This is a genomic window from Mesorhizobium sp. YM1C-6-2, from assembly GCF_003666685.1.
Taxonomy (GTDB): Bacteria; Pseudomonadota; Alphaproteobacteria; order Rhizobiales; family Rhizobiaceae; genus Mesorhizobium_K.
In genome coordinates, this window is sequence record NZ_RCIZ01000003.1 from 1 (window position 1) to 108,927 (window position 108,927).

Annotated in this window: 115 protein-coding genes, 2 tRNA genes and 1 pseudogene (1 of these 118 only partly in view); 53 read left to right on the forward strand and 65 right to left on the reverse strand. The window is 65.3% G+C overall.

The window, feature by feature from the left end; translation table 11 throughout:
• Positions 1 to 130: 130 nt before the first annotated feature.
• The 3 genes from D8676_RS08625 to D8676_RS27245 all read left to right on the forward strand — a co-directional run bounded on the left by D8676_RS08625 (position 131) and on the right by D8676_RS27245 (position 1,805).
• Positions 131 to 1,099, forward strand: a complete 969-nt coding sequence (locus tag D8676_RS08625) for a site-specific integrase (RefSeq protein ID WP_147448173.1) — start codon at positions 131 to 133, stop codon at positions 1,097 to 1,099.
• A 39-nt stretch (positions 1,100 to 1,138) separates the two neighbouring features.
• A complete protein-coding gene (locus D8676_RS08630; RefSeq protein WP_121580482.1) occupies positions 1,139 to 1,453 on the forward strand; it encodes a DUF3223 domain-containing protein in 315 nt (104 codons plus the stop codon).
• Between the two features lie 190 nt (positions 1,454 to 1,643).
• Complete coding sequence (locus D8676_RS27245) at positions 1,644 to 1,805, forward strand: hypothetical protein (RefSeq protein WP_183097037.1); 162 nt, start codon at positions 1,644 to 1,646, stop codon at positions 1,803 to 1,805.
• A 194-nt stretch (positions 1,806 to 1,999) separates the two neighbouring features.
• Here D8676_RS27245 and D8676_RS08635 read toward each other — a convergent pair whose 3' ends face one another.
• The 3 genes from D8676_RS08635 to D8676_RS08645 form a co-directional block, all read right to left on the reverse strand.
• Positions 2,000 to 2,452, reverse strand: a complete 453-nt coding sequence (locus D8676_RS08635; protein WP_147448174.1) for a hypothetical protein — start codon at positions 2,450 to 2,452, stop codon at positions 2,000 to 2,002.
• Positions 2,453 to 2,469: 17 nt separating this feature from the next.
• Positions 2,470 to 3,030, reverse strand: a complete 561-nt coding sequence (locus D8676_RS08640; protein WP_121580484.1) for a hypothetical protein — start codon at positions 3,028 to 3,030, stop codon at positions 2,470 to 2,472.
• Between the two features lie 62 nt (positions 3,031 to 3,092).
• The gene (locus D8676_RS08645) at positions 3,093 to 3,821 is read right to left on the reverse strand and encodes a hypothetical protein (protein ID WP_121580485.1); all 729 of its coding nucleotides are present in this window, start codon (positions 3,819 to 3,821) and stop codon (positions 3,093 to 3,095) included.
• Between the two features lie 136 nt (positions 3,822 to 3,957).
• Between D8676_RS08645 and D8676_RS08650 the strand changes: the two genes are divergently transcribed.
• Positions 3,958 to 4,164, forward strand: coding sequence for a helix-turn-helix transcriptional regulator (locus D8676_RS08650; protein ID WP_210210720.1), 207 nt, complete (start codon positions 3,958 to 3,960; stop codon positions 4,162 to 4,164).
• Between the two features lie 50 nt (positions 4,165 to 4,214).
• Here the strand turns inward: D8676_RS08650 and D8676_RS08655 are convergent, their stop codons facing one another.
• Positions 4,215 to 4,538, reverse strand: a complete 324-nt coding sequence (locus D8676_RS08655; protein ID WP_121580486.1) for a hypothetical protein — start codon at positions 4,536 to 4,538, stop codon at positions 4,215 to 4,217.
• A 103-nt stretch (positions 4,539 to 4,641) separates the two neighbouring features.
• Between D8676_RS08655 and D8676_RS08660 the strand changes: the two genes are divergently transcribed.
• The gene (locus D8676_RS08660) at positions 4,642 to 5,028 is read left to right on the forward strand and encodes a hypothetical protein (RefSeq protein ID WP_147448175.1); all 387 of its coding nucleotides are present in this window, start codon (positions 4,642 to 4,644) and stop codon (positions 5,026 to 5,028) included.
• 105 nt (positions 5,029 to 5,133) lie between these two features.
• Positions 5,134 to 5,724: a hypothetical protein gene (locus D8676_RS08665; protein WP_121580488.1), complete on the forward strand. Its 591-nt coding sequence runs from the start codon at positions 5,134 to 5,136 to the stop codon at positions 5,722 to 5,724.
• 113 nt (positions 5,725 to 5,837) lie between these two features.
• On the opposite strand, the gene D8676_RS08670 is transcribed toward D8676_RS08665, so the two are convergent.
• A complete protein-coding gene (locus D8676_RS08670; RefSeq protein ID WP_121580489.1) occupies positions 5,838 to 6,368 on the reverse strand; it encodes a hypothetical protein in 531 nt (176 codons plus the stop codon).
• Between the two features lie 270 nt (positions 6,369 to 6,638).
• Positions 6,639 to 6,713 (reverse strand) — tRNA-Gly (locus tag D8676_RS08675).
• A 179-nt stretch (positions 6,714 to 6,892) separates the two neighbouring features.
• Here D8676_RS08675 and D8676_RS08680 point away from each other — a divergent pair.
• The 4 genes from D8676_RS08680 to D8676_RS08695 all read left to right on the forward strand — a co-directional run bounded on the left by D8676_RS08680 (position 6,893) and on the right by D8676_RS08695 (position 9,493).
• Positions 6,893 to 7,390, forward strand: coding sequence for a prolyl-tRNA synthetase associated domain-containing protein (locus D8676_RS08680; protein ID WP_121580490.1), 498 nt, complete (start codon positions 6,893 to 6,895; stop codon positions 7,388 to 7,390).
• 75 nt (positions 7,391 to 7,465) lie between these two features.
• On the forward strand, positions 7,466 to 8,443 hold the full coding sequence (trxA, locus tag D8676_RS08685) for a thioredoxin (RefSeq protein ID WP_121580491.1): 978 nt from the start codon (positions 7,466 to 7,468) through the stop codon (positions 8,441 to 8,443).
• A gap of 126 nt (positions 8,444 to 8,569) precedes the next feature.
• Entirely contained in the window at positions 8,570 to 9,241 is a 672-nt protein-coding gene (locus tag D8676_RS08690; RefSeq protein WP_121580492.1) for an LON peptidase substrate-binding domain-containing protein, read from the forward strand.
• 66 nt (positions 9,242 to 9,307) lie between these two features.
• Positions 9,308 to 9,493 carry a Trm112 family protein gene (locus D8676_RS08695; protein WP_121581055.1) on the forward strand — a complete coding sequence of 62 codons (186 nt, stop codon included), beginning with the start codon at positions 9,308 to 9,310 and terminating at the stop codon, positions 9,491 to 9,493.
• A gap of 33 nt (positions 9,494 to 9,526) precedes the next feature.
• Here D8676_RS08695 and D8676_RS08700 read toward each other — a convergent pair whose 3' ends face one another.
• Genes D8676_RS08700 through D8676_RS27645 form a run of 3 tightly spaced genes read right to left on the reverse strand, consistent with a single transcriptional unit; the run spans position 9,527 to position 15,388 of the window.
• Positions 9,527 to 12,922: an error-prone DNA polymerase gene (locus D8676_RS08700; RefSeq protein ID WP_121580493.1), complete on the reverse strand. Its 3,396-nt coding sequence runs from the start codon at positions 12,920 to 12,922 to the stop codon at positions 9,527 to 9,529.
• A complete protein-coding gene (locus D8676_RS08705; RefSeq protein ID WP_245426734.1) occupies positions 12,919 to 14,439 on the reverse strand; it encodes a DNA polymerase Y family protein in 1,521 nt (506 codons plus the stop codon). Before D8676_RS08705 ends, D8676_RS08700 begins: the two co-directional genes overlap by 4 nt.
• Positions 14,432 to 15,388 (reverse strand): hypothetical protein, encoded by a 957-nt coding sequence (locus D8676_RS27645; protein ID WP_245426684.1) that lies wholly within the window; start codon positions 15,386 to 15,388, stop codon positions 14,432 to 14,434. The genes D8676_RS08705 and D8676_RS27645 overlap by 8 nt, the downstream gene beginning before the upstream one ends.
• A 181-nt stretch (positions 15,389 to 15,569) precedes the next feature.
• Between D8676_RS27645 and D8676_RS08715 the strand changes: the two genes are divergently transcribed.
• The gene (locus D8676_RS08715) at positions 15,570 to 15,995 is read left to right on the forward strand and encodes a metallopeptidase family protein (RefSeq protein WP_121580496.1); all 426 of its coding nucleotides are present in this window, start codon (positions 15,570 to 15,572) and stop codon (positions 15,993 to 15,995) included.
• Here D8676_RS08715 and D8676_RS08720 read toward each other — a convergent pair.
• Positions 15,989 to 16,195, reverse strand: coding sequence for a DUF1737 domain-containing protein (locus tag D8676_RS08720; RefSeq protein WP_121580497.1), 207 nt, complete (start codon positions 16,193 to 16,195; stop codon positions 15,989 to 15,991). The two genes, D8676_RS08715 and D8676_RS08720, sit on opposite strands and share 7 nt — an antisense overlap.
• A 59-nt stretch (positions 16,196 to 16,254) precedes the next feature.
• Positions 16,255 to 17,124: a CoA ester lyase gene (locus D8676_RS08725; RefSeq protein ID WP_245426685.1), complete on the reverse strand. Its 870-nt coding sequence runs from the start codon at positions 17,122 to 17,124 to the stop codon at positions 16,255 to 16,257.
• A 113-nt stretch (positions 17,125 to 17,237) separates the two neighbouring features.
• On the opposite strand from D8676_RS08725, the gene D8676_RS08730 reads away from it, so the two are divergent.
• The 5 genes from D8676_RS08730 to D8676_RS08750 all read left to right on the forward strand — a co-directional run bounded on the left by D8676_RS08730 (position 17,238) and on the right by D8676_RS08750 (position 22,136).
• Positions 17,238 to 18,404 (forward strand): FAD-binding oxidoreductase, encoded by a 1,167-nt coding sequence (locus D8676_RS08730; RefSeq protein WP_121580498.1) that lies wholly within the window; start codon positions 17,238 to 17,240, stop codon positions 18,402 to 18,404.
• An 86-nt stretch (positions 18,405 to 18,490) separates the two neighbouring features.
• Complete coding sequence (gene leuD, locus D8676_RS08735; protein ID WP_121580499.1) at positions 18,491 to 19,096, forward strand: 3-isopropylmalate dehydratase small subunit; 606 nt, start codon at positions 18,491 to 18,493, stop codon at positions 19,094 to 19,096.
• A gap of 61 nt (positions 19,097 to 19,157) precedes the next feature.
• On the forward strand, positions 19,158 to 19,541 hold the full coding sequence (locus tag D8676_RS08740) for a RidA family protein (protein WP_121580500.1): 384 nt from the start codon (positions 19,158 to 19,160) through the stop codon (positions 19,539 to 19,541).
• 89 nt (positions 19,542 to 19,630) lie between these two features.
• The gene (leuB, locus tag D8676_RS08745) at positions 19,631 to 20,734 is read left to right on the forward strand and encodes a 3-isopropylmalate dehydrogenase (RefSeq protein WP_121580501.1); all 1,104 of its coding nucleotides are present in this window, start codon (positions 19,631 to 19,633) and stop codon (positions 20,732 to 20,734) included.
• Between the two features lie 106 nt (positions 20,735 to 20,840).
• Positions 20,841 to 22,136, forward strand: coding sequence for an MFS transporter (locus tag D8676_RS08750; protein ID WP_121580502.1), 1,296 nt, complete (start codon positions 20,841 to 20,843; stop codon positions 22,134 to 22,136).
• Between the two features lie 3 nt (positions 22,137 to 22,139).
• On the opposite strand, the gene D8676_RS08755 is transcribed toward D8676_RS08750, so the two are convergent.
• On the reverse strand, positions 22,140 to 22,976 hold the full coding sequence (locus D8676_RS08755) for a mechanosensitive ion channel family protein (protein ID WP_121580503.1): 837 nt from the start codon (positions 22,974 to 22,976) through the stop codon (positions 22,140 to 22,142).
• A gap of 225 nt (positions 22,977 to 23,201) precedes the next feature.
• On the opposite strand from D8676_RS08755, the gene rsfS reads away from it, so the two are divergent.
• The 10 genes from rsfS (at position 23,202) to D8676_RS08805 (ending at position 32,899) form a co-directional block, all read left to right on the forward strand.
• Entirely contained in the window at positions 23,202 to 23,579 is a 378-nt protein-coding gene (gene rsfS / locus D8676_RS08760; RefSeq protein WP_121580504.1) for a ribosome silencing factor, read from the forward strand.
• A gap of 123 nt (positions 23,580 to 23,702) precedes the next feature.
• Entirely contained in the window at positions 23,703 to 24,185 is a 483-nt protein-coding gene (gene rlmH / locus D8676_RS08765) for a 23S rRNA (pseudouridine(1915)-N(3))-methyltransferase RlmH (RefSeq protein ID WP_121580505.1), read from the forward strand.
• 109 nt (positions 24,186 to 24,294) lie between these two features.
• Positions 24,295 to 25,626 carry a murein hydrolase activator EnvC gene (locus D8676_RS08770; RefSeq protein WP_121580506.1) on the forward strand — a complete coding sequence of 444 codons (1,332 nt, stop codon included), beginning with the start codon at positions 24,295 to 24,297 and terminating at the stop codon, positions 25,624 to 25,626.
• Positions 25,616 to 26,941, forward strand: a complete 1,326-nt coding sequence (locus D8676_RS08775; RefSeq protein ID WP_121580507.1) for a S41 family peptidase — start codon at positions 25,616 to 25,618, stop codon at positions 26,939 to 26,941. Before D8676_RS08770 ends, D8676_RS08775 begins: the two co-directional genes overlap by 11 nt.
• A 112-nt stretch (positions 26,942 to 27,053) precedes the next feature.
• The gene (locus D8676_RS08780; RefSeq protein ID WP_121580508.1) at positions 27,054 to 28,214 is read left to right on the forward strand and encodes a divergent polysaccharide deacetylase family protein; all 1,161 of its coding nucleotides are present in this window, start codon (positions 27,054 to 27,056) and stop codon (positions 28,212 to 28,214) included.
• 2 nt (positions 28,215 to 28,216) lie between these two features.
• The gene (locus D8676_RS08785) at positions 28,217 to 28,735 is read left to right on the forward strand and encodes an RNA pyrophosphohydrolase (protein WP_121580509.1); all 519 of its coding nucleotides are present in this window, start codon (positions 28,217 to 28,219) and stop codon (positions 28,733 to 28,735) included.
• Between the two features lie 98 nt (positions 28,736 to 28,833).
• Positions 28,834 to 29,955 carry an alanine racemase gene (alr, locus tag D8676_RS08790; protein ID WP_121580510.1) on the forward strand — a complete coding sequence of 374 codons (1,122 nt, stop codon included), beginning with the start codon at positions 28,834 to 28,836 and terminating at the stop codon, positions 29,953 to 29,955.
• A 146-nt stretch (positions 29,956 to 30,101) separates the two neighbouring features.
• Entirely contained in the window at positions 30,102 to 30,584 is a 483-nt protein-coding gene (locus D8676_RS27250; protein WP_183097038.1) for a hypothetical protein, read from the forward strand.
• A 186-nt stretch (positions 30,585 to 30,770) separates the two neighbouring features.
• Entirely contained in the window at positions 30,771 to 32,021 is a 1,251-nt protein-coding gene (gene ispG, locus D8676_RS08800; RefSeq protein ID WP_121580511.1) for a flavodoxin-dependent (E)-4-hydroxy-3-methylbut-2-enyl-diphosphate synthase, read from the forward strand.
• A 2-nt stretch (positions 32,022 to 32,023) separates the two neighbouring features.
• Complete coding sequence (locus D8676_RS08805; protein WP_121580512.1) at positions 32,024 to 32,899, forward strand: lytic transglycosylase domain-containing protein; 876 nt, start codon at positions 32,024 to 32,026, stop codon at positions 32,897 to 32,899.
• 6 nt (positions 32,900 to 32,905) lie between these two features.
• Here D8676_RS08805 and D8676_RS08810 read toward each other — a convergent pair whose 3' ends face one another.
• Both D8676_RS08810 and D8676_RS08815 read right to left on the reverse strand, forming a co-directional pair.
• Positions 32,906 to 35,173: a response regulator gene (locus D8676_RS08810; RefSeq protein WP_245426738.1), complete on the reverse strand. Its 2,268-nt coding sequence runs from the start codon at positions 35,171 to 35,173 to the stop codon at positions 32,906 to 32,908.
• A 130-nt stretch (positions 35,174 to 35,303) separates the two neighbouring features.
• Positions 35,304 to 36,215, reverse strand: a complete 912-nt coding sequence (locus D8676_RS08815; RefSeq protein ID WP_121580514.1) for a polyprenyl synthetase family protein — start codon at positions 36,213 to 36,215, stop codon at positions 35,304 to 35,306.
• Between the two features lie 148 nt (positions 36,216 to 36,363).
• On the opposite strand from D8676_RS08815, the gene D8676_RS08820 reads away from it, so the two are divergent.
• Both D8676_RS08820 and rpmF read left to right on the forward strand, forming a co-directional pair.
• The gene (locus tag D8676_RS08820; RefSeq protein ID WP_121581057.1) at positions 36,364 to 37,086 is read left to right on the forward strand and encodes a transglycosylase domain-containing protein; all 723 of its coding nucleotides are present in this window, start codon (positions 36,364 to 36,366) and stop codon (positions 37,084 to 37,086) included.
• Positions 37,087 to 37,242: 156 nt separating this feature from the next.
• Positions 37,243 to 37,425 (forward strand): 50S ribosomal protein L32, encoded by a 183-nt coding sequence (gene rpmF, locus D8676_RS08825; protein WP_121580515.1) that lies wholly within the window; start codon positions 37,243 to 37,245, stop codon positions 37,423 to 37,425.
• 74 nt (positions 37,426 to 37,499) lie between these two features.
• Here rpmF and ftsH read toward each other — a convergent pair whose 3' ends face one another.
• The 14 genes from ftsH to ruvC all read right to left on the reverse strand — a co-directional run bounded on the left by ftsH (position 37,500) and on the right by ruvC (position 50,119).
• Positions 37,500 to 39,434 (reverse strand): ATP-dependent zinc metalloprotease FtsH, encoded by a 1,935-nt coding sequence (gene ftsH, locus D8676_RS08830; protein ID WP_121580516.1) that lies wholly within the window; start codon positions 39,432 to 39,434, stop codon positions 37,500 to 37,502.
• A 106-nt stretch (positions 39,435 to 39,540) separates the two neighbouring features.
• Positions 39,541 to 40,848 carry a tRNA lysidine(34) synthetase TilS gene (gene tilS / locus D8676_RS08835; protein WP_348629007.1) on the reverse strand — a complete coding sequence of 436 codons (1,308 nt, stop codon included), beginning with the start codon at positions 40,846 to 40,848 and terminating at the stop codon, positions 39,541 to 39,543.
• On the reverse strand, positions 40,842 to 41,996 hold the full coding sequence (gene ybgF, locus D8676_RS08840; RefSeq protein ID WP_121580517.1) for a tol-pal system protein YbgF: 1,155 nt from the start codon (positions 41,994 to 41,996) through the stop codon (positions 40,842 to 40,844). Before ybgF ends, tilS begins: the two co-directional genes overlap by 7 nt.
• A gap of 158 nt (positions 41,997 to 42,154) precedes the next feature.
• Entirely contained in the window at positions 42,155 to 42,658 is a 504-nt protein-coding gene (gene pal / locus D8676_RS08845; RefSeq protein ID WP_121580518.1) for a peptidoglycan-associated lipoprotein Pal, read from the reverse strand.
• Between the two features lie 213 nt (positions 42,659 to 42,871).
• Entirely contained in the window at positions 42,872 to 44,167 is a 1,296-nt protein-coding gene (gene tolB / locus D8676_RS08850) for a Tol-Pal system beta propeller repeat protein TolB (protein WP_245426740.1), read from the reverse strand.
• A gap of 70 nt (positions 44,168 to 44,237) precedes the next feature.
• The gene (locus tag D8676_RS08855) at positions 44,238 to 45,299 is read right to left on the reverse strand and encodes a hypothetical protein (RefSeq protein ID WP_121580520.1); all 1,062 of its coding nucleotides are present in this window, start codon (positions 45,297 to 45,299) and stop codon (positions 44,238 to 44,240) included.
• Between the two features lie 3 nt (positions 45,300 to 45,302).
• Positions 45,303 to 45,758, reverse strand: a complete 456-nt coding sequence (gene tolR / locus D8676_RS08860; RefSeq protein WP_121580521.1) for a protein TolR — start codon at positions 45,756 to 45,758, stop codon at positions 45,303 to 45,305.
• 10 nt (positions 45,759 to 45,768) lie between these two features.
• Positions 45,769 to 46,479 (reverse strand): protein TolQ, encoded by a 711-nt coding sequence (gene tolQ, locus D8676_RS08865; protein WP_121580522.1) that lies wholly within the window; start codon positions 46,477 to 46,479, stop codon positions 45,769 to 45,771.
• 243 nt (positions 46,480 to 46,722) lie between these two features.
• Complete coding sequence (ybgC, locus tag D8676_RS08870) at positions 46,723 to 47,184, reverse strand: tol-pal system-associated acyl-CoA thioesterase (protein ID WP_121580523.1); 462 nt, start codon at positions 47,182 to 47,184, stop codon at positions 46,723 to 46,725.
• Between the two features lies 1 nt (position 47,185).
• Positions 47,186 to 48,226 (reverse strand): Holliday junction branch migration DNA helicase RuvB, encoded by a 1,041-nt coding sequence (gene ruvB, locus D8676_RS08875; protein ID WP_121580524.1) that lies wholly within the window; start codon positions 48,224 to 48,226, stop codon positions 47,186 to 47,188.
• Entirely contained in the window at positions 48,223 to 48,621 is a 399-nt protein-coding gene (locus tag D8676_RS08880) for a type II toxin-antitoxin system VapC family toxin (protein WP_121580525.1), read from the reverse strand. Before D8676_RS08880 ends, ruvB begins: the two co-directional genes overlap by 4 nt.
• Positions 48,618 to 48,899 (reverse strand): AbrB/MazE/SpoVT family DNA-binding domain-containing protein, encoded by a 282-nt coding sequence (locus D8676_RS08885; protein WP_121580526.1) that lies wholly within the window; start codon positions 48,897 to 48,899, stop codon positions 48,618 to 48,620. The genes D8676_RS08880 and D8676_RS08885 overlap by 4 nt, the downstream gene beginning before the upstream one ends.
• Before the next feature lie 67 nt (positions 48,900 to 48,966).
• Positions 48,967 to 49,587 (reverse strand): Holliday junction branch migration protein RuvA, encoded by a 621-nt coding sequence (gene ruvA, locus D8676_RS08890; protein ID WP_121580527.1) that lies wholly within the window; start codon positions 49,585 to 49,587, stop codon positions 48,967 to 48,969.
• 10 nt (positions 49,588 to 49,597) lie between these two features.
• Positions 49,598 to 50,119, reverse strand: a complete 522-nt coding sequence (gene ruvC / locus D8676_RS08895; protein ID WP_121580528.1) for a crossover junction endodeoxyribonuclease RuvC — start codon at positions 50,117 to 50,119, stop codon at positions 49,598 to 49,600.
• 120 nt (positions 50,120 to 50,239) lie between these two features.
• Here ruvC and D8676_RS08900 point away from each other — a divergent pair, with 120 nt between their 5' ends.
• Positions 50,240 to 50,977 (forward strand): sulfite exporter TauE/SafE family protein, encoded by a 738-nt coding sequence (locus tag D8676_RS08900; protein WP_245426686.1) that lies wholly within the window; start codon positions 50,240 to 50,242, stop codon positions 50,975 to 50,977.
• 72 nt (positions 50,978 to 51,049) lie between these two features.
• Here D8676_RS08900 and D8676_RS08905 read toward each other — a convergent pair whose 3' ends face one another.
• The 4 genes from D8676_RS08905 to D8676_RS08920 form a co-directional block, all read right to left on the reverse strand.
• Positions 51,050 to 51,577, reverse strand: a complete 528-nt coding sequence (locus D8676_RS08905; RefSeq protein WP_121580530.1) for a DUF1465 family protein — start codon at positions 51,575 to 51,577, stop codon at positions 51,050 to 51,052.
• A 362-nt stretch (positions 51,578 to 51,939) separates the two neighbouring features.
• A complete protein-coding gene (locus D8676_RS08910; protein ID WP_121580531.1) occupies positions 51,940 to 52,353 on the reverse strand; it encodes a hypothetical protein in 414 nt (137 codons plus the stop codon).
• Between the two features lie 208 nt (positions 52,354 to 52,561).
• Positions 52,562 to 54,202 (reverse strand): acyl-CoA synthetase, encoded by a 1,641-nt coding sequence (locus D8676_RS08915; protein ID WP_121580532.1) that lies wholly within the window; start codon positions 54,200 to 54,202, stop codon positions 52,562 to 52,564.
• Positions 54,203 to 54,235: 33 nt separating this feature from the next.
• Positions 54,236 to 55,009 carry a sulfite exporter TauE/SafE family protein gene (locus D8676_RS08920; protein ID WP_121581059.1) on the reverse strand — a complete coding sequence of 258 codons (774 nt, stop codon included), beginning with the start codon at positions 55,007 to 55,009 and terminating at the stop codon, positions 54,236 to 54,238.
• A 179-nt stretch (positions 55,010 to 55,188) separates the two neighbouring features.
• On the opposite strand from D8676_RS08920, the gene D8676_RS08925 reads away from it, so the two are divergent.
• From D8676_RS08925 to D8676_RS08960, 8 genes are all read left to right on the forward strand, one after another.
• A complete protein-coding gene (locus D8676_RS08925; protein ID WP_121580533.1) occupies positions 55,189 to 55,854 on the forward strand; it encodes a thiamine phosphate synthase in 666 nt (221 codons plus the stop codon).
• Entirely contained in the window at positions 55,851 to 56,831 is a 981-nt protein-coding gene (locus D8676_RS08930; protein ID WP_121580534.1) for a tetratricopeptide repeat protein, read from the forward strand. The genes D8676_RS08925 and D8676_RS08930 overlap by 4 nt, the downstream gene beginning before the upstream one ends.
• A gap of 100 nt (positions 56,832 to 56,931) precedes the next feature.
• Entirely contained in the window at positions 56,932 to 57,498 is a 567-nt protein-coding gene (gene efp / locus D8676_RS08935; RefSeq protein WP_121580535.1) for an elongation factor P, read from the forward strand.
• A 33-nt stretch (positions 57,499 to 57,531) separates the two neighbouring features.
• Entirely contained in the window at positions 57,532 to 58,332 is an 801-nt protein-coding gene (locus tag D8676_RS08940) for an inositol monophosphatase family protein (RefSeq protein WP_121580536.1), read from the forward strand.
• Between the two features lie 103 nt (positions 58,333 to 58,435).
• Complete coding sequence (locus tag D8676_RS08945; RefSeq protein WP_121580537.1) at positions 58,436 to 59,125, forward strand: hemolysin III family protein; 690 nt, start codon at positions 58,436 to 58,438, stop codon at positions 59,123 to 59,125.
• 103 nt (positions 59,126 to 59,228) lie between these two features.
• Complete coding sequence (locus tag D8676_RS08950) at positions 59,229 to 60,251, forward strand: MotA/TolQ/ExbB proton channel family protein (RefSeq protein WP_121580538.1); 1,023 nt, start codon at positions 59,229 to 59,231, stop codon at positions 60,249 to 60,251.
• Positions 60,252 to 61,283: a peptidoglycan -binding protein gene (locus D8676_RS08955; RefSeq protein WP_121580539.1), complete on the forward strand. Its 1,032-nt coding sequence runs from the start codon at positions 60,252 to 60,254 to the stop codon at positions 61,281 to 61,283.
• A gap of 223 nt (positions 61,284 to 61,506) precedes the next feature.
• On the forward strand, positions 61,507 to 61,926 hold the full coding sequence (locus tag D8676_RS08960) for a hypothetical protein (RefSeq protein WP_121580540.1): 420 nt from the start codon (positions 61,507 to 61,509) through the stop codon (positions 61,924 to 61,926).
• Positions 61,927 to 61,969: 43 nt separating this feature from the next.
• On the opposite strand, the pseudogene D8676_RS08965 reads toward D8676_RS08960, so the two are convergent.
• A pseudogene (locus tag D8676_RS08965) lies at positions 61,970 to 62,322 on the reverse strand (DUF1304 domain-containing protein).
• A gap of 223 nt (positions 62,323 to 62,545) precedes the next feature.
• On the opposite strand from D8676_RS08965, the gene D8676_RS08970 reads away from it, so the two are divergent.
• Together D8676_RS08970 and D8676_RS08975 are read left to right on the forward strand one after the other, a co-directional pair.
• Positions 62,546 to 64,033 (forward strand): carboxypeptidase M32, encoded by a 1,488-nt coding sequence (locus tag D8676_RS08970; RefSeq protein ID WP_121580541.1) that lies wholly within the window; start codon positions 62,546 to 62,548, stop codon positions 64,031 to 64,033.
• Positions 64,034 to 64,192: 159 nt separating this feature from the next.
• Positions 64,193 to 64,966 (forward strand): MBL fold metallo-hydrolase, encoded by a 774-nt coding sequence (locus tag D8676_RS08975; protein ID WP_121580542.1) that lies wholly within the window; start codon positions 64,193 to 64,195, stop codon positions 64,964 to 64,966.
• A 59-nt stretch (positions 64,967 to 65,025) separates the two neighbouring features.
• Here D8676_RS08975 and D8676_RS08980 read toward each other — a convergent pair whose 3' ends face one another.
• From D8676_RS08980 to obgE, 4 genes are all read right to left on the reverse strand, one after another.
• Entirely contained in the window at positions 65,026 to 65,610 is a 585-nt protein-coding gene (locus D8676_RS08980) for a nicotinate-nucleotide adenylyltransferase (protein WP_121580543.1), read from the reverse strand.
• Between the two features lie 162 nt (positions 65,611 to 65,772).
• Positions 65,773 to 67,059 (reverse strand): glutamate-5-semialdehyde dehydrogenase, encoded by a 1,287-nt coding sequence (locus D8676_RS08985; protein WP_121580544.1) that lies wholly within the window; start codon positions 67,057 to 67,059, stop codon positions 65,773 to 65,775.
• 3 nt (positions 67,060 to 67,062) lie between these two features.
• On the reverse strand, positions 67,063 to 68,223 hold the full coding sequence (gene proB / locus D8676_RS08990; protein ID WP_121580545.1) for a glutamate 5-kinase: 1,161 nt from the start codon (positions 68,221 to 68,223) through the stop codon (positions 67,063 to 67,065).
• A complete protein-coding gene (gene obgE / locus D8676_RS08995; RefSeq protein WP_121580546.1) occupies positions 68,220 to 69,248 on the reverse strand; it encodes a GTPase ObgE in 1,029 nt (342 codons plus the stop codon). The genes proB and obgE overlap by 4 nt, the downstream gene beginning before the upstream one ends.
• A gap of 128 nt (positions 69,249 to 69,376) precedes the next feature.
• On the opposite strand from obgE, the gene D8676_RS09000 reads away from it, so the two are divergent.
• Positions 69,377 to 70,225 carry an endonuclease/exonuclease/phosphatase family protein gene (locus D8676_RS09000; RefSeq protein WP_121580547.1) on the forward strand — a complete coding sequence of 283 codons (849 nt, stop codon included), beginning with the start codon at positions 69,377 to 69,379 and terminating at the stop codon, positions 70,223 to 70,225.
• Between the two features lie 47 nt (positions 70,226 to 70,272).
• Here the strand turns inward: D8676_RS09000 and D8676_RS09005 are convergent, their stop codons facing one another.
• The 3 genes from D8676_RS09005 to rplU all read right to left on the reverse strand — a co-directional run bounded on the left by D8676_RS09005 (position 70,273) and on the right by rplU (position 71,999).
• The gene (locus D8676_RS09005; protein ID WP_121580548.1) at positions 70,273 to 70,854 is read right to left on the reverse strand and encodes a GNAT family protein; all 582 of its coding nucleotides are present in this window, start codon (positions 70,852 to 70,854) and stop codon (positions 70,273 to 70,275) included.
• A 122-nt stretch (positions 70,855 to 70,976) separates the two neighbouring features.
• The gene (gene rpmA, locus D8676_RS09010) at positions 70,977 to 71,246 is read right to left on the reverse strand and encodes a 50S ribosomal protein L27 (protein WP_121580549.1); all 270 of its coding nucleotides are present in this window, start codon (positions 71,244 to 71,246) and stop codon (positions 70,977 to 70,979) included.
• A 27-nt stretch (positions 71,247 to 71,273) separates the two neighbouring features.
• A complete protein-coding gene (rplU, locus tag D8676_RS09015; RefSeq protein WP_121580550.1) occupies positions 71,274 to 71,999 on the reverse strand; it encodes a 50S ribosomal protein L21 in 726 nt (241 codons plus the stop codon).
• 349 nt (positions 72,000 to 72,348) lie between these two features.
• Between rplU and D8676_RS09020 the strand changes: the two genes are divergently transcribed.
• A tRNA-Ser gene (locus D8676_RS09020) sits at positions 72,349 to 72,438 on the forward strand.
• 49 nt (positions 72,439 to 72,487) lie between these two features.
• Here the strand turns inward: D8676_RS09020 and D8676_RS09025 are convergent.
• The 6 genes from D8676_RS09025 to D8676_RS09050 are packed head-to-tail and all read right to left on the reverse strand — an operon-like array spanning position 72,488 to position 78,554.
• Positions 72,488 to 72,853: an AraC family ligand binding domain-containing protein gene (locus tag D8676_RS09025; protein ID WP_121580551.1), complete on the reverse strand. Its 366-nt coding sequence runs from the start codon at positions 72,851 to 72,853 to the stop codon at positions 72,488 to 72,490.
• A complete protein-coding gene (locus tag D8676_RS09030) occupies positions 72,850 to 74,292 on the reverse strand; it encodes an FAD-dependent oxidoreductase (RefSeq protein WP_121580552.1) in 1,443 nt (480 codons plus the stop codon). Before D8676_RS09030 ends, D8676_RS09025 begins: the two co-directional genes overlap by 4 nt.
• 2 nt (positions 74,293 to 74,294) lie before the next feature.
• Entirely contained in the window at positions 74,295 to 75,467 is a 1,173-nt protein-coding gene (locus D8676_RS09035; protein ID WP_121580553.1) for an amidohydrolase, read from the reverse strand.
• On the reverse strand, positions 75,464 to 76,273 hold the full coding sequence (locus tag D8676_RS09040; protein ID WP_121580554.1) for an ABC transporter permease: 810 nt from the start codon (positions 76,271 to 76,273) through the stop codon (positions 75,464 to 75,466). The genes D8676_RS09035 and D8676_RS09040 overlap by 4 nt, the downstream gene beginning before the upstream one ends.
• Complete coding sequence (locus D8676_RS09045) at positions 76,270 to 77,496, reverse strand: ABC transporter permease (RefSeq protein WP_183097039.1); 1,227 nt, start codon at positions 77,494 to 77,496, stop codon at positions 76,270 to 76,272. Before D8676_RS09045 ends, D8676_RS09040 begins: the two co-directional genes overlap by 4 nt.
• A gap of 8 nt (positions 77,497 to 77,504) precedes the next feature.
• Positions 77,505 to 78,554: an ABC transporter substrate-binding protein gene (locus D8676_RS09050; RefSeq protein WP_147448177.1), complete on the reverse strand. Its 1,050-nt coding sequence runs from the start codon at positions 78,552 to 78,554 to the stop codon at positions 77,505 to 77,507.
• Between the two features lie 126 nt (positions 78,555 to 78,680).
• On the opposite strand from D8676_RS09050, the gene D8676_RS09055 reads away from it, so the two are divergent.
• The 7 genes from D8676_RS09055 to D8676_RS09085 all read left to right on the forward strand — a co-directional run bounded on the left by D8676_RS09055 (position 78,681) and on the right by D8676_RS09085 (position 85,199).
• Positions 78,681 to 80,018, forward strand: a complete 1,338-nt coding sequence (locus D8676_RS09055) for an aminotransferase class III-fold pyridoxal phosphate-dependent enzyme (RefSeq protein WP_121580557.1) — start codon at positions 78,681 to 78,683, stop codon at positions 80,016 to 80,018.
• Entirely contained in the window at positions 80,015 to 80,752 is a 738-nt protein-coding gene (locus D8676_RS09060; RefSeq protein ID WP_121580558.1) for a GntR family transcriptional regulator, read from the forward strand. Before D8676_RS09055 ends, D8676_RS09060 begins: the two co-directional genes overlap by 4 nt.
• Positions 80,749 to 81,855 carry an ABC transporter ATP-binding protein gene (locus D8676_RS09065; RefSeq protein ID WP_121580559.1) on the forward strand — a complete coding sequence of 369 codons (1,107 nt, stop codon included), beginning with the start codon at positions 80,749 to 80,751 and terminating at the stop codon, positions 81,853 to 81,855. The genes D8676_RS09060 and D8676_RS09065 overlap by 4 nt, the downstream gene beginning before the upstream one ends.
• Before the next feature lie 42 nt (positions 81,856 to 81,897).
• Complete coding sequence (locus D8676_RS09070; RefSeq protein ID WP_121580560.1) at positions 81,898 to 82,827, forward strand: 3-keto-5-aminohexanoate cleavage protein; 930 nt, start codon at positions 81,898 to 81,900, stop codon at positions 82,825 to 82,827.
• Entirely contained in the window at positions 82,824 to 83,261 is a 438-nt protein-coding gene (locus tag D8676_RS09075) for an acyl-CoA thioesterase (protein WP_348629008.1), read from the forward strand. The genes D8676_RS09070 and D8676_RS09075 overlap by 4 nt, the downstream gene beginning before the upstream one ends.
• A gap of 110 nt (positions 83,262 to 83,371) precedes the next feature.
• Positions 83,372 to 84,535 carry a dihydrodipicolinate synthase family protein gene (locus D8676_RS09080; protein ID WP_121580561.1) on the forward strand — a complete coding sequence of 388 codons (1,164 nt, stop codon included), beginning with the start codon at positions 83,372 to 83,374 and terminating at the stop codon, positions 84,533 to 84,535.
• A 16-nt stretch (positions 84,536 to 84,551) separates the two neighbouring features.
• A complete protein-coding gene (locus D8676_RS09085) occupies positions 84,552 to 85,199 on the forward strand; it encodes a TetR family transcriptional regulator (RefSeq protein ID WP_245426687.1) in 648 nt (215 codons plus the stop codon).
• Between the two features lie 10 nt (positions 85,200 to 85,209).
• Here the strand turns inward: D8676_RS09085 and otsB are convergent, their stop codons facing one another.
• The 8 genes from otsB to D8676_RS09125 form a co-directional block, all read right to left on the reverse strand.
• Positions 85,210 to 85,971: a trehalose-phosphatase gene (gene otsB / locus D8676_RS09090; protein WP_121580563.1), complete on the reverse strand. Its 762-nt coding sequence runs from the start codon at positions 85,969 to 85,971 to the stop codon at positions 85,210 to 85,212.
• The gene (locus tag D8676_RS09095; RefSeq protein ID WP_121580564.1) at positions 85,968 to 87,680 is read right to left on the reverse strand and encodes a trehalose-6-phosphate synthase; all 1,713 of its coding nucleotides are present in this window, start codon (positions 87,678 to 87,680) and stop codon (positions 85,968 to 85,970) included. The genes otsB and D8676_RS09095 overlap by 4 nt, the downstream gene beginning before the upstream one ends.
• 97 nt (positions 87,681 to 87,777) lie before the next feature.
• Positions 87,778 to 89,964, reverse strand: a complete 2,187-nt coding sequence (locus tag D8676_RS09100; protein WP_245426688.1) for an amylo-alpha-1,6-glucosidase — start codon at positions 89,962 to 89,964, stop codon at positions 87,778 to 87,780.
• Positions 89,961 to 91,052: a glycosyltransferase family 4 protein gene (locus D8676_RS09105; protein ID WP_121580565.1), complete on the reverse strand. Its 1,092-nt coding sequence runs from the start codon at positions 91,050 to 91,052 to the stop codon at positions 89,961 to 89,963. Before D8676_RS09105 ends, D8676_RS09100 begins: the two co-directional genes overlap by 4 nt.
• The gene (locus D8676_RS09110) at positions 91,052 to 91,273 is read right to left on the reverse strand and encodes a hypothetical protein (protein WP_147448178.1); all 222 of its coding nucleotides are present in this window, start codon (positions 91,271 to 91,273) and stop codon (positions 91,052 to 91,054) included. The genes D8676_RS09105 and D8676_RS09110 overlap by 1 nt, the downstream gene beginning before the upstream one ends.
• 238 nt (positions 91,274 to 91,511) lie before the next feature.
• Entirely contained in the window at positions 91,512 to 92,252 is a 741-nt protein-coding gene (locus tag D8676_RS09115; protein WP_121580567.1) for a DUF805 domain-containing protein, read from the reverse strand.
• 81 nt (positions 92,253 to 92,333) lie between these two features.
• Positions 92,334 to 92,789 (reverse strand): DUF6644 family protein, encoded by a 456-nt coding sequence (locus D8676_RS09120; protein WP_121580568.1) that lies wholly within the window; start codon positions 92,787 to 92,789, stop codon positions 92,334 to 92,336.
• A 20-nt stretch (positions 92,790 to 92,809) separates the two neighbouring features.
• On the reverse strand, positions 92,810 to 93,196 hold the full coding sequence (locus D8676_RS09125; protein WP_121580569.1) for a DUF6152 family protein: 387 nt from the start codon (positions 93,194 to 93,196) through the stop codon (positions 92,810 to 92,812).
• A gap of 177 nt (positions 93,197 to 93,373) precedes the next feature.
• Here D8676_RS09125 and D8676_RS27255 point away from each other — a divergent pair, with 177 nt between their 5' ends.
• Both D8676_RS27255 and D8676_RS09130 read left to right on the forward strand, forming a co-directional pair.
• Positions 93,374 to 93,532, forward strand: coding sequence for a hypothetical protein (locus D8676_RS27255; protein ID WP_183097040.1), 159 nt, complete (start codon positions 93,374 to 93,376; stop codon positions 93,530 to 93,532).
• A 110-nt stretch (positions 93,533 to 93,642) separates the two neighbouring features.
• Positions 93,643 to 94,677: an aspartate-semialdehyde dehydrogenase gene (locus D8676_RS09130; protein WP_121580570.1), complete on the forward strand. Its 1,035-nt coding sequence runs from the start codon at positions 93,643 to 93,645 to the stop codon at positions 94,675 to 94,677.
• A gap of 615 nt (positions 94,678 to 95,292) precedes the next feature.
• Here the strand turns inward: D8676_RS09130 and rpsP are convergent.
• The 6 genes from rpsP to D8676_RS09165 all read right to left on the reverse strand — a co-directional run bounded on the left by rpsP (position 95,293) and on the right by D8676_RS09165 (position 101,172).
• On the reverse strand, positions 95,293 to 95,700 hold the full coding sequence (gene rpsP / locus D8676_RS09135; RefSeq protein ID WP_121580571.1) for a 30S ribosomal protein S16: 408 nt from the start codon (positions 95,698 to 95,700) through the stop codon (positions 95,293 to 95,295).
• A 46-nt stretch (positions 95,701 to 95,746) separates the two neighbouring features.
• Positions 95,747 to 96,073, reverse strand: coding sequence for a chorismate mutase (locus tag D8676_RS09140; protein ID WP_121580572.1), 327 nt, complete (start codon positions 96,071 to 96,073; stop codon positions 95,747 to 95,749).
• Positions 96,074 to 96,080: 7 nt separating this feature from the next.
• On the reverse strand, positions 96,081 to 97,679 hold the full coding sequence (ffh, locus tag D8676_RS09145; RefSeq protein WP_121581062.1) for a signal recognition particle protein: 1,599 nt from the start codon (positions 97,677 to 97,679) through the stop codon (positions 96,081 to 96,083).
• A gap of 353 nt (positions 97,680 to 98,032) precedes the next feature.
• Entirely contained in the window at positions 98,033 to 99,265 is a 1,233-nt protein-coding gene (locus D8676_RS09155) for an NAD(P)/FAD-dependent oxidoreductase (protein WP_121580573.1), read from the reverse strand.
• A 107-nt stretch (positions 99,266 to 99,372) separates the two neighbouring features.
• Entirely contained in the window at positions 99,373 to 100,323 is a 951-nt protein-coding gene (locus D8676_RS09160; protein ID WP_121580574.1) for a type II CAAX endopeptidase family protein, read from the reverse strand.
• 171 nt (positions 100,324 to 100,494) lie between these two features.
• Complete coding sequence (locus tag D8676_RS09165; RefSeq protein ID WP_121580575.1) at positions 100,495 to 101,172, reverse strand: DUF1236 domain-containing protein; 678 nt, start codon at positions 101,170 to 101,172, stop codon at positions 100,495 to 100,497.
• 336 nt (positions 101,173 to 101,508) lie between these two features.
• Here D8676_RS09165 and D8676_RS09170 point away from each other — a divergent pair, with 336 nt between their 5' ends.
• Complete coding sequence (locus tag D8676_RS09170) at positions 101,509 to 102,306, forward strand: lytic transglycosylase domain-containing protein (protein ID WP_121580576.1); 798 nt, start codon at positions 101,509 to 101,511, stop codon at positions 102,304 to 102,306.
• A 68-nt stretch (positions 102,307 to 102,374) separates the two neighbouring features.
• Here D8676_RS09170 and D8676_RS09175 read toward each other — a convergent pair whose 3' ends face one another.
• The 5 genes from D8676_RS09175 to D8676_RS09190 form a co-directional block, all read right to left on the reverse strand.
• The gene (locus D8676_RS09175; RefSeq protein ID WP_121580577.1) at positions 102,375 to 103,601 is read right to left on the reverse strand and encodes an argininosuccinate synthase; all 1,227 of its coding nucleotides are present in this window, start codon (positions 103,599 to 103,601) and stop codon (positions 102,375 to 102,377) included.
• A gap of 184 nt (positions 103,602 to 103,785) precedes the next feature.
• On the reverse strand, positions 103,786 to 103,962 hold the full coding sequence (locus tag D8676_RS27260; protein WP_183097041.1) for a hypothetical protein: 177 nt from the start codon (positions 103,960 to 103,962) through the stop codon (positions 103,786 to 103,788).
• A gap of 27 nt (positions 103,963 to 103,989) precedes the next feature.
• Positions 103,990 to 105,408 carry a TRAP transporter large permease subunit gene (locus D8676_RS09180; protein WP_121580578.1) on the reverse strand — a complete coding sequence of 473 codons (1,419 nt, stop codon included), beginning with the start codon at positions 105,406 to 105,408 and terminating at the stop codon, positions 103,990 to 103,992.
• Entirely contained in the window at positions 105,405 to 106,052 is a 648-nt protein-coding gene (locus D8676_RS09185) for a TRAP transporter small permease subunit (protein ID WP_121580579.1), read from the reverse strand. Before D8676_RS09185 ends, D8676_RS09180 begins: the two co-directional genes overlap by 4 nt.
• Positions 106,053 to 106,123: 71 nt before the next feature.
• Entirely contained in the window at positions 106,124 to 107,245 is a 1,122-nt protein-coding gene (locus tag D8676_RS09190; RefSeq protein ID WP_121580580.1) for a TRAP transporter substrate-binding protein, read from the reverse strand.
• A gap of 356 nt (positions 107,246 to 107,601) precedes the next feature.
• On the opposite strand from D8676_RS09190, the gene D8676_RS09195 reads away from it, so the two are divergent.
• Both D8676_RS09195 and D8676_RS09200 read left to right on the forward strand, forming a co-directional pair.
• The gene (locus D8676_RS09195; protein WP_121581063.1) at positions 107,602 to 108,243 is read left to right on the forward strand and encodes a LysE family translocator; all 642 of its coding nucleotides are present in this window, start codon (positions 107,602 to 107,604) and stop codon (positions 108,241 to 108,243) included.
• A gap of 106 nt (positions 108,244 to 108,349) precedes the next feature.
• On the forward strand, positions 108,350 to 108,927 hold the 5' portion of the coding sequence (locus tag D8676_RS09200) for an outer membrane protein (RefSeq protein WP_121580581.1). Its footprint extends 88 nt past the window's final position; 578 of the gene's 666 nt are visible here — the first part of the coding sequence; it begins with the start codon at positions 108,350 to 108,352; its stop codon lies off the right edge, out of view.

Below are 108,927 nucleotides of genomic sequence, written 5' to 3' on the forward strand. Positions count from 1 at the left end.
GGGACGGGTTCAAACATGGGTCACTTCTCAATGAAAATTACACGCTCCCCCGGGTCACTTCTCAGCAGCAATCAACACTCCGACAGTTAGCAAGGCGATTGACCACTGGTTGGAGGACAGGGAGGGCAAGGTGAAGGCGTCGACGCTGAAGGGCTACAAGGTCGTTGCCATCGGCGCAATTCGGGGTCCGCTGCTGATCGGCACCCGCCAGGAGCGCGCCGACTATACCGCTACCGGCATTGCGCCCGAAGGAGCCCGCTTCATCAAGCTGCTTGGCGACATCAAACTGCCTGACCTCAATACGGCCACGATCCGGCAGTGGCATCGCACTATTGCCGAACAGTGCGGGAACTATACAGCAACCCGCGCCAAGTCGCTGCTGAAGTCCATCCTGGCGCTGGCCGAGGAGGATTTTGGCACCCGCGCTCCCTCGATGCCGACCGGGCTGGCAAAGGCCCGGCACAAGCCCAAGAAGGCTATCCTGACGCCCGAACACATTGCCAAGCTGGTGGCAGCGGCCAAGGAGGATCCGGAGCACGGTATCTTCTATGCCTTCGCCTTCCTGGCGGGCACCCGCCCGTCCGAGCAGTTGGGCCTGCTGTGGTCCGAAGTGGACTTCGACAAGAACGTCATCCGCATCCGCCGCATCCAGGAGCGCGACGGGACGCTGACGGAGATGACAAAAACCGAAGCAGGCACCCGCGACATCCCGATGGGGGTGAAACTGCGCGAGATGTTGCTTTCCTGGCGCGTCCGCTGCCCGCGAAAGGGCAAGGAGTTGCACCGTGTCTTCCCTGGCCCCGGCCGGCTGCAGCCTTGGCCAAAGCCGCGCCTCGGCGGCGGTGGACCGATGCTTTACCAGAATTTCCGCAAGCGCTATTGGGAGCCGCCGTTCAAGCGCCTCGGACTGCCGTACGTCACGCCGCACAGCGCGCGCCATTCCTTCATCTCGACCTTACAGGCGGAAGGCATCGAGGTCGGATTGGTGGCCCAGATCGCCGGTCATGCCAACCCCACAGTGACGCTCGGGCACTACACGCAGGCCGTTCGCGACGGCAGCGTCGCGGCCGAGGCGCTCGATCGGGCCTATGCCGGTTAGCCGCCCCCTCCAAACCACCCAACGAAAGGACAATCCGAGATGCCAATATCGATAGCTATCGCCGGTATGACGTTCACGTCTAAAGAAGCGTTCATCGACCACTGTCGAGCAATTTTGTACCGCAGTCCACTGGAAACCGAAATTGTGGGGGACGATCGAGAGTTCGTAGACGCCATCCTCCACGCTCGTCCTGACAAGCTCGCAGAGATGGCCGGCCGGAGGCCTGTCCGCTACTTGCGCAAGATGCATCGCCACAACACTCCAAGCTTCTTTGTCGAGCTGGATGACGGGAGGCTGCTGGATTTCAGTTTCATGAAATTCGTGAATGCCTATCCCAGACCTACCGCAGCCTGACCCCTGCCTGCAGGTACTGGCGGGCAGGGCTAGCGTGTGGCCGGACGCTGTACGCGTGTGGTCATGGGTACACCTGGGGCTGTGGTAGCCCGGCTGCCACGCGGTGCGGCCATCCGTTGGCAGGTGCATGGGATAAATTGCGTGAGGATTCTCGCTGTGTTTTCCTGTTCCGTTTGGGCAGGAGAACGCCATGCACATCCTTGTGCGGGACAAGCGGACCGGGGTCGAGGAATGGATACCGCTTGAGAAGGCTGCGGAGTTGATGGGCCTTGCTGCCGACGAGATCGAATGGGCCCTGGAAGAATATGGAGAATGCGAGTCGGTTGACCACATAGCGACACAACCCGAATAGCCGCGCCGCCTGCGCCGCGTGCCACCGGCACGGAGGGCAGCCAGCGCCGCCGCAGGAATGCGCATGATGACGGCGCTCCCTTCGGGGCGCTGCGCGACCTCCCCCTTCGAAAAAGTAAGCGCGAGGACCCAAGCAGGGACTCCTTCCCGGCCTGGAATGAGGCGCAGCACATACCCCCGCACGGAATGCCGTCGTCATCTGCCGCCAGCAAGCCTGCGCAATCGCCGCATTTCCAGGACACGGTTTCGCTCGTTACTGTAACGCTCCCAGTTCTCAAGGCTGTGCGCGCCTGGACCGTCGATCACGAGAAGGCGTCCATCGGGCGTAAGCGCTGAGTACATGTCGAACTGCGCCCAAAGTGTGTGAAGGGACGGGATCGTCTCGTCGCTGCTCCACACGCGAACCCAGTTGGAGGGTGCTTTCAGCACGTGAGTACGGGAATAATCATCCGAGTTCGGCACGATGAGTTCACCGGCTTGTGTGACTACGGCTCTGCCCAACTCCTGGATTGCCTGCCCGTAGTTCAAGCCGTGATGGTTGTAGGTTTCCGGCGCGCCATAGTCCTCGATATTGAGTGAGAGGATGAGCGACAGGTCGTCTTGGTCGACGATTGGACCTTCCTTGCACCGTTCGGTCAATTGCTTCACCAACCAATCCATGTGCGCTACTCGACCCGGTATTCGACGGAGGAGGGATGAACGCGGATGACCCGTAGCGTCCTACCGGCCACTGACGTCTTCTCGCCCGCGCTCAAGCTGAAGGTGATCGGACGCTGAGCCGTTGCGTATTCGCTTGATCCGCGCGGCGGAACATATCGGTAGGACGTTGAGCTGGCTTGGCCCATGACCGGGGTATGTCCGACCGTGCCACTCACCCGCGTGTTCGTAGTGGTTGGAACGATCAGCGACGTCTCGCTCATCGTGGTGGCGTTGCTTACGACCTGCACGTCCGTCCGCTCGAATACGGCCCGCCCGCCCCTGTTGCCGACATAGCGAACAGTCGTGCCACCCGCATTGGTCGTCCGGCCAAACAGGTCGGCCTTGCCGAAGGCATTGGGCAGCGCGCGACGGGACTGGAAGTTCAGCACCACGTCGCCTGGGCCGGCGGTCATTGTTGCGCCGCTACTCGGCGTAGTCAGCGAGGTCTTTGTCTCGACTGGTGCGCAGGCCGCGAGCCCGAACGCCGAAACCAGCAATGCGACGCGGATTGTAGTTGAGCGCTTCATCTTCGATCCCCCTGAACAGCCAAAAAATTTGCCAAAAAATCATCCGCGAAAATCGCAGTCAATCATTCCGCCGCCTCGCGCAGACTCGGCACGTACTCGCCTTTGATGAAGCTGGAATCCCAGCGCCTGCACCCCTCCATCGTGGCGACCGCCAGTCGAGCCGGGCTTTCGGGATGGATGGCGAGCAGGAACACCACATGCGCGGTGGTGAACGTCCAGAGCGAGGCATCGGGCGCGACGGCTCCCAAGCGGTTGAGGCAGGACGCCACGAACGCTCGCCGCTCGATCCTGGGAAAGTGTTGGTAGACGAGCAGCGATTTTCCTGTTCGGTAGAAGCCGGCCAGTTCGTCCAGATAGACATATTTCGACGAGTTCTTGCGGCCCTTCGGCAGTGTCGTCTCCATGCCGTTGTCGGGATCGAAGAACACAAGCTCGCGGTCGCGAAACGCCGAAGCAGCGTGCTCCATGAACATTCCTCGGCCGGCGAGATCGTCCGGCAGCGTGTCGTTGCAGTAGAGGGCGCCAGGGATCGCGCCACTTTCCTCGATCGCATCGAGCCGGCGGCGATCTGGCTCGCTTGCAGCGTGAGCCAGGATGTCGAACAGCTCGGGGTCGAAACGCCGGTGTCGCTTTGGCTGTTGGAGGTAGGCGAGCTTGTTGCCGTCGGAGCTGCCGTCCGAGTCCGTAAGCATCCAGCACACGCCAATCCGATTGGAGCCGCCCGCCGACAAGGCGCGCAGCAGCGCATATTTGCGGTAGTCGCTGATGTCCCCGACGTATTGATGCTTCACGCGCCCCGAATCCTCCTGGGGCGAGCATGCCAGAATACCCGAATTTGGGGTACTCAAAAATCGGGTTCTATTGAAGCGCTGGTCTTTGCACTGGCGCTTCCTCGTGTCCTCACTTCGTTCGGATCTCTACCAGAGAATGATCGAGCTGCTTGTGCAGGCTCGGAAAGACGGCGGTATCACCCAAGTTGAGCTGGGAAAGCGGATTGGGCAGCGCCAGACATTCGTCTCAAAATTCGAGCTGGGCGAACGCCGCCTGGACGTGGCCGAGTTCGTTGTGGTCAGCAGAGCTATAGGCGCTGATCTGCATGAGATAATTCGAGCGGCGGAGGGAAATGAATCCTAAAATGGGGCGAGCATAGCTGCGCGGCCTCTGATCGTTCCAATAGTAACAGATTACTCAAGGACCAGGTGGTATTCAGTGCTGCTTGCTCGCTCGACTTTGACGATCTGCACGTCTTCGAGATGCACGAGATCTTTCAGATGCCACTCGTAGGCGGCCGATGTTGGTGAGCCGCCGAGCGCTTCTTGCTGCGCGGCGAGTTCATCGCCGGTAACACCCTGCGGCCGCCGGAGCAGTGCGATCGCCGCGTTATACATCCTTGGGTTGGGGCCGCGTGGTCCGTGGAAGACGTCGGGATTCCTGCCACCGTGAGGCTTGAGCAGGGTGCCGGCTTTTGGGCCATCGCCAGTCATGTACATTTTCAGTTTGGCGCGCATGGTCCTCACCCTTGAAACAGTTGACAAAAAGTGGCGCGCCTTCGCGTCTGCCGCTAAATACCTAAAATGACGAAGTTGGCACATGGCGACAAGGGGTTTGCGGGTGAGCGAAAGCGTTCAAGGCGGCCAACTCGGCCTTGCAGGGGAATACTTTGTGGCAGGACAGCTCATCCTTCGCGGGTGGGCGGCCGCCCTTACAAAGGGCAATTCTCAGGACGTCGACATTTTAGCGCGGAAGGGGCCACGCAACATCGCGGTGCAGGTCAAAGCAGTTCGCAACAATGATCCGCCGTTGAAACCAAATCGCCTGCATGATGATCTGACTTACATAGTGGTAGATGTCGTCAATCCGGACACCCAGCGCTACTACGTGATCCCGGGTCATATTTTGAGGCAGTTCCACTATTCCGCGCCTAACGGGATCGACGGACGCATACCGTTGAAGAAATGCGGCGACTTTGAGAATCGGTGGGACGTGCTGGAGGCGTAGCCCTGATGGGCCGTTGCGTACCCGAGTAACACCGCGATTTCACACTCCGTCGAATCTGCAAACTCCTATCCGTAGCTAGACGGTGCGCATGATTCTGGAGGCGCCATGACACTTAATCTATTTGAGCACGAGTTGGCGGCCCTCATCGGTCGTCCTACCGATCTTCGACCATTTGTCTGCGAAGGCTCGCCGCTGACTTGCGACATATTTCTGGTCGGTTTTAACCCTGCAACGACAATGCAAGCTGATTTCTGGGAGTTTTGGCGGCCTGGATACGGTTATGACAAAGCGGCGTGGTTTCAGCGATACGTTGAGGAACGAGCGGCCAAGCCCCTGAAGCCTGGAAAGACCCGCCGACTGCCTATAAGCCCCACTCGTCGAAACATGGAGTGCTTCGTTGAAGGTGCAGTTGGCGCACGGGTGCTTGAAACCAACATCTACGCGGCGGCCAGCGAAGACATGAAAAGCTTGGACCTCGCGAGCCGAGAGATTGCGCCTTTCAGGTTCCTTCTAGACGTCATTCGGCCGAAGGTGATCGTAGTGCACGGCAAGCCTGCCGTGGAAGCGATCCGCCGGTTCGATACCCCTGCCAAGGTGATCGCGGCCGACCACCATTTTTCCCGGAAAACATCGAAGGAAACGGCTCGGACCCATGGAGCAATGGCGGCCCAGCAGAGCAGGGGAACGGCCGCCTGAACTGAATTCCAACCACTGCTACCATTCCGGCGATGCCTCGATTTTTCGCCGCGTCGATTCCGCGAATTGGTGACGGCGCTCTCTTTGCCTTCCCCTTTCCAGATGATTCGTGCTTAAGCGCTGGCTACTGCCTTGCGGAGTTGGCCGAGAAGCGACACGAGTTTGATCCCGTCACGTTTTAGAGCCGCCAACTTGGTTTCGGCCTCGGATTGATCCAGCGCCAACATAGCGCGAACAGGGGTACGTGAACGGATCGACAGCGTGCGAATGAGCAACTGCCATCGGCCATTGTGCTCGACCGACACCTTGACCGTCCCGTGACATATCAGTGTGCGGAAAGCCTCATGATTTTCGCGAAACCGCGTAAGCTGCGGGAGGGCATGCTTGCCCGCCTCCTGGAATGGACCCTCGGGACCGATAGCTGCAGCCAAATCCTCAAATCGTTGCCCGATGAGATGACGTAGGCGCACAATCGCCTGGCTTGGCATCGTGGCGCTCAACGCAAGCAGCGTCTCAGTCACGGCCGCTTCGACCATCGAAAAATGGTGCATGCAGGCGCCGCGCCACAAATTGACCTCGGAGAAGATCACATTCCAGTCGATCGAGTGCAGCGGCGGTATCGTATCGTCGGAAGTCGCGGTCATCTGTTTTCGATAGCACGACCACGTTAAGCATCAGATAAGCGGCCATCCCGTTTGCAATGACCATAAACGGCCAGATGGGTGGAATCTGCCCGAGGATGTCGAACTGCCGCACACCCCAGCGACGGTACGATTTTACGCCGCGTCGCTTCGCCGAACTGGTAACCCGCGTGTAACCCGCGTCCTTCGGCGGGGGTTACGTAAACCGTGACTCAACAGCACAGAAAACGAAAAAGCCGCGGAGGTCCGCGGCTTTTCGATGCTTTAAAGTATTGGAGCGGGTGAAGCGATTCGAACGCTCGACCCCAACCTTGGCAAGGTTGTGCTCTACCCCTGAGCTACACCCGCTCGCGCGGCGTCTCCGCCGCAAGCCGCGCCTATATGGCCGAAGAGGCCCGCGAATGCAACAGGGAATCCGCGGCCAATGAGCGGCAATTTGCGGATGTCGGTTCCGCAAGGGCAAGGCTTGCCCCCACCCGGCTTTTGCCGCAAAAGCTGCGTACCGACCAACCGCTCCGGAAGACATCATGCCAAAGACGGCCGCCGAGCTTTTCGCGTTCCTGAAGGAACTCGGCATCGAGGTTTCGACGGTGTCGCATCCGCCGCTCTTCACGGTGGCGGATGCGCAGGCGCTGCGCGGCGAGATCCCGGGCGGCCATACCAAGAACCTCTTCCTGAAGGACAAGAAGGACAATTTTTTCCTGGTCACGGTGGACGAGGAGGCCGAGGTCGATCTCAAGCAGATCCACCATGTGATCGGGGCGGCGAGCCGCGTGTCGTTTGGCAAGCCGGAAGCGCTGATGGAGCTGTTGGGCGTCATCCCGGGAGCGGTCACCGCGTTTGGGCTGATCAACGACCAGAACGGCACGATCAACTTCGTCATCGACAGCGCGCTGCTGGAAAACGAGACGATCAACGCGCACCCGCTGACCAACGAGGCGACGACATCGATCGCGGCGCAAGACCTGCTGCGGTTTGCCCGCGCGACGGGCCATGAGCCAGCCATCTTGAAAGTCTCGGCCTGATTGCCACATGCTGGCCAGCAGGCCGGCGCGGCGTTTCCGGCAAGGGCCGCGCGGGCAAAGCATCGGAAGGACGATATGAGCGACAAGGACAATCCGTTCGGCGGCATGGGCGGCCAGTATTCCACCAATGTCAGCTACGGCTCCGCCGAGCCCGGGCACGGCAACGGCTCGGCCGCGCCGCCTTTGGCGGTCAAGGACGTGACGACGGCCAGCTTCACCGCCGACGTCATCCAGGAATCGCGGAAACTCCCGGTGCTGGTCGATTTCTGGGCGCCCTGGTGCGGCCCATGCAAGCAGCTGCAGCCGGCGCTGGAGAAGGTCGTGGCCGCCGCCGGCGGCGCGGTGAAGCTGGTCAAGATGAACATTGACGAGCATCCGGCGATCGCCGGGCAGCTCGGCATCCAGTCCATCCCCGCCGTCATCGCGTTCCAGAACGGCCAGCCCGTCGACGGCTTCATGGGCGCCGTTCCCGAAAGCCAGATCCGCGACTTCATCGAAAAACTCGTCGGCAAGAATGGCGGCCAGCCTCAGGTCGCCGAGGCGCTGGCGGCCGCCAAGCAGGCGCGCGAGGCGGGCGACCTTCAGTCCGCCGCCGGTCTCTACGACGCCGTGCTGCAGGACCAGCCGGACAATGTCGAGGCCATTGCCGGGCTTGCTGATATCCTGTTCGACGCGGGCGACCAGGCCGGCGCCGAGGAGGTGCTCGCCCGCACGCCGGCCGACAAGCAGGAAAACGCGGCGATCGCGGCGGTCAGGGCGAAGATCGACCTTGCCGCGGAGGCGGCCGGGCTCGGCGATCCGGCAGCACTTGAGCGACGGCTCGCCGAAAATCCCGGAGACCATCAGGCGCGGTTCGAGCTTGCCATGATCCAGAATGCGCAGGGAAAGCGCGACGAGGCGGCCGACAATCTGCTCGCCATCGTCAAGGCGGACCGGACATGGAACGACGACGGCGCAAGGGCCCAGCTGCTGAAACTGTTCGAGGCCTGGGGCATGACCGACGAGGCGACGCTGTCGGCGCGCCGGAGGCTTTCGTCGCTGCTGTTCTCCTAGCGGGTTTTTCGACCTCAGGCACTCTTGCCGGCGGGATGACGACAGGCGGCGGCTGCAAGCCCGCGGCTCAAGCCTTGCGATTTCCGCGCGGCGCACCAGATTGTCTGGAGGAAGCGGAGGAATGCGGTGCAGGCAGGCAATTTCAACTACCGGCGCGTGGCAGACCTGCCGTCCGTGATCCCGGTCTTTCCGCTTCCGGCGGCGCTTCTCCTACCGGGCGGCCGCATGCCGCTCAACATATTCGAGCCGCGCTATTTGCAGATGGTCGATGCGGCGATGGCCGGCGAACGGCTCGTCGGCATGATCCAGCCGGGTTTCGACGGCGTGCTGCGCGAGGACGGTGAGCCGGAGCTCGTGAATGTCGGCTGCATGGGCCGTATCACGTCGCTGACCGAAACCGGCGACGGCCGCTACATGATCGCGCTGCAAGGCGTCTGCCGGTTCCGCATCGCCGAGGAGCTGGAGGTGAAGACGCCGTTCAGGCAGTGCCGCATCTCGCCTTTCGGCACCGACCTGGAGGAAGACCGGTCCGGCGCGGAGGTCGACCGGCCGTCACTGCTCAAGGCGTTCCGCTCCTATCTCGAGGCGAACGATCTCGACGCCGACTGGAACAGCGTCAGCCGGGCGGAGAACGCCATGCTCGTCAATGCGCTGTCGATGATGGCGCCCTACGGTCCCGCCGAGAAACAGGCGCTGCTGGAGGCGCCCGACCTGAAGAGCCGGGCCGAGACGCTGATCGCGCTGACCGAGATGGCGCTGGCGCGCGACAATGAGGATTTCGGATCGAGCCTGCAGTAGGGGCTGGGTGGGGCAAGGGAAGAGATCGTGAGCGAAGTCCAGCGCAAGTCCGGCATCGATGTGAAAATGCTCGAACTGCTCGCCTGCCCCCTCACGAAAGGGCCGCTGGTCTGGGACGAGGAGCGCTGCGAACTGGTCTCGAAGCTCGCCAAGCTCGCCTATCCGGTGCGCGACGGCATTCCGGTCCTGCTGCCGTCGGAGGCGCGCACCATCGACCTGGATGCGGCGACGCCGCTGCCGGAGGGGCGGTAGGTCAGCCGGCACAGGCCCGTCGCCGGTCCGCGCTCATTGGAAGTTCCGTCCCTTCGGCATGACGCTGCCGGCCTTGCGGGTCAGCGTCTCGGCATCCGCCGTCCCGACGGGAGCGTTCCTCCTGATGAAGGGCGCGAGCTTTCGCCGGTCCTGCGCGTCTGCGCCGGGGCGGGCCGGTTGCGCTGCCGTGGCTGAGTCTTGCGTGACTTCCTCCAGCAGGACCGAGAGCCAGGGCGTCAGATCCTCGATCGTCTCGGCGACGATGTGCACGACACCCGATTCGGACTGCAGCCTGCCGGCCACGCGGACGAATTTGGAACTCATGATGACCGGCAGAAGCCGCGCGAAATCGCGCTTCCACACGATGACGTTGGCGATGCCCTTGTCATCCTCCAGCGTCAGGAAGATCGCATTGCCCTTGCCCGGGCGCTGCCGCACGAGAACCAGCCCGGCCACGGAGACGCGGCTCTTGTCCGGCACGAACGGCAGCCGCTCGTTGGGCGTGACGCCAAGGCCGTCCAGCCGGTCGCGCAGGAAGGAGAGAGGGTGCGCCTTGAGCGAGAGGCCGAGCGAGCGATAATCGTGGATGACGTGCTCGCCCGGCGGCATGACAGGCAGCTTCGTAGCCGGCTCATTGTCCGGGAGGCGGACGCCGGGCCGGTCGAACAGAGGCATGGTCTCGGCGGCGGCTTTCCGATCGAGCGCGCGGACCTGCCAGAGGGCGGCGCGGCGGTCGAGGCCGATCGAGCGGAAGGCGTCGGCCTGGGCGAGCTTTTCGATCTCGTCGACGTCGAGGCCGGAGCGCAGCCAGACGTCGCGCACGGTGGCGTAGCCGTCGCCGCGCCGGGCGACGAACACTTCCATACGGTCCTCCGCCAGGCCCTTTATCTGACGGAAGCCGAGGCGGACGGCGTGATCGGTCCTGATGACGCCGCGCATTTCGGCATGGCGGTCGAGGATACGGCCGGGGTCGAACTCGTCCTGCTCCAGCGTGCAGTCCCAGGCGGAAAGATTGACGTCGGCCTCGCGGATTTCGACGCCGTGGTCGCGGGCGTCGCGCACGAGCTGGGCCGGCGCGTAGAAACCCATTGGCTGGGAGTTGAGGATCGCGGCGCAGAAGACGTCGGGATAGAAGGTCTTGAACCAGCAGGACGCGTAGACGAGCAGCGCGAAGGAGGCGGCGTGGCTTTCCGGAAAGCCGTATTCGCCGAAGCCTTCGATCTGCTTGAAGCAGCGGGTTGCGAACTCTTCAGGATAGCCCTTTTCGACCATCGCCTGGATCAGCCTGTCGCGATACAGATGAATGGTGCCGTTGCGCCTGAAGGTCGCCATGGCGCGGCGAAGCTTGTCTGCTTCGCTGGGTGAAAAGCCGCCGATGTCGATGGCGATCTTCATCGCCTGTTCCTGAAAGAGCGGAACGCCCAAAGTGCGGCTCAAGATCGCTTCGAGCTCGGGTTTGTAATACTCAACCTTCTCCAGTTCCATGCGCCGGCGCAGATAGGGATGCACCATGTCGCCCTGGATGGGGCCGGGTCGAACGATGGCAACCTCGATGACGAGGTCGTAGAATTTTCTTGGCCTGAGGCGGGGCAGCATCGACATCTGCGCGCGCGACTCGATCTGGAAGACGCCGAGCGTGTCGGCGCGGCAGATCATGTCGTAGACTTGAGGCTGCTCCGGTGGGATTGTTGCGATGGAAACGATTGGTCTGCCGTCCTCATCGCGTGCGTCGTAATGATGCTTCAGCATGTCGAAGCAACGCCGCAGGCAGGACAGCATGCCGAGTGCCAGGATATCGACCTTCAGAAGGTTGACCGCGTCGAGATCGTCCTTGTCCCATTCGACCATCTTGCGCTCGTCCATCGCGGTCTTGACGATAGGCACGATCTCGTCGAGCCGATCCTTGGTGATGACGAAGCCGCCGACATGCTGGGAGAGATGGCGCGGACACCCGAGGATTTCGTTGGCGAGATCGATCACATGGCGTGAGCGCGGGTCGGTCTTGTCGAGACCGCCGGCCCTGGCTTCCGTCTCGCCCATCTTCTCCGACGACCAGCCCCAAATCGAACCCGCCAGCGCGCCGCGAATATCGTCCGATAGGCCCATCGCCTTGGAGACTTCGCGCAGGGCGGAGCGGCCGCGGTAGCTGATGACGGCGGCGGCGAGCGCGGTGCGCTTCTTGCTGTATTTCTCGTAGATGTATTCGATGATCTTATCGCGTTTCTCATGCTCGAAGTCGACATCGATGTCGGGCGGTTCATCCCGCTCGACAGAGATGAAACGGTCGAACAGGACCTCGCTGCGCTTGGGGTCGACGTCGGTGATGCCGAGGCAGTAGCAGATCACCGAATTGGCAGCCGAGCCGCGTCCCTGGCAAAGCACACCTGCCTTCTCGGAGCGCGCAAAACGGACGATATCATGCACGGTGAGGAAGTAGCGCGCATACTTCTTGACGGCGACGATCTCGAGTTCGTGCCGAAGAAGTTCCGAGACCTTTTCGGGAATAGTCCCGTGGTAGCGGCGAGCAGCGCCTTCCCATGCCAGGCGCTCAAGCTCTGTCTGTGGGTCGACACCTTCCTCGGTGGTCTCCTCGGGATAATTATGTTTGAGCTCGCTGAGCGAAAATGTCAGCTCGCCGGCAAAGCGGACCGTCTCGGCGATCGCCTGCGGATGGTGCTTGAACAGGCGGGCCATCTCGAGCGGCGCCTTCATGTGCCGCTCGACATTCGCATGGAGTTCGAAACCGGCTTCCGACACGGGAACGTTGAGCCGGATCGCGGTGAGCACGTCCTGCAGCGAGCGCCGCTCGGCGGCATGATAAAGTACGTCGTTGGTCGCCATCAGCCGCATGCCGGCCGTGGCGGCGAGGGCGGCGGCCTGCTCCAGCCTGAGAGGGTCGTTGCCGGAATAGGCGGGCGCCACGGCGAGGCGGATGTTTTTGCCGAAACGGCCGACGAGGCCCTGCAGGACGGCGAGGGTTTCGTCGGTGTCGGCTTCGAGATCCGGCAGCACCGCCAGCGACATGCAGTCGCCGAACTCAAGCAGGTCAGCAAGGTGGACGAGCGGCGCGCCCTTTGGGCTTTCATCGCGCAGATTTGCCTGGGTAAGAAGCCGGCAAAGATTCCCCCAGCCATTGCGATCCCTGGGATAGGCGAGCACGTCGGGCGTGCCGTCGCAGAAGACCAGCCGCGCGCCGGGATGATAGGGAAAGGCGATGGGCTTTCCGTCCGGGCCGGTATCGACAGTCTTCGACTGGCTCCAGGCCCGCACCACGCCCGCCACCGTGTTGCGGTCGGCAAGCCCCATGCCGGCATGCTCAAGGCCGAAGGCGGCAAGCACGAGTTCTTCCGGCTTGGAGGCTCCGCGCAGGAACGAAAAATTCGACTGGACGCCGAATTCGACATAGGGAGGCTCAGCGGGAACGCTCATGCCGAGACGCCCTGCAGATACCAGCGCGGCGCGGCATCCTTCCTGTAGAGGCCCTCGCGGTAGATCCAGAAACGGTGGCCGTCGGTGTCCTCGACGCGGAAATAATCGCGGGTCATCCGCGCTGTTTCGGCCGCTACGGCTTCCCTCTCCGCTTTTTCCCGTTTCGCTTCTCTTTCCTCCTCGTCCTTTTCGTTCTCGTCCGCCTTGACCTCGGGCTTGCCGTGCAGCCACCATTCGGGCGCGACACGCTCGGGTCCTTCGGCGCGCGCCACACGGTGCATGGCGCGTCGCCAGCGGAAATTGAGCGGCGGGCCTTCCGGGATTTCCGTCACCGGCACGTCGATCGGTTCGGGGCGGGAGAGCAATCTCAGCGGGCGTTCGGGAGCGCGGCGGGAGGGGGAAAAATCGACGTTTTTCCTGGGAGCCGCCGGCGCTTTTTTCGCCGGCGGCTCGCCGTCGGCGGGCACAAAGGACGCGGCGCGCTCGGGCAGGTGGCTCTCGACCAGAAGCGGCGTCAGCATGGCGGTCCGTCCGAGACGGGCGCGCACGCGGTCGGAGAAGAGCGCGACGTCCTCGTCCGCCACGGCAGCCTTGCCGTCGAGATCGGCCTGCAGCGTGTCGAGCGCCGCCGTCTCGAAGGCTGAAAGACGCACGAGATCGAAGCCGTAGCCGGGTTCGAGCGCTGCGCCGAGCGCGGCCAGCCTTTCGCGAAAAAGCCTGTAGATCAGAGCCGGCTCGCGCAGCGGCAGCGACGCGCGGGCCGCGATACGCGAGACCGCGCCGTCGACCCTGAAGAGCAGCAGTTCGAACAGCCGGGCGCCCTCGCCGCGCCGTTCGAGGTCGCGCTTCAGGCTCCGGGCGAGCATGGGGACGAGCCGCTCTATGTCCTCGACCAGGCCGATCGGCTCAGCGAGATGCCGCTCGACCGAAAGGACAGGAACAGGCAGGCGCGGCGAGACGGCTTCCTCGACCTCGCCCAGCGCCTGGTCGAGCCGCAGGAGCAGCATGGCGCCGAAGCGGCGGGCGAGCGGCGCGCGCGGCACCGCCAGGATGGAACCGACCGTGCGCAAGCCGACGCTTTCGAGACTGGCGATCGTTTCCGGCCCGAGCCTCAGGACGAACAGCGGCAGGCTTTCGAGAAAGGATCGCTCCTCTCCTTCCTGCAGGACTTTTCCCGGAAGCGAAAAGCGCGCCGCCGCCCAGGCCGCTCCCGGCGTCGGGCCGAGCGCGGCCCTTGTGCGAAAGCCCTGCTCGAAAAAGCTGGCGAGCATGCCGTCGAGCAACGCTTCCTCGCCGCCGAAGAGATGCGCGCAGCCGGTGACGTCGAGGAACAGGCCATCCGTCCCGTCGAGCGCCACCAGCGGCGTATAGCGGTCGCACCAGTCGGCCAGAGCCTCGAGCAGCCTGCGGTCCGCCGCCGGATCCTCGGCGACGACCTCGATCGCCGGATACATGGCGCGCGCGTCGGCGATCCCCATGCCGGGCTTCAGCCTCAGGTGCTGCGCCGCCTCATCCAGCGCGGCGATGCGCTGGGTGTTGTTTTCCTGGCGGCTGACGACCAGCGGCGGCCGGCCCTGCCGAGGGTGGGAACGCCAGGAGCGTCCCAGCCGCTGCCGCAGCAGGCGCTCGGTGCTCAGATGCGGGAACCACAGGGACAGGATTCTCCGCCGTTCTTTCCTGAAGGGCGCGTGCATGGCTGTTCCATTCCAGAGTGAAGCGGGTAGGGGGGGCGGTTCGGTTCTTGCTGATCTCGACGAGGAAGGCCGGCGGGCCGATCGAACCGGCGAGCGGCTTTCCCAGGATACGGCGCCGGCCGGCGGGGGCCGATCTCACGATGAGCCGGAAGGGCGCCGCGGTCGGCTCGGGCCCGGCCGTCTGGCGCAGCAGGAACAGCGGATGGCCGGCATCGCGGGCGCGACGATGAAGCCTGCGCGTCGCCGTCAGATCGAGATGGGGGGAGATGCCGCGGGTCTCCAGGAGCACGGCCGAGAACCCGTCGAGCGCGGCGGCCTGCTCGGCGATCCACAGCGCATCGGCCAGCTTCTGCGCCTGTGCGACCAGGAGGCGGGCGGGGTCGATGCCGTAGAGAAAACGGATACCCGGCGGATAGGGCAGACCCGCCTCGCGGAAGCTTTCGGTCATGCCGATCCACAGAAGCGGGGCCTGGCGCGCTTCGAGGACAAGCCGGACGAGGGCCAGCGCGAAGCCGGCGGCGGCGCCCGCGTCGCGGGTCTCCGGGGCATGGATTTCGGTCAGCCCCGTCGCAGGCAGACCGCCACCCAGCACCGCGTCGAAACGCCCGGCGCCGGTGACGAGCAGGTCGCCGCCATCAGGCACTCCGCCATGCCGGACAAGGTCGATATCCTCGGCTTCCCCGCCGAGGCGTTCGGCAAGGCGGCCTTCGATCTTCGCGATCTGACGGCGCAAGGACGCAATGGTTCCACGCGCCACGGCAGAGGGTGCCATGACGTTCAGCTCTTCCGAAATATGTTCCTGTTATGTTCTAATAGATTCCAGAGCCCATCCGAAGAGTCAAGCGGACTCCGGGAGAATTTATTCCTCTTCGAGGCGGGATGTTTTCCTTAATCGCCGAACAGCCTCGAAACGAAGAGACCGAACGGCTATATGCTCCGGCAAAGGAAGCAGAATGGCCCGTATCTACCAGACCCGCTCATGGCACGACCAGATGTCGCCCTCGATCGAGGAGCTCGAACTCCTGGCGCTGGAGGCCTATGCGCATCTGCCGGAGCAGTTCCGCTCGCTCACCGGCGAGATCGTCATCCAGATCGCGGAATTCCCGACCGACGAGATCATGGACGACCTGGCGCTGGAGAGCCCCTTCGACCTGCTCGGCCTGTTCGAGGGCCGCGGCATCGCCGAACGCTGGAATCCGCAGACCGGCGAGGGGCCGAACCGGGTGACGCTCTACCGCCGCGCCATCCTCGACTACTGGGCCGAGAATGACGAGACGCTGGGCTCGATCGTCACCCATGTACTGATCCACGAGATAGGCCATCATTTCGGCCTGTCGGACGACGACATGGAGAAGATCGAGGAAAACGCCGATCAGTAGTCGGCGAGCTTAATCTCCGGGCCGTAGTCGACGCCGTCGACATCCTTCACGACGCCCTGACCGCAGCGCATCGCCTTCGTTTCGGCGTCGAAGGCGTAGGTCGGCGAGCCGTAGAGGTGCCAGCCCTTGTTCAGGGCTGCCGTCACCTTGTGGCAGAAGGTGGCGTCGTCCGGCCCGCTGAGAAATCGATAAAGCCGCATTGCAGTCTCTCCTGTAGCCGCCCCGGTATTCGGTCCGCCGGCGATCAGAGCACCGGCAATCAGCGCACTCTGGCGAGCAGCCGCTCGGCCTGCGCAAGATGCAGACGCTCGACCATCCTGCCGTCGATCGAGATGACGCCCTTTCCGGCATTCTCCGGCAGGGCGAAGGCCGACCGGACGGCCTCGGCCTCGGCGATGGCGTCGGCGGAGGGCGAGAAGGCCGACAACGCCGGCCCGATCTGGGCGGGATGGATCAGCGTCTTGCCGCCGAAACCCATCGCGGCACCCTCCGCGCATTCGCGCGCGAAGGCATCGAGGTCGCGGAAATCGTTGCTGACGCCGTCGAGAATATCGAGGCCGCCGGCCCTCGCGGCGAGCACCATCTGCAGCAGCCAGGGCATGATGTAGCGGCGGTCGGGCGTCGCCAGCACGCCGGTGTCCTTGACCAGATCGTTGGTTCCGGCAACGAAACAATCCAGCCGCGCCGCGCGGTCGCGGCCGAATTCGGCAAGCGCGCCGATGTTGAGCATCGCCTTCGGCGTCTCGATCATGATCCAGAGCTTGAGATCGTCGGGCGCCGCCGCCTCGTCCAGCGCGTCGTCGACATCGTGGATGTCGCGCGGCGTGTCCACCTTGGGCAGCAGCACCGCGTCGGGCGCGCATTCGCAGGCGGCAGCGAGATCGTCCCGTCCCCATTCGCTGGCAAGCGGATTGACGCGGATGACGCATTCCGGGCCACCCTTCGGCCGCGCGGCGAACCAGGTCTTCAGGCGCTCGCGCGCCGCAGCCTTGGCTTCCGGCGCGACGGCGTCCTCAAGGTCGAAGATCACCGCGTCGCAGGCGAGCGAGGACAGCTTGGCGATCGCCTTCTCGTTCGAGGCGGGCACGAAGAGCACGGCGCGGCGCGGCCGATGGATTCTCTCGCTCACGGAATTCTGCGACCTCAGGAATTCTCTGGCATTTGGCCTTCTTGCCCGGCAATGCTGGCCCTTGCAAGGGCGTGGCGGCAATGTTTCGCCGGATGCGCAAAAGAGGAACGGCGATGCGTTACGACGTGGTGATCATAGGCGGGGCGATCGTCGGCAGTTCGGTTGCCTACTATCTGCGTGAGGAAGGTTTTTCGGGCACGATCGCGCTGATCGACCGCGATCCGCAGTTCACGCATGCCGCGACGACGCTTTCCTGCGCCTCGATCCGCCAGCAATTCTCCATCCCCGAGAACATCCGCCTGTCGCAGTTCACGCTCGGCCTGTTCCGGCGGCTCAAAGAGGAATTCGGACCGGATGCCGATATCGGCTTCCGCGAGAACGGCTATCTCATCCTGTCGACCGATGACGGGCTGCCGGTGCTCAGGGCGAACCATGCCGCCCAGCAGGCCGAGGACGCCGACATCGTCATCGAGGATGCGCAGGCGCTGGTCCGCCGCTTCCCGTGGATGTCGCCGGAGGGGATCGCGGCCGGCGCCTTCGGACGCACCGGCGAAGGCTGGTTCGACGCGCATGCCTATCTGCAGCTCTTCCGCCGGGCGCTGAGGACGAAAAACGTCGATTTCGTCAATGCCGCGGTGACCGGCATCGAACGCAAGGGCGGAAGGCTGACGGCGGTGCTGCTGGACAATGGCGAGCGGCTGGAAGCCGGCACGATCGTCAACGCAGCGGGGCCGAATGCCGGCAAGGTCTCGGCGATGGCTGGGATCGCGCTGCCGGTCGAACCCCGGAAGCGCTCCGTCTTCGTCTTCGAGGCGCGCGAAAAGTTCGAGGACATGCCGCTGATCGTCGATCCGAGCGGCATCTATGTGCGGCCGGAGGGATCGGTCTACATCACCGGCGGGGCGGAGAGCGAGGATGACGAGGCGGCCGCCGACCCCGGCGATTTCGAGCCGGACTGGCCGCTCTTCGAGGAAACGATCTGGCCGCTGCTCGCGACCCGCATCCCGGCCTTCGAGGCGATCAAGGCGACCCGCGCCTGGGCCGGGCATTACGACTACAACACGCTCGACCAGAACGCCGTCATCGGGCCGCATCCGGAGGTGAAGAACTTCATCTTCGCCAACGGTTTCTCCGGCCACGGCCTGCAGCAGGCGCCGGCGGTCGGCCGGGCGATCGCCGAACTCGTCATGCATGGCGGCTACCGCAGCATCGACTGTTCGGCTTTCGGCTATGAGCGCATCGCCGGAAACCGGCCTTATCGCGAGCTGAACGTGATCTGACCCATTGCGCCGGCCCTATGCGGTCTTTGATTCCGGGCCGGCTTTGTGTAAAGCGACTGCAGCAAAACAGGCCGGAAAGACAGAGCATGGATAAGTTCACCAAGCTGACGGGCGTTGCGGCGCCGTTGCCGATCGTCAACGTCGACACGGACATGATCATCCCGAAGGATTATCTGAAGACGATCAAGCGTACCGGATTGAGCGTCGGTCTCTTCGCCGAGATGCGCTTCAACGAGGACGGTTCGGAGAACCCGGACTTCGTGCTCAACAAGCCGGCCTACCGCAAGGCCGAGATCCTGGTGGCGGGCGACAATTTCGGCTGCGGGTCGAGCCGCGAGCATGCACCCTGGGCGCTGCTCGACTTCGGCATCCGCTGCGTCATCTCGACCAGCTTTGCCGACATCTTCTACAACAATTGCTTCAAGAATGGCATCCTGCCGGTGACGGTCAGCCCGGAAGACCTGGAAAAGCTGATGGACGATGCCTCGCGCGGCGCCAATGCGACGATCACGGTCGACCTCGAGGCGAAGGAAATCCGCGGGCCCGACGGCGGCGTGATCACGTTCGACCTCGACGAGTTCAAGCGCCACTGCCTGCTCAACGGGCTGGACGACATCGGCCTGACCATGGAGAAGGCGCCGGCCATCGCCAGCTACGAGCAGAAGCTCGCCGAAAGCCGCCCCTGGGCGTAAGCCGATTTTTCCGTCGCAATTCCAGACGGAAAACCGGCTTCAACTTTCCTGGACTGCTTCCATGCGCAAGCTGATCTCCACCGGTTCGCCCTTCGAGAAGACCGCCGGCTACAGCCGCGCGGTCGTCCAGGGCGACTGGTGCTTCGTCGCCGGCACCACCGGCTACGACTACGCGACGATGACCATGCCGGACAGCGTCGAGGCGCAGGCGAGGAACTGCCTCGCCACGATCGGCAAGGCGCTGGCCGAGGGCGGCTTCTCCTTCGAGGACGTGGTCAGGGCGCATTACTACATCACCGACCAGGCTTACGCCGACATCGTCTTCCCGATCCTCGGCGAGACGTTCGGCGATATCCGGCCGGCCGCGACGATGATCGTCTGCCTGCTCAACAAGCCCGAGATGAAGATCGAGATCGAGGTCACCGCGCTGAGGCGGAATTCCTGATTCTTTCGATCAATTTGAGCCTTGCGCCACATAGGGGCGGCGTTTAGCAAGGCGTCGGTTTCCTAATCTGCGACTTACAGGGGCGTTTCATGGCACCGAAAAAACTATTCCTTCTTCCCGGCGACGGCATCGGTCCGGAGGCGATGGGAGAGGTCAAGAAGCTGATCGCCGCCATGAACGAGAAGTTCGGCAGCGGCTTCGAGACCGATGAAGGCCTGGTCGGCGGCTCGGCCTACGACGCCCATGGCCAGGCGATCTCCGACGCCGACATGGCCAAGGCGATGGCCGCGGACGCGGTGCTGTTCGGCGCGGTCGGCGGGCCGAAATGGGATGCTGTGCCCTATGAGGTGCGCCCCGAGGCCGGGCTGCTCAGGCTGCGCAAGGACCTCGAGCTTTTCGCCAACCTGCGCCCCGCCATCTGCTATCCGGCGCTGGCTGCATCCTCCTCGCTGAAGCAGGATGTCGTCGAGGGTCTCGACATCCTCATCGTGCGCGAACTCACCGGCGGCGTCTATTTCGGCGAGCCGAAGCAGATCATCGACCTCGGCAACGGCCAGAAGCGCGGCATCGACACGCAGGTCTACGACACGTTCGAGATCGAGCGCATCTCCAGCGTCGCCTTCGAGCTGGCGCGCTCGCGCAAGAACCACGTGACGTCGATGGAAAAGCGCAACGTCATGAAGTCGGGCGTGCTGTGGAACGAGGTGGTGACGCAGACCCACAAGGCGAAATATTCCGACGTGAAGCTCGACCACATGCTCGCCGACGCCGGCGGCATGCAGCTCGTGCGCTGGCCGAAGCAGTTCGACGTCATCGTCACCGACAATCTGTTCGGCGACATGCTGTCGGACGTGGCCGCCATGCTCACCGGCTCGCTCGGCATGCTGCCCTCGGCCTCTCTCGGCGCGCCCGATGCCAGGACCGGCAAGCGCAAGGCGCTCTACGAGCCGGTGCACGGCTCGGCGCCCGACATCGCCGGCAAGGGCATCGCCAACCCGATCGCCATGCTCGCCTCCTTCGGCATGTGCCTGCGCTACTCCTTCAACATGATCGAGGAGGCGGACCGTCTGGACCAGGCGATCGCCTCGGTGCTGGAATCGGGCCTGCGCACCAAGGACATCATGTCGGAAGGCATGACCGAAGTCGGCACCATCGCCATGGGCGACGCGATCATCGCGAAGTTCCTGCTCTGATCCCGGCCGGCTTCGGCCGGCACCCCCAAGCAGAACCGGCTTTCTGGCACTCCGGAATGTCGTTTTTGCCGCTACGTCAGGTCTCATGCATGGGCAATCTCCATGCATGAGCGTCGTCGTGTCCGAACCGGCATCCCGGAAAGCGCATAGCGAGCGTCCCGCCGCGCCGCCGCCGCTCGTCGCCATCGCCTCGGTGATCGCCTCGATGGCGCTGGTCGCGGTAGGCAACGGGCTGATGTTCGCCTATATCCCGGTGCGGCTCGGCGCCGAGGGCTTCGCGCCGACCTGGGCGGGCGGCATGCTGACCGGGCTGTCCGCCGGCGGCATCGCCGGCTGCCTGCTCACCGGCGTGATCGTGCGCCGAATAGGGCATGCGCGCGCCTACATGGTGCTTTCGGCCCTCATCGTGCTTTCCAATGTCGGCGTCGCGGCCGGCACGCACCCGATCCTCTGGATCGTCGCGCGGGCGCTCTACGGCTTCGCCATCTCGGCCATGTTCATCGTCGCGCAAAGCTGGCTGAACGATGCCATCGACAATTCGATACGCGGCCGGGTCATGGCGATCTTCTATGTCAGCTATGTCGTCGGCCTGGGCATCGGCTCCGCGCTGATGGGGTTGCTCGACATAGGTTCGGCGCAGGTGCCGCTGGTCGGCATCAGTTTCACCGCGCTGTCGATGCTGCCGATCGGCCTGACCAGGCTCGCGCAGCCGCCGGCGCCAGAATCCGCTTCGGTGGCGCTGGGGCGCGCCTGGCAGATATCGCCGGTCGGCGTCGCCGGCATGCTCGCCGTCGGCGGCCTCTCCATGATGATCGCCGGCTTCTCGCCGATCCACGCCACTGCGAAGGGGTTCACGCAGCAGGAAGTGGCGATGCTGATGTTCTGCATGCCGCTCGGCACGCTGCTCCTGCAGATCCCGTTCGGCTGGATCTCCGACCGCACCGACCGCCGCTACGTGCTGATCACGGCGTCGCTTTTGGTGGCCGTGGCCGGCATCGCCGCCGCCCGCTACGATGCGGCGTCGCTTTCGGTGATCCTGGTCATCTACGTGGTCTGGAGCGGCGCGTCGGAATCGATCTATTCCCTGTCGTCGGCCCATGCCAACGACCGCGCCTCGAAGGACGACCTGGTGGCGCTGTCCTCCTCGATGCTGTTCGCCTGGTCGATATCGGGCTTCATCATTCCCGGCCTCGGCACGGCGCTGACGGCCGCCTACGGCACGCAGTCCTTCATCTATGTGGCGATCGTCATCGCCGTCGTCTATGCGCTGTTCGTGCTCTGGCGCGTGGCGCAGGCGCGGCCCGTGCCGCAGGCCGAAACGGGAAGCTTCGCGCCGATGACACCACAGGCGCCGCTACCGGTCGATCTGGCCTTCCCGTCCGAGGACGACCAGCGGCGGTAGCGGTCAGGCGGGCTGCGGCGCCGAGAAGGACAGGTCCCGCTCGTCGAACCGCGTTTTCATGCGTTCGATCAGCTCGATCTTCGTGCGCAGGAAATCCTTGTCGGATGTCCAGTAGCGCAACGTCACCGTCACCCCGGCGTCGCCGAGCGTGGCGAGATAGGCGACCGGCGACGGGTTGTCCCTGACGCGGGAATCGGCCGCGGCGAGCTCCATCATCAGCTTCTGGGCAAGACCGGCGTCGGAGCCGTGCTTGACGCCGACCGAGATGTCGTTGCGGCGGGTGCGGTTGCGCGTCGTGTTATAGACCGGCTCGTTCCAAAGCTTGGAGTTCGGCGCCAGTATATAGGTGCCGTCGGCGGCGCGCAGCCTGGTCGCGAAAAGGCCGATCTCCTCGACGTCCCCTTCGACCGCGCCGACCTTTATCGATTCGCCGATGCGGAAGGGTCTAAGGAAAAGCAGCATCAGGCCGGCTGCGATGTTCTGCAGCGTGCCCTGCAGCGCCAGCCCGATGGCCAGGCCGATCGCGCCGATCGCCGCGATGATCGACGCCGTCTGCACGCCGAACTGGCCGAGCACCATGACGATGACCATCACCAGTATCGCATAGCGCGCCACCGTCGACAGGAAGCGCGATACCGTGGCGTCGAATCCGCGGACCCGGCTGAGGGTGGCGAACAGGCTGCGTTCGATGAGGCCGGCAACCAGCCATCCCCCAATCAGCAGTATCACCGCGCCGATCACCGAGAAGGAATAGGAAACAGCCAGTCCGCTGATCTGCGCGACGCCGGCCTGGACGGCGATCCACGCGCCCTGGGGATCGAGCTGGGTTTCGAGGTCCATGGCGCCGGCTCCTGCTTGTGGGGTATGGGACCGATAACCCGTCGCGCGCCGATGCGTTCCCGCCAAAGCCGGGCGGAATTCGCTGCTTTGCTAGGCCAAGGAGCGTCTTGAAACTGCAATGCAACTCTGCCTATCTATTGGGTGCCGGCTTGATTTGCGCCGGTTGGTTGTTCCGTCCTGAAAGGAAAGACACTGAGAACAGCACTGCGGAAGAAGGCGGATATCCTGCCTTCGCCGGCCGGGTTAAGCGGAAACGACGCTTCCTCCCGCGCCCTTGAAACAGTCCTTGCCAGTCTGGAAGACTCCAAGGCCGAAAACATCGTCACAATCGACATCCAGGGTAAATCGAGCCTCGGCGACTACATGGTCGTCGCATCGGGCCGTTCGCACCGCCATGTCGCCGCCGTCGCCGATCAGCTCCTCAAGGCGCTGAAGGATGCCGGCCTCGGCAATGCGCGCGTCGAGGGCCTGGCGGGCGCCGACTGGGTGCTGATCGATGCGGGCGACGTCATCGTCCATGTCTTCCGCCCCGAAATCCGCGAGTTCTACAACATCGAGAAGATGTGGCAGGCTCCGGACCTCGAGGAAGAGACGATCCACTAAGGTCCTTTCGACCGGACCTGCATTCCGGGGTTCTCGGCCCGGATGTCTCGGCCTGCGGCATGACCCGAAATCGACATCGATTTCGGGTAGGGATCATGCGCAACAGAAAAGGCCGGAGGGCGGATGAAGATTTCGGTATTTGCCGTGGGCCGCATGAAGGCCGGCCCCGAGAAGGAACTTGCGGACCGCTATTTCGAGCGTTTCTCGAAAAGCGGCCCTGCCGTCGGCCTGGAATTCTCCGGTATCGCCGAAATCCCCGAAAGCCGCGCGCAGGGCACCGCGGAGCGCAAGCGCGAGGAAGGCGACAGGCTGAGGCAGCATCTGGCATCGGGCGCAGCGCTGATCCTGCTCGACGAGCGCGGCAAGAACATCTCCTCCGAAGATTTCGCGACCCGCATAGCCGCGCTGCGCGACGGCGGGCGGCGCGCGATGACGGTCGCGATCGGCGGTCCTGACGGCCACGACCCGTCGCTGCGCGAAACGGCCGAGCTGGTATTGTCCTTCGGCGCGCAGACCTGGCCTCACCAGATGGTGCGGGTCATGCTCGGCGAGCAGCTCTACCGCGCAGCGACGATCCTTTCCGGGCACCCGTATCACCGCGCATGAGGCTGCGGCCTTGCCGGCGGCGGTCGCGCATGGTTGATGGTTCGTTAACGAAGCAATCGCTAGGATCGGCGCTTCAGGCTGGCCGTAGATCGGCGACTGCAAGGGACGGATGAAAACTCCAGGCGGAAAATGGCTGAGCGTGTGGCGCGGTCTTGCGGCCGCGGCTTTGCTCGTCGCCGCGAGCCTGTCCGCCCATGCCGAGGAAACCGCTTTGAGCGGGTCCGCGACCGAACGGCAGGAGGTCGACCAGTCGGTCGCCGAATATGAACGGGTGTCGCGCGAGATCACCCTGTCGGAGGAGCGCAAGGCGTCGCTCGCCACAGAGATCGCCGAGGTCAAGAAGGACGCCGCGTCGATCACCGCCGCGCTGATCCAGTCGGCCAAGACCGAGCGCAAGCTCAGCCAGGACATCGAGGACATCACCGACCGCGTCGAGGCGCTGAAGACGCAGGAAAACGGAATCAAGGAATCGCTTGCCGGACGGCGCGAGGTTCTGGCCGAGGTGCTCGGGGCGCTGCAGCGCATGGGGCTCAACCCGCCACCGGCGATCCTGGTGACGCCGGAGGACGCGCTCGCATCCGTGCGCAGCGCGATCATGCTGGGCGCGGTGGTGCCCGGGCTGCGCAAGGAGACGGAAGCGCTGGTCGCCGACCTGACCGAACTGTCGCGCATCGCCGCCTCGATCGAGGACGAGCGCACGCGGCTGTCCGAGGCCTTTGGCGAGCAGCTTGCCGAGAAGGAACGGCTCGAGCTTCTCGCCGCCGAGAAGCAGCGCCTGCAGACCGAGCACGAGACGGCGCTCGACGCCGAGCAGAAGCGCTCGGAAGAGCTCGCCGGGAAGGCGAAGAGCCTGAAGGAACTGATCGCGGCCCTGGAGAAGCAGGCGGCCGAAGTGGAGAAGGCGCGCCTCGCGGAGGCCGAGCGGCAGCAGCGCCAGGACGAGCTCGCCGCGCTGCCCGTTCCAGAGGCGAATCAGCTCATCGCGGCGGCGCCGTTCAACTCGCTGAAAGGCCAGCTCGCCTTGCCGGTTTCCGGCAAATTCGGCCGTCGTTTCGGCGACAAGGACGGTAACGGCGGCGTGATGCAGGGCGACACGCTTGCGACACAATCGGGCTCCATCGTCACGGCACCGTCCGACGGGAGCGTTCTTTATGCGGGGCCATTCCGTTCTTATGGACAACTCTTGATCCTGAATGCCGGCGACGGCTATCATGTCGTTCTGGCCGGGATGAGCAGAATCAGCGTCACGTCGGGTCAGTCCGTTCTGGCGGGTGAACCGATCGGCGCGATGGGTGAGGCCAGGGTCGCGAGCGCCTCGGCCGATACCCTTGGAAATGCCACGCCGGAACTCTACGTTGAGTTCCGCAAGGATGGGAAACCCGTCGATCCGTCTCCATGGTGGGCGGACCGTCACTCTGGAAGGACAGGAAATGGTACGTAAATTGTCGCTTCTGTTCGCGGGTGCCCTGATGGGCGCTTCGGCCATGAGCCTGGTCTATGGAGCGCCTAGTTCGACCGCCAACGCGGCTGGTTCGGAGACCTACAAGCAGCTCGCCATCTTCGGCGACATCTTCGAGCGGGTGCGGGCGCAGTATGTGACGCCCCCCGACGAGAAGTCGCTGGTCGAGAACGCCATCAACGGCATGCTGACCTCGCTCGACCCGCACTCCTCCTACATGAACGCCGATGCCGCCAAGGACATGCGCGTGCAGACCAAGGGCGAGTTCGGTGGGCTCGGCATCGAAGTGACGATGGAGAACGAGCTGGTCAAGGTGATCACGCCGATCGACGACACGCCTGCTGCCAAGGCCGGCGTGCGCGCCGGCGACTACATCGCCCAGATCGACGGCGAGGAAGTGCGCGGCTTGTCGCTCAACGACGCCGTCGAGAAGATGCGCGGCCTCGTCAACACGCCGATCAAGCTCACCATCCTGCGCGAGGGCGCCGACAAGCCGATCGAGATCACGGTGGTGCGCGACATCATCAAGGTCAAGGCCGTGAAGTACCGCGTCGAGGACGATGTCGGCTACATGAAGATCACCTCCTTCACCGAGAAGACCTATGACGACCTCGAGGACGCGATCGCCAAGATCAAGGAGCAGGTCCCGGCCGACAAGCTGAAGGGCTATGTGCTCGACCTCAGGCTCAACCCGGGCGGCCTGCTCGACCAGGCGGTCAGCGTGTCCGACACCTTCCTCGACCGCGGCGAGATCGTCTCGACGCGCGGCCGCGATCCGAAGGACGTGTCGCGCTTCGACTCGCGTCCGGGCGACGACATCGACGGCAAGCCGCTGATCGTGCTGGTCAACGGCGGTTCGGCGAGCGCCTCGGAGATCGTGGCCGGCGCCCTGCAGGATCACCGCCGCGCGACGGTCGTCGGCACGACCTCGTTCGGCAAGGGCTCCGTGCAGACCATCATCCCGCTGTCGGAGAACGGCGCGCTCAGGCTGACGACGGCGCTCTATTACACGCCGGCGGGCAAGTCGATCCAGGGCAAGGGCATCACGCCCGACATCAAGGTCGAGCAGCCGCTGCCGGAAGATCTCGCCGGGCGCGACGTGACGCGCGGCGAATCCGACCTCAGGGGCCATATCAAGGGCGTCGAGGAGAGCGACGAAGGCTCGGGCTCCGCCGCCTATGTGCCGCCGGACCCGAAGGACGACGTGCAGCTTACCTACGCGCTCGACCTGCTGCGCGGCGTGAAGACCGACCCGGCCTTCCCGCCGAACCCCGACAAGGCCGTGATGAACCAGTAAGGGCCGCTTGTCCGGCTTTCGGTATTGTGAAATGCGTCGCTGCCGGGACCGAAAGGTTCCGGCAGTTTGATTCAAGCCCGAAGACATATCTCCAAACCCGCAGGTCGGCTGCTTGACGCATGTAACCAAGGATATCGAGCGCCCGCTCGGCCAGACGGAGCCCAGGCGACCGTCTCGCGGCTTCGTGCCGCCGGCGCGCTCGCTGATCCTCGGCCTCGGCGCCGTCGCCATCCTTGCCGTTTCGAGCGCCATCGCGCTGCGCGAAAGACCGTTCCGCAATCCCCAGACATCGGTGACCGCCACGCTGGAGGTGGCCGAGACCGTCGCGCCGCCTGCCGAGACCGCGGCGCCGGCTCCCACGGCTCCGAAGAGCGAAGGCCCCTCGATCATCCACGTCAATCCGGAGAGCGCGGGCAGGGGCGACGGCGTCATCATCATCCGCGACCCGTCCGCCGTCGGACAGAATCTCGCTATAGCCCACCTGCCCGACCAGGCGCTGATCGAGGAAAGCGAGACCGGGCCGCTGCCGATCCGCGCCGCCGACGGGCGCCGGCCGGTCGATGTCTATGCGAGGCCCTGGTCCGGCGCGCGCGGCGCGCGCGTGGCGATCGTGATCGGCGGGCTTGCGGTGTCGCAGACCGGCACGCAGGAGGCGATCGAAAAACTGCCCGCCGAGGTGACGCTGGCCTTTGCTCCGCAGGGCAACTCGATCGGCCGCTGGATGCAGGCGGCGCGGCGCAAGGGCCACGAGATCCTGATGCAGGCGCCACTGGAGCCCTTCGACTATCCGAACATCGACCCCGGCCGCAACACGCTGACCGTCGACGCGGCGCCGGACGAGAACGTCGAGCGCCTGCGCTGGACGCTATCGCGCACCACCAACTACACCGGCGTGATGAACTATATGGGCGCGCGCTTCGTGGCGGACGCGAAGGCGATGGCGCCCATCATGGCGGAGCTCGGCAAGCGCGGCCTGCTCTATCTCGACGACGGCACGACCGCACGCAGCGTGGCGCCGGACATGGCGCTGAAGGACCGGGTGCCGTTCGCTTCCGGCGACGCGATCATCGATGCCGAACGCGACCGCGGCGCGATCCTGAAGAAGCTCGACCAGCTCGAGGCGACCGCCCGGGCGAAAGGCTTTGCGCTCGGCACCGGATCGGCCTTCGACGTGACCGTCGACACGGTGACCTCCTGGGTGGCGGAGGCGAAGAAGCGCGGCATCGAGATCGTGCCGGTCTCCGCCGTCACCATCGATCCCGAGAAAGGCTGAGCGTGGCGAAGAAACCGGTCAATCCCGAAACCCTGCCCTACCGGCCTTGCGTCGGCATGATGGTGCTCAACGGTGAAGGGCTGGTGTGGGTCGGCCACCGCATGGCCGAGCCGGACAGCGAGATGGCGGGCTCCGCGCAGCTCTGGCAGATGCCGCAGGGCGGCATCGACAAGGGCGAGGAGCCGCTGCCGGCGGCGAAGCGCGAGCTTTACGAAGAAACCGGAATGGAAAGCCTGGAGCTGATCGCCGAAGCTCCGCGATGGATCAATTACGATCTGCCGGCCCATCTCGTCGGCGTCGCGTGGAAAGGCAGATATCGCGGGCAGACGCAGAAATGGTACGCCTTCCGCTTCCTCGGTGATGTCGGTGAAATCCGCGTCAATCCTCCGCCCGGCGGCCATGAGGCGGAGTTCGACCGCTGGGACTGGCGCAGGATGGGCGACCTTTCCGGGCTCGTGGTACCGTTCAAGAAGCAGGTCTATGACGAGGTCGTGGCGACGTTCCGGCATCTGGCCGGCTGAAAGCTCGTTGCCAGTCGAACTACGCTCGCGAGACGCTGAGGTTGCGGCATCCGCCTCGCAATCCTACTGATGCTCTGAAGCGTCACGAGCCCGAGAGCATGCAGGATAGCGGCGAGCAGCAGAACCGGGGTCCCAACCTGAGCCAGGCAGGGGCCGTCCTCACCATCGATCTCGGCGCCATCCGCGAAAACTACCGGCTGTTGAGGGAAAGGCTCGAGGGTGGCCAATGCGCCGCCGTCGTCAAGGCGGACGGCTACGGGCTCGGCGCGGCGGCCGTCGCCACGGCGCTTCGCAGGGAAGGCTGCAATGCCTTTTTCGTCGCACAGGCCGCCGAGGGGATTTCGCTGCGGCGGGTGCTCGGCGAAGGGCCTGACATCTTCGTGCTCAACGGCATCCATCCCGGCGCCGAGGACGACTGCGCCGCCGCCGGGCTTATCGCCGTCGCCAACAGCGCGGCGCAGCTTGCGGCCTGGCAGGCGGCGGCGCGAAGGCGCGGGCAGAGATTGCCGGTTGCCGTGCAGGTCGACAGCGGCATGTCGCGGCTCGGCATGGCGCAGGCGGAAGTCGAAAGCATCGGTCGCGATGCGTTCGACGGCCTCGATCTCAAGCTGGTGATGAGCCACCTCGCCTGCGCCGACGAGCTGAACAATCCCGTGAACGCGCTGCAGCGGAAGGCGTTCGAGGCGCTTCGCCGTATGCTGCCGGATGCGCCGGCGTCGCTCGCCAATTCGTCCGGCATCTTCCTCGGCGGCGCGTTCCACTACGATCTCGTGCGGCCGGGCGCGGCGCTCTATGGAGTGAACCCGACGCCGGGGCGGGAGAACCCGATGCGCCAGACCGTCCGGCTCGCCGCGAAGATCATCCAGACGCGCGGCCTCGAGGCCGGCATAGGCGTCGGTTACGGCCACAGCTTCCGTAGTACGGCGGAGTTGAGGCTGGCGACCATCGCGCTGGGTTATGCCGACGGCTGGCCGCGGCGCGCGGCGGCCGTCGCCTGGCATCGCGGCAGGAAGCTGCCTTTCGCGGGCCGCGTTTCGATGGACACCATCATCCTCGACATCTCGGCGCTGAGCCCTGAAGAACCGGCGCCGGGCGATCTGGTCGAACTCATCGGCGAGCGGCAGACGATCGACGAGATAGCGGCGCTTTCCGACACGATCGGCTACGAGATACTGACCGGCCTCGGGCACCGTTTCCACCGCCGCTACGAAGGTGGCTGAACCGCGGCCTGTCGGGAGGAGATCTCGCGCGGCGGTCTTGACTTCCGGAAGCCGTGCGCAAGGTAATGGCAAAGCGGTCTCACATTCGCGTGAAACCTATTCGTCTCTGGTGCGTTAATCCACGACCCAACAGACGGAGAACCGCCATGGCCAATCCTGCTCGCGTACCGGATCCGCGTCACACGGACCCGCTGAACCCTGTTCCGCCGGCAGATCCCGATCCCTTCACCCCGGATGCACGCAATTCGGGCAGTACCCACGATTCGACCGTAGTGAACCGCGTCGAAGGCCGCAGCGGCGGCAGCAGCGTGCTGATCGCGGCCATCGTGCTGGTGCTCGCGGTGATCGCGTATTTCGTCTTCGCTCCCGGCAGCGGGGAAACCCCGCCTGCGCCAGGCGAACCTGCAACGACGACGACGGAACCCGCGACGCCCGCGCCTGATGCGACCGCTCCGGCTGCGCCTGCGCCCGACGCGACTGCTCCTGCAGCGCCTGCCGATCCGGCAACGCCTGCACCGGATGCGACTGCGCCCGCAGCTCCGGCGCCTGACGCGACCGCTCCGGCCGAGCCGGCTCCTGCCCCCGCCGAGCCCGCACCGGCCCCGGCTGAACCTGCTCCGGCACAGTAAGCCGCACCATCGACCATTCGGAATGGCCCGCTTCGGCGGGCCATTTTCTTTCCAGCGTCATACAACCGGCACGCCGGGGAGCTAGGGACGAGTCAGTTGGGCGACAGGCATTGACAATGGGTGCACGCTCCTCCACCTCATGCCCGTAGCTTTCAGGACCAGGCTTTCAGGACCAGGCGGCCGGCGATGACCGGATATTTCTCTTCACCCTTTCCGCGGCGGCATTCGATCGGCGTCGACGTCGGCGGCGTCGTCGTCGGCGGCGGCGCTCCTGTCGTCGTCCAGTCGATGACCAATACCGACACGGCCGACATCGACAAGACGGTGGCGCAGGTCGCAGCCCTCGCCAGGGCGGGCTCGGAGATCGTGCGCATCACGGTCGACCGCGACGAAGCCGCCGCCGCAGTGCCGCGCATCAGGGAGAGGCTCGACCGGCTCGGCTTCGGTGTGCCGCTGGTCGGCGATTTCCACTATATCGGCCACAAGCTGCTCGCCGATCATCCCGGCTGCGCCGAGGCGCTGGCGAAATACCGCATCAATCCGGGCAATGTCGGCTTCAAGGAGAAGAAGGACCGGCAGTTCGCCGAAATCGTCGAGATGGCGATCCGCTACGGCAAGCCGGTGCGCATCGGCGTCAACTGGGGCTCGCTCGACCAGGAGCTGCTGACCCGGCTGATGGACGAGAACCAGAGCCAGGGTTCGCCGCTGACGGCCGTACAGGTCATGCACGAGGCGATCGTGCAGTCGGCGCTGCTGTCGGCTGAGGCGGCCGAGCAGATCGGGCTCTCGCGCGACAGGATCATCCTGTCGGCCAAGGTCAGCGGCGTGCAGGACCTGATTTCAGTCTACACCGAGCTTGCGGGGCGCTCCGACCATGCGCTGCATCTTGGCCTCACCGAGGCCGGCATGGGCTCGAAGGGCATTGTCGCCTCCTCGGCTGCCATGGGCATCCTGCTGCAGCAGGGCATCGGCGACACGATCCGCATCTCGCTGACGCCCGAACCCGGCGGCGACCGCACCCGCGAGGTCCAGGTGGCGCAGGAACTGCTGCAGACGATGGGTTTCCGCCAGTTCGTGCCGATCGTGGCGGCCTGCCCGGGCTGCGGCCGCACGACCTCGACGGTGTTCCAGGAGCTGGCGCAGAACATCCAGGAAGACATCCGCAAGAACATGCCGGTCTGGCGCGAGAAATATCCCGGGGTCGAGGAACTCAAGGTCGCCGTGATGGGCTGCATCGTCAACGGCCCCGGCGAGTCCAAGCATGCCGACATCGGCATCTCGCTTCCCGGCACCGGCGAGACTCCGACCGCGCCTGTCTTCATCGACGGCAAGAAGGCCGCCACGCTGCGCGGGCCTGCGATAGCGGAGGATTTCCAGAAGATGGTCGCCGACTATATCGAGCAGCGCTTCGGGCGCGGCAGGGCGGCTGCGGAGTAGCGATGCCGGGGGCCCGGGAGGCGGCGATCCTGGCACTGCTTGGCTCGGTGCTGGCCGGGGCCGCGCCTTTCTGGTCCGGCCGGGCGCTTGCCGATCCGCCGGGCCGCTCGCTGCCCGTCACGCTTGGCCGCATCTGCACGATCATCGAACGCGAGGCGGACAAGAACGCCCTTCCGCGCGACTTCTTCGCCCGGCTGATCTTCAAGGAGAGCCGGTTCGATCCAAACGCGGTGAGCCCGGCGGGCGCCGAGGGCATCGCCCAGTTCATGCCGGGTACGGCTGCGATGCGCGGCCTCGACGACAGTTTCGACATAGCCAAGGCGCTGCCTGCCTCGGCGAAATATCTCGGCGAACTGAAGACCGGTTTCGGCAATCTCGGCCTTGCCGCCGCTGCCTACAATGCTGGCGAAGCCAGGGTGAGCCGTTGGCTGACGTCGGGCGGCTTCCTGCCGCTGGAGACTGAGAACTACGTGCTCGACATCATGGGCGAACCGGCCGACGTGTTCACCGACGCGAAATATGCCGGCACCGTGCAGCCGCTGCATCCGACGCTGACCTTCGGCAAGGCCTGCCGCACCCTGCCCGTGACGATGAGCGCTGTCGTTGCCATGTCCACCGTGCACATCAAGCCCTGGGGCGTGCAGGTCGCCGGTAACATCCGGCGCACCGTAGCGATCCGCCAATGGCAGCGCGTGAAGGCGCGCTTCCCCGCCCTGCTTGGCGGCCATGAGCCGGCGGTCAGCCGGGTGCGTTCGGCCTTCGTGCCGCGCGGCATCTACGCGGTGCGCATCGGCGCGGAGTCGCGCAAGGAGGCCGACGGCATCTGCAGCAAGCTGCGCCAGGCCGGCGGCGCCTGCGTCGTGCTGAAGAACAGGTGACGACCGCTACGCCGTCTTCGCCATGCCGGCTTCACTGAGCCAGGCGCCGATCTTGCCGCTCAGACGGTCGGGCGATACCGGCTTCGGCAGATAGTCGTCCATGCCGGCCTCGATGCACTTCTTGCTGTCGCCCTTCAGCGCATGCGCGGTGACGCCGATGATCGGCGTGCGGGCGCCGCTGGCGGCCTCCGCCGCGCGGATCGCCTGGGTCGCCTCGTAGCCGTTGAGCTCCGGCATCGAGACGTCCATCAGGATGAGCTTGGGCTTCAGCGCGCGATGCATCTCCACCGCCGTGCGGCCATTGCTGGCGATGCGGTAGCTGAGACCCAGCCCGGACAGGATCTGGGCGAACACCAGCTGGTTCACCTCATTGTCCTCCGCCACGAGGATGTCGAGCGGTGCGCCGGCTTTCGGTTGTGCGATCTCATCGGCTGAAAGCGATGCCGATCCTTGCGTGGCGACCGAGGGTTCGGCCGATTCCCTGGTGAATTCGGCCCGGCCGGCCTGGCTGCGGGCCTTCTGGATGGCGGCGATCACCGTGCCCAGAAGTGCTGCCGACCGCGCCGGCTTCGTCAGGTGCGCGGCGATGCCGTATTCGAGCACCATGCGCGCGAAATCGACCTGGTCGACGGAGGTCAGCAGCACGACCGGGATGGACGCGGTCCTGACGTCGGAGCACATCGCCCTGGCGACGTCGGCGCCGCTCATGCCGGGCATCTGATAGTCGAGGATGACGCAATCCACCGCCGCGCCGAGCTGGGCGGCGCGGTCGAGGAAGGCGAGGCCGATCGCGCCCGATTCCGCCGCGGCGCAGTCGAAACCCCAGCTGCGAAGCTGCTCCAGCAGGATCTCGCGGTTGACCGGGTTGTCGTCGATGACGAGCACGCGCGAGCCGGTGACGTCGACAGGCACGGTCGCGTCGGCCGCCGTCGCCTCGTGCACCGGCATCTGGGCGGTGAACCAGAAGGTCGAGCCGCGGCCGACCTCGCTTTCGAGGCCGATCTTGCCGCCCATCAGGTCCACCAGCCGGGCTGCGATGGCGAGGCCGAGCCCGGTGCCTTCGTGCCGGCGCGTCGAGGAGCCATCGACCTGCGCGAATTTCTCAAACACGTTGGAAAGCTTGTCGGCGGGGATGCCGATGCCGGTGTCCTCGACGTTCACCTTGAGATGGACGATGTCGTCGACGGTCTCTCCCGAGACATCGATCAGCACATGGCCCTTTTCGGTGAATTTCACCGCATTGCCAAGCATGTTGGTGACGATCTGCCGGAAACGCCCGACGTCGCCGACGACGAAGGCCGGCAGGCGCGGGTCGATGCGCACGATGAGCTCGAGGTTCTTCTCGGCGACGCGCGCCGACACCAGGGCCGCCACGTCCTCGACCGCCTCGGCCAGCCGGAACGGCTCCGGCTCCAGCGTCAGCTGGCCGGCATTGATCTTCGAGAAGTCGAGGATGTCGTTGATGATGGTCAGCAGGGCGTTGCCCGACTTGGTGATGACGTCGGTGAAGGTCTTCTGGCGCGGCGTCAGCTCGGTCCGTGTCAGCAGTTCGGCCATCCCAAGCACGCCGTTCATCGGCGTGCGGATTTCATGGCTCATATTGGCGAGGAATTCGGACTTGGCGCGATCTGCTGCCTCGGCCTTGAACAGCGCCTGCGCGGCTTCCGCGAAGGCCTGACGGATCGCCTTTTCCATGGGTCGGAACACCCAGAAGGCAACGCCGCCGAGCACGCCGAGCAGGATGAAGCTCGCCCAGGCGAGCAGCCGGTCAGTCTCTTCCTCGGCGGCGCGACGCTCGACTTCCAGCGCGTCGCGGGCGCGCGTCAGCATGGGCTGCGCGAAGAAATCGCTCTGGTTGCGGATTTCGCGATAGGTCGAGTCGTCCACCGTCCCGGCGCTGGCGAAGACGCCGAGGCTGCGCACGATGTCGCGGGCGGACCAGAACAGATCACCGTTGATAGAGGCCGAGCGCAGCTCGCGTTCGGCCGACGGGGAGAGGCTGGGCCGCAGCGCCGCGATGCGCGCGTCGAGATGACCGATCGCGGCGTTGAGCCGCTCGACGTGACCGAGTGCCGCGCCCGCCAGGTCGTCACGCGTGTCGGCGCGCCAGTTGACGATCGCCTGGCCGGCAAAAGCCTCGGCCTTGCGCAGGTCACGGACCAGCGTGGCGAAATCCGCCGCGGTGTCGTCAACCTCGTGGCGGAACGAATTGGCGCTGTTCATCGCGAAGATGATGGCGCCGCATGCGACGGCTAGAATGAACAGGCCCGACATATAGCGGACCCGTATCGAACGGATGAAGGATTGCTGGCCGGTCACGCGCATTACCCCGAACTCTGCGCAGGAAGGAACGTTCGGGATTAGGCTGTATTTGAATTAAGATTTCACGAATGCGTTTACCATTTTACCGACGCCGCGTGGCGACGAAGCTCGCCGCCGATTTCAGCGTACCAGCGGCCGCGCCATAGGGCTTCAGCAGCTCATGCGCCTGGCCAACGAGGCCGCCGAGCTGCCTGCGCGCCCATTCGACGCCGTGCAGCCCGACCAGCGTCGCCTTGCCTGCGGCTTCGTCCTTGCCGGTCGCCTTGCCCATCGTCGCCGTGTCGGAGGTGAGGTCGAGCAGGTCGTCGGCGAGCTGGAAGGCAAGACCGATCGCCGAGCCGAATTCGGCTAGCCGCTCGCGATCGGCCGCAGGCGCGCCGGCCACGATGGCGCCGGCCTCGCAGGCGACGCGGATCAGCGCGCCGGTCTTCATCGCCTGCAGCGTGATGATGCCCGTCTCGTCGGGGCGGGAACGCTCGGCCTCGAGGTCGAGCGCCTGGCCGCCGACCATGCCGCCGATGCCGGCCGCCCGCGCCAGGGCCAGCACCAGCGCGGCGCGCCGGTCTGGGCTGAGCGCGGTAGCCTCGTCGGCGACGATGTCGAAGGCAAGCGTCAAGAGGCCGTCGCCGGCCAGGATGGCCGTCGCCTCGTCGAAAGCCCTGTGCACGGTCGGCTGGCCGCGGCGCAGATCGTCGTCGTCCATCGCCGGCAGGTCGTCATGAATGAGCGAATAGCAATGGACGCATTCGAGCGCCGCCGCCACGCGAAGCGCTGCGCCCTCGTCGGCGCCGAAAAGCGCGGCACTCTCCAGCACCAGGAAAGGCCGAAGCCGCTTGCCGCCGTTGAGAACGCCATGCCGCATCGCCTGGAGCAGCCTTGCGGGCCGCGCGATCTCGCCGGGCTCGATGCGTTCGTCGAGCAGTCGCACGAGCAGTTCCTCGATCGCGCGGGCACGAATCTCCAGGACGGTCTCGAAGGCGTCTGCTTGGCTCATGAGGCGACGGTTTACGACAAAGCCGCATGGGGTCAAGCCAGCAGGATGGCGCCGACGGCGTGTTGCGTATTCGGTCGTGCGACTTTATGCCAAAATCACAGGCAGGATGGGCGTGACCGAAGCGAACTCACAGACCGAAAGGCCAGGCATGGCGTCGAAACGGACTGTCCGACCGCGCCTTGTTGCTTGGGCCTGGTCGCTGACATGGCTGCGGCGCGCGATCAAGGTCGCGGCGTTCCTCGCGGTGCTGCCGATCGTGCTGACCATCCTCTATCTGCCTCCCTTCGTGCATCCGATCTCGACGCTGATGCTGAGGGACCTGGTGACCTTCCAGGGCTACGATCGGCAGTGGGTGCCGATCGAGGAGGTGGCCCCGGTGCTGCTTCATTCGGTGATCATGTCGGAAGACGGCCAGTTCTGCTCGCATCACGGCGTCGACCTTGCCGAGCTGAAGGTGGTGATCGACGATGCGATCTCGGGCGAGCAGCCGCGCGGCGCCTCCACCATCACCATGCAGACGGTGAAGAACCTCTATCTGTGGCAACGCCCCTTCACCACCCTGCGCAAGGTGGTGGAGCTGCCGCTCGCCATCTACATGGACCTGATCATGTCGAAGCGGCGGATCATGGAGATCTATGTCAACATCGCCGAATGGGGGCCGAACATCTACGGCATCGAGGCGGCCGCGCAGCATCATTTCGGCCGCTCCGCGAAGGATCTCACCAGGCGCCAGGCGGCGCTGCTCACCGTCGCGCTGCCCAACCCGATCACCCGCAATCCGGCCAAGCCGGGACCGGGCCTGCGAAGGCTCGCCAACATCATCGAAAGGCGCGCCGCGCGCGCCGGTGGCTATGTCGGCTGCCTCGAATAGCCGCAGTGGCGGCGTGCGGCGCAAAAAAATCGCCGCGGCACTGGTCAAAACCGGCTGGCAAGTGTATGGACACGCCACTTTCTGAAGCTATCGGCCTGTAGCGTGGCCCTTTCACTGGGGTCGCTCGGGCGTTTTACGGATTACTGGAGCACTTCCATGGCTGTGCCAAAAAGAAAAACCTCGCCGTCCAAGCGTGGCATGCGCCGCTCGGCCGACGCGCTCAAGGCCCCGACCTATATCGAGGACAAGAACTCCGGCGAAATGCGCCGCCCGCATCACATCGACCTGAAGACCGGCATGTATCGCGGCCGCCAGGTGCTGACGCCGAAGGAAAGCTGAGCCCTTCGCTCACCGTTCCATGAAAAAAACCCGGCTTTTGGCCGGGTTTTTTGTTTGAGGCTCTGTCTCGGACTTCAGCCCTGCGGCTGCGGTTCCATGCCGCCTTCCGGCTCCGAACCCTTCTTGCGCTTGCCCGACGCGCCGGCCTTCGGAACGGCCGAGCCGCGGCTGGTCGGCGTGTCGTCGCCGAGATCGCGGGACGGCTTCTGGCCGGCGAGCAACTGCTTGATCTCGTCGCCCGACAGCGTCTCGTATTCGAGCAGGCCCTCGGCGAGCGCGACCCAGTCCTTCTTCTTCTTGGTCAGGATGCTGGTGGCGCTCGTGTAGGCCTCGTCGATCAGGCGGCGCACCTCCGCGTCGATGAGCTGGGCGGTCTCTTCCGAGACGTTCTGCTGCCGCGCCACGGAATGGCCGAGGAAGACCTCTTCCTGGTTGTCACCGTAGGCGACATGGCCGAGCTTGTCGGAGAAGCCCCAGCGCGTGACCATTGCGCGCGCCAGCTTGGTGGCCTGGTCGATGTCGGAGGCGGCGCCAGAGGTGATGTTCTCCTTGCCGAACTTCATTTCCTCGGCGACGCGTCCGCCCATCATGATGGCCAGTCGCGAGACCATGTATTTGTAGCTCATCGAGTAGCGGTCGCCCTCGGGCAACTGCATGACCATGCCGAGCGCGCGGCCGCGCGGGATGATCGTCGCCTTGTGCAGCGGGTCGGCCGCGGGCACGTTGAGCGCCAGGATGGCGTGGCCGGCCTCGTGATAGGCGGTCAGCTCCTTCTCGGCCTGGGTCATGGCGGTCGAGCGACGCTCGGCGCCCATCATGACCTTGTCCTTGGCGTCCTCGAACTCCTGCATGGTGACGAGGCGCTTGTTGCGCCGCGCCGCCATCAGCGCCGCCTCGTTGACGAGGTTCATCAGGTCGGCGCCGGAGAAGCCGGGCGTGCCGCGCGCCAGCACCTTGAGGTCGACATTGGGAGCCAGCGGAACGTTGCGCACATGCACCTTGAGGATCTTCTCGCGGCCGGTGATGTCGGGGTTCGGCACCACGACCTGACGGTCGAAGCGGCCCGGACGCAGGAGCGCCGGATCGAGCACGTCGGGGCGGTTGGTGGCAGCGATCAGGATGACGCCTTCGTTCGCCTCGAAGCCGTCCATCTCGACGAGCAACTGGTTCAGCGTCTGCTCGCGCTCGTCGTTGCCGCCGCCGAGGCCGGCGCCGCGATGGCGGCCGACCGCGTCGATCTCGTCGATGAAGATGATGCAGGGCGCGTTCTTCTTGGCCTGTTCGAACATGTCGCGGACGCGGGACGCGCCGACGCCGACGAACATCTCGACGAAATCAGAGCCGGAGATGGTGAAGAAGGGCACGTTGGCCTCGCCCGCGATGGCGCGCGCCAGCAGCGTCTTGCCGGTGCCGGGAGGGCCGACCAGGAGCACGCCGCGCGGAATCTTGCCGCCCAGCCGCTGGAACTTCTGCGGATCGCGCAGGAACTCGACGATCTCCTCGAGATCCTCCTTGGCCTCGTCGACGCCCGCCACGTCCTGGAAGGTGACGCGGCCGTGCGCCTCGGTGAGCAGCTTGGCCTTCGACTTGCCGAAGCCCATGGCGCGGCCCGAGCCCGACTGCATCTGGCGCATGAAGAAGATCCAGACGCCGAGGATCAGGATCATCGGCAGCCAGCCGAGCAGCATCGAGAAGATGGAGGTCGAGCCGTCCGTCTCCGGACGCGCATTGATGGTGACGTTCTTGTCCTCGAGCCGGCTCACCAGCGTGGAGTCGCCGGGCGAGTAGGTCTGGAAGCCGCTGGAGCTGTCGCTGTAGGTGCCGGTGATGCGGTCGCCGGCGATCGTCACCGACTTGATGCGGCCGGAGTCGAGCTCGCTGAGGAACTGCGAATAGGCGATTTCGCTGGTTGCGCCACGCTGCTGCGGCGCCTGGAACAGGTTGAACAATGCGATCAGAAGAACGGCGATGATCGCCCAGAGCGCCAGATTGCGGTAATTCGGATTCATTTAATGTCCTGTCGGCGCCGCAACAGGACGCCTGTCTAAGGTGATATTCCTTGGCCGTAACATAGGGACCACGGCTACTATTGCCAAGCGTGACAGCCTGTCTCGGTTAAGCTTTACTCTCAATGTGTTCGCGAAAAGGCGGCGCCGGTATTTGCGGCGCGCCGATCAGTTCCGCCGCGGCGCGCGCCGGGGCGAGATCGAAAGACGGCAAAAATCGCGCCCATGGCGCGAGGACGGGGACCGCCGTCCGGCCGGCGGGAAGCTCGGGCTGCGCCGCGGCGGCAAGGTGGAGGAGGGTCTCCGGAACCGGGCCCTTTTCGCCGTAGACGAACGAGCGGTCGCCTGCCGGCGGCTCGGACGGGCCGGCAATCCGGTATCGGCCGTCCCAGATATGCGCATCGAGGTCATCGGCCTCCGGCAGGTTCCGCGCTTCGCGCAGCAGGAAGACGCCCGTCTTGCGCCGGTCGACAAGCGTCCGCGACAGCACGGCGCGGACCTGACCGCCGGCGGCCAGCCTGGCATGCAGGGCTGCGGCGCGCGCCTCGTCGGGCAGATGGCGCGCGCCGCCGGTAACCGCCAGTAGGATGCGCAACGCATAGATGGCAGCGTCAGGCCGCGCCTCGAAAAAATCCGGCTGCAGCCTCAGAAGACCCGGCGCGGGGCGGTCGGCATGCTCGCGGATCAGCGCCGCCGCCGCATCGCCAAGCCGTTCCCGCCGTCTCGCGGCATCGGCCGCCACAGCCAACGCCTCGACGACTGCCGCATCACCATCCTCCCCTGCGAGCTTCCTGCGGACACGCGGCCGCTCGTATCGCTGGTTGAGGTTTGTGGGGTCGTCGGACCAGCCGACATTTCTCTGCCTCAGGAAATCGCGCAGGGTTTCGCGGCGGGCGCCGAGCAGCGGGCGGGCAAACCATGTCCTGCCGTCGAACAGCGTTGCCGGCGCGATGCCGGCAAGTCCGCGTCCGTCGGCGTCGGCATCGCCGCGTTCGCGCCGCATCAGCACGGTCTCGGCCTGGTCGTCCGCCGTATGTCCGGTCAAGACGAGATCGGTATTCTCCGTGACGGCAGCCTCGGCGAGCAATCGGTGGCGCGCCTCGCGCGCGGCGGCGGCAAGTCCGGTTGCCGGCTTGTCACCCGTCCAGGCGAGGACGCGGTGGGCAACGCCGATGCCCGCGCAGAGCCGCGCGACGGCGGCGGCCTCATCGGCCGATTCCGGCCGCAGTGCATGATCGACGGTGACGGCGACAAACCGAGTCGTCGGTGAAAATCGGTCGAGGTGGAGCTTGAGCAGCAGAAGCAGCGCGGTGGAGTCGCTGCCGCCTGACACAGCGGCGGTCACTGAGCCGCGGGAGGCGAGGTCGAGAGGCGAAAACAGCCCGGAATGTTCGGTGCCTTGCGGCGCGGTCAGCACGCGGCCAGGGCCTGTTCCTGCTTGACGCGTTCCTTCAGCGCGCCGGAAATGCTCGGATAGCGCTTGCCAATCTCGGAGAAGGTCGCGCAGGCGACGTCTTTCTGGTCGAGGCCGACCAGCGACACGCCGAGCTTCAGCAGCATGTCCGGGGCCTTCTTGGACGAGGGGTATTGCTTGTTGGCCGACAGGAACATCTCGGCCGCGTCGCGGTACTTCTTCTGGCCAAGCAGCGCCTCGCCGAGCCAGAAATGCGCGTCCGCCGCCTTGGGGTCGGAGGGAAAACGCGAGATGTGGTCGCGAAAGCCCGCTTCCGCCGTGCCGTAGTCGCCGGAGAGGATGAATTCGTAGGAATTGCGGTAGAGCTCTTCCGGATCGTCGGTTGACGGCAGGGCCGCCATCTGGGTTCCGGCCGGCTCCTGGGCCGTCTGACTGGGGGTCGCCTGCCGCACCGGCGCCTCGTCAGCGGTGACGCCCGGGATGCCCCGGGTGACGCCGCCGACGGACTGCGTGGTCTGGTCGCCGACGGAGCCGCCGGTCACATTGCCCTTGTCGTCGAAGGTGATGGTGCCGAACGTCGTCGGCGGCGCGCCAAGCACGTTGCCGCCATTGCCCGACGGAACCTCCGCCGGCTCCCCGGTACGGTTGTCGACGAGCACCTCCGGTTCCATCGGGACGCCGGAACCATCTTCTTCCTCGTCGACGGCCGCCGACTGGTTCGCGTCAGCCGGCGGTGGGGCAGGGGTGGCCGGAGCCGACGCGACATTGCTGTCGGTCGGCGTGCCGGCGTCGGTCTTCTTGCCTTCGAGCTCCTGGAAGCGGAACTCGTTGTCCTCCTGCATCTTCCGCATCTGCTCCTGCATCTGCAGGATCTGGAAGTTCAGCTCCTCGATGGTGCCGGAAAGGGAGCGGATCTGCTCTTCCAGCGCGGTGATGCGGGGGTCGCCCGCCTGCGCCATCTGGATCTGGCCGGCAGGGCTCTCCTTGCCGCCGAAGAGCTTCGGCAGGCCGATCTTGGGCAGCGACAGGCCGCTCTCGGCGGTGTCGGACTTGAGTGCATTCAGGAGCCCGACGCGCTCGTCCGCATGGACGATCGTGCCGGACACGAACAGGATTGCGAGCGTACCGCTCAGGATGGATCGAAAATACATGGGCGTCTCAACGATGGAGAGGAACATTTGGCGCAAAGGCTGCGCATCTCGGCTTTTAGAGCAAGACGAGACTTCGGCCAAATTTTGTTTGCACGGCTCCGCAAACGAAAAAGGCGGCCGGAACGGCCGCCTTTCGATAGAAGTGTGACCTTTCGGCCTCAGCTGCCGGCGCCGGAGAGCGTGGTCACCGCGCGGCGGTTCTGCGACCAGCAGGAGATGTCGTCGCAGACCGCGACAGGCCGCTCCTTGCCGTAGGAGATCGTCTTCATGCGGTTGGCGGCGACGCCACGCGCGGCGAGGAAGTCGCGGGTCGCTGCAGCGCGGCGGGCGCCGAGCGCGATGTTGTATTCGCGGGTACCGCGCTCGTCGGCATGGCCCTCGATGACGATGGCGTACTGGCGGTACTTGTTCAGCCACTGGGCCTGGCGGCTGAGGATGCCCTGCGCGTCGGAGCGGATCACCGAGCTGTCGGTGTCGAAGAAGATGCGGTCGCCGACATTGACCGTGAAGTCCTGGGCGGAGCCCGGCGTCGCCGCGCCGCCGGCAAGGCCCAGATCCGCCGCATTGTTCGGGGTCTTCTTGTTGGCGCAGCCCGCGATCGCGAGCGTCAGGAACAACGCTACGACGAGCGGATTACGTGTGATTGCTGCGATGCGGCGCATGCCGGCCTCTCCTTCGCATTCGAGTGATTTCGTTGAACAACCAGTAACCACATCGCGGTTAACCGGCGTTCAAGAAACATGGTTAATGGTTTGTGACCGTCGCCCGTCCGCGACCAGCCCTTCCCTGTTTCGCAAGTGTCCGTGCTCCCTTGGCGGAAATACGGCATTAAGGCGGCGCCTCGGTGGCGTCGCCGCCGATGGTTAAAATTTGATCTATTCGAGCAGCGGCGACCAGGCAGGGTCCGAAGCGAAGTTCTGCGTCGGGATGGCCTGCTCGTTGCGGCCGGTCAGGTCGATCGAATAGAGGCGCGGCCCGCCCGATCCGGCGGCTTCCTTGAAGAACATGATGTAGCGGCCGTTCGGCGCCCAGGTCGGGCCTTCCTGCTGGAAGCCGGAGGAGAGGATGCGCTCGCCGGAACCGTCGGTCTTCATCACGCCGATCTGGAACTCGCCGCCCGACTGTTTGGTGAAGGCGATCAGGTCGCCGCGCGGCGACCACACCGGCGTCGAATAGCTGCCGCCGCCGAAGGAGATGCGGGTCTGGCCCGAACCGTCGGCGCCCATCACGTAGATCTGCGGCTGGCCACCGCGGTCGGAGGTGAAGACCACCCTGCCGCCGTCAGGCGAATAGGAGGGCGAGGTGTCGATCGAATTCGACTCGGTCAGCCGCGTCGTCGAGCGACTCCTCAGATCCATGGCGTAGACGTTGGAATTGCCGTCCTCGCGCATCAGGCTCATGATCACCTTCTGGCCATCGGGCGAGAAGCGCGGGGCGAAGGTCATGCCTGGGAAATTGCCGACGAGTTCGCGCTGGCCTGTCTCGATCTGCAGCAGATAGACGCGCGGCTGGCCGCTCTCGTACGACATGTAGGTGATTTCCTGACGCGTCGGCGAGAAGCGCGGGGTCAGGGTGATCGCCTTGCCGTCAGAGAGATAGCGAACATTGGCGCCGTCCTGGTCCATGATCGCCAGGCGCTTCTTGCGCTGGTTCTTCGGACCGGACTCGTCGATATAGACGACGCGCGTGTCGAAATAGCCCTTCTCGCCGGTCAGCCGCTCATAGATGGCGTCGGCGATGATGTGGGCGACACGGCGCGAATTCGCCTTGTTGGCGAAGAACTGCTCGCCGATCAGCTGCTCACCGGCGAAGGTGTCCCACAGCCGGAACTCGGCCCGCAGGCGGCCGTCGCCCTCCTGGGTGACGCGGCCGGTGACCAGGGCCTGGGCGTTGATGACCTTCCAGTCCTCGAAGCGGGGCGCAGCGTCGGGGTTGGAGATCTTCTCGATGAAGGCGCCCTTGTCGATGGGAGCGAACAGGCCGGACCGCTTCAGGTCGGCCGCGATCACGCTGGTGATCTCGGCGCCCATCTGGTCGCTCGCCAGGAAGTCGGTGATGGCGATCGGCAGCGGCTCGATATTGCCCTTGTTGACGTCGATCTCGACCAGCGCCCGCGCCGGCAGCGTGGCGGCCACGCCAAAACCGGCGGCAAGGGCGGCGGCGGTCAACATCGCTCGGAAGAATCTTTTCATGCACTTCATGCAGTCGAACCTCTTTGGCTAAAGTCCCGGGGACGTCGCTTCAGAACATTTCGCTCGGGTCGAAATTGACGATGACATCCGCCCAGGCTTCGTATTTTTCGGCGGGAAGATTGTAGGGGGCGCAGCGCGAGACGGCGCGGCGCGCCGCTTCCGCCGCGGCGCGTTCGACGCCGGCGCTGCCGCCGCCGCTGATGATCTGCGGGCTGCCTTCGATCGCGCCGGAACGGTCGAGCTTGAACTGGACGGAGACACGCAAATTGCCGGCGTCGGCAGCGCCGGCGGGTATGTTCCAGCAGCGCTGCACCTGACCGCGCAACGCGTCCATCTCGCTCTGCGACAGCTTGGTGCCGCCCGTCGACTTGTCGCCGCCGAGCGACGCCGTCTCGGTCGAGCGCTTGGCGCCGCCGCCGGACGCCTTCTCCTTGTTGAGGAGCGCTGCGACCTCGTCGGCGTCGAATTCCTTTTCCTCCGACTTCGGCCTGGAGGCCGCCTGCTTGGTCGGCTTCTCGGCTTCCTTGCGCTCGGGCGTCTTGGCGGTCTGCGCCTGCGGCGGCTTGGGCCTGGCCTCCGGCGCAGGCGCTTCCGTCGGCAGCTTGACGACTTCTTCGGCCGTCTCGTTCGCGGCGATCGCCTCGCTCACCGGATCGGGCTTGACCTCCTGCTTCGGCTCGGGCTGCGGCATCACCTCCGTCGCCGGAACGGCCGCAGTCTTCGGCTCAGGCTCGACGACCGGCTCGGGCTTGGGGCGCTCGACGGGCTTCGGATCCGGCTTCGGGGCCTCCTTCGGCATCGCCGCGGCCTCGACTTCCTTCGGCCTGACCTCGGGCGTCGCCTTCTTGTCGGTGTCGACCTTGTTCTCGCCGACCTTCTCCGCGTCAGGTATGGTCTCGGTCTTCTCGGTCGGCTTCGGCGTCGGCTTCTCGTTGAGTTCGGCCTTCTTGTCGCCCTGCTGGATCTGGGTGATCGATTCCACCGGCACCAGGTCGACAGGCAGCGACTCGATATCCATGACCTCGAACGGCTTCGGGGCCGACAACGAGATCAGCCCGAAGCCGAGCACGGCCGCATGCAGCACCACCGATGTCGTGAGGCCGGTCTTCATGGTTCAGGTGTCGTCCTGTTCCTGCAGCGTCACGAGACCGATCTTGGTGTAGCCGGCGGCCTGGATGCGGGCCATCACCTGCATCACGGTGCCGTAGTTGGTCGTCTTGTCGCCGCGCACATAGATGCGCTCCTCATAGCCCGTCGTGGCGATGGCATTGAGCTTGGCGACGACTTCCTCGAGCGGGATCTCGGTCTCCTGCAGATAGATCTGGCCATTCTCGTTGACCGAGATGGTGATCGGCTGCGTCTCCGGATTCATCGCGCTCGCCCTGGTCTCGGGCAGGTCGATCGGCACGCCGACCGTCAGCAGCGGCGCCGCCACCATGAAGATGATCAGCAGCACCAGCATGACGTCGACGAACGGCGTCACGTTTATCTCGGACATCAGGCCGTGGTGGCGTCCGCGCCGCCTGTGTCCCCGCCCGCCGCGTCCGGCGGTCCCTACAGACATTCCCATTGTCTAGTCCTCAGGCCTTCGGCGCGACTTTTTCATCGATTTGCCGCGAGAGTATGGCGGAAAACTCGTCGGCGAAGCCTTCCATCCTGACGGCGATCTTGCCGGCGTCCGACGACAGTTTGTTGTAGGCGATGACGGCCGGGATGGCCGCGAGCAGGCCTATCGCGGTGGCGAGCAGCGCCTCGGCGATGCCGGGGGCGACGACGGCGAGGCTGGTCTGCTTCGAGCCGGCGATCGCCTGGAACGAGGTCATGATGCCGACCACGGTGCCGAACAGGCCGATGAAGGGCGCCGCGGAGCCGATCGTGGCGAGGAAGCCGAGCCGGCCTTCGAGCCGCTCCATCTCGCGCGTCAGCGCCAAGTCCATCGCCTTGTCGATGCGCGTCTGCAATCCGAGCGGCGATTTGGCGCCCTTCTCGAAGCTCTTCTTCCATTCGCGCATGGCGGCGACGAAGATCGAACCCATTCCCGACGTCTTGCGCTCGGCCAGCGTCTTGTAGAGTTCCTCGAGCGACTGACCGGACCAGAAGACCTGCTCGAAACGGTTGAGCGAGCTTCGCATGCGGGCATAGGCGATCAGCTTGTCGACGACGATCGCCCAGGTCCAGATGGAGGCGGCGAGCAGGCCGATCATCACCAGTTTGACGACCCAGCCGGCCTGCGCGAACAAGTGCCACACGGATAATTGAACGCCGGGTTCGGCGAGAGGAAGATTTTCCATAGAGAGGTCCTTAAAGATTTCCGGGCGTGGCTCGCGGCTGGCCCCTGGCGCATGTTTTCCCGTTGATCCGTTCGCGCAATGCTTCCGGAAATGCCCCAAAATGCGCCGTTCGCGGCCTTTTCAGGGCAAATGTTGGTGAAAGGAAGGCGCGTGGATTCCCGTCCAATCCTCATCGGCTTCTTCATGAACCGTTATGGTTAAGGATCGGTTAGGACATCGGGCCGCAACGGCGGCGAAAATCCGTCAGACGCCGCCGGGCATGAACGCCGCTATCCATTCGGCCGGAAACCGTTTCGGTCGTCCGTTCTCGCCGATGATGGCGGCTTCCACCTTGGCGGCGATCAGCGCCTCGTCGCCGCGGCGGATTTCCTGCGCCATGAAGATGCGGGCGCCGGAAATCCTTTCCGTGCGCGTGTCGATGGTGAGCACGTCGTCCATGCGCGCAGACCTGATGAAGTCGATTTCCATGCGCCGCACGACCCAGACGATCTTCTCGCCGCGCTGGCCTTCGAGGAGCTCGGTGTGGCGGACGCCGGCGAGCCTTAGATAGTCGGAGCGGCCGCGTTCAAGGAATTCCAGGTAGCGTGCGTGATAGACCACGCCGGAGAAATCGGTGTCGGCATAATAGACGCGCGCCAGAAGCCTGTGGCCGAAGGGCGTCAGTTCGCCGGAGATTCCGGCGGCGAGAGCTTCCTGTTCGCCCACTTCAGCTCTCTTCCTGGAAAAGATTGATCTGCTGTTGCGCCAGGTCCTTCGGCGCTTCCAGCCCCAGATGCCGCCATGCGTTGGCCGTCAGCACCCGGCCGCGCGGTGTGCGCTGGATGAAACCCTGCTGGATGAGATAGGGTTCTATGATGTCCTCGATGGCGTCGCGCGGCTCCGACAGGCCCGCCGCAATCGTCTCGATGCCGACCGGACCGCCGCCGAAATTCATCGCGATCATCGAGAGATAGCGCCGGTCGAGCTGGTCGAGGCCGAGCGCATCGACCTCGAGCCTGAGCAGCGCCTCGTCGGCCACCTTGCGCGTCACATGGTCGACGCCGGCGACCGAGGCGAAGTCGCGCACGCGGCGCAGCAGCCGGCCGGCGATGCGCGGCGTGCCGCGCGCGCGGCGGGCGATCTCGACGGCGCCGTCGTCGCCGAGCGGCAGGCCGAGGATGCGCGCGCCGCGCCTGACGATCTGCTCCAGTTCCTCGACCGTGTAGAAGTTCAGCCTGACCGGAATGCCGAACCGGTCGCGCAGCGGGTTGGTGAGCAGGCCGAGCCGCGTGGTCGCGGCGACCAGCGTGAATTTCGCGAGATCGATCTTGACGGAGCGCGCCGCCGGCCCCTCGCCGATGATCAGGTCTAGCTGGTAGTCCTCCATCGCCGGGTAGAGGATCTCCTCGACGGCGGGATTCAGCCGGTGGATCTCGTCGATGAAAAGGACGTCGCGCTCCTCGAGATTGGTGAGCAGCGCCGCGAGATCGCCGGCCTTGGCGATGACCGGCCCGGAGGTCGAGCGGAAGTTGACGCCGAGTTCGCGCGCCATGATCTGCGCCAGCGTTGTCTTGCCGAGGCCAGGCGGCCCGACGAAGAGCACATGGTCGAGCGCCTCGCCCCGGCCTTTCGCCGCCTCGATGAAGATCTTCAGGTTGGCGCGCGCCGCCGCCTGGCCGATGAACTCGTCGAGCGATTGCGGCCGCAGCGTCTGGTCGACATCCTCGCCGCGCTTTTCCGGGGAGACGAAACGGGGGGCGAGGCTCACGAGAGAAGCTCCATGCCGGGCGCAGATTTCGCCGCGCCTCCATCGAATGTGAAAGTGCGGACAGCTCCGAGTTCGCGGTTTCGCAAGGCGATGATCATATCGGCGAAATCCGCAGTTCCTGCCTCATAGGTCGCCAGGGCCTTGCCAACCACCTCCAGCGCTTCGAACTCGATATATTCGACGCCAAGAAGGTCACGCATAACTGCCGCAAGCCTCGCCTGAGGAAGTTTATATCGCGACCGCAAGACCCAGAAAAACTCCATCAGGACCGGCAGATTGACGAATCCGGGCTCGTCGCGCCTGAGGCTCTTCAATAGCCGCTGCGCCGCCTTGGACTGCTCCGGATCGTCGTTCAAGGTCGCGCGCAGCAGAATATTGGTATCGAGCCCGATCAAGTGCCCGCCCCACCCCGGTTTTTCTTTCCGCCTTCGACATGGTCACTGACGCCTTCGCCGATGGCGCGGTCGTAGTCCTCGTTCGTTGTTCCCGGTATCGCATAATCAGCCAGCGCACCGAACAATATGTCCACCGGGCGATTACGCGGAACGATGAGATAGCCCTGATTCATCTCGATAAAGGCGATGCGGTCGCCCGTATGAAGCCCAAGCTTCTCCCGGACTTCCGCGGGGATCGTCGTCTGGCCCTTGCTCGAAATTCTTGCTTCTATGCCCATGGTAAGGATAACCCTATATCTCCTTACATAGTAGAAGAATGCAGGGATAACTGCAAATTGTTGCGGGCTACCGCGCCAGCTCCTTCAGCCCGAGCCGGATCAGCTTGGGCGAATCCGCGCCTTCCCCGGCCGATTTCATTGCCGCGGCGACGGCGTTGGCGGCGATGTCGCGCGAGTAGCCGAGATTGACGAGCGCCGAGACGGCGTCCGCCACCGGCGCCGGCGCGACGCCTTCGCCGAGCTCCTGCTTCAGCCCGATCGTGCCCGAGGCGGTTCCGGCATAGGCCGGCGCCTTGTTCTTCAGTTCGGTGACGACGCGTTCCGCAACCTTCTTGCCGACGCCAGGCGCGCGGCTGACGGTGGCGATGTCGCGCAGCGCGATCGCATTGGCGAGGTCGGGCGGCGACAGCGTCGAAAGCACCGCCAGCGCCACCTTGGCGCCAACGCCCTGCACATTGTTCATCAGGAGACGGAACCACTCGCGCTCGAGCGCCGACTGGAACCCGTAAAGGCGGATCATGTCCTCACGCACATAGGTCTCGATGAAGAGCGTCACCGCCTCCCCGGGGGACGGCAATTGCGCCAGCGTGCGGGTGGAGCAATGCGCTACATAGCCGACGCCGTGCACGTCGACCGTGCAATGGTCCTCGCCGATCTCGTCGAGCGTACCCTTCAGCTTGCCGATCATATCGCCGCCCTCAAGCCACTGCCGCAACCGCCCGGGCCAGCCGCGCCGCCGGGCTCTGCATGTGGTGCGCATGGCAGATAGCGATCGCCAGCGCGTCGGCCGCATGCTCGCTGTCGAACGAAGCCTTCGGCATCAGCACCTTCACCATCATGTGGATCTGCTGCTTCTCGCCGTGGCCGACGCCGATCACCGCCTTCTTGACCGCGTTCGGCGCATATTCGGCGACGTCCAGCCCGGCGAGCGCCGGCACCAGCATGGCGATGCCGCGCGCCTGGCCGAGCTTCAGCGTCGCCACCGCATCCTTGTTGACGAAGGTTTGCTCGACGGCGGCTTCGGCCGGCGCCTGGTTCTCCATCACCTCGCGCAGCCCGTCATGCAGTTGCCTGAGCCGCACGGCGAGCGTCGCCTTGTCGTCGGATTTCACGGTGCCGGCAGCGACGAAGCGCAAGGAGTTGCCGAGCGTTTCCACGACGCCCCAGCCGGTGCGTCTCAGTCCGGGGTCGATGCCGATGATGCGAATCGCCTGAGCCATGGTCCCACTCTAGGTACGGGCCAGCACCATTGACAGCACAATGTGAACAAATCAGAAACATCCCACAGAAATCAGGGGCTTCCGATGGGAGCCGGCCGAGGGGCGCAACTTGAGATGGGCGTGGATTTTCCGGCATTCGACGGGCCGTTCCTTGCACTGGTCGCCACCGTCGTCGTCGCCGGCGTGGCGCGCGGCATGTCCGGCTTCGGCAGCGGCATGATCATCGCCCCGGTGGCCGCGGCAATCTACGGGCCGCAGGTGGCGGTGCCGATGGTGGCAATCCTCGAAACGTTTCCCACCATCCCGATCACCATTCCGGCGCTGCCGCTTGCCCGATGGCGCGAGGTGCTGCCGGTGACGGTTGGGATGGCGGTGTTCCTGCCTGCCGGGGCCTATGTGCTGAGCCAAAGTGACGCCGACCTGCTGCGCTGGATCATCTGCATCGCGATCCTCGCCTGCGCCGCAGTGCTGTGGACCGGCTGGCGCTATCGCGGGCCGCGCGGCCTGCCCATATCGTTCGGCGTCGGCGGCGTCGCCGGCCTGCTGTCCGGCATAGCGTCCATTCCCGGGCCGCCGGCCATCCTCTACTGGATGGCTTCGAACCTCTCCACGACCGTCATACGCGCCAATCTCCTGTCGCTCTTCCTGCTGGGCGACTTCCTGGCAATCGTCACCTTCTGGGCTGCCGGCCTTCTCAAGCCCGACGTCGTCGGCGTCGGCATCGCCACGATACCGTTCTTTTTCGGGGCACTGCTCGTCGGAGCGAGGTTGCACGGCCTTGCGTCGGAACAGACCTATCGGCGCGTCACCTTTGCGCTGATCGTGCTTTCGGCCTTGCTTGCGCTGCCCGTTTTGTAGCCATGCCGGCACGGACGAGCATCGACGCCCGGCTCCGGTTCGCGGAAGCCGAACGGTGATCGCGATATGGGATCAGCCGCGCGCGAAGGCGGTGTTCAGGAGCGTGATCTGGTCGGAGACGGGGTTCGGGCTGCGGGCGCCCGACATCGGAACGACCGTGTTCTTGCCGTAGATCTCGTCGTCCATGCGGCGCACCAGCGCCTGCAGGCTGAGCGAGCGGTTGACCAGGTCGACAAAAGGTTTCGGCAGTTCGGCCCAGCCGGTCGCATCGGCATGCGCCGAGGCCGTGTCGAGGCGCACCTTGGCCTTCTCCGTCGCCACCTGGTCGCGGCTCATCTCGCCGGAATTGGCGGCGCGCTGCAGCAGCAGCCACGAGGCGATCTGCATCAGCCGCGTCGTCAGCCGCATCGATTCTGCCGCGTAGAGCGTGGCGGCCAGGCGCGACAGCTTCTTCGCTTCGACGCGGCCCTCGCCGTCGAGATACTCGGCCGCGTGCTCGACCAGCGTCATGCCCTCATTGTAAAGGGGCTTGAAAGACTGCGAGAAGACACGCCGCTCCGCGAGCTTGATCGTCTTGCTGTCCGTAGACGGCTCGCTCATTCCATACGCCCCTGAACTCGTTCGCGGATTCGGCTTGTCCATAGCAGCCGTCCCGCCGCTTTTCCGCAACCCCTACGGCGAGTGCATTGAAAATGCGCTTCGATTCCCAGCAACGCAAGCGTATGTTTAATAAAAGGTTAACGGACGATCTTGACGGGGCTCGTCGTCCCGGAAGCCGCGATGGTCGCAGGCACAAAAAAAAGAGCCGCGGATAGCGGCTCTCAGGAGTTTAACAGGGAGGCGTCAAACGAAGTGGCTCCAGCCACTCGGTAAGAATCCAGATCACTGGATGCACACAGTAAACGCCCGTAAAGCTTAACCGGCGGTTAACGGCCCGCCGGAAATGCACGAAAAAATCCGCGTCAGCGCGTTGCGGTCTGGCCCGCCGTCTCGGCTGTCTCGCTGCTCCAGAGCGCGCGCAGCGCGATGAAGGCGAACAGCACCGTCGCCGCGAAATAGGCCATTGCGGAGATGCCGAGTACAGGCTCGATCGAAGGATTGCCGCCGTAGAGTATGTAGAGCCCGACCACCATGCCGACGCTGCTGACGGCGGCCAGCCAGAAATGGATGGTGGCGAGCTTCGAATTTCGAGCGGCTGGCACGAGATGGTAGAAGAAGGCGAACACCGCGGACATCAGCCAGCCCAGAACCATGATGTGCGCATGCGTCGGCAATTGCTCGTGATTCTGCGACATCGCCATCGACAGACCGAGCGTCATCCCGACGAGCGCGTAGATGACGGCCATGGTGAAAAAATTGCGTGCTACGCCTTGCATTGGGTTCCTCCCGTGGAATGGATCGGTGCCTGAATTCGCCGCCGTTTTTGCGACCGGCTCGTTTCAGGAGCATGTCGCCGTCACTGGCCCAAGATTCCTCGATGATACGCGACTCCTACCCGCCGCCCATGATAGGCGCCGAGGCTTGCCTGTGGATGTCGGGCAAGTTGCCGCCCGCAGGGGGGCCGGAGCCGGTTGCCCGGCAGGCTCAGCCGATCCTGGCCATCTCGCGCAGCTTGAACTTCTGGATCTTGCCGGTCGACGTCTTCGGGATCTCGGCGAAGATCACCGCCTTGGGCACTTTGAAGCGCGCCAGCAGCGAGCGGCAATGCACGATGATCTCCTCCTCGGTCGCGGCCACGCCCGGCTTCAACTCGACATAGGCGACCGGCACCTCGCCCCATTTGTCGTCGATGCGCGCCACCACCCCGCAGGAGGCCACCGCCGCGTGCTTGTAGAGCGCGTCCTCGACCTCGATGGAGGAGATGTTCTCGCCGCCCGAGATGATGATGTCCTTGGAGCGGTCCTTGAGCTGGATGTAGCCGTCCGGATGCATGACGCCGAGGTCGCCCGAATGGAACCAGCCGCCGGCGAAAGCCTCGTCGGTCGCCTTCCTGTTCTTGAGATAGCCTTTCATGACGATATTGCCGCGGAACATCACCTCGCCGATCGTCTCGCCGTCGGCTGGCGTTTCCCGCATCGTCTCGGGGTTCATCACGGTGAGGCCCTCGAGCGGCGCATAACGCACGCCCTGCCGCGCCTTCTTCGCCGAGCGCCCGCCACGGTCGAGACTGTCCCATTCGCCATGCCATTCATTGACGGTGGCTGGACCGTAGGTCTCGGTCAGGCCGTAGAGATGGGTCACGGAAAAACCTGCATCGGCCATGCCGGCGAGCACCGCCTCCGGCGGCGGCGCGGCGGCGGTGTTGAAGATGACCGTCTGCGGGAACTCGCGCTTGTCGTCGGGCCTGGCGTTGATCAGCGTCGACATGACGATCGGCGCGCCGCAGAGATGGGTGACGCCATGGTCGGCGATGGCGTCGTAGATCGGTTTCGGCCTGACCCAGCGCAGGCAGACATGCGTGCCGGCCTGCAGCGCCAGCGTCCACGGAAAGCACCAGCCGTTGCAGTGGAACATGGGCAGCGTCCACAGATAGACGCAATGCTTGGACATGCTGGCGTGGATGGTGTTGGCGTAGGTCATCAGCGTCGCGCCGCGATGATGGTAGACGACGCCCTTGGGGTTCCCCGTGGTGCCCGACGTGTAATTCAGCGACAGCGCGTCCCATTCGTCATCCGGCATCGACCATGCGAAATCCGGGTCGCCGCCGGCGACGAACTCCTCGTAGTCGAGCGAGCCGATCCGCTCGCCCTTGGGATGCGGCGCGTCGGCCGGGTATTCGGGATCGTCATAGTCGATCACCAGCGGCCTGGCCTTGGCGAGCGCCAGTGCTTCCTTCATGACGCCTGAAAACTCGCGGTCGACGATGACGACCTTGGCCTCGGCATGGTCGAGCTGGAAGGCGATCACCGCCGCGTCGAGCCGCGTGTTCACCGAATGCAGCACCGCCTTCACCATGGGCACGCCGAAATGTGCCTCCAGCATGGGCGGCGTGTTGGACAGCATGACGGTCACCGTGTCGCCCTTGCCGATGCCGCGCTGTGCCAGCGCCGAGGCCAGCCGCAGAGAGCGGCGCCAGAAGTCGCGGTAGCTGATGCGCTGGCTGCCATGCACGATGGCGAGATGATCCGGGTAGGTCATGGCCGCGCGTTCGAGAAGGGTAATCGGCGTCAGCGGCTGGAAATTCGCCGGCTGCCGGTCGAGATCCTGTTCATAGGGATTGGTCATGTCTATTCGCCCATACGCTTTGCGTGCCGGCCCTCAATTGAGCACGTCGAGCACGCCGTCGTAAATCAGCTTCACCGCGATGACGGCGACCGTGCAATAGGTAAATGGATAAAAGATCTCTGGCCGCATGCGCCTGACCAGCCACGCGCCGGCCAGCGTGCCGAGGGGCGCCGCGGGCATCAGCACTGCCGAGGCGGCGAGGTTGGTCGAGTCGAACTGGCCAAGCAGGAAATACGGCACCAGCTTGATCGCGTTGAGGATGGCAAAGAAGACGACGCTGGTGCCGGTGAACACCTTGGGGTCCATCCTGAGCGGCAGTGCGTAGACCTGGAAGGGCGGGCCGCCGACATGGGCGACGAAGCTGGTGAAGCCTGAAACAAGCCCCCAGAAGGATCCCGCGGTGCGGTTTGGCTTGGCCGCATGGTTCGAGCCGTGGCGGGCGAGCTGATAAAGCCAGCGGCCGACGAAGATGACGGCTATGGCGCCGACGATGAAGCGCACCATGTCGGCGGTCACCATCGTGGCGGTGAACCAACCTATGCCGATGCCGACCAGCGAACCCGGCAGCATGATGGCAAGCGTGGTGCGGCTATAGACGCCGCGCCAGGTCCACAGAGACACCATGTCCATGATGACGAGGACCGGCAGCATGATCGCCGCTGCCTGGATCGGGTTGATGACAAGCGCCATCAAAGGCACGCCGATGAAGCCCATGGAGCCGCCAAAGCCACCCTTGGACAGGCCTGCAAGAAGCACGGCCGGCAGAGCAGCCGCGTAGAACCAGGGATTTGCGAGAAGTTCGTACATGGAAGGGATGCGGCGGGCGTGCGACAGGAAGGACGCGTTGAATAGCCTGAAATCGCCCGTCATGCGACCGGATTGTGCGCAAGCGGGAAAATCCGCCTGCTGTTCAAGCGGCCGGGCTTCGTCTATGCCGCATTCCAACCAAACTCGCCCGGCATAGCCGGACAATTGGAAGACATGGCATGAACGAACAGACCCCGCCGAATCGCTGCCGCATCGTGCTGATCTCGCCTGCCGGCGAGAGCGCCGACGGCTTTTCGGTGAAATTCACCGCAGCGATCGCCGGCGGCGATGTCGCCTCGATCATCCTGCCGGCCAACGGCATGGACGAAGCTTCCTACCAGGCCTTCGCCGAGCGCATCGTGCCGATCGCGCAGGCGGCCGGCATCGCAGCGCTCATTGTCGACGACACGCGCATCGCCGGCCGCGTCAAGGCCGACGGCATCCATATCGAAGGCGGCAAGGCATCGCTCGCCGAGGCGGTCGAGAGTTTTCAGTCCAGGATGGCGGTCGGCGCCGGCGGCGTGAAAACCCGCGACGATGCGCTGGAACTCGGCGAGGAGCGTCCCGACTACGTGTTCTTCGGGCGGTTCGGCTACGACACCAAGCCGGAACCGCATCAGCGCAACCTCTCGCTCGGCAGTTGGTGGGCGGAAATGGTGGAGATACCGGGGATCGTGATGGCTGGCTCCGACATCACCACAGTGGAGACGGTGGCCGCGACGGGCGCGGATTTCGTCGCACTGTCGGCGGCTGTCTTCGGCGAGGGCGTCGATCCGAAGGCGGCGGTGGCGCGCGCCAATGCGATCCTCGATGCTAGCGCGCCGCGCTTCGAGCCGGCCGAATGACGGCGGCGCGACTCGTCCTTTCGGTTGTCGCCGCGCTGCTTGCCGCAGGCGCGGTGCATGCGCAGGACAAGAACGCGCCGGCCGAACAGGAGACCGACACCAAGGGCGCCGAGAGCGTCGGCGGCATCGACCAGGAGCGTTTCGGCGGCCCGCCGGCAGACGCGGCATACGGCGCCTTCCAGCGCGGCCTCTACATGACGGCGCTCAACCTTGCCCTGCCGCGTGCGGAAGCGGGTGACTCCGCCGCGCAGACGCTGGTTGCAGAAATCCTGTCGCGGGGGCTCGGCGTCGCCCGCGACGAGGCCAAGGCCGCGAAGTGGTACCGGCTGGCGGCCGAGCAGGGCGTGCCGGCGGCGCAGTTCCAGTATGCGCTGATGCTGCTCGACGGCCGCTTCGTGAAGAAGGACCCGCAGGGCGCCTATGCGCTGATGCAGGCCGCCGCCGAGGCCGGCAACCGGCTGGCGCAGTTCAATTTCGCGCAGCTTCTCGTCCAGCGCGAACCCGGCAATGCCGGCATGACCAAGGCGGTGACCTACTACCAGCGTGCCGCCGACGCCGGCGTCGCCGACGCGCAGTATGCGATGTCGCAGATCTATGCCAACGGCGCTGGCGGCAAGAAACGCGACGAGGTCGAGGCGCGGCGCTGGCTTCTGCTTGCCGCCCGGCAGAATTTCGATACCGCTCAGCTCGATCTCGCCACATGGCTGGTCGACGGCCGCGGCGGCCCGCGCGACCTCAAGGCCGGCTTCGACTGGATGTCGCGCGCCGCCCATGCCGGCAATGTCGCCGCGCAGAACAGGCTCGCCAAGCTCTACATGGGCGGCATCGGCACCGAGCCAAACGCGATAGACGCCGCCGCCTGGTATTTTGTCGCCCGCCGCGCCGGGCTCACCGATCCCGAGATGGAGGATTTCCTGCGCGGCCTGACCGACGAGGAGCAGAAGCAGGCGTTGAGCCGCGCCAACCGGCTGCGCTAGGCGCGCAAGGCGGGCTGCCCTTGCCTCACCCGGCGTTTTATGGTCATGGAGGCGCCGAAAAGCGCCCGACCGGCGCAAATCCCCTTCCGAAAGTTCCAGCATGGCCAAGATAAGCGGCAGCGAAATCCGTCCCGGCACCGTCATCGAACATGACGGCGGGCTCTGGGTGGCGGTGAAGACCAACACCGTGAAGCCGGGCAAGGGCGGCGCCTACAACCAGGTGGAGCTCAAGAACCTCGTCAACGGCACCAAGCTCAACGAGCGCTTCCGCTCGGACGAGAAGGTCGAGCAGACACGGCTCGACCTCAAGGATTTCTCGTTCCTCTACGAGCAGGGCGACCAGCTCGTCTTCATGGACACCGAAAGCTACGAGCAGCTCGAGCTGAACAAGGAATTCGTCGGCGACCGTTCCGCCTTCCTGCAGGACGGCATGATGGTGACGGTCCAGCTCTACAACGAGACGCCGATCGGCGTGTCGCTCCCCGACCAGGTGACGCTCGAGATCACCGAGGCCGATCCGGTGGTGAAGGGGCAGACGGCAGCGTCTTCCTACAAGCCGGCGATCCTCGAGAACGGTATCCGCGTGCTGGTGCCGCCCTTCATCTCGACCGGCGAGCGCATCATCGTCGACACCAACGAACTCACCTACATCCGCCGCGCGGACTGAAGTCCGACGGACAACGGAAGATCTGGATAAAACATGGCGCGCTCAGCTCTCCTCAACGTGATGGTCCAGGCCGCCATGAAGGCTGGCCGCTCGCTCTCCCGCGATTTCGGCGAGGTGCAGAACCTGCAGGTCTCGCTGAAGGGTCCCGGCGACTATGTCAGCCAGGCCGACCGCAAGGCCGAGGAGATCATCCACGCCGAGCTGTCGCGCGCGCGTCCGGGCTATGCCTTCCTGATGGAGGAGCGCGGCGAGGTGGCCGGCGAAGACGACCAGCACCGCTGGATCGTCGATCCGCTCGACGGCACCACCAACTTCCTGCACGGCATCCCGATCTTCTCGATCTCCATCGCGCTGGAGCGTCAGGGCCAGCTCGTCGCCGGCGTCGTCTACAACCCGGCCATGGACGAGCTCTACACCGCCGAGCGCGGCGGCGGCGCCTTCCTCAACGACCGCCGCCTGCGTGTCGCCGGCCGCAGCAAGCTCTCCGACGCCGTCGTCGGCACCGGCGTCCCGCACCTCGGCCGCGGCCATCACGGCAACTTCCTGGTCGAGCTGCGCAACGTCATGGGCGAGGTGTCGGGCATACGCCGCCTCGGCTCGGCGGCGCTCGACCTCGCCTATGTCGCGGCCGGACGCATGGACGGTTTCTGGGAGCAGGGGCTGTCGCCCTGGGACATCGGCGCCGGCATCCTGCTCATCCGCGAAGCGGGCGGCTTCGTGTCGGACAAGGCCGGCGGACAGGACATGTTCGACACCGGCGACCTCGTCGCCGGCAACGAGGCGATCCATCGCGCCTTGCTGAAGACGCTGAAGAAGCCGGTGCCGGCGCGCTGACCCGGCTACCGGCGGCGCGCGGAAGCGTCGCGGTCACGAAACCGCAATCGAACCTTGCAATCCTGCCCTGCAAGCTCCCAGATGAGGGCCATGCAGGTCTGCCATGCATAACGGCGGTGGCGAATCCCGTGTCGACGTCCCCTTCTGGGGCCGCTTCCACTACTCGCGCGCCGAGATCATCGCCGACGGCGTCGTCCATGCGGTCGGCATCGTGCTGGCGATCGCGGCCGGCTCCGCGCTGCTGTCGCTGTCCGCCTTCCACGCCGGGCCGGGCGAATATGTCGCCGCGATCTTCTATGTCGTCTCGCTGCTGACGGCGCTGTCGATCTCGCTCGCCTACAATCTCTGGCCACTCACCCCGGCCAAATGGGTGCTGCGACGCTTCGACCACGCGGCGATCTATCTGCTCATTGCCGCGACCTACACGCCCTTCCTCGCCCAGCTCGACGATCCCGCCGTGACAGGCTGGATGATCGCCATGGTCTGGTGCACAGCGGTCGCCGGCATGGCGATCAAGCTGTTCCTGCCCGGCCGCTTCGACCGGCTTGCAATCGTCTTCTATCTCGCCATCGGCTGGAGCGGGATGGTCGTGATCCGCCCGCTGCTCGACACGCTGCCGCCGGTGACGCTCGGGCTGATCCTTGCCGGCGGCGTCGTCTATTCGGCTGGCGTCGTGTTTTTCGTCTGGCGGGGACTGCGCTTCCAGAATGCTCTGTGGCACGGTTTTGTGGTGACCGGGGCCGGCCTGCATTGCGCCGCGGTCATCGATTGCCTCGTCGTCGCTCGCTTCTGAACGGCCCGATGTCGGGTTGCAGGCCGTTAGCGTCTTCCAATTTCGTCACAATTCCGCTTAGAGTCGCGGACATGGCATCGCCGGGAACGGAATCGGGGCGAGAATGGGCATATTGAGGTCCTTGGGCTTGGTCGGCTCGTCCGACGTGATGGAGTACGACCCGCACAGGCTGTCCAGCCCGCAAGTCTTCGTCCTGTCGATGCTGGTGTTCCTCGCCATCGTCGCCTTCATCGCCGCCATCCTGGCCCGCCAGATATCCTCCGCCTTCGCCAGCAATCCCGGCCTCAACGGCCTGATCCTCGGCGTTTTCGTGGTTGGCGTGCTCTTGTCCTTCCAGCAGACGGTGCGGCTCTTCCGCGAAGTGCGCTGGATCAACTCATTCCGCGCCGGCTCCGAAGTCACCGAGCCGGTGCTGCTGGCGCCGATGAAGGCGCTCCTGTCGCGCTCCTCGACCATGGCGCTGTCGACCGCCTCGATGCGCACCATGCTCGATTCGATCGCCACTCGCCTCGACGAGAGCCGCGACATCCTGCGCTACCTGACCGGCCTCCTGATCTTCCTCGGCCTGCTCGGCACCTTCTGGGGCTTGCTCGCGACCATCGGCTCGATCAGCGAAACCATCCAGTCGCTCGATGTCGGCACCGGCGACAGCGGTGCGGTGCTCGACGCGCTGAAGGCGGGTCTTGCCGCACCGCTGGCCGGCATGGGAACCGCCTTCTCGGCCTCGCTCTTCGGCCTGTCCGGCTCGCTTGTGCTCGGCTTCCTCGACCTGCAGGCGGGCCGCGCGCAGACGCGTTTCTACACCGAGCTCGAGAACTGGCTGTCCTCGGTCACCGACCTCTCTTCCGACATGGTCGTTCCCGACGCCGGCAGGGGCGAGACCTCTGACGAGATCCGCGCATTGTCGGAACGGCTGCGCAGCCTGCAGGAGCATGGCGGCTCCAACCCGCGCGTCGCCACCGCCATGGCCAACCTCGCCGACGGCATCTCCGGGCTGGTCAAGAACATGCGCTCCGAGCAGCAGATCATGCGCGACTGGGTCGAGGCGCAGTCGGAAGAGCAGAAGGCGATGCGCCGCACGCTCGACCGTCTCGCCGACCAGTTGAAGAACCGGGAACTCAACTAAATGGCGCTCGCCAGGGCCAGGCGCGGCAATCGCCACATCGACTACTGGCCGGGCTTCGTCGACGCTCTGTCGACGCTCTTGATGGCCATCATGTTCCTGCTGTCGGTCTTCGTTCTGGCGCAGTTCCTGCTCAGCCGCGAGATCAGCGGGCGCGACGAGGTGCTGGCAAGGCTCAACTCGCAGATCAACGAACTGACGCAGTTGCTGGCGCTGGAGCAGAGCAGCACCCAGGACGCCCAGGACAGCATCGCCAATCTGCAGGCCTCGCTGTCGGCGGCCGAGAGCGAGCGTTCGCGACTCCAGCAGCTCCTCGACCAGGGTGCGGGCGCCGACTCCGAGGCCAATGCACGCCTCAACAGCGTGACGGGCGAACTCGATACCGAGCGGCAGATCAGCCAGCGGGCGCTCAGCCAGGTCGAACTGCTCAACCAGCAGATCTCCGCGCTGCGCAAGCAGATCGCCGCGCTGGAACAGGCGCTCGACGTGTCGGAAGCGCGCGACCGCGAGTCCAACACCAAGATCGCCGACCTCGGCCGCCGCCTCAACGTCGCGCTGGCGCAGCGCGTGCAGGAGCTCAACCGCTACCGCTCCGACTTCTTCGGCCGGCTGCGCGAGATCCTCTCCGACCGCGAGAACATCCGCATCGTCGGCGACCGTTTCGTCTTCCAGTCGGAAGTGCTGTTCCCGTCCGGCTCCGAGGTCATCAACGAGGCTGGCCGCGTCGAGATGAAGAAACTCGCCGACGCCATCATCGAGCTGCAGCGCGAGATCCCGCCGGAGATCAACTGGGTGCTGCGCGTCGACGGCCATACCGACACCGTTCCGGTCTCGGGCAACCGACGTTACCGCGACAATTGGGAACTTTCCTCGGCCCGCGCGACCTCGGTGGTGAAATTCCTGATCGAGAACGGCGTGCCGGCCAACCGGCTCGTCGCCGCCGGTTTCGGCGAATACCAGCCGCTCGACACCGCCGACACGGATGCGGCGCGGGCCAGCAACCGCCGCATCGAGCTCAAGCTCACCGAGCGCTGAGCCGCGCCACAATCCTCCGCAATCGGCGGCTTTGTGGCTGCCATTGTGGCGGCCGGACGGGCCTGCGGATTATCTTTTTGTAATTTGCCGGCGCCCGGAAACGGGACGAAGCTTGCATCGCGGCTGGGAAGTGCCGGCGGCCGAAACGCCGCGACGCGACACGACCTGACAGCCCCTATGCGGGGCGGCGCGCGCCGCTTCCGCGCATCGAGGAGACGCAATCATGCGCTCTTTTGCAGTCAAGGCGGCCATGGCCGCAGTTTTCGTTTCGACGGCGCTGACAGGCGCCTTCGCGGCCAGCGGACAATATCCCGCATCGCCGATGCCGCAAGCGACGCATGCGCAGATCAAGCCGGTCGCAACTTCGACCGTCGCCGCGCCGACGTATCGGCCGCGCCTCACGCACATCATGAACGAGGTGCACGCCGCGAACCAGCGCATGGCGATCGACCACCGGCGTGGCTACCTGAATGCTGCGGAGTACCGCAAGCTGGAGAACCGCTCCAACGCGATCCGCAACAGCGCGCTGCATGTCGCCAGACTGCATGACGGTGCGCTGCCGGCTGCGAACTACAAGGACCTGCAGCGGCGCGTCGCCATGTTGAACCGTTCGATCCACATCGACGCAACCAACAGGGTTTGATCGCGGGACCGGTCGGGCGCCGCCCCTGCGCGGGACGGCGCCCTCACATGCCCGCCCGCAAGGCGATGAGCGCCAGCGCCGCTGGCAGCGCCTGCACATAGGCGATGCGGGGACTGACGGTCGCTGCTCCGAACAGGCCGGCGACGATCACGCATCCGAGGAAGAAGGACTTCTCGGCAAATCCCGCGTCTCCGAGCCACAATCCCGACACCAGACCGGCGACGAGGAAGCCGTTGTAAAGGCCCTGGTTGGCGGCGAGCGCCTTCGACGCCGCGGAGAATTCCGGCGTCGTGCGGAACACCTTTCGGCCAAGCGGCCGATCCCAGGCGATCTCTCCAGATACATTAAGCCGACGTGCAGCACTGCGACGAGTGCGATCAGGATACTGCTGAGCATCTTACCCCCGGGGTGCGTTCGCAGCGGATAAATCCGACCTCGTTTTAGCTTGCCCGAAAGAATTATACTCCCCATCGCTGTCGCGGGAACCTGGTGTGCCGGGTACAGGGAGGGCGGACGGTGACCTCCCGCCGTGGAGGCGGTTTCCGAGGACAGCATCTCGCACTTGCCGTAGTCCCGTCCTTGCTGTCTTTTCGCAGCAGCCCAAAACGATGGAATCGCCATGTCCTTTGCCAAACTCGACGAACTCGGCCGCAAGCTCGAAGCGCTGGAGCATGCGCTGGCCATCCTCGGCGCCGACGAGGCGACGCATATGGCGGTCGGCGGCGGCGAGAAGCGCGCCGAGGCGATGGCTTCGCTGGCCGGCATGCTGCACCGCCAGGCCACCCAGCCGGAAATCGCCGACTTGATCGAGACGGCGCAGGCCGAGCCGCTCAACGAGGAGCAGCAGGCGGCAGTGCGCGAGTTCCGCCGCCACTACGAGAATCTGGCCTGCCTTCCCGCCGAATTCGTCGAGCGGCAGACCACGGCCCGCATGCGCTCCGAGCAGCTCTGGCGCGACCTCAGGGCCAAGAACGACTGGCAGGGTTTTCTTCCTTCGCTCGAGGGCGTCGTCGCGCTGGTGCGCGAGGAAGCCGCGATGCGCGCCGGAAAGACCGGGCTCGATCCCTATGACGCGCTGATGGACCAGTACGATCCCGGCAACCGCGCGGCCGACATCACGCCGGTCTTTGCCGAGCTGAAGGCCTTCCTCGGGGATTTCGTGCCCGAGGCGCTTGCAGTGCAGGAGGAGCGGCTGGCGAAGACGCCGCTCAAGCAGCTCTCCGGAAATTATCCGATCGACCGCCAGCGCGAACTCGGCCTCGCCATGATGGCGGCGGTCGGGTTCGACCTCACCCATGGCAGCCTGTCGGTTTCGCATCATCCCTTCTGCGGCGGCGTGCCTTCAGACGTGCGCATCACGACGCGCTACCGCACCGACGATTTCCTCTCTGCGCTGATGGGCGTGCTGCACGAGACCGGCCATGCGCTCTACGAGCAGAATCTTCCGTCCGAATGGGCGCACTGGCCGCTCGGCAGGGCGCGCGGCATGGCCGTGCACGAAAGCCAGAGCCTGTTCGTCGAAAAGCAGCTCGGCCGCAATCCTTCCTTCTGGGTGTGGTCGCTGCCGGTGGTCGAAAAACATCTCGGCGAGGACTGGTCGATATCCGACATCCTGCCGCATGTGCATCATGTCGGGCGCGGATTGATCCGCGTCGACGCCGACGAGGTGACCTATCCGCTGCACGTCATCCTGCGCTACGAGCTGGAGCAGGAACTGGTCGCCGGCCGGCTGGAGGCCGCCGACATCCCCGATGCTTGGGATGCCAAGATGCAGGATTATCTAGGCCTCTCGACCGCTGGCAATTTCGCCGATGGCCCGATGCAGGACGTGCACTGGCCGGGCGGTGCTTTCGGCTATTTCCCCTCCTATACGCTCGGCGCCATGATGGCCGCGCAGCAATGGGCGGCGCTGAAGCGCGAGCATCCGTCGGTCGACGACGACCTGTCGAAGGGCAGGTTCGATGCGGTGAACGACTGGCGTCGCGAAAGGATCTGGTCGCTGGGCTCGCGCTGGTCGACGCCCGAACTGCTCGAACGCGCGACCGGCGAGAAGCTTGCCGCCCGCTACTTCACCGAGCATCTCAGGCAGCGCTACGGCAAGGCGTGAAGCCAGCCGGAAAACGGGAAGAGAGACGGCTCCCCGGCGTTCACGCCATGCTCACGTTCACGCGAGGCGCTTGCCGCGACCGGGCATTCGCCTAGTCTAGTCGGGGACGCGGCGGCGGCATTTCGCCGGGCCGCGCCGTTCATTTCGAGGAGGTTCGCCATGCAATTTTCGCGACGCGATACGCTTGAACTCGGGCTGGCGGCATTCGCCGGCCTCGGCGCCACGACCTTCATGCCCTTCACCGCACGCGCCCAGGGCAAGGGCGACAGCTACAAGACGGACGGCGGCGAAATCCTGATCAGCCCGGTCAGCCACGCGAGCTTCGTGATGACCGTTCCGGGCCTGGTGATCTACAACGACCCGGTGGGCGGCAAGGCGCTGTATGAAGGCCAGCCCGCAGCCGGGCTGGTGCTGATCACCCATGAGCACCAGGACCATTTCGATCCCGAGACGCTGGCGGCACTCGTCAGCGCCGACACGAAGCTTCTGGTGAACCCGGCCGTCCTGGAGAAGCTGCCGGCCGATCTCAAGGCCAAGGCTTCGGCGATCGGCAATGGCGAGAACACGACCTTCGGCTCCGTCGCCATAGAGGCCATTCCCGCCTACAACACCACCGAGGACCGGAAGAAATATCATCCGCAGGGGCGCGACAACGGCTATGTGCTCACTGTCGACGGCAGCCGCGTCTACATTGCCGGCGACACCGAGGACATCCCCGAGATGCGCGCGCTGAAGGACATCGACATCGCCTTCGTGCCGATGAACCTGCCCTTCACGATGGACGTCGACCAGGCGAGCTCGGCGGTCGCCGAATTCAAGCCTGCCGTCGTCTATCCCTATCATTACAAGGGCAGCGACCCTGAGGCCTTCGCCAGCAAGGTGACGGCAGCGGCGCCCGACACCAAGGTGGTGCAGGGCAACTGGTACGGATGAGCTAGCCGTTATCGCCGCAATTCCGGGCGGAAAACGGGGTCGGCTTTTCCTGGAATTGCCTAGGTCTGCGCCGCTCGGATCGCGCTCGACGACAGTGACGAGCGCGGGCCATGGATGAAGGTCCAGGCCGGCGCCTTCATGCGCGCCAGCCTCGGCGCGTCCGCCTCGTCGACGCGGGCATGATCGAAGGTCTTCGCCACGACCGACGACAGGAAGGACAGCGTCGAGCCCGGCCGGTCGATCACGGCGATGGGGAAGGTGGTGGCGATCTGGCGCCAGCGCTGCCAGCGATGGAAGTCCCTGAGATTGTCGGCGCCCATGATCCAGACGAAGTCGACGCCCGGATTTTTGGCGCGCACCAGCGCCAGCGTGTCGGCGGTATAGCGCACATTGTGGGCAGCCTCGAAGGCCGTCACCTTGATGCGCGGGTCCCTGGCGATCTCTTCCGACAGCCTCAGCCGCTCGGCGAGCGGCGCGCGGCCGTTGCTCGACTTCAGCGGGTTGCCCGGCGTGACGATCCACCAGAGCTGGTCGAGCGCCAGCCGTCGCAGCGCGATCTCGGCGACCAGCGCGTGGCCGGCATGCGGCGGGTTGAACGAGCCGCCAAACAGCCCGACGGCCAGGCCCTTCTCGACATGCGGCATGCGGAGGTAGCGGGCGGGGACTTCTGGTTGGGAAGAGGATAGCACGGTGCTAGCCCCCCTCTGGCCTGCGGGCCCTCTCCCTCACAAGGGAGGAGATTGGCTGTCTCGTTTGTGGGGGGGTAACGTCGATCACCAGCCCTCGCGCGGTCTAATGAGATGGCGTCACGAGCGAACCTGCCCGGTTCCGCGCACGCGGTACTTGAACGAGGTGAGCTGCTCGATGCCGACGGGCCCGCGCGCATGCATCTTGCCGGTGGCGATGCCAATCTCCGCGCCCATGCCGAACTCGCCGCCGTCGGCGAACTGCGTCGAGGCGTTGTGGAGCAGGATGGCGGAATCGATCTCGCTGAAGAAGCGCTCGACGGCCGTGGCATCGTTCGCGACGATGCCCTCTGTGTGGTGCGAGGAATGCGTCTCGATGTGCTCGATCGCCTCGCCGACGCCATCGACCAGCTTCGCCGAGATGATGGCGTCGAGATATTCGGTCGTCCAGTCGGCGTCGGTGGCGGGCTTGGCCTTCGGGAAGGCGGCGCGCACCTCTTCGGAACCGCGGATCTCGCAGCCGGCCTTGTCGAGCGCTTCGAGGATAGGCACGAGATGGGTGGAAGCCACCGCACGGTCGACCAGCAGCGTCTCGGCCGCTCCGCAGATGCCGGTGCGGCGCATCTTGGCGTTGACGGCGATCGTCACCGCCATGTCGAGGTCGGCGGACCGGTCGATGTAGAGATGGCAGATGCCTTCGAGATGCGCGAACACTGGCACACGCGCCTCGTTCTGCACGCGGGCCACTAGGCTTTTTCCCCCGCGCGGAATGATGACGTCGAGATTGCCGGAGAGGCCTGACAGCATCTCGCCGACGGCGGCGCGGTCCGTCACCGGCACGAGCTGGATCGCATCCTCGGGCAGGCCGGCAGCCTTCAGCCCCTCGACGAGGCAGGCATGGATGGCGGCGGAGGAATTCAGCGAGTCCGAGCCGCCGCGCAGGATGACCGGATTGCCGGCCTTGAGGCAGAGCGCGCCGGCGTCGGCAGTGACGTTCGGGCGGCTCTCATAGATGACGCCGATGACGCCGAGCGGCGTGCGCACACGCTCGATGTTGAGCCCGTTCGGCCGCTGCCATGCGGCGATCACCTCGCCGATGGGATCGGCAAGCGCGGCGATCTCGCGCACGCCATCGGCCATCGCCTTGATGCGCGCGGGGTCGAGCTTCAGCCGGTCCATCATGGCCGGCGAGAGTTTTGATTCCTCGCCATTCGCCACGTCGATCGCGTTGGCATCGAGGATCGTCTTCTCGTTGCGCAGGATGGCGTCCGCCATCGCCGCGAGCGCGGCGTTCTTCTGTCCGGTTGGAGCGATGGCGAGCGGGCGCGAGGCGGCGCGTGCCTTGCGACCGATTTCGGCCATCAGGGCGGCGGTGTCCTTGGCGGATTGTTCATGCGTCTTCAGCATGGCTCAACCTTTCGCTTCCTCGGCGACGTGCTCGCTCGCTTCCTCGCGGGCGCTCATCGCGAGATCGTCGCGATGGACCATAGCGGAGCGCGCCTCGTAGCCCAGCACGGCATCGATCTCGGCCGTCTTCAGCCCGGCGATCCTTACGGCATCGGCCGCGTCATAGGCAACAAGGCCGCGGGCTATCTCGCGCCCCTCGGGCGACAGCACGGCCACCGTGTCGCCGCGCGAGAAATTGCCGCTTACAAGCTTTACACCGGCCGGCAGCAGCGACTTGCCCTGAAACAGCGCACGCACCGCGCCAGCGTCGACCGTCAAACGTCCGGCCGGCTCGAGCTGGCCGGCGATCCAGGTCTTGTAGCCCTTCACCGGCGTGCGGCTGGGATGGAAGAGCGTAAAACGCTCGCCGCGCTCGATCGCCGTCAGCGGGTTCTGCCGCGCGCCCGAGGTGATGATCATCGCCGTGCCGGCCGTGGTGGCGATCTTGCCGGCGTCGAGCTTCGTGCGCATGCCGCCGCGCGAAAGCTCCGATGCGGCGGCGCCGGCCATCGCCTCGATCTCGGGCGTGATGCGGTCCACGAGGGGCAGGAACTTCGCCTTCGGATCGAGGGCAGGCGGAGCGGTATAGAGCCCGTCAATGTCCGAGAGCAGCACGAGCAGGTCGCCACCCATCATGGTGGCGACGCGCGCCGCCAGCCGGTCGTTGTCGCCGTAGCGGATTTCTGACGTCGCCACCGTGTCGTTCTCGTTGATGATCGGCACCGCGCCCATCTTGAGCAGCGTGCCGATGGTGGCGCGTGCATTGAGGTAGCGGCGGCGCTCCTCGGTGTCGCCGAGCGTCAGCAGGATCTGGCCCGACTTCAGGCCCTTGCGGTGAAGCTCTTCCGACCAGGCGCCGGCAAGCGCGATCTGGCCGACGGCGGCGGCGGCCTGGCTCTCCTCGAGCTTCAGTGTGCGGCGGCCGAGGCCGAGAATGGTGCGGCCGAGCGCGATCGCGCCCGACGAGACGACGAGCACTTCCGTGCCGTTCGCCACGAGCGAGGCGACGTCGTCGACCAGCGAGGCCAGCCATTCGCGCTTCAGGCCGGTGGCGCGGTCGACCAGCAGCGCCGAGCCGATCTTGACGGTGATGCGCCTGTATTTGCGCAGCGAGCTGCCGCTCATGACCGCACCTCCGCGGAGGGCTTGCCGTCGGCCTGCCTCGCAGCCTCGATCTCGGCCATCAGTGCGCGCAGGACCGCCTCGACACCTTCGCGGGTGGCGGCGGAAAGCAGGAGGGGCGCGCGGCCCGCGGCGCGCTTGAGCGAAGCCGCCTTCTTCTTGCGGGCTTCGGCGTCGACCGTGTCGACCTGGCTGAGCGCGACGATCTCCGGCTTCTCGGCAAGCCCTCCGCCATAGGCCTCGAGCTCGCGCCGCACCGTCTTGTAGACCTTGCCGGGATTTTCCTCCTGGGCGGAGACGAGGTGAAGCAGCACGCGCGTCCGCTCGACATGGCCGAGGAAACGATCGCCGATGCCGACCCCCTCATGCGCGCCTTCGATGAGGCCGGGAATGTCGGCGAGCACGAATTCGCGCCCGTCTATGCGGGCGACGCCGAGGCCCGGATAGAGCGTCGTGAAGGGATAGTCGGCGATCTTGGGTTTGGCCGCCGTGACCGCCGCCAGGAAGGTCGACTTGCCGGCATTGGGCAGGCCGACAAGCCCGGCGTCGGCAATCAGCTTCAGCCGCAGCCAAATCGACTTCTCCTCGCCGGGCTGGCCGGGATTGGCGCGGCGAGGCGCCTGGTTGGTCGAGGTCTTGAAGTGCTGGTTGCCGAAGCCGCCATTGCCGCCCGCCGCCAGCCGGTAACGCTGGCCGACCACAGTCAGGTCGCAGATCAGCGTCTCGTTGTCGTCCTCGTAGATCTGCGTCCCGACAGGCACTTTCAGCGTCACGTCGGCGCCGCGCGCGCCCGTCATGTTGCGGCCCATGCCGTGCACGCCGGTCTTGGCCTTGAAATGCTGCTGGTAGCGATAGTCGATCAGCGTGTTCAGCCCGTCGACCGTCTCGGCCCAGACGTCGCCGCCGCGCCCGCCGTCGCCGCCGTCGGGACCGCCGAACTCGATGAATTTCTCGCGGCGGAACGACACCGCGCCGGCGCCGCCGTCACCGGATCGGATATGGACTTTGGCCTGGTCGAGGAATTTCATGCGACCGATACCGTTCTGCTGCTATTCAACGTCGCGGCCTCGTCTATCGCAAAGAACCGGCAAGCGCGAGTGCCCGCGTTCCGAACAGTTACCGGGCGAACGGCCTGGTAAGGGAAACAGGAGGCCCCATGAAGCTCGTCACCTATAACACGCAATATGGGGTCGGCCGCGACGACAAATACGATCTCGCGCGGATCGCCGGAGCGGTCGACGGCGCCGACATCATCGCGCTGCAGGAGGTGACCAGGAATTTCGCCAGAAACGACGGCGCCGACATGGTGGAGGGACTGGCCGCGCTGCTGCCCGGCTATTTCACCGCCTTCGGCCCGGCGATGGATATCGACTTCGGCGCCGTGGACGGCGAGGGCCGCCCGCTCAACAAACGCTTCCAGCTCGGCAACATGGTGCTGTCGCGCTATCCGATCGTCGCGTCGCGCAACCACCTGCTGCCGCGCACGCTGCGCTTTTCGCGCGGCAATCTGCAGCGCGCCGCGCTGGAGGCGCTGGTGATGGCGCCGTCGGGGCCGATCAGGATCTATTGCGTGCACCTCGACCATGTCTCGGCGGCCGAGCGGATATTGCAGGTCGCGCATCTCAAGGAGCGCGTCTTCGCCTATGCCGGCGAGGGCGGCGTGATCAGCGGCGCGGCAGAATACGGCTTTCCCGAGCCGCCGCGCCCCGAAGGTTTCGTGCTGATGGGCGACTTCAACATGGAGCGGGGCTCGCCGGAATACGGGCTGATGGTCGGCGAGCGGGATGGCGCCGCGAAAGGCGCCGATCCCGTCGACATATATTCCCTCGGCGACGGGCTGCCCGAGGGCGCGGTCAGCCGGGTCGACGACGCCAGGCCTCAAGACAACTGCCTGATCGACTTTGCCTTCGTCGAGAAGAGCCTCGCCGGGAGGGTCGGCAAGGTGCGCATCGACCGCGAGGCAATGGGCTCCGATCACCTGCCCGTCTGGTTCGAACTCGCCTAGCACGGCGGCCGGGCGGCAGCCCGGAGGCGTCCGTCCGGCCGTTGCAATCATGACCAGCTCCGCAGGCTTTCCCAGGTCTTGCGGTCGAGGCGGTAGCGCTCGACCGGCACCTGGCCGGAAACGATGGAGTTCATCATGCCCTGGCCCGCATACTGGAAGCCACATTTGTGGATCACCCGCCGGGAGGCCGGGTTGATGACCCGGACCGAGCAGTGCAGGACGGAGATCGCCGTCGAGCGGAAAGCTAGATCGACCAGCGCATGGGCTGCCTCGGTGGCATAACCCCGCTTCCAGTGGGGCTCGCCGATCCAGTAGCCGAGCTCGAGGCCGCGATCCTTCACGTTGAGACCGGCGCAACCGACGAAAGTGCCAGTTTCGGCCAGCGTCAGCGCGTAGCTGACGCCGGGCTGCCTGACCTGCGACATGGCGATGAAGGTGCGCGCCTCCGCCTCGCCGTAGGGATGCGGCATGCGGGCAAGCATCTGCGCGACGTGCCGGTTGTCGGCGAGCTGTACGAGCTGGGCGATGTCGCTGTCGCGCGGGGCGCGCATGACGAGGCTCTTCGTCACCAGTTCCGGCCTGTCGATGAACAGACTCTCGTCTTCGCTGTCGTCCTTGGCGGCAATCATGGCAGTCCCTCCAGAGTGAAAAAGAAAAAGGGGAGATGGCGGCCCATCTCCCCTGATCCTTTTCTGGCTCTGCCAGACACCGGTTCCCGAGATGGGGCGCCGGTGTCTTGGTGCGGAACCGGCTACTCCGCTGCTTCTTGCGTCGGGTTTACCGACACGTAGGTGCGGCCGTTGGCTTTCTTTCGGAACGCAACGGCTCCGGCCTCGAGTGCAAAAAGCGTATGATCCTTGCCCATGCCGACGTTGACGCCGGGATGCCAGGTCGTACCGCGCTGACGCACGAGGATGTTGCCGGGAATAACGGCTTCGCCGCCGAACTTCTTCACGCCAAGGCGCTTGGATTCGGAGTCACGACCGTTGCGCGACGAACCGCCAGCTTTCTTGTGTGCCATGGTTTATCTCCTTAAGTCGCTAACTCTTTACTCTGATTCCTTGGCGGCCGCAGCATCTTTGTCGATCTGGGCGCGCGGCGGCTTGCCGGCGAGCAATTCCTTGGCCTGCGCGACCCATTCCTCGCGTTCGATGCGGCCGCCGAGCGAAAGCTCCTCGTCGAGCTTGGCGATGTCGGCCTTCTTGAGCTTGGAGATCGCGGCGAGCGTGCCGTAGCCCGCTTCCGTCATCTTCTCCTTGAGCACTTCACCGATGCCGCCGATCAGCGCGATGTCGTCGACGATCTCGGCCTTCGCAGCCTTCGCCTTGGCGGGCTTGGCCTTCGGCTCGAGGTCGGCGATCCCGGCGACGGGAGCGGCTTCCGCAGCCTTGGCCTTCTTCGGCGCCGGCGCTTCCGCGGCGACTTCCTTCTTGGCGGCTTCCTTCTTCGAAGGCTTCGCGCCACCGATCAGGATCTCGTCGATGCGCACCGTCGTCTCGTACTGGCGATGACCGCGGCGACGCTTCGAATTCTGGCGGCGACGCTTCTTGAAAGCGATGACCGTTGCGGCGCGGCCCTGCGCGACGACCTCGGCCGTCACCAGAGCGCCGTCGACGAAGGGGGCGCCGAAGGTGACGTTGTCGCCTTCGCCATGCGCCAGCACATAGCCGATTTCCACGAAATCGCCGACTTCGCCGGCGACCTTCTCGATCTTCAACACATCATTGGCGACGACGCGATACTGCTTGCCGCCCGTTTTGATGACTGCGAACATTTTTTGCCTTTCGCTGTTCGGTCGGCCTTGCGGAATGCTCGGAAGCGCTCCGGCCGTCTTTTTGTCAGTCTGCGGGTTCCAAAAACATCACCGGCGCGGAGAGACCCCACGCCGGATGCATGGGCTCCCTAGCCGAAGCAAGGTGCGGAGTCAACCGAAAGACGGCGCCGAAAAGCCGTGAAAGGCGCAATCCGGGGCGATTTTCCATGCCGGCGGGCCGAAGCCGGTACGGGGTTCGGGCGGCGGCGTTGCGCCCTTATCCTTCTTCGCACACATCGCGAATTTGGCCTTGTAACCTGGAAGGAGCGCCGTTATCTAGTGCCCGCGCCGAAACGGCCGACCACGCTGCGGAGAAGTGGCTGAGTGGTTGAAAGCACCGCACTCGAAATGCGGCATACTCGCAAGGGTATCGGGGGTTCGAATCCCTCCTTCTCCGCCATCGCCTTTTTAGCTCTTTATTCGAGTAAAACTCCGGGGTGCCGCGTGGCTCAGGGTTCGCTGGTCCCTTGGCGAGCGGCCCAGTCCGCGGGATAGAGCGCATAGAAATAGCCGGCGCGTTCGCGGGCGATGTATTTGAGATGTGTGCCCTCGGGGAGCCATACGATGTCGCCCGCCGTGCATTCGTGCGCGCCGTCGTCGAATTCGAGCGTCAGGCGGCCTTCGAAGATGAACAGGATTTCGTCATAGGTCACGGTCCAGTCGATAGCGACATTCTCGAGATACTCAACGCCACCGCCAATGTGTCTGCTGAACGAGGCGTTGACGACCCTGGCGATCGACGTCGCGCCGGTGGCGGTGACGGCCGGCGCCAGCGTCATTTCCGATCGCTTGAAGATGCGCGGCCCGGAATTCATTTCGCGTCTTCCTTCCGCTTAATGTTGGCCTTGGACGGGGTGACGCCGGACGGCGCCAGCCCCGCCAGCCAGCGCGTGAACGGCCCCGGCTTCCTGTCCCGGTGCTCCAGCCAGTCGCGTCGGCGCACTGCGCCGCGCACCAGATGCGCGCCTACGAAGCGGAAGGGCTCGCGCGGGAAGCCGCGCGTCACCGGCCGCACCAGCACGCTCTCGCGCCAGTGGTCGTCGCGGCCGGTCAGCAGCGAGGTGACGATCTGCCCGCCCAGATAGGTCATGCCGATGCCGTTTCCGGAAAAGCCGTAGCCGAATGCGATGTTCGGGTTCGACGGCAGCACGCCGAAGAAGGGGAGGCCGCTGGCGGTCCTGTCGATCGGGCCGTTCCAGGAATTGGCGAGCGGGAAATCGGCGAGTGTGGGATGCCCCTCCCGCAGCGCCTCACGCATCGCTCTGACGCGCGGAGAAGGACGGTCGAACCGCGCATCTATGGTGCCGCCGAAGCCAACATGTCCGCCGGTGACGCCGACCAGCAGCCGGCCGTCACGAGTCACGCGATAGCCGGAAACGAAGACGCGGGAATCGATTATCAGCGGACCGCGGCTGTAGCCGGCGGCCTGCAGGCGTTCGGGCATGGGCTCGGACACCGCATCGTCGCTCGATATGGTGAAGATACCTGGAGCCAGCTCCGGCACGGCGGCGGACCACGCATTCATCGCCAGCACCAGCCTGCCGCAGCGGAGATGGCCGCGTTCGCTTTCCACCACGATCGGGTCCCGCCGGCTGAAGCGGCGCATGCGCGTCTTCTCGTAGATGCGAACGCCCCTTCGAAGCGCCGCCCGGCGCAGGCCGCGTACGAGATGGCCCGGATGGATGGTCGCCGCCGACGCGTCGAAGACGCCGGCAAGATGGCTCCGCGTGCCGGTCATCTCGGCGATCTGCTCGCGGCTGACCGGCTGCGCGGGCTGGCGCCCGTGCCGGGTGAGCTTGCCGAGGGCGCCGTCCCATGCGCCGAGCTGAGGCGCACAGGTTGCGCCCCAGATCCAGCCTACCCGATCGAACCAGCAGTCGATGCCGTTCTCGGCGCAGAAGGTCTCGATGCCGTCGATGGCTTCGCGTGATCGGTCAATCAGCGCAACCGCGGATTCCTCGTCACGCAGTGCCGCGATGGCGTTGAACTTGGTCCAGGCTGAGAGCAGCATGCCGGAGTTGCGGCCGCTCGGTCCGCCGCCGCAGATGTCGCGTTCGAGCAGAGCGACGTCGAGGGAAGGGTCGGCCTCCTTGAGCCGTATGGCGGTCCAGAGGCCAAGGAAGCCGCCGCCGACGATGACGACATCGGCGCGCGCATCGCCTTCGAGCGGCGGCTCCAGCCCATCGTCCTCGGCCAGAGCCTGCTGCAGCCAGTGGCTCCGCCAGCCGATGTCCGCTCGGTCGACCTTCGTCATCGTCACGCCCCAGGCGCAAGGCGGCGCTCCACCAGGCGAACGAAGATGCCAGCGGCGATTGGCAATATGCGGTCGTTGAAATCGTAGTTGACGTCATGGGCGACGGCCTGATGCTCAGCGTCGCCCTGGCCGACCAGGAAATAGCAGCCGGGGCGGCTCTGCAGCATGAAGGAGAAATCCTCCGAGCCGAGTTCCGGCGGAGGATTGCGCCGGATCGCGTCCGTCCCGGCCACCTCGGCAGCCGCTTCTCGGACAAAACCGGCATGCATGGCGCTGTTCACTGTGGGAGCGAACAGCGTCTCGTGGGCGATCCGTGCCGTAGCCCCATGCGCTGCGGCCTCACTGTCCGCGATCCGCCTGATGGCCTGTTCGAGCTTGAGTCGCACATCCTCGTCGAAGCAGCGGACCGTGCCGATGAGCGTCGCCTGATCTGGGATCGTGTTGAAGGCGTCGCCGGCATGGAGGCTGCCGACCGTGACCACGGCCGGCGAGCTCGCGTCGGTCAGTCGTCCAGGCAACCCCTCGATGGCGAGAAGGATGCGGGCGGCGATCGGAAGCGGGTCAATCGCCAGATGCGGCGTTGCCGCATGTCCTCCGCGGCCCCGGATCGTGATGGTGAAGCGGTCGGCGGCGGCCGCCACGACGGTGTCGTAAACGACCACCTGTCCGAACGGACGCTCCGAATTGTGATAGGCGTAGATCTCGTCGCAGGGAAAGCTGTCGAACAGCCCGTCCGCAAGCATGGCGAGCGCGCCGCCCTGGCCCTCCTCGGCCGGCTGGAAAATGAAATGCACGGTTCCGGCGAAATTCCGCGTGCTGGACAATGCGGCGGCGGCGCCGAGCAGCGTCGCCATGTGTCCGTCATGCCCGCACGCATGCATGCGGCCCGGCACGCGCGATGCATAAGGCAGGGCGCGTGCTTCCGTCATGGGCAGTGCATCCATGTCGGCGCGCAACCCCAGACTGGGGCCTTTGCCATGCTTTCCCTTCAGCGTGCCGACCAGACCGGTACGCCCGATGCCCTCGACGACGTCGATGCCCTTTTCACGCAGAACGTCGGCCACGAACCTGGCCGTGTCGACTTCCTCGAAGCCCAGTTCGGGCCGCGCATGCAGGTGCCGGCGCCACCTGACCATCTCGTCCTTCAACCGGTCGACCTCGGCGGGGATGTTCATGCGGACGCTCGTGAGCGGAGGCGGACGGCGCGCGACTGGAGCCAGCCGATGATGCCGAGCAACACCGCCGAAAAGGCGATGAGCAATACGGCAACCGCGGCGATCGCCGGGCTCACGGATTCGCGTACGCCGGAAAAGATCATCCTCGGCAGCGTGCGTTGCTCGCCGGTCGTCAGGAAGCTCGCCACCACCACTTCGTCGAAGGAGATGATGAAGGCGATGATCGCCCCGCTGACCACTCCCGGCGCGATGAGCGGGAGGATCACCCGGAAGAAGGTCCGGACGGTACCGGCGCCGAGAGAGGCTGCAGCCCGCACGAGAGTGCGGTCGAAACCGGAAAGACTGGCGACGACGGTGGTCAGCATGATCGGCACCGCGAGCGCTGTATGGCTGAGGATGAGCGCCCAGCGGCTACCGGTCAGGCCGGCCGCGGCGAAGAAGGAAAAGGAGGCGACGCCGACGATCACGATCGGCGCCACCAGGGGCGCGGCGACCAGCGCATAGACGATACGCTTGCCAGGAAAATTGCCCCAGGCCAGCCCGATCGCGGCGGGAATGCCGAGCAGGCAGGACAGCAGCGTGGAAGCCGACGCGACGATGACTGAGTTCACGAAGGATGTCAGCCATCGCGGATCGTCGACGAGTTCCTGGTACCAGCGGAGCGAGAAGCCGGGAGTCGGAAAGCTGAGCGACGTGCCGCTGGTGAAGGACATCGGCACGATGATCAGCAACGGCACCAGGATGAAGGCGAGCACCGTTGCGGCATAGGCGTACATGGCGAGACGGCGGATGGATGCGGCGCTCATGGCGCACCCGCCGGCCGGCGCGTCAGCACCCTCGCGGTCCAGAGCAGGAAGGCACTGGCGAGAAGAACGAGCAGCAGCTGCACGGAGAGAGCGGCTGCAAGGCCCCAGTTCAACGTCGTGTTCGTGTAGAAGGCGATATAGGAGGAGATCATCTGATCGCCCGGCCCCCCCACCAGGATCGGCGTGATGTAGTAGCCGAGCGCGAAGACGAAGACGATCGCCGAGCCGGCGAGGAGGCCGGGCATGATCAGCGGAAGCTGCACGCGGCGCCACGCCGTCGCCCATGGAGCGCCCAGCGAGAGCGCGGCTTTCATGTAGCTTGCCGGCACGCGTCGCATGACCGAGACAAGCGACAGCACCATGAGCGGCAGCAGCACCTGGATCATTGCGATATAGAGCGAGAAGCGGGTGTAGATCAGCGTGAGCGGCGTATCCACCAGCCCGCTGAACACGAGGGCCGCGTTCACGGGACCGTTCTTTTGCAGAACGATGATCCAGATCACCGTTCGCACCAGAAGCGACGTCCAGAGCGGAAAAAGCACGAGCGCGAACATTATCCGCGACCAAGCCGGTGGAGCGCTGACGATCGCCTGGGCGACCGGAATGGCGAGGACGGCGCAGACCACGGTTACGACGAGGCTGATCCAGATGGTCCGCAGGAGCGCATCGACGAACACGGCGCGGTCTGCGGGCACCCGCTCGATGCCGCCGTCGGCCGAGCGCTGGAGGTCGAGGCTGCCGAGCAGGTAGTAGGCGGTCAGCGTGCCGCGGGCCCGGATGATCTCCGTCCACAGCGCGGGGTCAGCCCAGCCGGGATAGGTCGCAAGCAGCGCATCGCCGACAGGCCGGGCGTCGAACTTGCCCTCGGCGGCGTCCTTGGCGGTCTTGATCACCAGGAAGCGTGTGCCGACCTGCCGCTGGTTGATAAGCTGCGCAAGCACACCGTCACGGCCCTTGTTCCTCGCCTCGGCGAGATCCTGGACCAGCGCGTCGAGCAGCGGCTCGGGCGGCGACCCTGTGGCAGGCTGCCAGTCCCCGATCGCCGCAAATGTCCGGGACAGGTTGGAGGAGATGTCGGAGTTGTCGACAGACAGGGCAAGGAAGCGGGCAACCGGCCAGAGAAAGACCACGACTATGAACAGGACGAGCGGCGCGACCATGGCGGCCGTCAGCATGTTCTGCCGACGGCCGCGCTGACCGGTCCTGGTGGCGCCGCCCGACATGGCGTGACTTACTGCGCCAGCCAGGCCTGGAAACGGGCTTCCAGCGATTCCTTGTTCTCGACCCAGAAGTTGGTGTCGTAAGTGGCGCCGAACTTCGCATGCTGGGGAGCGGTGGGCAGGTTCTTCTGCCATTCCTCGGGCACGTAGTCGGCAGCCTCGATGCGGCCGGTGCCGTAGGCATAGAGCTTCGAGAATCCGGCCTGGTTTTCCGGTATCGAGAACCACTTCAGCAATTCGAGCGCCGCCTTCTCGTTGGGCGAGCCCTTCACCACCGACCACATGTCGGTCCCGTAGAAGAAGCCAGCGTCCCATACGATCTTGTAGTTCTTCTTTTCGTTGACGATGTCGTTGGTGACGCGGGCATTGTACTGGTCCGTCATCACGACCTCGCCGCTGGCGAGGTTCTGCATGGCCTGGGTCGAGGTGCTCCACCAGACGACATGCGGCTTGATCTTGTCGAGCATGGCGAAGGCGCGATCGATGCCGCCGGGCTTGCGCAATTCGTCATAGACGTCGGCAGGCGCCACGCCGTCCGCCATCATCGCGTTCTCGAGAGTATACTGCGCCTGGGCCAGCATGCCGCGCTTGCCCGGGAATTTCTCGGCATCCCAATAATCCGCCCAGCTTTTCGGGCCGTCGCCCTGAATGGCGTCAGCATTGTAGGCCAGCACGGTCGCCCACGTGTCGGAAGCTACGCCGCATTCATGAATGGTGCCCGGCAGGTATTTCGACGGATCGCCGGTGATCTCCGGCGTCAGGGATACGAACAAGCCCTCGGCGCATCCGACCTCGACCGAGGGCGCCTCGGGCGAAACCATGTCCCATGTGATGCTGCCCGACTGGATCTGGGCGCGCACCTTGGCGAGCTCGCCGCCCCACTCCTCCATGACGATCTTGGCGCCGGTCTGCTCGCTGTATTTGTCCCAGACACCTTCCTTGTATGCCTTGTCCCAGTTCCCGCCCCAGCCAACCACGTTGATCGTATCCGCGGCCTGGGCCGTGGCGAGCGATGCGGCAAGCATGGCGGCGACGGAAAGAGAATGCGAGAATTTCAACATGACGTTCCCCTTTTTGCTGAATTTGATCAAATTTCATACTGGATATGGATTGAAATGCAAGCGGAAATCATGAAGTATGCGGAAAACAGACGACGAAACGCCGAAGCAATCATCAGGATTTGATCAATGTTAAACGCTTCCTCCCAGCGACTCGGCAATGCCAGTCTCGAAGCCGTCCTGGCCGATGCCCGTCAGCGTTTCACGTCGGCAAACCCGAAGAGCCTCGAGCGCCACAGGTTGGCGGCGGATTCGCTGCCGGGCGGCAACACGCGCGCCGTCTTGTGGTATCGGCCGTTCCCGCTGACGCTGGTGTCGGGCGACGGCTGCCGCGTGACAGACCTCGACGGCCACAGCTATGTCGACCTCGTGTCGGAATACAGCGCCGGCCTCTACGGCCATTCCGACCGGACGATAGCGGCGGCGCTGAAGGAGGTCATCGACCAGGGGCTTCTGCTTGGCGCGCCCAACCGCTACGAGGCGCGTTACGCCGCCGAGATCGTGCAGCGCTTCCCGGCCATCGAGCGCGTGCGTTTCTGCAACTCGGGCACGGAAGCAAACATAATGGCGCTTTCGGCGGCGCGCGCCATCAGCGGCCGCTCCAAGATCATGGCTTTCCGCGAAGGCTATCACGGCGGCGTGCTGACCTTCGCGCATGGCGGGTCGCCGCTCAACCTGCCCTTCCCCTTCGTCTTCTCCGACTACAACGACACGGAAGGCACCGTGCGCCTCATCGAGGAGCTTGCGGGCGATCTCGCTGCGGTGATCATCGAGCCAATGATGGGCGGCGGCGGATGCATCCCAGCGGACCGTTCCTTCCTCGCCGCGCTTCGCGAGGCCACGGCGAAGGCGGGCGCCTTCCTCATCTTCGACGAGGTGATGACGTCGCGTCTCGCCTATCGGGGGCTGCACGGCGTGCACGGCATCAATCCCGATTTCGTGACGCTCGGAAAATATCTCGGCGGCGGCGCCAGCTTCGGAGCCTTCGGCGGCAGGGCCGACCTCATCGACCGTTTCGACCCGGCTTCTCCCGGCGCCTTCTCGCATGGCGGCACGTTCAACAACAACATCCTCAGCATGGCTGGCGGCTTCACCGGCCTCACGCAGGTACTGACCGAAGAAGCGAGCACCAGCTTCAACGCGCGCGGTGACCGCATGCGCGGGCGGATGAACGACGCACTCGAGAAGCACGGCGTCGAAGGCGTCGTGCTCGGCCGGGGTTCGCTGATGAACCTGCATTTCGTCGCCGGCCCGGTGAACACGCCGGCACCGCTCGACGACAGTGACCCGAATCTGCTGGCGCTATGGCATGTCGAGATGATGCTCCGCGGTTTCCACGTCACGCCGCGCGGGATGATGGCTCTGTCCCTGCCTTACGGGGATGCCGAGCTCGATGCCTTCATGGACGCCTTCGAGGATTTCCTCGTGACGCACAAATCGATCCTCCCCGGCAGGACCGCTCTATGACGGCCAGGAAGATCCCGCCTTCCGGCTCGATGCAGGCGACAGCGCATGAGCGTGTCTATGCGGAATTGAGGCAGGGGCTGATGAATGGCGATTTCATCCCCGGCCAGAGGCTCGTCGTTCGCAAGATCGCGGAGCGTTTCGAGACCAGCGCCATGCCGGTGCGCGAGGCGTTGCGTCGGCTGGTGAGCGAGGAGGCGCTCTTCGATCATTCGAACCGGGGTGTCATCGTTCCCGAGGCGTCGGTGGACGTCATCTCCGACATCGTGCGCGTGCGCTGCCTCATCGAGGGCTCGGCGACGGAGTGGGCCGCCGCGACGATCACCTTGCCGGAGCTGGAGGCGATCGACGAGCTCAACGAGCGCATGAAGGCCTGCACCACGGTCGACGGCTCGGAAAAATATCTCGCCTTCAACCGGCAGTTCCATTTTCAGATCTACCGGGCCGCGCGCTCCGTCGCCACCCAGCAGATCATCGAGCGGCTCTGGCTGCGTGCGGGCCCTTGGCTCAATATCATGCGCGGCGAGGCCACGCTCGGCCTCGGGCTGGACTATCACGCCGAGATACTTGCAGCGCTTCGCGCCGGCGACGGAGTAAAGGCGCGCCGCGCGCTGGTGGCGGACATCAGCGACGCCGCCGACATGATGCTGCGCGCCGCAAGCGCACCGCCGCCTGCAACCGGGCGGACATCAGCCCGGCGCCGCGCCGCGATGCCTGTCACGCAGGCCTCTCGATGACAAGCGGCGAGGCCGGATCGGCCGTTCATGTGCGCTTCGCCGGCGTGTCGAAGCATTACGGCACGGCGGTGCAGGCGGTCAGGGATCTGAACCTCGACGTCATGCGCGGCGAGTTCCTGACGCTGCTTGGCCCGTCGGGGTCCGGCAAGACGACCTCGCTGATGATGCTCGCCGGCTTCGAAGAGCCGACCGAAGGCGAGATACTCGTCGACGGCCGGCGTATCGACAACGTACCGCCCAACAGCCGCGGCATCGGCATGGTCTTCCAGAACTATGCGCTTTTCCCGCACATGACCGTGGCTGAGAATCTCGCCTTTCCGCTGCAGGTCAGGCGTATCGGCAAGGCCGAGATCGAGACGCGCGTCGCGGCCGTGCTCGACATGGTGCGGCTTCCGAGTCTTGGAGGGCGACGTCCCGACCAGCTCTCGGGCGGCCAGCAGCAGCGCATCGCGGTTGCGCGCGCACTGATCTTCCGGCCGACCCTGGTGCTGATGGACGAGCCGCTCGGAGCGCTCGACAAGCAACTGCGCGAGCAGATGCAATACGAGATCAAGGAGATACATGCCCGCCTCGGCGTGACCTTCGTCTATGTGACGCACGACCAGACGGAAGCGCTCACCATGTCGGACCGCATCGCCGTCTTCGATTCCGGCACGGTCCAGCAGCTTTCCGATCCTGCTACGCTCTACGAGCGGCCGCAGACACGTTTCGTCGCTGGCTTCATCGGCGAGAACAACCGTCTCGAAGGCGTCGTCGAGGCGATCGACGGACCGCATGTCAACATACGCCTCGGTTCGGGGACTGCCATCCTCGCGCTGGCGGTCGGCGCCGGCGTGGCGCGGCAGGGGGCCCCCGTTATCCTGTCGCTCAGACCTGAGCGCCTGGCGCTGCTGAGCGGCGACGAGCAAGCGCACAACGTCCTCGACGCCGCGATCCGGCAGATCGTCTATGTCGGCGACCATATCCGCGTGGTTTGCGCGGTGGATGGCGTCGGCACGCTCATCGCGAAGATTCCGAACCGTTCCGGCCTCCAAGGCCTTTCGGTCGGGGCTGCCGCCCGACTGGGCTGGCGAACCGAAGACTGTCTGGCGCTCGATCCTTGATCGGGCAAGTTGCATTGCATCCTGGGAAGAAAGAAAAGCGCAATGGGAAGAAAGGTCATCATCACCTGTGCGGTGACAGGGTCGATCCACACGCCGACCATGAGCCCGCATCTGCCGATCACGCCCAACGAGATCGTCGAGGCGTCCGTCGGCGCGGCGGAGGCCGGCGCGTCGGTCATCCATCTCCATGCGCGCGACCCGGAGACCGGCAAGCCGTCGCCCGACCCGCGCCTGTTCATGGACTTCCTGCCGCGCATCAAGCAGCAGACCAACGCGGTCATGAACATCTCGACCGGCGGCGGGCTGAAGATGTCGCTGGAGGAGCGGTTGGAAGCGGCACATGCGGCACAACCCGAGCTCTGCTCGCTCAACATGGGCTCGATGAACTTCGTGCTCAGCCAGATCGTGCCGAAATATTCCGAATGGAAATATGACTGGGAGAAGCCATATCTGGAGGGCACCAAGCAGGGCATCGTCTCCAACACCTTCGAGCAGATCGAGCGCATCATCGTCGAGGTCGGCCAGGCCTATGGCACGCGCTTCGAGTTCGAGTGCTACGATGTCAGTCATCTCTACGCGCTGGCGCATTTCCTTGACCGCAAGCTTCTGACGCCGCCGCTCTTCGTGCAGACGATCTTCGGGTTGCTCGGCGGTATCGGGGCCGACCCGGAGGACATGATGCATATGCGCCGCACCGCCGACCGCCTGTTTGGCGGTGATTACATGTGGTCGATCCTGGCAGCCGGAAAACATCAGATGGGACTCTGCACGATGGGCGCCGTGATGGGCGGCAATGTGCGCGTCGGCCTGGAAGACAGCCTGTATCTCGGCAAGGGACAACTGGCGAAAAGCAATGCCGAGCAGGTGGCGAAGATCAAGCGCATACTCGGCGAACTGTCCCTCGATGTTGCCACGCCGGACGAAGCGCGTAATCTCCTGAAGCTCAAGGGCGGGGACGAGGTAGCGTTTTGACGGACAGCCGAAGAGATGGCGTCATTACCTATGTCGGCGTCGCGCATCCGTGGATGTGCGACACCATGGGGCACATGAATGTGCGCCATTACATGGCCATGTTCGACGACGCCAGTTTCCAGTTGCTTGGCAGGCTGACCGGCGTCGAGAAGGACAGGTCGCTCGGCTGGGCCGATGTCCGCCACGAGATCGAATACCGGCACGAGACGCCCGCCGGCACGCTGATCACAATCCGCTCGCAGGTCACACGCATCGGGCGGACATCGGTCACCTATCGCCACGTCATGGCCGGCTCGCTCGAAGGCGAACTCCACGCCGAGGCGACGGTGACCTCCGTCCGCTTCGATCTCGTCGCGCGCAAATCGCTGGCGGTCGATGCCGATCTGCGCCAACGCGCCGAACGGCTTCTTCTCGACACCGGAAGTTCCCCCTGAACGGCAAGGATGCGCCGCACGCGTGGTCGCTGGGCGCCTCTTGAACGAAAAGGTGTTTCGCGCTATCCACGCTTAAGTAACTATACAGTTATTTATGCGGGCGTGAAAAAATGCTCAGCTTGAACCTGCCGACGGCGGACGGCCGCATCGAGCCCTACAAGCTTGCCGGCGAGCCCTGTCGTCCGCCGGCCCATGCCGCGCCCTGGAACAGGCGGGTCTTCGCCGCGGCGCATGTGGTGGTCGATCCCTTCGCCGACATCGATCCGACGCTTGGCACGGCCATCGACTGGGAACGCACGCTGGCGTTCCGTGACCATCTCTGGGGACTGGGCTTCGGCGTCGCCGAGGCCATGGACACGGCGCAGCGCGGCATGGGGCTCGACTGGCCGCACGCGCTGGAGCTGGTGCAGCGGGCTGCACGGTCCGCAAAGGCGCGTGGCGCGGCCATCGCCAGCGGCGCCGGCACCGACCACCTGCCCGAATCCGACAGCCCGACGCTCGACGCCGTCACCGAGGCCTACCTCATGCAGTGCGAGGCGATCGAGGCCGCCGGCAGCCAGGTCATCCTCATGGCGAGCCGCGCTCTGGCAAAGGCGGCGCGCGGGCCGGACGACTATGTCCGAGTCTACGGCAAGGTTCTGACCCAGTTGCAGCAGCCGGCCATCCTGCACTGGCTTGGCGACATGTTCGATCCGGCGCTTGCCGGATATTGGGGGACCGACGATGTCGCCGCGGCAATGGCGACCGCGCTCAAGGTCATCCGCGAAAACAGCGCGAAGGTCGACGGCATCAAGATTTCGCTGCTTTCGGCGGAGCGCGAGATCGAGATGCGGCGGACGCTGCCGCAAGGCGTCGTCATGTATACCGGCGACGACTTCAACTACCCCGATCTGATCGCTGGCGACAAGCAGGGATATTCCCACGCGCTGCTCGGCATTTTCGATCCGATAGCACCTGTCGCTGCGACCGCGCTCGAAGCGCTGGCGTCGGGCGACCGCGGTCGCTACGACGCGTTGATGGCGCCGACCGTTCCACTGTCTCGCCACATCTTCCGGGCGCCTACCCGCTTCTACAAGACGGGCGTCGTCTTCCTCGCCTATCTCAACGGCTTCCAGGACCATTTTACCATGCTGGCCGGGCAGGAGAACACGCGCTCGACGCTGCATCTCGCCGAGCTGCTACGGCTCGCCGATCGGGCGGGCGTGCTGCTCGATCCCGACAGGGCGGTTGCCCGCGCCAGGCCCGTTTTTGCTGCCCGCGGCGTTGCCTGTTGAGGCGATGACGTCGGCGGTGAAGCGAAGCAAGGTCGTCGGTCGGGAGGTGCGGCGCCGCGATCCCGATCGCGCGCGGGCTTCCATCCTTGCCGCGGCGACCGCGGAGTTCGCCGCTCTCGGTCTCGGCGGCGCGCGCGTCGACGCTATTGCCGACCAGGCCGGCATCAACAAGCGCATGCTCTACCATTATTTCGGCACCAAGGATGACCTCTATCGCGCTGTGCTCGAGGAGGCCTATGCCGCCATCCGGGCGGCGGAAGGCGAGATCGTGCTCGGGCGCGGCAGTCCGGCAGAGGCCATGCGCGAACTCGTGCTGTTCACGTGGCGCTACTATCGCGAGCATCCGGAGTTCCTGAGCCTGCTGGCGACGGAGAACGTCAACAAGGGCGCGGCGCTGGGCGGCTCGGCGAGGATCCGCGCGTTGAACTCGCCGCTGATCGCGAAGATAGGATCGCTGCTCGACCAAGGCGTGGCGGAAGGGAAGTTCCGACGCGGCGTCGACCCCTTCAAGCTCTATGTGTCGATCGCCTCGCTCTGCTTCTTCTATCTCGCCAACCGCTGGACGCTCGGTGTCAGTTTCGGACGGGACCTTTCCGAGCCGGCTGAAATCGAAGCGTGGGGCGAGCACGTCGTCGGCGTCATCCTGGGCTATCTGCGGCCATGAGGTGATCCGGCTAGCGGGCAGCGTCCACGTTTGCCTCGAACCCGGCCAGCCATCGGTGAACGCTCGCGACGTCAGGCAGCGCGAACCCGGCTTCCGTCCCTCCCTGAGGGCGCACGCGGATGGAGACGCCGTTCAAGGCGTTCACATATTCGAAGCCGGCTTCGTCCGAGACATCGTCGCCGAGGAACACCGGCAGCCTGCCTGCAAAAGGACTTGCCTCCATGAAGCGCTCGATCGCGGCGCTCTTCAGCGCTTCGAGCGGCATGAATTCGAGTCCGGCATGGCCGGCCACGATACGATAGCCCTCGGGGAGCCGAGCCAGCGCCTCCTCGGCCGCCGCCTTGACCTCGGGCAAAGCTGCGGGCGCCGCGCGGGTATGTATCGCCAGCACCGCGCCCTTGCGTTCGAAATAGATGCCTTCGGTGGTGTGGAACCGGTGCTGCAGATGGTCGGCGACTGCTGCGAGGTCTTCCGGTTCGCCGGCGCTCTCGACCGGCCCCTCGGGCGTCAGCCGATGCTCCAGCCCGTAGAGCCCAGCAGTCGGCAGATGCAGCGGCGCGAACAGGCGGTCGACCATGGCGATGTTGCGCCCCGTGACGAAGGCCACGGCGCCGCCGAGCGAGCGCGCGATTGACCCGAGCAGGCCACGCAGCCGATCGTCGACGCGCACGTCCTCCGGATGCGGCCGGTGCTCGAGGAGCGTGCCGTCTATGTCGAGAAAAAGCGCGATGTCCCGTCCCTTCAGGTCGTCGGGCGGCGGTTGTGTGGTCATGCAGTCCGTATTCCTTCTCCGGAGAATGTCAGCCCGGCCGGCGTCGCCGACGGCGCGCGCCTGCGGATGCGCGCGGCGTCGAGCAGCATCGAGCCGGCCCAGCGGAAGACGTTGTTTGTCCTGACCGTCTCGCGCAGCAGCCGCATGCGCTCGCGGATCTCTTCGGGGTCCATGGTCAGCGCATGGAAGAAGGCCTCGCCCATGCCGGCCGCGTCAAAGGGATTGACCAGCAGAGCCTCGGGGAGCTCCCGCGAGGCGCCGGCAAAGCTGCTCAGCACCAGCACGCCCTGCTCGTCGTCGCGTGCGGCGACGAATTCCTTGGCGACCAGGTTCATGCCGTCATGCAGGCTGGAAACGACGCAGAGGTCGGCGGCCCGGTAGAGCTCGAAAAGCTCCGACTGGTCGTGATGCTCGTCGAGCATGATGACGGGCTGATAGCCGTCGCGGCCATAGCGTTCGTTGATCTCAGCAACGAGGCGCAGGCATTCCTGGTGCAGCCTCCGGTAGGAGGGAAGCGTGCTGCGGCTGGGGGCGGCCACCTGCAGGAAGACCACCCGGCCGATCCAGTCGGAGTGCTGCTGGAAGAACTCGTCCAGAGCCCGGAAGCGGTCGAGTATGCCCTTGGTGTAGTCGAGCCTCTCGACGCCGAGCGCCAACTTCATGTCGGCGGGCAGGTCGAATTTCTGGAAGACGCGTTCGCGCGCGCTTCGCGCCGAAGGCGGGCGTTCCTCCGGCCATTCGATGGAGATCGGATAGGGGTGCACGGCCGTCGCATTGCCGCCGTAGGAGATCGACGAATCCTCGCGGTCGATGCGCGACTCCAGGAGCCGGTCGACGCTGTCGAGGAAGTTGTTGCAGTGGAGCTGTATGTGGAAGCCGACGATCGAGCTGCCGAGCAGCCCGTCGAGAATCTCCTCGCGCCACGGGCAGACGCCGAACACCTCGGCGTTCGGCCAAGGTATGTGCCAGAAGGTGATGATCACCGCTTCCGGCAGTTTTTCGCGAATGAGCCGGGGCAGCAGCGCGAAATGATAATCCTGGACCAGGATGACCGGCCGGTCGGTCTTGGCCTCCTGCAGCACCACCTCGGCGAACTTGCGGTTGACGGCCTGGTAGCATTCCCAGTCGGCGGCGCGGAAGATCGGGCGCGTGAAGGCGATGTGGCAGAGCGGCCAGAGGCCTTCATTCGCAAAGCCGGAATAATAGCCCTTGTATTCCTCTTCGGTGAGCCAGACGCGTCTCAGCGTATAGGCAGGGTTGGAAGGCGGCACCGCCAGCCGGTCGCCGGCGTCGACCGTTTCCATGTCGGCGGAGCCGCTGCCATGCGCGATCCATGTGCCGGCGCAGGTGCGCGTGATGGGCTCGAGCGCGGAGACCAGTCCGCTCGCCGGAACCTGCAACTGGATCCTGCCGCGAACGCGTTCGTGCACATAGGGCTCGCGGTTCGACACCACGATGAGATCGCCGTCAGGCAGCTCCGTCCGCAGGATCTGGCGCAGCATTTCGGGCGACCAGTGCACGAGCGCGTCCTCGGCCGCCGTCAGCCTCTCCGTTTCGCGCAAGGGGCCGACAGCAGCAGCGCTCACGGCTTCGCGCTCGGCGGCGCCGCGACCGGATCTCCTGAATGTCAGAACGAGAGCGAATGCGGAGAGAGCGAGGCTGCCGAGTACGATCAGCCATAGTGCAGTCATCGAAATTTGCGACGTCATTTCCCAGTCCAAAACGCCCCGAAACGCCGGGCGAACTCAAAGGCCCCGAAGGCGGGGCGACACGGGACGTAACCGCCGCTCAGCGGCAATGGTTCCATCACGATCTGACGATCAGCGGCACCAGTCCCTCATGCTGGCGGTCGAGGTAGCAGGCGACCCGGTCGCCGACGCGACGGAAATGCACGTCCGCGGTAACCTGTCCGACGCTGAGGCGGCGCACCGTCAGGCTGTCTATGCCGATCGGCAGACGCGGCCGGTCGACGATTATCTCGCCAGCCCAGCCGTCGACGCGAAGGCCCAGGCAGGCCTGCAGCATCATGAAGGGAGCGCCGGCCGACCAAGCCTGCGGCAGGCAGGCGACGGGATAGGCCACGGGCGCCTCGCCCGGCGAGCGCACGAAACCGCAAAACAGCTCCGGCAGCCGCATCTGGAACTGGACGGCGGCTTCGAACATGCTGCTCGTCAGCCTGACAACGGCGTCGCGCCCGCCGTAGCGCGCCAGCCCGGCGCCACAGATCGCCGTGTCATGCGGCCAGATCGAGCCGTTGTGATAGGACATCGGATTGAACGGCATCTCGTCGTCGGCGAGGGTACGGATGCCCCAGCCGTTGTAGAAATGCCCCGACAGCAGCTGCTCGGCCACACGCGCCGCGCGTTCGGGGCCGGGCAGGCCGACGAACAGCAGATGGCCGGCGTTCGATGCGCGAACCGCGCATTGGTCGCCGTTGCCGTCGATCGCTATGCAGTAGTAGCCGGCATCCTCCATCCAGAACCTGGCCTCGACCGAAGCGCGCAACGTCTCCGCCCGCTCCGACCACCCTTCCGCAAGCTCTTCCTCGCCACGCTGGCGCGCCAGTTCGGCCATGCCCTTGAGGGCTGCGAAGACGTAACCCTGGACTTCCACCAGGGCGATCGGCCCGGCCGGGATGCGGCCGTCGGCATGGAAGACGGAATCGTGGCTGTCCTTCCATCCCTGGTTGGACAGACCGGTGCCGGCGGCGCGCTGATAGGTGACGAATCCGTCCGGCGACCTTGCCGCCACCGCCTCGATCCAGGCGGTCGCCGCGAGCAGCGAGGGCCACAAGGCGTCGACGAATTCCGTGTCGCCCATGCGCTGCGCGTAGGCGGTCGCGAGATAGATGTAGAGCGGGGTCGTGTCGACGCCGCCATAATAGCGGCCGAAGGGAAGCTCGCGCAGCGCGGCCATCTCGCCCTTGCGCGTCTCGTGCATGATCTTGCCGGGTTCGGAATCGCTGAAGGGCGCCGTTTCCGTCGCCTGGTGGCGGGCCAGGAAGGTCAGCACGCCGCGCGCCAGGCTGGGGTCGAGCCACAACATCTGAAGCGCCGAAATGACGCCGTCGCGGCCGAATGCGGTGGAGAACCAGGGAATGCCGGCATAGGGATAGGGGCCAGTCTCCAGGTCGGTGGTCAGCAGTGCGATGTCGGAGCGCGCCCGCACGAGCCAGTCGTTGAACACGCGGCCCGAGCTCTGCACCGTTGCGCCGAGCCGGCGTTTCGACCGCATGGCATAGCGCGCTCTCGCGGCGGCGGCCCGGAAACGCTGGCGCGACGGGTCGGCCGGCTCGGCGCCGATCTCGACGAAGACCGAGCGGCGTGCGCGCGGCGCGACCTCGAAGGCGAAGTCCGCACTTTCATAGGTGAGGGCCACCGGCGCGTCCGAGAAGGCGATGGCCGATTCCCGGACCAGCCCGTCGAGCCCCTCGTAGCGGAACCGGACCGAATGTCCGGCCGCCTCCGCATCGCGCGAGACACCGCGCCGGCTGCGCGTCGAGCCGCGCACCTCGAACATGTCGCGGAAGTCGGCGGCGAATTCGAAACGCAGCGGCACCGTGAGCGAGCGGCCCCAATAGTTGGTGACCGTCACGCGCTCGTAGAGCCGTTCGTGCCAGAGGAAGCGGCTGCGCTCGATATGGATCACGCCGTGCGGCACGCCGTCGGCCGCATGGCCCCGGTTGCTGAGATTGGCGGTGAAAAGGATGTTGTCCTGCGAGAGCGAGGCGCCGAGCAGCGACGGCTGATGACCTGCGACCTTGAGCCGGAAAAGCGACAGCACGCGCGTGTCGTTGATGAACAGCCCGTCGCCCATGCCCCGGATGTCGCCATGCGCGTCGGCGACGACGAAGCAGTCCTCGTGCTTCAGCGCGAACTGGCGATGGGGCTCGCGCGGACTTGCGTCGTCGAGTGCGGCGAGCGCGACCGCAGGATCGAGCTGCCGCTCGTCCATGGTCCGCGGTTCGGCCGCCGCTGCCGTCCCGGCGGTCATCGCATTTCCCGCAAACGTTCGGAGCCGGCAAAGGAACCGGCCTCCCCGGCGGGGTTCCGGTCCGTGCCCGCCAGCGTCCGGTAGACCGCCTCATAGTCCGAGATCATCCGCTCCGCCGAGAAGCGGCGTTCGAAGACCTGGCGGATATGGTCACGGTCCAGTCCGTCGCATCGGGTAACCGCTTCGACCGCGGCCTCGATGCTGTCGACAACGAAGCCGGTCTCGCCCTCGTCGACGATCTCCGGCATAGCTCCTTGCCGCCATGCGACGACGGGGACGCCGAAGGCCATCGCTTCGATGACGACCAGCCCGAACGGTTCCGGCCAGTCGATCGGGAAAAGCAGCGCCGCGGCATTCGACAGGAACCCGGCCTTGGTCTTCTCGTCCACCTCCCCGATGAACTCGACGTCGGGGCCGAGCAGCGGCTTTATCGTTTCGTTGAAATAGCGGTCGTCGTCGCCCTCGATCTTGGCGGCGATCTTCAGCTTCATGCCGGAACGGCGGGCGATCTCGATGGCGCGATCCGGGCGCTTGTCCCTGGACATGCGGCCGAGAAATGCCAGGTAGCCGCCGTCGCCGCGCGGGCGGCGCGGATAAAGCTCCATCGGCAGGCCGTGATAGACGTTGCCGACCCATCGCGCGTTGCGGAGCGGCTGGCGCTGCCGCATCGAGATCGAGATCATCGGAAAGAAGGGCCAGCATGCATAGGCGCCGGGGAGGTCGGCATAATCCAGCCGGCCGTGCGGGGTGGTCACCGTCTTCTCCGCCACGTCGGCGAGGATCGGAAAATGGATGAAGTGGCTGAGGTGCACGTGGATGAGGTCGAATTCGTCGGCGCGCTCCCTGATCTCGTGGAGCATCGTCAGATGTGCGGCGATCACCGATTGAAGGCCGGGATCGAGGCGCAGGGCGCGCGGGCGCGCCGCCACGAGCCGCGCCGCGGTCTGCGATTCGCCGCTGGCGAACAGCGTCACCTCGTGGCCCCGGCGGACGAGGCCTTCCGTCAGATAGGAGACGATCCGCTCGGTGCCGCCGTAGAGCCGTGGCGGGACGGCCTCATAGAGCGGCGCAACCTGTGCGATGCGCATCAGTGCCTGTTCGGATTGGGCTGCTCGGGAGCGGCCGGCCGCCGCGCGGATCGCCTGGCCTGAAGCGAATAATCCGCCGTGTTGGCCCCGTAGATGTCCCGGTCGAGGCATTCCCGCCAGGCGGCGTCGGCGTCGGAACTCCTGACTTTCGGCGCATGGCGTCGCCGGCGGACCGGGCCGGACCCGTAGGATCTGAACAGCTTGATGAATGAGAATGACACAAAGGGCTCCTTGGCAGGGGGCTCCTCGGCAGAACCGGAAACTCGCATTTATGTTCCAGGGAGCGATCGGGTCAGGGGATCGCTCCCTCGCGCACGGAACCCGCCGCTCTAAGGAGCGGCGGGCCGTTGCCTGACAGCCGCCCGCATGTTGCGCGGCCAAGGAACTAAATGCGCGATTCCGGCTTTGGTTCCGGCCGGCGGTAGATTTCGTCCGATCCCTGCCGGCGGGTCCCGTCCTCTATCGCGCCGGCACTGCCGCCTCGACGCCGTCCGGAGCCGGCCCCCATTTGTTTTCACGCTTCTGCGACGGGATGAGCCCGAGCACGATTGCCAGGATCGTCACGCTGCCGGCGAGGAGGAGGCCGACCACAAACATCACGAGATAGAACCAGCCGGACAGGCCGATATCGTGAAAGCGGCGGACGCCCATCGCGATGCACGGCACCGCGCCGGCAAGGAACGCAAGAACCACGATGACGATGGTCGCGACCGGCACCTCATAGCCGTAGTCGAAGTTGCCGGCCGCTGCATCGATCGCAACGCCGACGGCTGCGAGCGCGATCATGCCGAGCGTGTAGAAAAGCGCAAAACCCCAATATTCCTTGCGCCGTGCTCTGCCGCGGAAATTGGCGTAGTTGGCGGTGATGCCCGTCCAGAAATGGCCCCAGAGGCCGGTTGCCTGTCCCCGGCCGGGGTCACCGTTGCCGACGGCATTGCGGCCGTAGCGCTGTGGCGTCGGCCGGGCGGCCGGCATGGCAATCGGTGTGGCCGTCAAGGTGGCGGGAGCCTGCTGCGCCGCCAGCGGCGGAGAGACGTCGCGCGCCTGATCGCCGCTTTCCAGGAATTCGACGGCAACGCCCCTCGACACAGGAAAGGAGTGTGTCAGGTCCTCGCGGCGGAAAGTGTAGCGGTTGCCGTCCTCGCCGGTGATGAAGCCGAAACCGTGGGCGTCGTCGTAGTGTAGCACTTCCCCGCGCATGAAAGCTCCTGCAGCCCGAATCCTTGGACAAATTAGCACCGGAAGCGGCCGCGTGGACAAATTCGCCGATCAGGTCCGGCGTCAGACAAAGCCGATGAAGCGGCCGTCAAGGAGCACGCCGCTCCAGAGCAGGATCGAGGCGACGGCGGAGATGCGGAGCGCGGCGGCGTTTTCCTGCGGCCTTCGGTCCAGCGCGAGGAAGGCGAAAAAATTGAGCCCGGCGAGCAGGATCAGTCCGAGCTTGGTCAGGAATACCGGGTTGCGGACATAGTCCGTCGCCTGAACCGAGAACAGTGCAAGCCCGGTCAGAACGGCGACGACGAAGGCGGCAAGCGCGGCACGCCTCAAGAGCGCCACCAGTATCCGGTGCGGCACGGAGCGGATGGCACCGAGCACGGACAGGTCCATCAGGAGCACGCTGCCGAACAGGGTTCCGATCGCGGCGATGTGGAGCGTGTTGACGACCGGATAGACGAAGAACGACGCCTTCAGCAGCCGGACCGGCCCGATCTGCTCGATGGCCTGAAGGAACTCCATGCCCCACCGCGCCCGGCTGCTCAGCTCGGCACGCGGTTCGGATAGACGTCGTAGGTCTTGCCGTTGACGGTGATGCGGACCGCCTTCATGCGCTTCTCGGCCTCGTCGCGCGAGCGGTGGCCGATCACCACGATCTGGTCGCCGATCTTGGCGGTGTCTTCCATGAAGCCGGCGCGCTGGGTGGCGGCGGGCGTCGCCAGCTCGACCCGCCACGTCTCGCCCTCGACATCGACGTCGAGCGTCGGGTGCGGATTGCCGTAACTGATCGCGCGGATGGTGCCGGTGATCTCGAAGAAACCTTCCTCGGTCCACGACCAGCCATGATGGGCAAGGGCCGGGCCGGCGGCAAGCAATGCAATGCCGACGGTCAATCCGCTCGACAGCAGCACACGTCTCGAAATCGCCATGGCCTCCTCCTGTAATCCGCCCCTGCGCGGAATGCTAGAACGGCGGGGCCGCCGCTCCAAATCACATCGAGATGAGCGGCTCTGCAGGGAATTCGGCCGCGGGGCTGGATAGATCGGCTTCGATTGACTATTTGCGGATTCGCGGTAAAAGCCAGCCGCGAACGGGATTTTCGGACAATGCGCGGCCTGACGATGGCGCTCCTTGCACTCGACTTCCCCGGCCACGGCGGGAACCGTCGAGCCGGGCGGTTCGGCGTGCCGTTCCTGTCCAATGCCGTTTCCGGCACGACCAAAGCCAAGACGATCACCACCAAAACGACCGGCAAAACGGTCTGATCTCCCTTGGCCTTACCGTCCCTCCCGGGTCTGGCCCGGGGAGACGAGGCCCGCGCCGGTCGGCGGGTTCCTCCAGAAGTTAACAGGCGGAGAGGGGCAGGAGAAGTTTCATGGGTTTCAAGGTTGCAGTCGCAGGCGCCACCGGCAATGTCGGGCGCGAAATGCTCAATATCCTCGAAGAGCGCGGCTTTCCGGCCGACGAGGTGGTGGCGCTCGCCTCGCGCCGCTCGGTCGGCTCGGAGGTCTCCTACGGCGACAAGACGCTGAAGGTGAAGGCGCTGGAGAACTACGATTTCTCCGACACCGACATCTGCGTGATGTCGGCGGGCGGCGAGGTCTCCAAGCAGTGGTCGCCGAAGATCGGCCAGCAGGGCTGCGTCGTCATCGATAATTCTTCCGCTTTCCGCTACGATCCTGACGTGCCGCTGATCGTGCCGGAGGTGAACCCGGACGCCATCGCCGGCTTCACGAAGAAGAACATCATCGCCAACCCGAACTGCTCGACCGCGCAGCTGGTGGTGGCGCTGAAGCCGCTGCATGACGCGGCGACGATCAAGCGCGTCGTCGTGGCGACCTACCAGTCGGTGTCGGGCGCCGGCAAGGAAGGCATGGACGAGCTCTTCACGCAGACCCGCGCGGTGTTCGTCGCCGATCCGGTCGAGGCCAAGAAGTTCACCAAGCGCATCGCCTTCAACGTCATCCCGCACATCGACGTGTTCATGGAGGACGGCTCCACCAAGGAAGAGTGGAAGATGGTGGCCGAGACCAAGAAGATGCTGGATCCGAAGATCAAGCTGACGGCGACCGCGGTGCGCGTGCCGGTCTTCATCGGCCATTCGGAAGCCGTCAACATCGAGTTCGAGAAGCCGATCACCGCCGACGAGGCGCGCGACATACTGCGCGAAGCCCCGGGCTGCCTGGTGATCGACAAGCGCGAGAACGGCGGCTATGCGACGCCGATCGAATCGGCCGGCGAGGACGCGACCTACATCAGCCGCATCCGCGAGGACCCGACCGTCGATAACGGGCTGGCGATGTGGGTCGTCTCCGACAACCTTCGCAAGGGCGCTGCGCTCAACACCGTGCAGATCGCCGAGCTGCTGATCGAGCGCGGCCTGATCCAGCCGAAGCGCAAGGCGGCGTAGTTTATCACTCACGGGCCGTACCGCCGCCTGTCGGTGGCTGGTCCTCCGCGGGGGCGCCGGATAGCCGGCGGCCCGCGGTCGCGGGCTCGGCCTTCGGCCGAATGCGCCAAAGCTCACCCTCCCTCAAGGGGGAGGGAAATCTGCGCACTTCATTGTCGCCACGCCCTGCTTTCGCGGTCTGGCCATTTCAAAGAACGCTCCCTGCCACGGAGGGAGAAGTCGGGAAGCGGGGCACGGGGCCTGGCCTCTCAAACATAATACGTGGCCGGTTTCCCGCACCCCGCCGGCGTTCTTGCCCTATCTGGAGGGGACGCAGAATCGTTTCACCGCGCGACCTCGGTCAGGGCCCGGTCCTCGGGGCTCATCACCCAGCCGCGCCACCTCCGCGCGACCGAACCGGTACCGCCGCCCTCCCCTGATCCCTGGTCCGGACCAGGGTTCCCGCGAGGGCGATGCGAGGAGTATCGCTCAGGCAAGGACGGCGTGGATAAACGGCCGCAGAATTTTCTCAATATTAAATGAAATCAATAGGTTAGTTGAGAGAGCCATCCACGCGCAAAAAGAAAACGGCGGGGATCGCTCCCCGCCGCTCGCGTTTGGACCACCCGCGAAAGATCAGGAAGCGGCTTCTTCCGCCGGGGCTTCCTCGGCCGGGGCCGCGGTGGCGGCGGCGATCGCCGCGGCGGCGTCTTCCTGCGCCTTCTTCAGCGCGTCGGCGCGTTCCTGCGCCTTCTTGCCGGGCAGCGCCTTGGTCGGGTTGTTGCGCGCCTCGCGCTTGGTGATGCCGGCCTCGTCGAGGAAGCGGGCGACCCGGTCGGTCGGCAGCGCGCCGTGCGACAGCCAGTGCTTGACGCGGTCGGCGTCGATCTTGATGCGCTCGGCGTCCTTCGGCAGCAGCGGGTTCCACGAGCCGATCTGCTCGATGAACCGGCCGTCGCGCGGGCTGCGCACGTCGGCGACGACGACGTGGTAGTAGGGACGCTTCTTGGAGCCCGCTCGGGCCAGACGAATCTTCAACGACATTTCTTTCTCCTTGGAATGGGTTCGTTGTCTGGTTGTCGGCTGGAATTCAGCCGGTTTTCGTCACGCCGTTTTCAGCGGCGATCTGTTCGTGGTGCCTGATCACTTCCTTGATGACGAAGTTCAGGAATTTCTCCGCGAAATCGGGGTCGAGATGCGCGTCCTTGGCCAGTTGCCGCAGGCGGGCGATCTGCTCGGCCTCGCGCGCCGGATCGGCCGGCGGCAGGCCGTACTCGGCCTTCAGGACGCCGACCGCCTTGGTGCAGCGGAAACGCTCGGCCAGCATGTGGATCAGCGCCGCGTCGATATTGTCGATCGAGATGCGGTAGTCGGCGAGCATCTTTCGCGCTTCGGTGATCTGGATCGGGTCGCTCATCTTCCCCTCACTTCTTCTTGCCCAGTCCCGGCGGTCCGCCGAGTCCCGGCAGCTTCATGCCGCCGGGCAGGCCGGGCAGTCCGCCGCCACCCAGGCCAGGAAGGCCACCGGGCAGGCCACCCGGAAGTCCCTTGGGCATGCCGCCGCCGAGGCCGGCGGCTTCGGCCTGCTTCTGCAAGGCTTCGAGCTGCTTCGGATCCATCTTGGAGAGGTCCGGCATGCCGCCCATTCCGGGCATCATGCCGCCCAGCCCCATCTTGTTCGCCAGGCCACCCATCATGCCGCGCATGAGGCCGCCGCCTTTGCCCTTGCCGCCCATCGCCTTCATCATGTCGGCCATCTGGCGGTGCATCTTCAGGAGCTTGTTGATCTCGGCGGCATCGGTGCCGGAGCCGGCGGCGATGCGCTTCTTGCGGCTGTGCTTGAGGATGTCGGGATTGGCGCGCTCGGCCTTCGTCATCGACGAGATGATGGCGATCTGGCGCTTGAACATCCTGTCGTCGAGACCGGCGGCGGCGAGCTTGTCCTTCATGCCGCTCATGCCGGGCATCATCGACATGATGCCGCCCATGCCGCCCATCTTGGACATCTGCTCGAGCTGGCCGGCGAGGTCGTTGAGGTCGAATTTGCCGGCCTGCATTTTCTTGGCGATCGCCGCGGCCTTTTCCGCGTCGATCGTCTCGGCGGCTTTTTCCACGAGCGAGACGATGTCGCCCATGCCGAGGATGCGGTCGGCGATGCGCTTGGGATGGAACTCCTCCAGCGCATCCATCTTCTCGCCGGTGCCGATCAGCTTGATCGGCTTGCCGGTGACGGCGCGCATCGAGAGCGCCGCGCCGCCGCGGCCGTCGCCGTCCATGCGGGTGAGCACCAGGCCGGTGATGCCGACGCGCTCGTCGAAGCTTTTGGCGAGGTTGACGGCGTCCTGGCCGGTGAGGCTGTCGGCGACGAGCAGGATCTCGTGCGGGTTCGACGCCTTCCTGATCTCGGCCATCTCGGCCATCAGCGGCTCGTCGATATGGGTGCGGCCGGCGGTGTCGAGGATGACGACGTCATGGCCGCCGAGCTTGGCGGCCTGCACGGCACGGCCGGCGATCTGCACCGGCGACTGGCCGGCGATGACGGGTAGCGTGGCGACGCCGGTCTGCTCGCCGAGCTGGCGCAACTGCTCCTGCGCGGCCGGACGGCGCGTGTCGAGCGAGGCCATCAGGATCTTCTTGCCCTGACGGTCGGTGAGGCGCTTGGCGATCTTGGCGGTGGTGGTCGTCTTGCCCGAGCCCTGCAGGCCGACCATCATGACGACGACTGGAGCGGGTGCGTTGAGGTCGATGGCGACGCCTTCGGAGCCCAGCATGTCGACAAGCTCGTCATGGACGATCTTGACGACCATCTGGCCGGGCTTGATCGACTTCAGCACCTCGGCGCCGACGGCCTTGGTGCGCACCTTGTCGGTGAAGGAACGCACGACGTCGAGCGCAACGTCGGCCTCGAGCAGAGCGCGGCGTACCTCGCGCAGCGCGGCGGCGACGTCGGCCTCCGACAGCGCGCCGCGGCCGGTCAGGCCGTTCAGGATGGAACCAAGGCGTTCCTGTAGCGATTCAAACATCATTCAACCCTCGGCGCATGAACGCCTTGGTTCTCTTTTGATCCCTGTCGGCCCTCCGGGCCTCCACGCCTCTTGAGCGTTCCTGCAGGCTCTCGAACATCATGCTTCCTTCGGTCTCGGATCGGGTCAGACCCGAGAGGTAGTGCATCCGCTCCGGAGGTCCAAGCAATGCGCAAAGCCAAAAAGCACCCGGGGGCGCATCGCGCTGCCGGGTGTTGGCCTCCGGGATCGATTTATACCCACCCTGATACAGGGCTTTGGGGGTCCCGGTCGGCTGCTCGGAGTATACACTCGTCGCGGAATTTCGCGGCGCTTAGACAGGAAAAGCCGGAAAGAGTCAAGTTTCGGCTGACTCAGGCGAGCCTGGCGATCACCTGCCGCGCCACCGCCTCGCCGGAGAGGCGCGCGCCGCCGCAGGTCTGGATCAGCGGACCGGCCAGATGCTCGCCGGCGAACCAGATGCGCTCGCCCACCGGCTCTCCGAGGATGGCGCGGGCCGTCGCCCTGCCCGGACGCGCCGCCGCATAGGCGCCGCGCACCCAGCGCTCGCCGCTCCAGTTGGTCATCGCGGCGCGGCCGACATATTTGCGGATATCGTTGCCGAAGATGCCGCAGAGCTGGCGCACGACATAGTCGATGCCGGCTGCCTCGCCGGCCGCCTCCATCTCCCAGGCGAAGTCGCCGCCGACGAAGCCGACCATCAGGTCGATGTCGAAGGGGAAGCACAGGAAGAACAGATCGTGCCTTGCATGGCCCTCGATCAGCAGGTCGTGGAAAGGCTGCAGGCCGAAGCGGCCACCGCTGATCTCGACCGGGATTTTCGTCAGCATGCCCATCGGGAGATCGTAGAACGCTTCCGCGTGGGGAACCGGCAAATCGGGCAGGAATTCGATCTCGCCGAAGGCGAGCACGGCGGGCGAGGCTGTTACGATCGCGGCCTTCGCCTTGATGGTGCCGCGGTCGGTGCCGACGGCGACGCCGGGGCCGCCCCAGCGGATGTTCCTGGCCGGGGTGGAAAGCTCGACCGGCAGGCCGGCGCCGAAACGCTCGACCAGCGCGCCAAACCCTTCCTTGGTGAAATAGTTCGGATCGAGATCGGCGGCGGCGTTGAAGTCGGCGATCGAGATCTCGTCGTCGTCCATGCCGAAATCCATCGGCCCGCAGAAGGTCGAGGCGGCCCGCAGCGCGTGGCTGTCCGACAGCAGCGAGGCAAGGTCGGCGTCGACGCCCTTATGCGCGGTGATACTCGCCTGGATTTGCGCGTCGGCGGCCTTGGTGGCGGCAAGCTCGTCGCTGCTCGCCCTGCGCCTGCCGTAGTAGAGATGGTCGAGGTTCATGTCGTGTTGGAACAGCGTCCAGCCTGCGGCCCTGGCCTCCTCGAAATAGGGGTTGCGGTCGGCGGCATGCAGCCAGGCGCAGCCGACGTCGAAGGGGATGCCGAAATGCCTCGACGAGGTGAAGGCGCGCCCGCCAATCCTGTCCATCGCCTCGATGATCCTGAAGGAGCGGCCCGCCGCCTGCAGCGTTTTCGCCGCCGCCAGCCCGGACGATCCGGCGCCGACGATCACCACATCGACATCTTCCATGGCCGGTTTCCCCTCAGAAAAGGCCTGGGCAATAGGGAAAGATTATTCAAGTTCAGCGCGGCGCGCCAGTGGCGCCACCGCACGGCGACGGCTCGTTGGCAGGCCGGTCAGCCGAGATCTGGCTTCACCCTCAGCGGCGAGCGCGGGTGGAGCAAGAGCAGCCAGGTGAGCAGGATGGAGACGATGCTGATGCCGGCAATCGTCGCGGTCTCGGCCGGCGTCCAGGCAAGGCCGTCGAGTGGCGGCGCGCGGAAGAGCGCCAGCCCGCCCAGCGTGTCGTCATGCGAGATCAGCAGGAAGCCGACGATGTTGTTGCCGAAATGCGCACCCATGGCGGCGCCGAGATTGCCGGTCGCGTAGACGAGCAGCGCGAGCAGGGCGGCGAAGGCGCCGATCGAGACGGCGACGCCGATGTTCATGCCGAGCACGGAGGCCGGGTTCCAGTGCAGCGCGGTGAAGACGAGCGTCGGCAGCACCGCCCAGACGAGCGGGCTTTTGAAGCGGTAGGCGAGGCCGCGCTGCAGGTAGCCGCGGAACAGCAGCTCCTCGGAGGAGGTCTGGACGAAGGCGAGGAAGAGGATCGGCAGCAGCAGCAGCGCCCATATGCCGAGGCCGATCGGACCGCGGCCGACGTCGGGGATGATGAGGAGGTAGCCGAGTTCGGTGAGCACCGAGGTGATCAGCACGGCGACGAAGCCGTTGAGGAAGCCGGAGCGCGACAGGCGGGCGCTGTTGCCGAAGAGCCGCCTCAGCTTTTCGCCGTGGAAGCCGCGCATGGCGATCCAGACGCCCAGCCAGATGCCGGCGAAGGTGGCGAGGGTGGCGACGAGGCCGCCGGCCGTGCTGAGGAACCGTTCGAGGACCGGTCCCTGCTCGAAGGTGAGCGCGCTCTCCGCGCCGGAGCGGATCCAGCCATAGGTGCCGGCGAAGACCACCGCGATGGTGACGGCGAACCAGCAGACCGTCACCACCACCACGCCGGCGGCGAGGCGGGGCAGCGTGGTCTTTTCGTTCGGCGAGCGCCGGTAGCGCTCGAAAGCGGCGGGATCGATGGCCATCGGAGAACCTGTCGAGTGGAAGGTCAGCCGCGATAGGCTCGATGAAAACGTCCCGCGTCAAGGGCGGCAGACGCCTTCTCCATGAGGATGGTGAAGAAAGCCCACTGAAAAAAGCCCGCCGGGATTTTCGCCGGCGGGCTTTCGGAAGGGCACTTCCTCTAACGCTTCAAGTCAGCGCATCACATAGACGATCCGCCGCGAACCCGGTTCGACGAGCACCTGCTGGTTGTTCACATAGACGTAGCGATACTCGTAGTCGGGGATTTCCCTGAGCGTCACGGTTTCGGGCAGGCCGGCGCCGACGACGACTTCGCCGTCGAGATAGACCGGGTCGATCTGGTTGGACGAGACGTAGGTGCGGACCCGGTCCGGCGGATCGATGACGGTGCCGGCAGCCGCGCCGCCGACCACGCCCGCGCCGCCGCCGACAACCGCGCCGACCGGGCCGCCGACGATGGCGCCGGCAACCGCGCCGGTGACGCCGCCGGTAATGGCGCCGGTGGCGCCGCCATCGACGTCAGCAGGGGCTTCGACGATGCGGACGCCGGAGTTCGCCGGGCGCTCGGTGACGACGACCTGCGTGCCGCCGTAATCGCCGGTCAGATAGTCGGAATAGACCCAGCCTTCGCCGCCATTGAAGGCGATGACGCACCATTTGCTGCCCTCGAGGCAGCCGTTGAGGTTGGCGGACTGGCCGGCGCCGATGACGCCGAGGACCTGATGATGCGGGCCTGGCCCGGCACGGACGTTGAGGTCGGTGGTGACGACGACGGCCGACTGCGCGAAAGCCGCCCCCGTCATGGCGAGCAACGCGCCGGCCGCCGCCGAGACAAGGAATTTGGTGTGCATTTTTCGTCTCCGTTATCTTGGTCCCTCGACCTTCAAACGGGGCTCAAATCGATCAGTTCCAGCTAAACAAACCCGCTTCATGACGTTTTGTTGCATTCGGTTTCAGCGGTCGGCGGGCGGCGCGTCGGCGCAGGGTCCTTGCGTCAGGCGGACCGCGCCGGGAGTGTCCGATTGATCACAACTAGGACAACATCGCCCGCTAGGCGCGATTAACCGCAACAAACGCTTGATCAGCAGCGGTTTTTTAGGCATTCGCAGCGGACAAAGGCTGCTTTACGTATGTGTTCGCGGGCGCGACGAGCCCGCACTACGTGGGTCCAGGCACAGGAGAAGAGCATGGCATTCTTTGCCAAGGGAAAGATGATCGCGGCGGTCGGCGCCGCCTTGCTCGGCCTGCTGGCCGGTTCCGCGCAGGCCGCCGAGTGCGGAAACGGTGCCGCCGGATTCGAACAGTGGAAGGCGGATTTCGCCAATGAGGCGAGGGCCGCCGGCGTCAGGAACAAGGGCCTTGCGGCGCTGGACAGCGCGAACTACGCATCGGCGACGATCAAGGCCGACCGCGCCGTCAAGAAGGCCTTCAGCGGCTCGGTGGAATCCTTCATGCAGCGCCGCGGCGCCAATGTGATCATTTCGAAGGGCCGTTCGCTGAAGAAGTCGAACGCGGCGCTGTTCGACAAGATCGAAAGCACCTACGGCGTGTCGCCCGGCGTGCTGCTCGCCATCTGGGGCATGGAGACCGGCTTCGGCTCCTTCATGGGCAAGCAGAACACGGTCTCGGCGATCGTCACGCTGGCCTATGACTGCCGCCGCCCGGGCTTCTTCACCCCGCATGCCGTCGCAGCGCTGATGCTGGTCGACCGCGGCGCTTTGAGCGCCGGCTCGGTCGGCGCCATGCATGGCGAGATCGGCCACACCCAGTTCCTGCCGGGCAACGTCCTGAAATACGGCGTCGGCAACATGAACCTGCGCGACAAGAGCACGGCGCTGATGTCCACCGCCAACTTCCTCAGGGCGCATGGCTGGCGGCCGGGCGTCGGCGCCCAAGGCAATATGGGCGCGATCGCGGGCTGGAACTCGGCGAGCGTCTACCAGCAGGCCATCGCCCGCATCGCCACGGCCATCGACGGCGAATAACGGCAGACTTCATTCCAAACAAAAAAGCCCGGCCATGTGCCGGGCTTTTTTGTTGTCTGCGAGGATTCTTACGACTTGCGCCTGCGGGCTGCCAGCGTGCGAAGGCGCAGGCCGTTGAGCCGGATGAAGCCCTCAGCGTCCTTCTGGTCGTAGGCGCCGCGATCGTCCTCGAAGGTGACCAGCGCGTCGGAATAGAGCGACTTGTCCGAGCGGCGACCGGTGACGATGACGTTGCCCTTGTAGAGCTTCAGCCGGACGTCGCCCTCGACGTCCTCCTGGCTCTTGTCGATGAGGGCCTGCAGCATCTCGCGCTCGGGCGAGAACCAGAAGCCGTTGTAGATGAGCTCCGCATAGCGCGGCATCAGCTCGTCCTTGAGGTGCGCCGCGCCGCGGTCGAGCGTGATCGATTCGATGGCGCGGTGGGCGGCGAGCAGGATGGTGCCGCCGGGGGTTTCGTAGACGCCGCGGCTCTTCATGCCGACGAAGCGGTTTTCGACAAGGTCGAGACGGCCGATGCCGTTGTCGTGGCCGAGTTCGTTCAGCGCCGCGAGCATAGAGGCCGGCGAAAGCTTCTTGCCGTTCAGCGCAACCGGATCGCCCTTGCTGAAGCTGAGGGTGATTTCGGTAGGCTCGTCTGGCGCCTGCATCGGCGAAAGCGTGCGCTGGTAGACATATTCCGGCGGCTCGTCCCAGGGGTCTTCCAGCACCTTGCCCTCGGAGGAGGAGTGCAGGAGGTTCGCGTCCACCGAGAAGGGAGCCTCGTTGCGCTTGTCCTTGGCGATCGGGATCTGGTGCTTTTCGGCGAAGTCGATGAGATCGGTGCGTGACTTGAAGGACCAGTCGCGCCACGGCGCGATGACCTTGATGTCGGGGTTCAGCGCATAGGCCGAGAGCTCGAAGCGAACCTGGTCGTTGCCCTTGCCGGTGGCGCCATGCGCGACGGCGTCGGCGCCGGTTTCGGCTGCGATATCGACAAGATGCTTCGAGATCAGCGGACGGGCGATCGAGGTGCCAAGCAGATAGACGCCTTCATACTGGGCGTTGGCACGGAACATCGGGAAGACGAAGTCCGAAACGAACTCCTCGCGGACGTCCATGATGCGGATATCCTTGACGCCGAGCATCTCGGCCTTCCTGCGCGCCGGCTCGAGGTCGCTGTCGCCCTGGCCGAGGTCGGCGGTAAAGGTAACCACCTCCGCGCCGAGTTCGGTCTGCAGCCATTTCAGGATGATCGAGGTGTCGAGCCCGCCCGAATAGGCAAGCACCACCTTCTTGACGTCTTTCCACTTCGACATGCCGGTCCCCGGTTGGCATGATCCCTAAAGCCGCGGACTCGTCAGCCGGGATCATGCGACAGAAAAAACTGGTCAGAGCGCCACCCGGAACGGACAGGCTCTCATTTTCGGGGCACTCATATTCAGGAAAGGCCGCGCGGGCAATATGATGCCGCTCGTCCGCAGGGTCTCCGTCCGGCGCGTTTTATCGTCCGGCTCGACTACGGGGCTTCAGTTGAGACCACAGATCGTAGCCGACAAGAGCGATCCCGATCAAAATGGCCCCGGCGAGATCGAGCCGGGGCACGCGGTACAGCATGATGCCGAAGAACGCCGCCAAACACAGGAAGGCTAGGAGAGCGAAGATCCGCTTGCGTGTCATGCAACTGTCTCCGTGACCGTTCGTTCGTCAGCCGTAAATGAGGTTCGGCAGCCAGTAGACTATCTGCGGGAATATGTAGATCAGCACCATGCAGAGGATGACGATAAGCATATAGGGCATCATGCCTCGGAAGATGTCTGAAATCTGCACATGGGCCGGCGCGATGCCCTTGAGGTAGTAGGCCGACATCGCCATCGGCGGCGACAGGAACGCGGTCTGCAGGTTGACTGCCACCAATATCCCGAAGAACAGCGGGTCGATGCCGAAATGCGGCAGCAGCGGCAGGAAGATCGGGATGAAGATGACGATGATCTCCGTCCATTCCAGCGGCCAGCCGAGAATGAAGATGATGAGCTGGGCCACGATCAGGAACATCAGCGGGCTCATGTCGAGACCGGTGACGAAATCGGCGATGAACTGCTGGCCGCCGAGATAGGCGAAGATCGAAGCGAAGGTCGCCGAGCCGACGAACAGCCAGCACACCATCGCCGAGGTGCGGGCCGTGAGATAGACGGACTCCTTCAGCCGCTGCCACGTCAGGGCACGGTAGGCGACGGCGAGCAGCAGCCCGCCGAGCGCGCCGATGGCGGCGGCCTCCGAAGGGGTAGCGAAGCCGAAGAGGATCGCGCCGAGAACGGCCAGGATGAGAAAGGCCAAGGGCACGAAGGAGGTGAACATCATCCAGCAGATTTCGAGGAACGAATGTTCGCCGACCTGTTCCGCCGTCGGTTTGGGGGCGAGCTGCGGCTGCAGCAGCGCCTTGCCGACGACATAGACGAGATAGAGCCCGGCCAGGAACAGGCCGGGGAGAAGTGCTGCCGCATACATGCGCACCACCGAGACGCCCGACGTCGCGGCATAGACGATGAGCAGGATCGACGGTGGGATCAGGATGCCGAGCGTTCCGCCGGAGCAGATCACGCCGGTGGCGTAGCGCACGTCGTATTTCGCCTTGAGCATGGCCGGAAGGGCGAGCAGGCCCATCAAGGTGACAACGGCGCCGACAATGCCGGTTGCGGTAGCGAACAAGGTGCAGGTGATGAGCGCGGCCACCGCCATGGAACCCGGCACTCGCCTCGTGGCGATGAACAGCGTGGTGAACAGCCGGTCGACGATGTTGGCGCGTTCGACGATGTAACCCATGAAGAGGAACAGCGGGATCGCCGTCAGCACGTCGTTCGACATGACCGAATAGGTCTGGTTCACGAACAGGTCGAAGATGCGGTTGTTGAAGAAGCCGCCGAGCCAGTGCTCCCATTGCGTGAAGGGGCTGAGATCCTGCTCCACCGCTCGCTCATAGGCGCGCCACATGCGGCCGGCGTCGAAATAGGCGTAGTAGCCAAAGCCGACGCCGAGCGCCATCAGGGTGAAGGCGACGGGAAAGCCGAGGAAGATCGCCAGAATCAGGATCAGAAGCATGCCGACGGCAATTTGCGGATCGCTCATCGGTGGTCCTCGTCCCTTTTGTTGATCGTCGTGTCGTAGCCGGAAGGAATATCGATCGCTTCGGAGCTATGTTTGAGCGCGTCGAGCGTCTGAGCCTGCATGAGCACCGTTTCCGTCTCCTCGACATCGTCGACGGCGCGGACCCATTCACCCGTGCGCAGGCAGATGATGCAGCGGAAGACCTGCGCTATGCCCTGCAGGAAGAGCAGGATGCCCGCGGCGACGATCACCGACTTGAACTGGTAGATCGGGATTCCCGCCGGACTGTTCGAACTGACTTCCAGATAGCTCCAGGAGCGAGCGGCATATTTCCAGCCGGCGAAGACCAGCGCCAGCACGCCGGGGAAGAAGAACAGGAAATAAAGGACTAGCTCGACGATCGCCTGCGTGCGCGGCTTCCACAGCCGGTAGATGAAGTCGCCGCGCACATGGGCGTCACGAGACAGCGTGTAGGCGCCGGCCATCATGAACAGCGTGCCGTAGAGCATGTAGCTGAGGTCGAAGGCCCACGGCGTCGGCGCCCGGAATGCATAGCGCACGACGACCTCGTAGCCGATGCCGAAGGTCATCACCAGGATGCACCAGGCGAAGACCTTGCCGAACCATGCCGACAGGTCGTCGGCGAAGCGTATGTAAGCTTGCATGGGTGTCCCTGCCTCCGGCGCGCAACCGAACGGGCCGGAGCATTCGTGCCCCGGCCCCGAAAGCGATGCGGCTAGAGCTTGCCCGGGAAGTAGTGCTGGTAGGCCAGCTTGTAGTCGGGCGCGTTCTGCAGGCTGTAGTAGACGACGCGCTCGCACCAGGCCTTCTGGCTGTCCGCCACCTTCGCGAAGAACGGATCTTCCATCAGCCCGGGCAGGATCTTGTCCCAGGCATCGAGCTGCGCCTTCAATACGGAATCAGGGGTGCGCTTGACGTTGACCCCGGATTCGGTCGCCAGCTTCTGCAGATCGGCCGAGTACTGGTTCATGGCCAGAGCGTAGTTGGCGAGATGGGCGGACTCGACACCGTATTTCAGGATTGCCTGGAGGTCGGGATCGAGGTCCTCGAACGTGTCCCGGTTGAAGATGTACTCGAAGGATTCCGAAGCCTGGTGGTAGGAGGCCAGCATGTAATTCTTGGCGACGTCCTGCGAGCCGAAGCGCATGTCGGAGGTCGGGTTGTTGAATTCGAAGCCGTCGATGACGCCGCGCTCCATGGCCGGCACGATCTCGCCGCCGGGAAGCTGCGCCACCGATGCGCCCATCGCCTGGAAGAGGTCCGCGGCAAGGCCGACCGTGCGGTATTTGAGGCCCTGAAGCTGCGCGGCGTCAGTGATCTCGTTCTTGAACCAGCCAAGCGGCTGGGCCGGCATGCCGAAGGACAGGAAGCCGACGACGTTGAGGCCGAGGATGTCCTGGGTCAGTTCGCGATAGAATTCCTGACCGCCGCCATAATAGAGCCAGGCGATCATCTGGTTGGCGTCGCCGCCGAACACCGGGCCGGTGCCGAAAAGAGAGGCGGCCTTGTTCTTGCCGTACCAGTAGACCGGCACGGTGTGGGCCGCGTCGATGGTGCCGTCATGGCAGGCGTCCTGCACCTGGAAGGCGCCGACCACGGCGCCGGCCGGCAGCAGGTCGATCTTGATGCGGTTGTTCGACATGGCCTGCACGCGCTCGACATATTGCGCGGCCATCTCCTGGAAGACGTCTGAAGCGGGCCAGGACGATTGCATCTTGAGGACGACCGGCGCCTGGGCGAGCACCGCCGGCGCGGCAAGGCTGGCGCCGGCTGCGGCCGTGCCGCCGACCGTGGCGGTCTTCAGGAATTTGCGGCGTGAAATCTTGTCCTTGGTCATGTTCTCCTCCCGGGGTGCACATTCCGTGCGTTATTTTGCCGCGCCAGAATATGCATGAGAAGCAGTCGTGCAAGCGCGGATAGTGCTAATCATGGAAAGAAATGTTCACGCAGACGTGACGATCTGCACTGAATCGCAAGAAGTTATACTTTAGTCGTAGAACTTTCGTCTTAAAAGTATCCGCGTTTTGTCTGTACATTTGTTGCGGTGCGAGAAAATTTATTCGCAATGCAGCAGAATGCCCTGACGTCATCTCGACAGGCGCGGCTTCCTGCTTCCGCAGCCCGGATGGAAATCGCTTTCCACTTCTCCGGGAATTGCTCTATAGGCCAGCCTTCTCAACCGGCCGCGCCGCCATGTCCTTCGTTCCCGACACGACAGTCCTCATCCAGTTCGCGATCGCCTCGGTGATCCTGGCGATCACGCCGGGTCCCGACATGACGCTTTTCGTCAGCCGCACGCTCAGCCAGGGCCGCGCGGCCGGCTTCGCCTCGATGGCCGGCGCGCTGACCGGCACCATCGTGCACACCACGCTGGTGGTGGTGGGCGTCTCGGCGCTGATCGTGGCATCGCCGTCGGCATTCCTGGTGCTGAAGATCTTTGGCGCGGGCTATCTCGTCTATCTCGCCTACCAGGCGATCCGCTACGGCTCGGCTTTCTCCCCGGAGACGAAGGCCGGCCCGCGTATCTCGGTCGGCAAGAGCTTTTCGATCGGCTTCGGCGTCAACCTGATGAACCCGAAGATCATCCTCTTCTTCATGACCTTCCTGCCGCAATTCGTGTCGGCGCACGACCCGTACGCCGCCGGCAAGCTGTTCTTCCTCGGCGCGATGTTCGTGCTGATCTCGATCCCGGTGACGGCGCCGATGGTGTTCGCGGCGGACCGCTTCGCCTTCGCGATGAAGCGGAGCCCGCGCGTGACGCGTGCGGTCGACTATCTGTTCGCCGGCGTGTTCTCGGCCTTCGCGCTGAGGATCATCACGGCGCAGGCGAAGTAGCCGTTTTTATCCGAACGCGACTTTAGATCGCATGGTGTTGCAGGACTGCAATTGCGCGCTTGCGCCAAAGCCGCCAAAGTCGTCCTGGATTCGCGGGGGAAACTGAATGAAGAACATGCTGCTGGCCTCGGCCGCGATCGTCGCGATGGTCGGCCAGGCCGAAGCGCAGGAGGCGGGCTACACCTGGTCCGGCTTCTACGTCGGCGCGCAAGCGGGCTACGGCTGGTCGACGGCGGAGTTCAGCGGGACGAGCGCCGTGCCGGAAGGCGATCACCACGCCGACGGCTTCGTCGGCGGCGTCTATGTCGGCCATGACTGGCAGCAAGGGCGCTGGGTTTTCGGCGCGCTCGCCGATCTCGACTATATCGATGCCGACCAGCTTGAGTTGGCCGGCGCCTTCGACGGCAAGGACGAGAACTATACCTACGACATGGACTGGATGGCGACGGCCCGCGTCCGCGCTGGCTATCTGCCGACCGAACGCCTGTTGGTTTACGGCACCGGCGGCCTGGCGCTGACGCATGTCGAGGCGTCGGGCCTCAAGGAACGGTTTTTGAGCCCTCCGGACACGTTCGAAAATTCCGGCGTCAAGGTTGGCGGCGTCATCGGCGTCGGCGCTGAATTCGCCCTGACGCGAAACTGGTCTGTGAAGACCGAGTACCTCCACTACGATTTCAACACGCT

What these genes read in the sequence shown, in the direction of transcription:
- D8676_RS09045 (WP_183097039.1), bottom strand. Translation starts at nt 77,496, where the DNA reads ATGTCGGGCGGCGCCACCAGGACCGGTCAGCGCGGCCGTCGGCAGAAC.
- D8676_RS08755 (WP_121580503.1), bottom strand. Translation starts at nt 22,976, where the DNA reads ATGGACCTCGAAACCCAGCTCGATCCCCAGGGCGCGTGGATCGCCGTC.
- D8676_RS27645 (WP_245426684.1), bottom strand. Translation starts at nt 15,388, where the DNA reads ATGGCACCCTCTGCCGTGGCGCGTGGAACCATTGCGTCCTTGCGCCGT.
- rplU (WP_121580550.1), bottom strand. Translation starts at nt 71,999, where the DNA reads ATGTTCGCAGTCATCAAAACGGGCGGCAAGCAGTATCGCGTCGTCGCC.
- D8676_RS09035 (WP_121580553.1), bottom strand. Translation starts at nt 75,467, where the DNA reads ATGAACATCCCCGCCGAGGTCGACCGGTTGAAGGACGAGATGGTCAGG.
- rpmF (WP_121580515.1), top strand. Translation starts at nt 37,243, where the DNA reads ATGGCTGTGCCAAAAAGAAAAACCTCGCCGTCCAAGCGTGGCATGCGC.
- D8676_RS08700 (WP_121580493.1), bottom strand. Translation starts at nt 12,922, where the DNA reads ATGAGCGTTCCCGCTGAGCCTCCCTATGTCGAATTCGGCGTCCAGTCG.
- tolQ (WP_121580522.1), bottom strand. Translation starts at nt 46,479, where the DNA reads ATGGAAAATCTTCCTCTCGCCGAACCCGGCGTTCAATTATCCGTGTGG.
- D8676_RS09005 (WP_121580548.1), bottom strand. Translation starts at nt 70,854, where the DNA reads ATGATTGCCGCCAAGGACGACAGCGAAGACGAGAGTCTGTTCATCGAC.
- D8676_RS08885 (WP_121580526.1), bottom strand. Translation starts at nt 48,899, where the DNA reads ATGGGCATAGAAGCAAGAATTTCGAGCAAGGGCCAGACGACGATCCCC.
- D8676_RS08770 (WP_121580506.1), top strand. Translation starts at nt 24,295, where the DNA reads ATGAAAACTCCAGGCGGAAAATGGCTGAGCGTGTGGCGCGGTCTTGCG.
- D8676_RS08650 (WP_210210720.1), top strand. Translation starts at nt 3,958, where the DNA reads ATGATCGAGCTGCTTGTGCAGGCTCGGAAAGACGGCGGTATCACCCAA.
- rlmH (WP_121580505.1), top strand. Translation starts at nt 23,703, where the DNA reads ATGAAGATTTCGGTATTTGCCGTGGGCCGCATGAAGGCCGGCCCCGAG.
- D8676_RS08655 (WP_121580486.1), bottom strand. Translation starts at nt 4,538, where the DNA reads ATGCGCGCCAAACTGAAAATGTACATGACTGGCGATGGCCCAAAAGCC.
- D8676_RS08985 (WP_121580544.1), bottom strand. Translation starts at nt 67,059, where the DNA reads ATGCTGAAGACGCATGAACAATCCGCCAAGGACACCGCCGCCCTGATG.
- D8676_RS08810 (WP_245426738.1), bottom strand. Translation starts at nt 35,173, where the DNA reads ATGTCGGGCCTGTTCATTCTAGCCGTCGCATGCGGCGCCATCATCTTC.
- D8676_RS08720 (WP_121580497.1), bottom strand. Translation starts at nt 16,195, where the DNA reads ATGCGGCTTTATCGATTTCTCAGCGGGCCGGACGACGCCACCTTCTGC.
- rpsP (WP_121580571.1), bottom strand. Translation starts at nt 95,700, where the DNA reads ATGTCGTTGAAGATTCGTCTGGCCCGAGCGGGCTCCAAGAAGCGTCCC.
- D8676_RS08750 (WP_121580502.1), top strand. Translation starts at nt 20,841, where the DNA reads ATGAGCGTCGTCGTGTCCGAACCGGCATCCCGGAAAGCGCATAGCGAG.
- D8676_RS08730 (WP_121580498.1), top strand. Translation starts at nt 17,238, where the DNA reads ATGCGTTACGACGTGGTGATCATAGGCGGGGCGATCGTCGGCAGTTCG.
- tolB (WP_245426740.1), bottom strand. Translation starts at nt 44,167, where the DNA reads ATGTTGACCGCCGCCGCCCTTGCCGCCGGTTTTGGCGTGGCCGCCACG.
- D8676_RS09140 (WP_121580572.1), bottom strand. Translation starts at nt 96,073, where the DNA reads ATGAGCGACCCGATCCAGATCACCGAAGCGCGAAAGATGCTCGCCGAC.
- D8676_RS09060 (WP_121580558.1), top strand. Translation starts at nt 80,015, where the DNA reads ATGACGGCCAGGAAGATCCCGCCTTCCGGCTCGATGCAGGCGACAGCG.
- D8676_RS09155 (WP_121580573.1), bottom strand. Translation starts at nt 99,265, where the DNA reads ATGGAAGATGTCGATGTGGTGATCGTCGGCGCCGGATCGTCCGGGCTG.
- D8676_RS08775 (WP_121580507.1), top strand. Translation starts at nt 25,616, where the DNA reads ATGGTACGTAAATTGTCGCTTCTGTTCGCGGGTGCCCTGATGGGCGCT.
- D8676_RS08715 (WP_121580496.1), top strand. Translation starts at nt 15,570, where the DNA reads ATGGCCCGTATCTACCAGACCCGCTCATGGCACGACCAGATGTCGCCC.
- D8676_RS27255 (WP_183097040.1), top strand. Translation starts at nt 93,374, where the DNA reads ATGCGCGGCCTGACGATGGCGCTCCTTGCACTCGACTTCCCCGGCCAC.
- D8676_RS09040 (WP_121580554.1), bottom strand. Translation starts at nt 76,273, where the DNA reads ATGAGCGCCGCATCCATCCGCCGTCTCGCCATGTACGCCTATGCCGCA.
- D8676_RS08680 (WP_121580490.1), top strand. Translation starts at nt 6,893, where the DNA reads ATGCCAAAGACGGCCGCCGAGCTTTTCGCGTTCCTGAAGGAACTCGGC.
- ruvC (WP_121580528.1), bottom strand. Translation starts at nt 50,119, where the DNA reads ATGGCTCAGGCGATTCGCATCATCGGCATCGACCCCGGACTGAGACGC.
- D8676_RS27250 (WP_183097038.1), top strand. Translation starts at nt 30,102, where the DNA reads ATGGCCAATCCTGCTCGCGTACCGGATCCGCGTCACACGGACCCGCTG.
- D8676_RS08905 (WP_121580530.1), bottom strand. Translation starts at nt 51,577, where the DNA reads ATGAGCGAGCCGTCTACGGACAGCAAGACGATCAAGCTCGCGGAGCGG.
- alr (WP_121580510.1), top strand. Translation starts at nt 28,834, where the DNA reads ATGCAGGATAGCGGCGAGCAGCAGAACCGGGGTCCCAACCTGAGCCAG.
- efp (WP_121580535.1), top strand. Translation starts at nt 56,932, where the DNA reads ATGGCCAAGATAAGCGGCAGCGAAATCCGTCCCGGCACCGTCATCGAA.
- D8676_RS09000 (WP_121580547.1), top strand. Translation starts at nt 69,377, where the DNA reads ATGAAGCTCGTCACCTATAACACGCAATATGGGGTCGGCCGCGACGAC.
- leuB (WP_121580501.1), top strand. Translation starts at nt 19,631, where the DNA reads ATGGCACCGAAAAAACTATTCCTTCTTCCCGGCGACGGCATCGGTCCG.
- D8676_RS09160 (WP_121580574.1), bottom strand. Translation starts at nt 100,323, where the DNA reads ATGGCCATCGATCCCGCCGCTTTCGAGCGCTACCGGCGCTCGCCGAAC.
- D8676_RS09050 (WP_147448177.1), bottom strand. Translation starts at nt 78,554, where the DNA reads ATGTTGAAATTCTCGCATTCTCTTTCCGTCGCCGCCATGCTTGCCGCA.
- D8676_RS08640 (WP_121580484.1), bottom strand. Translation starts at nt 3,030, where the DNA reads ATGAAGCGCTCAACTACAATCCGCGTCGCATTGCTGGTTTCGGCGTTC.
- proB (WP_121580545.1), bottom strand. Translation starts at nt 68,223, where the DNA reads ATGAGCGGCAGCTCGCTGCGCAAATACAGGCGCATCACCGTCAAGATC.
- D8676_RS08630 (WP_121580482.1), top strand. Translation starts at nt 1,139, where the DNA reads ATGCCAATATCGATAGCTATCGCCGGTATGACGTTCACGTCTAAAGAA.
- D8676_RS09095 (WP_121580564.1), bottom strand. Translation starts at nt 87,680, where the DNA reads ATGACGTCGCAAATTTCGATGACTGCACTATGGCTGATCGTACTCGGC.
- D8676_RS09175 (WP_121580577.1), bottom strand. Translation starts at nt 103,601, where the DNA reads ATGTCGAAGTGGAAAGACGTCAAGAAGGTGGTGCTTGCCTATTCGGGC.
- D8676_RS08930 (WP_121580534.1), top strand. Translation starts at nt 55,851, where the DNA reads ATGACGGCGGCGCGACTCGTCCTTTCGGTTGTCGCCGCGCTGCTTGCC.
- D8676_RS08955 (WP_121580539.1), top strand. Translation starts at nt 60,252, where the DNA reads ATGGCGCTCGCCAGGGCCAGGCGCGGCAATCGCCACATCGACTACTGG.
- D8676_RS08665 (WP_121580488.1), top strand. Translation starts at nt 5,134, where the DNA reads ATGACACTTAATCTATTTGAGCACGAGTTGGCGGCCCTCATCGGTCGT.
- D8676_RS08920 (WP_121581059.1), bottom strand. Translation starts at nt 55,009, where the DNA reads ATGTACGAACTTCTCGCAAATCCCTGGTTCTACGCGGCTGCTCTGCCG.
- ybgF (WP_121580517.1), bottom strand. Translation starts at nt 41,996, where the DNA reads ATGTATTTTCGATCCATCCTGAGCGGTACGCTCGCAATCCTGTTCGTG.
- trxA (WP_121580491.1), top strand. Translation starts at nt 7,466, where the DNA reads ATGAGCGACAAGGACAATCCGTTCGGCGGCATGGGCGGCCAGTATTCC.
- otsB (WP_121580563.1), bottom strand. Translation starts at nt 85,971, where the DNA reads ATGACCACACAACCGCCGCCCGACGACCTGAAGGGACGGGACATCGCG.
- D8676_RS09115 (WP_121580567.1), bottom strand. Translation starts at nt 92,252, where the DNA reads ATGCGCGGGGAAGTGCTACACTACGACGACGCCCACGGTTTCGGCTTC.
- D8676_RS08815 (WP_121580514.1), bottom strand. Translation starts at nt 36,215, where the DNA reads ATGAGCCAAGCAGACGCCTTCGAGACCGTCCTGGAGATTCGTGCCCGC.
- D8676_RS08980 (WP_121580543.1), bottom strand. Translation starts at nt 65,610, where the DNA reads ATGCCGCATGTCGAGAAGGGCCTGGCCGTCGGGCTGTTTGGCGGCTCG.
- D8676_RS08805 (WP_121580512.1), top strand. Translation starts at nt 32,024, where the DNA reads ATGCCGGGGGCCCGGGAGGCGGCGATCCTGGCACTGCTTGGCTCGGTG.
- pal (WP_121580518.1), bottom strand. Translation starts at nt 42,658, where the DNA reads ATGCGCCGCATCGCAGCAATCACACGTAATCCGCTCGTCGTAGCGTTG.
- D8676_RS08960 (WP_121580540.1), top strand. Translation starts at nt 61,507, where the DNA reads ATGCGCTCTTTTGCAGTCAAGGCGGCCATGGCCGCAGTTTTCGTTTCG.
- obgE (WP_121580546.1), bottom strand. Translation starts at nt 69,248, where the DNA reads ATGAAATTCCTCGACCAGGCCAAAGTCCATATCCGATCCGGTGACGGC.
- D8676_RS08975 (WP_121580542.1), top strand. Translation starts at nt 64,193, where the DNA reads ATGCAATTTTCGCGACGCGATACGCTTGAACTCGGGCTGGCGGCATTC.
- D8676_RS09065 (WP_121580559.1), top strand. Translation starts at nt 80,749, where the DNA reads ATGACAAGCGGCGAGGCCGGATCGGCCGTTCATGTGCGCTTCGCCGGC.
- D8676_RS09195 (WP_121581063.1), top strand. Translation starts at nt 107,602, where the DNA reads ATGTCCTTCGTTCCCGACACGACAGTCCTCATCCAGTTCGCGATCGCC.
- D8676_RS09100 (WP_245426688.1), bottom strand. Translation starts at nt 89,964, where the DNA reads ATGACCGCCGGGACGGCAGCGGCGGCCGAACCGCGGACCATGGACGAG.
- D8676_RS08910 (WP_121580531.1), bottom strand. Translation starts at nt 52,353, where the DNA reads ATGCAAGGCGTAGCACGCAATTTTTTCACCATGGCCGTCATCTACGCG.
- D8676_RS27260 (WP_183097041.1), bottom strand. Translation starts at nt 103,962, where the DNA reads ATGACACGCAAGCGGATCTTCGCTCTCCTAGCCTTCCTGTGTTTGGCG.
- leuD (WP_121580499.1), top strand. Translation starts at nt 18,491, where the DNA reads ATGGATAAGTTCACCAAGCTGACGGGCGTTGCGGCGCCGTTGCCGATC.
- D8676_RS09055 (WP_121580557.1), top strand. Translation starts at nt 78,681, where the DNA reads ATGTTAAACGCTTCCTCCCAGCGACTCGGCAATGCCAGTCTCGAAGCC.
- D8676_RS08855 (WP_121580520.1), bottom strand. Translation starts at nt 45,299, where the DNA reads ATGAAGACCGGCCTCACGACATCGGTGGTGCTGCATGCGGCCGTGCTC.
- ffh (WP_121581062.1), bottom strand. Translation starts at nt 97,679, where the DNA reads ATGTTTGAATCGCTACAGGAACGCCTTGGTTCCATCCTGAACGGCCTG.
- D8676_RS08945 (WP_121580537.1), top strand. Translation starts at nt 58,436, where the DNA reads ATGCATAACGGCGGTGGCGAATCCCGTGTCGACGTCCCCTTCTGGGGC.
- D8676_RS08740 (WP_121580500.1), top strand. Translation starts at nt 19,158, where the DNA reads ATGCGCAAGCTGATCTCCACCGGTTCGCCCTTCGAGAAGACCGCCGGC.
- D8676_RS08695 (WP_121581055.1), top strand. Translation starts at nt 9,308, where the DNA reads ATGCTCGAACTGCTCGCCTGCCCCCTCACGAAAGGGCCGCTGGTCTGG.
- tolR (WP_121580521.1), bottom strand. Translation starts at nt 45,758, where the DNA reads ATGGGAATGTCTGTAGGGACCGCCGGACGCGGCGGGCGGGGACACAGG.
- D8676_RS09185 (WP_121580579.1), bottom strand. Translation starts at nt 106,052, where the DNA reads ATGCAAGCTTACATACGCTTCGCCGACGACCTGTCGGCATGGTTCGGC.
- D8676_RS08940 (WP_121580536.1), top strand. Translation starts at nt 57,532, where the DNA reads ATGGCGCGCTCAGCTCTCCTCAACGTGATGGTCCAGGCCGCCATGAAG.
- ftsH (WP_121580516.1), bottom strand. Translation starts at nt 39,434, where the DNA reads ATGAATCCGAATTACCGCAATCTGGCGCTCTGGGCGATCATCGCCGTT.
- D8676_RS09180 (WP_121580578.1), bottom strand. Translation starts at nt 105,408, where the DNA reads ATGAGCGATCCGCAAATTGCCGTCGGCATGCTTCTGATCCTGATTCTG.
- D8676_RS09130 (WP_121580570.1), top strand. Translation starts at nt 93,643, where the DNA reads ATGGGTTTCAAGGTTGCAGTCGCAGGCGCCACCGGCAATGTCGGGCGC.
- D8676_RS09080 (WP_121580561.1), top strand. Translation starts at nt 83,372, where the DNA reads ATGCTCAGCTTGAACCTGCCGACGGCGGACGGCCGCATCGAGCCCTAC.
- D8676_RS08925 (WP_121580533.1), top strand. Translation starts at nt 55,189, where the DNA reads ATGAACGAACAGACCCCGCCGAATCGCTGCCGCATCGTGCTGATCTCG.
- D8676_RS08950 (WP_121580538.1), top strand. Translation starts at nt 59,229, where the DNA reads ATGGGCATATTGAGGTCCTTGGGCTTGGTCGGCTCGTCCGACGTGATG.
- D8676_RS09070 (WP_121580560.1), top strand. Translation starts at nt 81,898, where the DNA reads ATGGGAAGAAAGGTCATCATCACCTGTGCGGTGACAGGGTCGATCCAC.
- D8676_RS09170 (WP_121580576.1), top strand. Translation starts at nt 101,509, where the DNA reads ATGGCATTCTTTGCCAAGGGAAAGATGATCGCGGCGGTCGGCGCCGCC.
- D8676_RS08820 (WP_121581057.1), top strand. Translation starts at nt 36,364, where the DNA reads ATGGCGTCGAAACGGACTGTCCGACCGCGCCTTGTTGCTTGGGCCTGG.
- D8676_RS08915 (WP_121580532.1), bottom strand. Translation starts at nt 54,202, where the DNA reads ATGACCAATCCCTATGAACAGGATCTCGACCGGCAGCCGGCGAATTTC.
- D8676_RS08970 (WP_121580541.1), top strand. Translation starts at nt 62,546, where the DNA reads ATGTCCTTTGCCAAACTCGACGAACTCGGCCGCAAGCTCGAAGCGCTG.
- D8676_RS09165 (WP_121580575.1), bottom strand. Translation starts at nt 101,172, where the DNA reads ATGCACACCAAATTCCTTGTCTCGGCGGCGGCCGGCGCGTTGCTCGCC.
- ispG (WP_121580511.1), top strand. Translation starts at nt 30,771, where the DNA reads ATGACCGGATATTTCTCTTCACCCTTTCCGCGGCGGCATTCGATCGGC.
- rpmA (WP_121580549.1), bottom strand. Translation starts at nt 71,246, where the DNA reads ATGGCACACAAGAAAGCTGGCGGTTCGTCGCGCAACGGTCGTGACTCC.
- D8676_RS09125 (WP_121580569.1), bottom strand. Translation starts at nt 93,196, where the DNA reads ATGGCGATTTCGAGACGTGTGCTGCTGTCGAGCGGATTGACCGTCGGC.
- D8676_RS08670 (WP_121580489.1), bottom strand. Translation starts at nt 6,368, where the DNA reads ATGACCGCGACTTCCGACGATACGATACCGCCGCTGCACTCGATCGAC.
- D8676_RS27245 (WP_183097037.1), top strand. Translation starts at nt 1,644, where the DNA reads ATGCACATCCTTGTGCGGGACAAGCGGACCGGGGTCGAGGAATGGATA.
- ruvA (WP_121580527.1), bottom strand. Translation starts at nt 49,587, where the DNA reads ATGATCGGCAAGCTGAAGGGTACGCTCGACGAGATCGGCGAGGACCAT.
- D8676_RS09105 (WP_121580565.1), bottom strand. Translation starts at nt 91,052, where the DNA reads ATGCGCATCGCACAGGTTGCGCCGCTCTATGAGGCCGTCCCGCCACGG.
- D8676_RS09025 (WP_121580551.1), bottom strand. Translation starts at nt 72,853, where the DNA reads ATGAATTCCGGGCCGCGCATCTTCAAGCGATCGGAAATGACGCTGGCG.
- D8676_RS09190 (WP_121580580.1), bottom strand. Translation starts at nt 107,245, where the DNA reads ATGACCAAGGACAAGATTTCACGCCGCAAATTCCTGAAGACCGCCACG.
- D8676_RS09120 (WP_121580568.1), bottom strand. Translation starts at nt 92,789, where the DNA reads ATGGAGTTCCTTCAGGCCATCGAGCAGATCGGGCCGGTCCGGCTGCTG.
- D8676_RS09030 (WP_121580552.1), bottom strand. Translation starts at nt 74,292, where the DNA reads ATGACGAAGGTCGACCGAGCGGACATCGGCTGGCGGAGCCACTGGCTG.